Source organism: Streptomyces akebiae, from assembly GCF_019599145.1.
GTDB classification, from domain to species: domain Bacteria; phylum Actinomycetota; class Actinomycetes; order Streptomycetales; family Streptomycetaceae; genus Streptomyces; species Streptomyces akebiae.
The window spans coordinates 2,348,992-2,462,541 of record NZ_CP080647.1 but is presented as its reverse complement, the minus strand read 5'-3'; the positions used below and the strand labels follow the sequence as shown (position 1 = coordinate 2,462,541).

Genomic DNA, 113,550 nt, shown 5'->3' with positions numbered 1-113,550 from the left:
GCCGTGGGCGGCCCGCAGCAGGTTCGCCCACGTCTTGTTGTACTCGGCCTCGGTCTTGGAGGCGGTCATCTGGTCCAGCCAGCCCTGCTGCTCCGCCGTCGGCTGGTTCGGCAGCTCGACGCCCAGCTTCGCGGCGATGACCCGTGACCGCTTGTCGAGGTCGGTGTGGCCCACGATCAGGTGGTCGGCGGCCTCCCTGACGGACTGGCTGCCGCTGCGCTCCAGCGCCTGCTGCCCGGCGGGCAGCTCCCACAGGCCCGCCAGCCGCACCCGGATCAGCAGGTCACGGTCGGCGGGGGTGAGCGGCCCCCACTGCGTGGTCACCGTGTCACCGGTGAGCGCGGCCGCGGCTGTCGCGTTGCGGTTGGGGTACGAGTAGAAGATGGGGTAGGCGACCGCGGTGAGTGTGCCGGCGATCGCCAGGGCGACGAGCACAGAGCCCTTGGAGCGTCGCAAATGAGCCTCCCGGAGGAAACCAACTGATCGTTGGGGACTGAACTGTTGCTTGGGGCGCGGAGGGTGACCGCGGGGGTGCCGCTGTGACTGTCCGGTCCCGGGTCGCCGCCCGGGGGCGGGGCCGGGGCGGCGTCAGATCGTGCCGTTGGCGATCGCGTCGAAGTCGACCTGGTTGGTCTTCTCCAGCATCGTGATGTGGTCGAGCACGGTCTGGTTGGTGTCCGAGGCCAGCTGGCGCACCAGGGTGTTCTCGGTCTGGTTCCGGATCGCCCCGATGGCCGGGAAGATCTTGCCGTGCGCGGAGCGCAGCAGGTTGGCCCAGACCCGGTCGAACTGGTCGTCGGTCGCGTTGTCCATCTGCGCGAGGAAGCCCACCTGCTGCTCGTTCGGCACGTTCGGCAGCTCGACGCCCAGCTGCGAGGCGACGTTCCGCACCCGCTCGTCGAGGTCCTTGTGACCCACGATCAGGTGGTCCGCGGCCTCCTTCACCTCCGGGCTGCTCGACCGTGCCATCGCCTTCTCGGCGGCCGGCAGCTCCCACAGTCCCGCGAGGCGCACGCGGATGATGAGGTCCCGGTCGGCGGCCGTCAGCGGCCCCCACTGGGTGTTCACCGTGCTGGCGGCCATGTTGGCCTGTGCGGTGCCCGATCGGTCGGCGTAGGACCATACGGGAAACGCCAGCGCGCCGACGGTGACGACGAGAGCCAGGCTGGCGATGAGCGAGCCGTTGAGACGCCGCAAAGTGATCCTCCCGGGTGATGCCAACTGGTCGTTGGGGCAATTGCTTGGCCAGTACCGGGAAGTACGTGCGGTGCGGCGGAGTTGTTCAACGGGCTTTGAGCCGGCTGAGGACGGCCCGCTCAGGCGGACACGATTCACCGCGGCTCGGGCGGTGGGCCTTCACCGGGGCGGATTCCCCAGCGGAGCCCCCTCGTCGGCGCACCGGTCGCCGATGCGGTCGGTCAGGGCGCCGAACCTCTCGGCGTCCTGGTCCCCGGCGGCGGCGAACAGTCCCTGGAAGTCGGTGGCGAGGGAAGTGTCGCCGGCCAGCAGCGCGAGCCGCACCGCTTCGTGGAGCCGGGCGTTGGCATCGGCTGGGCCCAGGGAACCCATGGACCCGAGGAGACCGTCGAAGGCCCGGCAGGCGGCCGCCGAGGACGAGTCGGCGGGGCGGACGTCGGACGGCTGCCCGATGGGGCCGACGAGGAGCGCGAACCCCAGGACGAGGGACGCCGGGAGAGCGGCGACGCCGACCGCGAGCCACCGGTTCGGCCGTGCGCGGAGGGCGTGCCGCACGGGCGTTCCGGGCGCCACGGGCGGACGCTCGCCGCGCAGGCGTCCCACGGTGACGGGCACCGCCACGCCCACCAGCGCGCAGAGGAAACCTCCGGCCAGGATCCGCAGCAGTGTGTCGCGCACCAGAGGGAGCGGAAGGTCGAGCGAGCACGGACCCGGAACCAGGGCGAGGCCGTCGGCGCAGCCGGCCAGGACGACCCCGGCGAAGAACACCAGGGTCAGCAGACAACCGGTCAGAAAGGCGGTCAGCAGCGCGAGCGGTATCACGAGCCGGTCGTGGCGGTGCGAGCGGACCGTCACGGCGGCGGCGACTCCCTGGAACAGCATCGCGGCGGCGATCTGCCAGTAGGCGAACGCGAGGACGAATCCGTCCTGGCTGCGCACCGCCTGGCTCACCCCCTGCCGCAGCACCACCCGCTCCAGGATCTGCAACCAGGCGAAAACACCGGCAGTCCCGGCGCTCGTCGTCAGGACCTGCCCCACCCATGCGGTGTCGTACGGCGGCCGACGGTGCCACAGCGTGGCCAACGGGAACAGCCACAGGGCCACGAGGGCCACGACGAGCGGCGTCCACCGGGTGAACAACAGCGTCAACGGGTGTTCCACGAGGGCCCACAGCCAGAACGGGCCCACCGGTGCCGAGGCGCTCACCACGCCGTACAGATCCCGGGCCGAGTCGTGGACCGGCCCCAGCCCGTCGCCGGTGTCGTACAGCAGCATCCACCCGCTCAGGAGCACCGCGAACGGGAGCGCGGTGGCGCTCAGCCCGGCCTGCCACGCCTTTCCCGGCGGCTGCTCCCCGGTGGCGTGCCAGAGCGCCGCCGACCGGGCGATCCAGGCCGACAGCGCCACCATGAGCGAGCACAGGGCGAGGGACGACAGGAGTGCCGCCGGTCCCGGCGCGAGGGGGCGGCCCGTCAGGACGATGCCGTTCTGGGGGGCGAGCGGCCCGCCGACGACCAGACCGAGACCGAGGCCCAGCCCCGGCAGCAGAACCGCCCGGGTGCCACCGCCGAACAGGGCCGCGCGCCAGACCCCGAGGCCCATTACGGCGAGGGCGGCGGGTGCGCACAGCAGCACGGTCGTCCAGCGCGCGTCGAGGGCGTCGAGCCGGTTCACCACCAGCCACAGCAGAGTGAGCAGCCCGCTCGCGGCGACCGAGACGGCCAGCCCTGCGGCGAAGCACTCGGTGAAGCGGACACGGAACAGCTCCCGCGGCCGGACGATCTCGGCCGCCCGCGCGGCCGCGGACGGGTGCAGGGCCAGCGGCCCACGACGCCACCAGGGCACGGCCCGGCCGGACTCGGTGCCGACCACGTCCAGCAGGCCCGGTCCCGCGCCCCAGGAGGCCGCCCGCACGTCGGCGCCGTACTCGCGGATCCGCAGCACGGACACACAGGTGATCCAGACGAGGGCGACCAGGGCGAGAGACCGCCAGGTCACCGACAGGACCCCGGAGGCCGGCGTTCCGATCAGTGCGACGGCCAGTGGCAACAGTCCCGTGGGGACGAAGGCCAGGGCCAGGGCGATGGTGAGGTAGAAGACGTCGACGTCCTTGTTCCGCAGGTGCGCCAGTTCGTGCAGGACGACGGCACGGGCCCGCTCCGGCGCGAGGCCGAAGGCCCGGACTGTTCCCTGGGCCAGAGCCACCCGGTGACGGCCGCTTCGGCCGAAGGTGTACGCGTCCACCCTGCGGTCGGTCAGGCCGCTCACCAGGAACTCGGGGGGCCGTGACAGGCCCGCCTCCTGGGACAGCGAGTGCAGCCGTGCCAGCAGTGGGGCCTGGTCGGGGTCGTGCGGCGACAGCGGCTCCAACTGCCCGTACCGCGTCAGGAACGAGGGCAGGAGGAGATACACCGCCGTCGCCGTCACCACGAGCAGCAGGATCCCGCCGAGCACCCACCACGCCTTCCCCCGCTCGTACGGGGCGATGCAGGACAGGAAGCCCTGGGTGTAGGAGAGGGCGTCCGCCGTGGCGGGCCGGTCCGCCGGGGCCGACGCGCAGCGCTGGTAGAGGGCCACCGCCCGTCCACGGTCGGGTGAGAACGTGAAGTAGAGCAGGTTGTGGATGAAGGCCATCGTCCCCAGCAGCGCGGTGACGACGAGGGCGAAGCGGAACTTGGCGCCGCTGGGCAGCGCGAACGGGTCGGGAGGGGCGGGCCGGGTGGGCGGCGCAGGGGGCGTGGTCACGTCACCGGCGGACGCGGGCCGCGCCTGCGAGTGCGTCTGCCAGCAACCGGGCCTGGGAATCCCCGAGTTCGGCCCGCCGCAGGGTGCGGTAGGCCTCCTCGCGCAGCCACTCCACCTGGTCCGGCGTCAGTGCGCTGTCCGGGTCGGCGGCCTCGTTCTCGCCGTCCGACCGCCCGAACAGGCCGCGGAGCCACCGCCGAACGGCGGTGCCGCCGCCGTCGGCGAGGTTCGCGGCGAAGGCTCCGATGAACGAGGAGAGCGCGCCTTGCACCATCGCGAGGGCGAAGGGGGTCAGCATCACGACGACCTCGGCGCCGCCGGCCCCCATCAGGCTCTCCTTCGACCCGCCGCCGTCGCCGGCCGCCTCCTCCAGCGTCCTGGCAGGGTCCCGGAAATAGGCCCGGCTGTTCATTCCGAACAGGGCCATTTCCTCGGGCGCGACTTCGGAGACCACGATCCGGGTCACCTCGCGCACCACATCTTCATCCACGACGGATATCCGCGCATTCATGGCCGCCCCCTTTGTTCAGGAACATGGGCTAGTTGATCTGGCGTACGTAACTCACGCCGTCCAGCATGAGCATTTCGAATGAGTATCCGTATTCGTTGCCGATGTCGGACTGCTCGATGTACCAGCTGTCGTAGGTGATCGGTCCGCCGGGGACGTAGAGGGTCATGCTCGATTCCTCCACGACCGCCGGGCCCTCCAGGACCTGCTTGTTGTTGTAGAGCAGGCTCACGGTTCCGTCGCCGAAGAAGGTGATCCTGTCGAGCCGGGCGGAACCGTCACCGTCTCCGTCCCACGCGCCCACGAGTTCGTCGGGCACCTGTCCGGTGATGGCTTCTTCGGTTTCATCGCCAGGGGTGGGATCGACGGGGTCCTCGGTCTCGACGGGGTCCTCGGTTTCGACCGGGTCCTCGGTTTCGACGGGGTCCTCGGTTTCGACGGGGTCCTCGGTTTCGCTGATGGTCGGCCGCTGATCGTCGCTTCCGGATTCGCCTGATGCCCCGTCGTCACCGCAGCCGGTGAGGAATGCCACGAGCAGTGCCGCTATCACCGGCCCTCTAGCCCAGGAAATTCTGATGACGCCCCCCGATGGATCAGGCCCGACACGGGCGGATTGCTGGCATGCCGGTTTCTATTCCACGTGGGGCGGGCCGCACACCGTATCGACGCAAGTGATCGGAATTCTTCCGATCGCGAAGGGAAGGTGATCCGAAATTAATAAGATCATGGCGCGAATGGCTCAGGAGCGCAGCGCGGAGTGGTCCGCGACCACCGTGCAGGAGCCCGGGGCGACCTCCGTGAAGCCGGCGTCGCGTACGACGGGGAGGGCGGCGGTGGTGAGGGCGTGCCAGTGGGCGGGGGCGGCGGTGCGGACGGCGAGCGGGAAACCCGCGTCCCGCCAGGCGGTGCGGGCCGCGTCGTCCAGGTCCCACCAGGCGAGCTGGGCGCCGTGGCCGGCCTGGGCCATCGCCTTGCCCGCCGACATCTCGACCTCGGGGTTCAGCCACAGGACCGGGGCCGCGGGCTCCGGGTCGGCCGGTGGCTCCGGGTCGTCGAGGTCCGTGCCGGAGACCTGGAGGCGGGCCAGATCCTTGGGCCAGCCGTCGAGCGGGACCGGCGGGAAGACGCGCACCTCGGCCGACTTGCCCGCCACCGTGATCCCCGGCAGTGCCTCGGCGCGCCGCCACTCCGCGCCGCGCGCCCGCCGGACCACCTTCCGGATCCGGGCGTCCTGCCAGCTTCGCACCGCCTCGGCCCACTCCCCGTCGCCCAGCGACCGCGCGTCGCTCAGCATCACCAACACCGCCCGCGCCGCCGTCTCCAGCGCGTCCGTACGCGCCGGGGGCGAGGCCTTCTCGATGTGCGCGACCAGGGGCAGTACGAACTGCGGCGCCTCGTCGCGGGAGGTCCGCTCGTCCCGGAAGGGGCTGTCGTGGGTGGCATCGCTGGTGGTCACCCGCCCAGTCTGCCAGGCGGAAACACCGTTCCCGCGCCCCCTGCTCGCTCGCTTGTGCGAGGACTTGTACGAGGATGGGGGCATGGAACGTGAGTTACTGCTGAGGCTGGAGGGGGTCGGTCGACGGTACGGCCTCCGTGGCGACTGGGTGCTGCGTGGCGTCGACCTGGAGATCGGCACCGGCGCGCTGATCCGGGTGGTGGGCGCGAACGGCACCGGGAAGTCGACGCTGCTCCGCGTCCTCGCCGGGCTCGACGCGCCCACGGAAGGCCGGGTGACGGGACGCCCGCGGACGGCGTACGTCCCCGAGCGCTTCCCCGCCGCGCTGCCGTTCACCGCCGTCGAGTACCTCACCCACCTCGGCGCCGTGCACGGCCTGGACCGCCCGTCCGCCGCCCGCGCCGCCCACGCGTGGCTGGAGCGCTTCGGCGCCGCCGAGTACGCCCGTACGCCGATGGCGGAGCTCTCCAAGGGCAGCAGCCAGAAGGTCGCCGTGGCCCAGGCGCTGCTGGCCGAACCGGAGTTGCTCGTCCTGGACGAGGCGTGGACGGGCCTGGACTCCGACGCCCGCGAGGAGTTGGAGCGCGTGGTGGTCGAGCGGACCGACGCCGGTGCCGCGGCGGTCTTCGTCGACCATGACCCGCGTCGGCTCGCGGGGGCCCCGGACGCGACCTACGCGGTGGTCGACGGTGCGCTCGACCTCCGGTCGGGGGAGGGGGACACCTCGGCAGGAGCCGTCGTCGTGGTGGAGGGACAGGGGGCGCAGGGGGCGCAAGTGCCGCCTGATGTACGTGAGTTGACTTCTCGGGTCGGGGAATCAGGGGCGGGGAGCCACCTGTTCACGGTCCCGGCGGATCGGTCCGACGCGTTGCTCAAGGCGTTGCTGGGGGCGCGTCCGCCCTGGCACGTGGTGCGCGTGACCCCGGTGTCCGAACCCGCGGCCCAGGAAACACCGGAACCGGAACTGGAAGTGGAAAGCTCCTGATGACCGCCCTCCTCCGCTACCAGGCGGCCCTCCTCGTCCGCTCCCAGCGCTGGTTGCCGCCCGTCATCCTGTACGCGGCGTTCCTCGGCATCGGCGTGCAGAGCGGACAGCCGGTGCTCGACTCGCTCGGCTACACCGCCGCCGCGCTGCTGCCCGTGTCCGCGTGGCTGATGCGGATCTGCGTCACCAACGAGCCGCCCGCGGCCCGCAGTTGTACGGGGGCGGCGGCCGGGCCCGGCCGTGCGCACCTGGCCTGTGTCCTGGTCGCGTTCTCGGCGGCCGCGTTCCTCGGGACGGCGGCCACGGTCCTCGTCACGTTCATCAGCGCTCCCACGAGCACGGACCACCAGACGCGCGTCGAGGCACTCCCGGCGGGCGGCGCGGGCCTCCTGGCCGCGCTGGTCTGCGCACTCCTCGGCACGGCCGTCGGCGCGCTCACGAACTGGCCGCTGCTGCGTTCGCCGGGCCGGGCCGTCCCCGCGCTCCTGCTCGGTGCCCTGCTGGCGCTGGTGGTGGCCGGCTCCCCGGCCAGGGCGGCGGTCACGGCCCTGGTCGACGGCTCGCGGCACGCGACGATCCCGGTCCCCGTCCTGCCCCTGCTCGCCGCCGGGCTCCTCACGGCGGGCGCGACCGCCGTGGCCTGCGCCCTGACCAGGCGCCGCTCAGCCTGAACAGGCCGTCCGTTCCGCCTCCCGCCTCCCCCAATTCTCGACTTCGCCCGAACCGGGGGGACCCCCATCACACCGGGCACAGGGTGATCCCCTTGTGGGACTCCGGGTACTAGGCGGGCTGCCGGCACAGGACGCACTCGGCGGAGGGAGGGCCGTCGGTGGTCTCCGGCGCCAGGCCCGGAGCCGGAGCCGGAGCCGGATGTGGACGCGGTGTCGCGGTCGGCCCCCGCTGCCGCCGCCGCGGTAGTCGTCGTCGCTCATACATCCAGCGCAGAGCGGCCCCGCGCCGAGCTGCTCAGGGCGCCGCTACCGCCCTCGCCGCCGTCGTTCCGACCAGCTCCGACACCTTCACGAACCGGAAACCGCGCTCCCGGAGCGCCGGCACGATCTTCCGCACGGCCCGCTCCGTGACCGGCGCGGCACTCCGCGTACAGTGCATGACCACGACGGACCCCGGCCGCACCCCGTCCAGCACCTCCCGCACCACCTCGTCCGCGTCCGTCGCGAACGCGTCGCCGCTCGCCACGTCCCACTGCACCGCCGTCACCCCGGACGCGCTGAGCCTGCGCAGCGCGCGGCTGTCGTAGCAGCCGCCGGGGAACCGGAAGTACGGCATCGGATCCCGGACCCCGGCCGCACGGAACACCCGGTACGCCCGCTCCAGATCCGCCCGCATGCGCGCGGGCGCCATGGTCGGCAGGCCGTAGCAGTTCTCGGTGAAGGCGTGATGGCTGTACGAGTGGTTCGCGACCTCGAACAGCGGGTCCCGTCCGATGGAGCGCGCCTGGATCGGGTACTCCTCGACCCACCGCCCCGTCATGAACAGCGTGGCCGGAACCTTCAGCTGACGCAGCGCGGCGATCAGCTCCGGATTGTCGAACCGTTCGCCCGCGGCGGCCCGCTCGCCCTGGTCCGCGGTCATGTCCGCGTCGAAGGTGAGCGCGACGGTCTTGTCGGTGCGGCTGCGGAGACCGTGCTCGAACACCGGGGTCAGCCCTGCCGGGCCCGGCGCGAGCGTGGGCGGCCGGGACGCCGACGCCGCCGACGGGCTGGCGGTGGCGTTGACGATGCGCGTCGAGGCGTGCGGGGTGCCACAGGCGGCGAGGGCGGCACCGAGCGCACCGAGTGCGCAGAGCGCGGTGATGCTGCGTACGGGACTGATCACCGCACGAAAGTACGGCGATGGGGTCAGCGGACAGTCGGTTCAGCTGCCGAACGCCGGGGAGTCCGTCCCGAAGTCACCCGCCTGGGCGATAAAGGGGGCCCAGGCGGCGGGAGAGAGGGTCAGCGCGGGGCCGGTGGGGCGCTTGGAGTCCCGGACGCGGACGGCGGAGGGGAGGGGGGCGACTTCTACGCAGTCGTCGCCCTGGGCACTGCTGTAGCTGCTCCTGGTCCAGTGCGGTTCAGTGGTGTTCATAGCTCTCCTCGCATTCTCTGCAACAGGCCCACGGAGTCCTGCGGGGAGAGGGCCTGCGAACGCAGTCTGGCATAGCGCAGGGAGAGCTTGGCCACCTCCTTTCTGTCGGTGATCAGGCGCCCGCTCTCCTGACCCTCGCAGTACGCGAACCGCTGCGCATCAGGGGTTTCGAGGAGGCGGATGGGGCCGGCCAGACAGGCGTGGTGCTCTGTGCGCGCAGGCATGATCTGGATGGTGACGTTGCGCAATGTGCTTGCCGCCAGCAGGTGGTCGAGCAGTTCCACACAGACGGCCGTGCCGCCGAGTCGGCGCATGAGCACGGCCTCCTCGACGACGAAGTCGAACGTGGTCCTGGGCTCGTCGCGGAACAGTGTCTGCCGCTGCATGCGAACCTTGACGAGGGCCTCCAACTCGTCGTCGGGCAACGGCGGGACGTCCTCGTCGCACAAGGCCCGCACGTACGACTCCGGCTGCAACAAGCCCGGCACGAGGCGGCACTCGTACGTGCACAAACTCACCGCCTGCCGCTCCAACTGGGCCCACCGACGGAACCACGACGCCAGGCCAGGCTGCCGTGAGACGTGTTTGGCCGCCCTGCGCAGCGCGCCCGTGTCCCCCAGCACCCGGTCCGCCCGCTCCACGAACACCTCGTCCGCCATCCGCCTGCCCAGCTCGATGGAGGCGACCGTGTGCACGCTGAAGCTCACCAGTGGGGCGAACTGCTCCCGCGTGTAGCCGTGGTGCTCGCGCAGCGCCTGCACGAACGCCCCGAACGTCTTCAGACTGTCGGACGGGTCCGGCTCCCAGTCGACACCCATGCTCGGCCACCTCCAGATGAGTCGGATCTCCCCACGATCAACTCACCCAGCGTCACGAACGGTTACGCGTACTGTCCATCGAACACGCGCGTACGGCCCGGTGCCGTACATGCTCGCCACGCGCGTGACGGGGTGGCGGCACTCAAGAGACGCTCCGGAGGGGGTCGCGGCCGAGGTAACGCAGGAGGACCGCCACGTCGTCGTCGCCCTCGCCGGGGGACAGGGCGGCGGTGTACGCGCCGCGGGGGCGCAGCGGCTCGACGATCTCCCTGGCGACCTTGAGGAGGGGGCGGGCCAGTTCGGGCGTGAGCGGCGACGGCCGGCCCGTCGCCACGGCGATGTCCCAGGCGTGGACCGCCGCGTCCAGCCCGCACGCTGCCGAGCCGGACCACGGGGACAACTTGTGCGGCGGCGGCACGGGCACCTCGGCGGCGTCCCGGTCGACCCCCGCCCACGCCTTCGCCGCGCGTGCCAGGGCGTCCTCCAGGAACGCCGGCGGGTCCACCCCCTGCATGTCGCCCGATGGGGCGAACGGGTTGAAGCCGGGGCCGGGTTCGCCGGTCAGCGCGGCGGCGTAGCCGATCTGGTCGCCGACGGCGTGCTGGAATACCTGGGCGACGGTCCAGCGCGCGCAGGGCGTCGGCAGGTGCCAGCCGTCGGCGGGGACGGCGCGGACCGCCGTGCGCAGCGCTTCGTGGGAGGCGTCCAGGACGTCCCAACCGCTGGAGACCACGCCGTCGCTCATCGGAGAGCCCCCCTTCGTGGTGCCCGCACAGTGATGAAGGTGGTTGTTGTCATGCGTCCACTCTCGGCCCGTGGCGAGAGACCGGCCAGTGCTCTCCGCGACGGTAGGACAGCCAGTACCAGGCACGACGGCGGCCCGGCGGACACAATGGCCGAGTGGACGAGACCCTGGGCACGGCACTGCACCGCTGGCGCGACCGTCTTTCTCCCGCCGACGTCGGACTGACCTCACGGCCCGGACGACGTGCGGTGGGGCTGCGCCGCGAGGAACTGGCCGAACTCGCCGGTCTGTCCGTCGACTATGTGGTCCGCCTGGAACAGGGGCGCGCCAAGAGCCCTTCGGCACAGGTCGTCGCGAGCCTGGCCAGGGCACTGCAACTGCAGGCCATGGAACGCGATCACGCCTACCGGCTGGCCGGCCTCCTGCCGCCCCAGGAGGGGACGATCTCCACGCATGTTCCGGCCGGGGTCCAACGGATGCTGGCGCGCCTCGGGGAGTTCCCCGCGGGCGTGTTCAGCGCCGACTGGACCTTGCTGTCCTGGACCCCCGCATGGTCAGTCCTGATGGGCGACCCCAGCGCACGGACACACGACGAGCGCAACCTGGCACGGGCGGTCTTCGCCACAGGGCCCAGCCGGCTCGCGTCCTGGCCCGTGCTCCAGGACGACGACGCCCTGAAACCCGCCCTCGTCGCCGACCTGCGCACCGCTCTCATCGACTACCCCCGCGACCGCGGCCTTACCGACCTTGTGGAGGAACTGCGGGCCACCAGCGCGGAGTTCGCCCGCCTGTGGGACGAGGGCACGGTCGGCCCGCACGTCTCGGCCCGCAAGACCGTCGTCCACCCCCAGGTGGGCGAGGTGATCTGCGACTGCGACGTGCTCACCGTCCCGGGCTGCGACATCCGTCTCGTCGTCTACACGGTGGCCGCGGGTTCCACCGACGCGGAGAAACTGGAGTTCCTACGGGTCACCAACGGCGTCCGCGCCGACGGCCCCACGCCTCCGGGGCCCGGCCTGTTCTCCACGCCGTGACGGGCTGCCGGCCGGCCGGATCTCGTCCAGCGAGCAGCCCGCCGAAGGTGTCGTCAGCGACGCCACGGCCCCGTGACCGCGAAGGTCGTGCCCGGGGTGTAGCAGTTGACGTACATCGTGTCGCCGTCGGGGGAGAAGGTGACGCCCGCGAACTCGCCCCATTCCGGTTCCTCGGCGGTGCCGATGTTCTGGGCGTTGCGGGCCATGGCGTACACCTCGCCGCGGCGGGTGACGCCGTAGACGTGCTGGGCGCCGTTGCCGTCCTCGCAGACCATGAGGCCGCCGGAGGGGGCGAGGCAGATGTTGTCGGGGGATTCGCCGGGGAGTTGGAGGTCGGTGTCGGGGCCGAAGGCGATGACCAGGGTGAGGGTGCGGTGGTCGGGGTCGTAGCGCCAGATCTGGCCGTAGTGGTCGGCGGCCGAGCCCTCCGAGCTGCGGGCGAAGGAGGAGACGAAGTAGACGCAGCGGCCGCCCCAGTAGCAGCCTTCCAGTTTCTGCGCGTGGGTGATGCCCTGGGGGCCGAAGTCCTGGTGGCGGATGGGGGTCTGTGCTGCCAGGGGGTCGGGGACGTCGACCCATTCGATGCCCTCGAAGCAGGCGCCGGGCTCCTGGATGGGGGACAGGTCGGGTACGCCGGGGACGCGCATCGCCTGGAGGCGGCCGCCCGCGCGCAGTGAACCGAGGCCGCCCTTCGGCTTGTTGGGGAGGAAGCGGTAGAAGAGGCCGAAGGGCTGTTGGAAGGCGTCCTCCGTCTCGTAGACGACTCCCCGCTTCGGGTCCACCGCGATCGCCTCGTGCTGGAAGCGGCCCATCGCGGTGAGCGGTACGGCTCCCGAGCGCCGCGGGTCGGCCGCGTCGACCTCGAAGATGAAGCCGTGGTCCTTGGTGTAGCCGTTGGTGCCGGCCTTGTCCTCGTTCTCCTCGCAGGTCAGCCAGGTGCCCCAAGGGGTGGGCCCACCGGCGCAGTTGACCGCGGTGCCGGCGATGGCGACGCGTTCCGCGACGACCTTGCCCCGGGCGTCGAGCGTGAGGGACGTACAGCCGCCCTTGCCCATCGGGTCGTAGGTCAGGCCCTCGATGGTGGGGACCGGGATACGGCCGTTGTGGCGGTTCTCGTGGTTGCGGACGAGGTGCACACGGCCGTGTCTGCCGGGGAAGGCGGCCATGCCGTCGTGGTTGCTGGGGACCGGGCCCTCGCCCGAGCGGAGGGGGTCGCCCTCGCGGGAGAGGACCCGATAGCGGAAACCCTTCGGTAGATCGAGCAGGCCGTTCGGGTCGGGGATCAGGGGGCCGTAGCCGGAATGGCCGAGGGGGCTCTGCGCGGTGGCCGTGCCCACGAAGAGTTCGGAGAGGGCTCCGGTGAACGCGATACCTGCGATACCGGCGCCCGAGCGGGCGAGGGCCTGACGGCGGGTCACTGACACGGGGACAACCTTCCTGTTGGCGGACAGGATGTGACCCGCCTGTGTGTATCACGCGGTCAGCGCCGCGTGAACCACGCGCGTAGAGGTCGGACGAGGAGTCGTCGCCCGTGTCACTCGGTCGGAGGGGGTGGGAAGGGTGGGGCGGGAGGAGGCGAGGGGGGCTGCTGGGGGCGTGGGCGTGCGAGGTCAGGCGGGGGGCCCGGTGGGGGGCCCGCCTGGGATCGTTCCAGGAAGCGGAGGAGTTCCACCGGGAAGGGGAGGACGAGGGTGGAGTTCTTCTCGGCGGCCACCGCGACCACCGTCTGCAACAGGCGGAGTTGGAGGGCGGAGGGGGTGTCGGCCATCTCCTTCGCGGCCTCGGCGAGCTTCCTCGACGCCTGCAGCTCCGCGTCCGCGTTGATGATGCGGGCGCGGCGCTCGCGGTCGGCCTCGGCCTGGCGGGCCATGGAGCGCTTCATGGTGTCGGGGAGGGACACGTCCTTGATCTCGACCCGGTCGATGGTGACGCCCCACTCCACGGCGGGGCTGTCGATCATCAGCTCCAGGCCCTGGTTGAGCTTCTCGCGGTTGGAGAGGAGGTCGTCGAGATCGCTCTTGCCGATGATGGAGCGCAGGGAGGTCTGGGCCATCTGGGAGACGGCGAAGCGGTAGTCCTCGACCTGTACGACCGCGCTGGCCGCGTCGACGACCTTGAAGTAGACCACCGCGTCGACACGGACGGTGACGTTGTCGCGGGTGATGCCCTCCTGGGCCGGGACGGGCATCGTCACGATCTGCATGTTGACCTTGCGGATGTGGTCGATACCGGGGACGACCATGGTGAAGCCGGGTGTTCTGGGGGTGTCCAGCAGCCGGCCGAGGCGGAAGACCACGCCTCGTTCGTACTGCTTCACGACCCGGGCCGCGGCGGCGACGTAGACGACTGCGGCGGAGCCGATCGCCGCGGCGGTGATGACCAGCGTCTCGACCATGACGACCCCCTTGAGCCGTCCGCTTTCTGTGTGAATACCACGATATGCCGGAGGTGAGGGGTGGGGCGAGTGTCGGTTGCGGGGGTGGGGCGCTCGCCGGCGTTTGCAGGGTGCCGCCTGCGCCACGCTTGCAGGGTGTCGCCTGCGCCCACTGAAGCGAGCAAGAAGCCTGTGGTGCCCCGGTCTCCAAGCCGGGGCACCACAGGCCGTGGCTGGGTCAGGACGTGCCTGACGTCGCCTTCTCCGGCTCCGGGACCGTCATGCGTACCGGTTCCGTACCCGTCGTGCTGTGCCGGGCCGCCCAGTTCTCCAGGGCGGTGCGGCAGGCGTGGTCCAGGTGGTGGAGGCCGGTGAGGTGGAGTTCCACGGGGCGGTCCTGGGGGAGGGACTCCAGGTCGTCCAGGATCTTCGGCAGGCGCAGGAAGGTCGCGTTGCCGGAGAGGTAGGCCTGGACCGGCCCGGCGCCCTTGTCGATGACCTCCAGCTTGATGTGCGAGGCCTCCCAGGCGGTCTTGGCCACGGACAGGGCCAGACCGATCAGGACGCCCTCGAACATGTTGACCGCGACGATCGCCACGGCCGTGGCGACCAGGATCAGCGCCTCGCCCCGGTGGCTGCGCCACAGGGAGACGACCTCCCGGAAGGGGATCAGCTTCCAGCCCGCGTGGACGAGGATGCCGGCCAGGGCGGGGAGCGGAATCAGGGCGAGCGCACCCGGCAGCAGGGCCGCGAAGAGCAGCAGCCAGACGCCGTGCAGGACCCGGGAGGCCTTCGTCTTCGCGCCGGCCTGGAGGTTGGCGGAGCTACGAACGATCACCGCCGTCATCGGCAGCGCGCCCAGCAGCCCGCACACGGTGTTGCCGGCGCCCTGGGCCATCAGCTCCTTGTCGTACTCGGTGCGCGGACCGTCGTGCATCCGGTCCACGGCCGCCGCGCTGAACAGGCTCTCGGCGGAGGCGATGAGGGTGAAGGCGAGGATCGTGCCGAGCAGCGCCACGTCGGCGAGCTGGCCGAAGGCGTCCAGGCCGGGGGGCTGGATCACGTCCAGCAGGCCCTTCACCTCGACGTTCGCCACCGGGAGGCTGAAGGCCAGGGAGGCGCCGGTGGCCAGCAGGACCGCGGCGAGCGCGCCGGGAACCAGCTGGACCTTCTTCGGCAGGCGCTTCCACAGCACCATCACCGCGATGGTGCCCGCGCCGACCGCCAGCGAGGCGAGTGCGGTGGTGCTGCCGACGGCGTCGACGAAGGCGCCGGGCAGGCCCGCGATCTTGTCGATGCCCGAGGCGGGGGCCTTCAGACCGGCCGCCGCGTAGAGCTGGCCGGCGATGATCACCAGGCCGATGCCGGCGAGCATGCCCTCGACGACGGAGACGGATATGGCGCGGAACCAACGGCCCAGCTTCAGCGCGCCCATGGCGAGTTGGAGCAGACCGGCGGCGAGCACGATCACGCCGAGGGCGGGCAGCCCGAACTGGCGGACCGCCTCGAAGACCAGCACGGTCAGACCGGCCGCCGGGCCGGAGACCTGGAGGCTGCTGCCGGGCATCAGACCGGCGACGATACCGCCCACGATGCCGGTGACCAGGCCGAGTTCGGCCGGTACCCCCGAGGCGACGGCGACGCCGACGCACAGGGGGAGGGCGACCAGGAACACGACGAGCGAGGCGCCGAAGTCCTGTCGCAGATGGGGGAAGCGGGAGGGGGAGGACGGGGGCTGGGGAGAGGTCTTGGAGTTCATCTCGGACACCTGGCCGCCGGTCACAGGGTCTCGAACTTGTCGGTGTCCGCGCGGTGTTCGCGCACGGCACCCGTGTGGACCTCGTAGTACCAGCCGCGCAACCGCAGCCGTCCGTCCGCGAGGCGCTTCTCCACGCACGGGTAGGAGCGCAGGCGCAGCAGCTGGCTGAGGACGTGGTTCTGCACGCCGTCGGCGACCGTCGGGTCCTCGACCGCCCCTTGCGGGCGGGGGGTGGCGTTGGTCAGCCAGTCGCGGACGGCCGGTACGGCGTCCAGGTCGTCGCCGCGCACCAGGGCGCCCACGGCGCCGCAGTGCGAGTGTCCGCAGACCACGATGTCGGTGACGCCGAGGACCTCCACGGCGTACTCGATGGTGGCCGTCTCACCGGTGGGGCGGTCGGCGGCGTAGGGCGGGACGATGTTGCCCGCGGTGCGCAGTTCGAACAGCTCGCCGGGGCGGGCGCCCGTGATCAGGGCCGGGACGACCCGCGAGTCGGAGCAGGTGATGAACAGGACCTCGGGGGACTGGCCTTCGGCCAGCCTGGCGAACTCCTCAGGGCGCTGTCCGAACGTACGGGCGTTGTCGATGAGGGGCTGCATGATGTGGTGACTCCTCCTGGCGCGCCTCGTGGCGCGTCGGGCTTGCACGACAGAGTGGGGGGAACAGGCGCTCCGCGGCTCAGCAGCGGAAGACCTGGAGAACGGCCGGGGTGTGGGCCGTGAGAGGTCTCGACGCCCGGTGGTGCGGGGCCGAGGGCCGTTCGGGTGCGCTCGCGGCCGCCGGGTTCTCCCCCAGCGGCGGACGCGCGGGCGTCCCGGGAACGGTGTGGGTGGTGATGCGATGCCGGTCGCGTGTGCGGTGCGGACCGGTCGGGTCCTGTGAGGGTGCGCACATGCGGTGGGTGACCGCCGTGTCACGCAACGGCTTCGCGGTGAGGGTGTTTCCGGGCTCGGCTTTGGCCTTGACGTGACCAAGCGTGTGCGCGGCTGCGAAGGATGTCGTGGGAGTGAAGAACGCCAGGGTGAGCAGGACGGCGGCTAGGGCCGAAAAGACGGTCCGGGTCGTCGTACCTCGCAATATGAGCCTCCCCACTGGCAGTTCCGGGTGTCTCCCGCACGTCGACACTTGCTCGACTTGGTCAACCGATGGTCAACCACTGGTCAAGAAACACGTTAACCCTGCAAAGTTGTTTGCAGGGTTAACTTAACGTTGCGAGCTGAAGAGAGCCTGAAAAGCGAGGTCGAGTTGGCTGGAATCGGCCCTTGACCTGGGGGAGTTCTCCTGGGCGGCGCCACGCCCGGTGGCTGTGGGCTCAGTGCTCCACGAGTCGCTTGGCGTCGCGTGCGAGGGCGGTGAGGCGGGAGATGGCGCGGAAGTACTTCTTGCGGTAGCCGCCGTTCAGCATCTCCTCGCTGAACAGCCGGTCGAAGGGCAGCCCCGAGGCGAGCACGGGCACCTCGCGGTCGTACAGCCGGTCGGCGAGCACCACCAGCCGCAGCGCCGTGGACTGGTCCGGCACCGGCTCGACGCCCGTCAGACAGACCGCCTTGAGGCCGTCCGTCAGGGCGCCGTACCGGCTCGGGTGGACGCGCGCGAGGTGGGCCAGCAGATGCGGGAAGTCGTCGAGCGAGGCGCCCTCCGTGGCGTACGCCGCCTTGGTGACCTCCTCTTCGGAGTACGGCGCCGGAGCCTCGGGCAGACCGCGGTGGCGGTAGTCCTCGCCGTCGATCCGCAGGGCGCGGAAGTGGGCGGACAGGCCCTGGATCTCGCGCAGGAAGTCGGCCGCCGCGAACCGGCCCTCACCGAGCTTGCCCGGCAACGTGTTCGAGGTGGCGGCCAGTGCCACGCCCGCGTCGACCAGCTTGCCGAGCAGAGTCGACACCAAGACCGTGTCGCCCGGGTCGTCCAGCTCGAACTCGTCGATGCACAGCAGGCGGTGGCCGGAAAGGGTCTGGACCGTCTTCTGGAAACCGAGGGCGCCCACCAGGTTCGTCAGCTCCACGAAGGTGCCGAAGGCCTTGAGGGAGGGTTCGGCCGGGGTGGCGTGCCAGAGGGAGGCGAGGAGGTGCGTCTTGCCGACGCCGTACCCGCCGTCCAGGTAGACGCCGCGAGGGCCCGCCGGGACCTTGGGGGCCTTCGCCCGGCCGAAGCCGAGAAAGCCCCGCCGGCCGGCGCCGGTCGCGTGCGCGCCGCCGAGGCCCGCCGCGAAACCGCTCAGGACGCGGACGGCCTCGGTCTGGCTGGGCTGGTTCGGGTCCGGGATGTAGGTCTCGAAGCGCACCGAGTCGAAGCGGGGCGGCGGCACCATCTCGGCGACGAGCCGGTCCGCGGGGACATGGGGCTCGCGGGTGCACAGGGACGCGGGGGCCGCTTCGGGTATCGGACCGATTCCGGACACGGTGGCTGAGGACGACGACACGGTTACCGAGTCTAAGGGTCGTGCCACACTGCACGACATGCGACGCCTGTTCCCTGTGACCGAAGAGACAGCGGCCCGGACACCGGAAGCGACCGGTGGGGCGAGTGCGGCCGAGGTGTCGGCGGTGGGCGGGGGTGAGGGCCCGGCGGGGGCCCGGACACCGGGCGCGCGGGACGGCCGGTCCCCGGCGGCGGCCGGAAGGTCGGATCTCGTGGAGCGGGAGTGGAGTCTCGACGAACTGGCGGCGGCGTACGCGTACCCCGAGCCCGCGCCGGGCGGGCGGGAGCCGTGGCTGCGGGCCAACATGGTGTCCACCCTCGACGGCGCGGCCCAGCACGGTGGACGCTCACAGCCGATCTCCAGCGACGCAGACATGCGGATCTTCGGCACGCTGCGCGGGCTCGCGGACGTGGTGATCGTCGGCGCCGAGACGGTACGGCAGGAGGGGTACCGACCCGCACGTGCGCGTGAGGCGTTCGCGGAGGCGCGCCGGGCGGCCGGACAGACTCCCGCGCCGGCTGTCGCCGTGGTGAGCGCGAGTCTGGACCTCGACTTCTCGCTGCCGCTGTTCACCTCGCCGCTGACGCCCACGCTGCTGCTCACCGGGGCCGCCGCGGCCCCGGACCGGGTCGCCACCGCCGAGAAGGCGGGGGTCCGGGTGGTGGTCGCCGGGGACGGGATGGGCGTCGACCCCGCCCGCGCCGTACGGGCCCTCGCCGACCTGGGTCTCACCCGGCTGCTCACCGAGGGCGGCCCGCGCGTGTTGGGCCAGCTGATCGCCGCCGACGTCCTCGACGAACTCTGTCTGACCGTGTCGCCGATGCTCACGGCGGGGGACGCGCAGCGGATCGCCGGGGGACCCTCGGTGGCGGTGCCCAAGCGCTTCGCCCTGGCGTCGCTGCTGGAGGAGTCCGGGTTCCTGTTCGGTCGTTACCGTCGTACGTGAAAGCGGTCGGAATCTACAGTTCCGTTTAGCTTTCGCCGGGCACACTAGAACTCTGAGGAGTGAGGGCCCACGGGGCCCTCCGAGGAGAAGGGCGCCTGTGGTGTCGTTCACGAGCGTATTGATGATCGAGAAGGCTCTGACGTCCGCGGACGTCGAGTTCGTCACGACCCTGCACGGCGACGAGCGGGCCTCCTTCCACGTGCTGCTCCAGCCGCGCGGAAATCAGGCCGACCGGTTGCTGCGGGCCATCGACGACCTCGCCCTCGGGGAACTGGACGAGGCGGCGCGGGAGGGGGAGACGCCGGAGGGGGAGCAGGCGATGGACGCCGGGGAACGGGCTCTGGAGGTGTCCTTGCAGGCGTTGCGCGGGGCCGGGAGCACGGCCGAGGGGCGGCTCATCGAGGATCATCCCCTGGACGCGCTGAAGTCGATGGTGGAGGAGGTGGGGGCGGACGAGGTGCTGGTGCTGACCGATCCGCACTACGTGGAGGAGTTCTTCCACCGGGACTGGGCCTCCCGGGCCCGGCACAAGGTGGGGGTGCCGGTGTTGAAGCTGTTCTCGCACGCGCGGGTCTGAGAGCGACCTGGCGCCGTAGGGGTCCTGTGTCCTGTGGCCTGTCGGCCGCCGGTCCGTCGTGGCTTGTCGCGCGGTTCCCCGCGCTCCTGAGAGGCGGCTGCGCCGCCCTCCGGGCCACGGGCCCTGGCCCGTGGCCGTAGGCAATAGGGTGGGGGCGCGCCTGCTCGGGGCGTGGATCGTCTTCGTACCGTCGCTTGGAGAACACGCATGGCACCCGGACTGCCTACCGCCATGGAACGGCCGCACTTCATCGGGATCGGTGGGGCCGGGATGTCGGGGATCGCGAAGATCCTCGCGCAGCGGGGGGCCAAGGTCGCCGGTAGCGACGCCAAGGAGTCGGAGACGGCCGAGGCCCTGCGGGCGCTCGGGGCGACCGTGCACATCGGGCACGCCGCCGAGCACCTCGCGGACGACGCGACCGCCGTGGTCGTCTCGTCTGCCATCCGGGCCGACAACCCCGAGCTCGCCCGCGCCGCCGAACTCGGTATCCCCGTCGTCCACCGGTCGGACGCGCTCGCCCGGCTGATGGACGGGCTGCGGCCGATCGCGGTCGCCGGCACGCACGGCAAGACCACGACGACGTCCATGCTGGCGGTGTCGCTGGGCGAGCTGGGGCTGCGGCCGTCGTACGCCATCGGCGGGGATCTCGACGTACCCGGGTCGAACGCGGACCACGGCGACGGCGACGTCTTCGTCGCCGAGGCGGACGAGAGCGACCGCAGCTTCCACAAGTACGCGCCCGAGGTGGCGATCGTCCTCAACGTGGAACTGGACCACCACGCCAACTACGCGTCCATGGACGAGATCTACGAGTCCTTCGAGACGTTCGCGGGGAAGATCGTGCCCGGCGGCACGCTGGTGATCTCCGCCGACCACGAGGGCGCGCGTGAGCTGACCTCCCGGCTGTCCGGCGTGCGGACCGTGACGTACGGCGAGCGCGAGGACGCCGACGTACGCGTGCTGTCGGTCGTGGCCCAGGGGCTGAAGAGCGAGGTCACGGTTCTGCTGGACGGGCAGGAGATGACGTTCACCGTGTCCGTCCCCGGACGGCACTACGCGCACAACGCCGTCGCCGCGCTGGCGGCCGGTGTCGCGCTCGGCGTGCCGGCGGCGGAGCTGGCGCCGGCACTGGCGGCGTACACCGGGGTGAAGCGACGGCTGCAGCTCAAGGGCGAGGCCGCCGGGGTGCAGGTCATCGACTCCTACGCGCACCACCCGACCGAGATGACGGCCGACCTGGAGGCCATGCGGGCCGCCGCCGGGGACGCGCGGATCCTGGTGGTCTTCCAGCCGCACCTGTTCTCCCGCACCCAGGAGCTGGGCACCGAGATGGGGCAGTCCCTGGCCCTGGCGGACGCGTCGGTCGTCCTCGACATCTACCCGGCCCGCGAGGACCCGATCCCGGGGATCACCAGCGAGCTGATCATCGACGCGGCCCGGTCCGCGGGCGCGGACGTCACCGCCCTGCACGACAAGGCCGCGGTGCCCGCCGCGATCGCGGGAATGGCGAGGCCCGGCGATCTCGTTCTCACCATGGGCGCGGGTGACGTGACGGACCTGGGCCCGCAGATCCTGGACCGTCTTTCGAGCTGAGGGGCTGAGGCTCATGTCGTACGACGTCGAGAAGCCGGACGAGCAGTGGCGGGCGGAGCTGACACCGGCCGAGTACGCCGTACTGCGGCAGGCCGGCACGGAGCCCGCGTTCGTCGGCGAGTACACCGACACCAAGACCAAGGGTGTCTACTCCTGCCGCGCCTGCGGTGCCGAACTCTTCACCTCCGACACGAAGTTCGAGTCGCACTGCGGCTGGCCGTCCTTCTACGACCCGAAGGACAGTGACGCGGTGGAGCTGCTCGCCGACCGGTCGCACGGGATGGTACGCACGGAGGTGCGGTGCGCGCGGTGCGGCTCGCACCTCGGGCACGTCTTCGAGGGCGAGGGGTACGCCACCCCGACCGACCAGCGGTACTGCATCAACAGCATCTCGCTGACGCTGACCGCCGACGAGGGCTGATCGCCGACAAGGGCTGACCGCCGACATCGGCTGATCGCCGGCCGTCGACATCCCTTCACCTGTCGTCGCACATACGCCCGTTGTCGGGGTTGACTGCGTGACTACTGTGTGAAGGGTGTTGACGCGAGAGGTCTCTCGGACCGAGCCGGGGGGCCTGACGTGAACGGACTGGTCTACTTTCTGGCGGCCGCCGCCCTGTGGACCGGCTTCGCCGCCCAACTGCCCGGACTGTGGCGCGAGCGGCGTGATCCCCTGAAGCGTGCGCTCTGCGCCGTGATCTTCCTGGCAGGCTTCTGTTTCGCCCTCGGCGCCCCGCCCACCGTCGGCTTCGTCAACCGTGCCGTCGGCGTGCCCAACGCCGCCGCGTGCGTCACCTACGGTGCGGTGAACGCCTTCTCCGCCGCCTCGCTCGTGCTGATCGTCCACTGGCGCGGTGCCGACGACCCCGCCCGGCTGCGACGCGTCTCCCGCCGATGGCTGCTCGCGTACGCCGTGATCATCGCGGCGCAGACGGCGCTCTTCGCCGTCGGGGACGCGCCCGTCGAGCGCCTCACCGACTTCGACACCTACTACGCGGACACGCCGTTCATCCGCGAGATGATCGTCCTCTATCTGGTGGCCCACATGGCGGCCGCCCTCACCACCACGATCCTGTGCTGGCGCTGGACCCTGCAGATCAGCGGCTGGACACGGCGGGCACTGGCCGTGCTGGCCGTCGGGTGGCTGTGCACCAGCACGTACGGCGTCCTGAAGGTGGTGGCCGTCGCCGGCCGCTGGACCGGGCAGCACTGGGACCCGCTGAGCACCCGGCTGGCTCCGATGCTGGTCACCGTCGGCGCGGTCCTCACCTCGGCCGGCTATGTCCTGCCGCTGCTCGGGCCGCGCATCGACAGCCTGGTCGCCTTCCTGCGGCTCGGGCCGCTCTTCCGGCTCGTCGGCTCCCGGGGCGCCGGCCGCATCAGACGGAACGCGCTGCTGTCCTGGCGTTCCCTCGGCGACGTCGAGCTGCGGCTGACGCACCGGACGACAGCCATACGGGACGGACTGCGGGACGTGTCCGTCCACTTCGACGAGGCGGTCCGTGACCGTGCCTACCGGCAGGCCCTCTCGCTCGGCTCCAGTGCCGGCGAGGCCGAGGCCATCGGGGACGCGGCGATGGTGGCCGTCGCCGTGATGTCCGGCACGCGGGAGCCGGTCGGGGGGCCGCGTCAGGGGGTCCTGGACACTGCCGCCCTGGACAGTGCCGCCCTGGACGCCCTCGTGGGGCTCGGCGGTGGCTGTGCGGGGCCCGCGGCCGAGGGGCAGGGGCTGGACACCGGGCAGCCGTCGTTGATCCGGATGTCGCGGGCGGTGCGGGCGGGGGTCGTGGAGGGGGCGGTGCGCGCGGAGCGCGCGAAGAGCCGGTAGGTGTGGCGTTGCCCTCCGCGGGTCCGGTGGGGGCTTGTCGCGGCCACGCGGCGAGCCGCCTATCGATACAGCCCCGCCCCCTTAAGAGGCGGGGGTGTCGAGGCCGCTCAGGATGTTCCGTTCCTCCGGGGTGAGCGGGGGGCCCGACAGGGGCGGGAGGAACGGGCCCAGGGCCGTGGACAGGAGCAGGGCTGGGTGGAGCAGGTGGAGGGCGTCCGCCTGGAGGGTGGTCACCCCGCACATCGCGGCGGAGACACGGTACGAGCCCGTGGCCACGCGGGACATCCGGCCGGTGTAGGCGGACAGCAGACGGTCGGCGAGCGTGGGGGACTTGCCCCGCACCCCGGGGAACCACTGGTCCTGGCCGACCGACATGGTCCACGCCGCGTGCACCACCTTCGCCGCGGCCCGCTGCACCCGCCGGGCCAGACCGGGCGCGCCGATGCCGGCCCGGTCCAGCTCCCGGCTCAGCTCGCGCGCGCCCAGCGCGGCCACCGACATGCCCTGCCCGTAGACCGGGTTGTAGGTGGCGACGGCGTCCCCGAGCGCCACCAGCCCCTCGGGCCACCGCTCGGACGTCTCGAAGTAGCGGCGCTTGTTGCGCGTGCTGCGGCTGAGGGTCACCTCGGTCAGGGGTTCGGCGCCGGCGATCAGCCGACCCACGAGGGGGTGGCGCAGGCCGAGGGCGAAGGGGACGAAGTCCTCGGGCGAGCCGGTCGGTTCGCCGCCCCGGGTACCGGCGAGGCTGACCAGCCAGCGGTCGCCCTCGATCGGGAGGAGGAGCCCCGAACGGCCGGGCCGACCGCTCTTCGGGTCCGCCGTCACCTGCGCCGGAGGGAAGTTCTCCGCCCCGACGGGGGTGCGGTAGAGGCGGGTCGCGTAGACCAGCCCGGAGTCGACCACGTCCTTGCGGATGCCGGTGATGCCGAGGTCCGCGAGCCAGTGCTCGACGCGGGTGCCACGCCCGCTCGCGTCGACGACCAGGTCCGCGCGCAGACGCTCCTCGGCGGCCCCCGCGCTTGAGCCCGCGCCCCCCTCCGCGTCGGTGGTGAGCCGGACGCCGGTGACCCGCTCGGCGGTGCCGAGGAGGCCGGTGGCCGAGGCGCGGCGGATCCTGACGCGGGTGGTGCTCGCGAGGACGGAGTCCCGTACGGTCCGGTCGATCAGGTCGCGGCTGCCGATGAGCAGGGGGTAGGCGTCGTGATGGCGTGAGCGGCGGTACCAGCCCTGCGGGCCCAGGGTGACCAGGCCGGAGGTGAGGCCGCGTTCCCGGGCGCCCGCCGCCAGCAGGCGCCCCCGCACCTCGCCGCCCGGCACGAGTTCGTCGATGGCGTCGCGGCCGCTGGGCAGGAGGATGTGGGCGTGGCGGCCCTGCGGGAGCCCTCTGCGCGGTCGGGGTTCGTCCGGAAGGTCGTCACGTTCCAGCACGATCACCTCGTCGACGGACCGGGCCAGGGCCGCGGCGGCGAGCATGCCGGCCATACTCGCCCCGATGACGACCGCGGTACGCGGCATGGATCCCCCTTGCGTTCGCCTGCGTGCGCCTGTGCGCCTGTGCGCCTGTGCGCCTGTGATCGACGGAAGTCCTCACCGTACATTCAGCTGTCCGAGGGCACGGGAAGATCAGGACAACGGTGCTCTGTACAAGGGGAGTTGACGTGCGCGGTGGGAGGGACGGGCGGAGGGCCCGCCCGGTGTCCCTGGGCGGGCCCTCGTTCGTCTGCCGCTGGTCAGGTGGTGGCTCGTACCGCTTCCTGGATCACCGTCGCGACCTCCTTGGGGCGGGAGACCGCCACGGCGTGGGAGGCGCCCTCGACTTCGGTGACGGTGGCGCCGGCACGCTTGGCGCCGAAGCGCTGGACGTCGGGGTTGATGGCCTGGTCCGAGTCGGCGACGACCGCCCAGGAGGGCTTGGTCCGCCATGCGGCCGTGCGGGCCGTCTCCGTGAACACCGAGGCGGCGAGCGGACGTTGGGAGACGGCGAGGACCTCGGTGACCTCCGCCGGGACATCGGCGGCGAAGATGCCGGGGAAGGCCTCCGGCTTGATGGTGACCTCCACGGCGGGGTCCGCGCCCTCGACGGGGTACGTCCACTCGTCGAGGTTGGCGACCAGCGGGGACAGCGGGAAGCGGCCCTGCAACTCGCCCAGGCTCTCGTCCTGTTCGGGGACGTACGCGGCGACGTAGACCAGGCCGACGACGTTCTCGGCGGCGCCCGCCACGGTGATGATCGCGCCGCCGTAGGAGTGGCCGACGAGGACGACGGGGCCGTCGATCTGGGCCGCCGCCGACGCGACGTACGCGGCGTCGGAGGCGAGACCGCGCAGCGGGTTCGGCAGCGCGCGGACCGGGATGTCCTGGCCGCGCAGCTCCTCGACGACGCCGGCCCAGCTGGACGCGTCGGCGAAGGCTCCGTGCACGAGGAGGACGGTGGGGGTGGGGGACATGGTGGCGAGTTGCTCCGTTCTGTTCTGTGGCACCGTCGCACCGTGGGACGTGTGCCGGATGACCGCGGCTCTCTGCGGCTCTCGGCGGCCGGTGCGGCGGTCGCCGTGCGGTGTCAGTTGCCGTGCGGTGTCAGCTGCCGTGCAGGGTCGTGCGCAGGGTGGTCGTGGCCAGGGTGATCGCGGCCTCGGCGGCGTGGGTCTCGCGCAGGGCGTTCAGCATGACGAAGTCGTGGATGACGCCCTGGAAGCGCACGGCCGTCACCGCCACACCGGCCTCACGCAGCTTGTTCGCGTACGCCTCGCCCTCGTCGCGCAGGACGTCGGCCTCGCCGGTGATCACGAGGGCCGGGGGCAGGTCCCTGAGCTGGTCGACGTCGGCCCGCAGCGGGGACGCGGTGATCTGGGCGCGCTCGGCCTCGTCGGTCGTGTACTGGTCCCAGAACCACCGCATGCCGTCGCGGCGCAGGAAGTAGCCCGTGGCGAATTGGTGGTAGGAGCCGGTGTCGAAGCTCGCGTCCGTCACCGGGTAGAACAGCACCTGATGGACCAGCGGGACGTCACCGCGCTGCTTGGCCATCAGGGTCAGCGCGGCGGTCATGTTGCCGCCGACCGAGTCACCGGCGACCGCCAGCCGGGCCCCGTCCAGGTCCTTGGACGCGCCCTGCTCGACGACCCATTTCGCGACCGCGTAGTTCTGCTCGATGGCGACCGGGTAGCGGGCCTCGGGGGAGAGATCGTACTCGGGGAAGACCACGGCGGCCCGCGCGCCGACGGCCAGCTCGCGCACCAGCCGGTCATGGGTGTGCGCGTTGCCGAACACCCAGCCCGCGCCGTGGATGTAGAGGATCACGGGCAGGACGCCCTCGGCCCCGGCGGGCCGGACGATCCGCGCCCGGACACTGCCCGTCGGACCGCCGGAGACGGTGATCCACTCCTCGTCGATCTCCGGCTTCGCGATCTCGCCGGACTGCACCTCGTCGACCGCCTTACGGCCTTCCGCGGGCGGCAGTTCGAAGAGGAAGGGCGGGTTGGCGGTGGCTTCGGCGAAGGCGGCGGCCGCCGGTTCCAGGACCGGGCGGGTCGGCTCGGAGGTGTCGGACATGTGGTTCTCCCGATGGGTCGTGACGTCGTGCGGGCGGCGCCCGGTCCCATGTGCCGGGCGGGCGGCGTCCTGTTCGGTGGGCCGCGCGGGCGGCGCCACGGCCAGCACGCTAGGCCCGGAGCGGGCCGCCGCATTGCCCACCAGCGCACCGAAGTCGGTCCGGGAGCGCACGACATGGGGGACGTGTGTTCCCCGTGCGCTGTGAGGACGAACGCGGTGCGCGGCCGGACCAGAGGGGGACGTCCGGTCCGCCTAGCTTTCCGGCATCGCCGGCGATCCGTGTCGGCGGACGCCCCATCGGAAAGGCATGCCCGTGGTCAACATCGACATCGACGCCGTCACCGCCACTCCCGGCCCCGACCTGCTCACCCCCGACAACTGCGCGGTCCTGTTCGTGGACCACCAGCCGCAGATGTTCTTCGGCACCGGCAGCGGTGACCGCACCGCGATCATCAACGCGACCGTGGGGCTGGCCAAGGCCGCCAAGGTCTTCGACGTGCCGGTGGTCCTCAGCACGGTGGCCGCCGAGTCCTTCTCCGGCCCGCTCCTGCCGCAGCTCGCGGATGTCTTCCCCGAACGGAAGACCGTCGACCGTACGACGATGAACGCCTGGGAGGACGTCGCCTTCGTCGAGGCGGTGAAGGCGACCGGCCGCACGAAGCTCGTCATCGCCGGCCTGTGGACCGAGGTGTGCGTCGTCCTGCCCGCCCTGTCCGCACTCGCCCAGGGCTATGAGGTCTACGTCGTCACCGACGCGTCCGGCGGCGTCAGCCCGCAGGCCCACGAGCACGCCGTGCAGCGGATGATCCAGGCCGGCGCCGTACCGGTCACCTGGGTGCAGGTGCTCCTGGAGTTCCAGCGGGACTGGGCCCGCACGGAGACGTACGGACCCACCACCGAGGTGGTCAAGGAACACGGCGGCGCCTATGGCCTCGGGATCGTCTACGCCCAGGCTGTCATCGGCGAGCACGCGGCGGGCTGAGAGACCGTCGGTTCCGTCGGCGCGGGCGGGGCGGGCCTGGCCCCTCGCCCGCGAGGTCCTGTGCCGGCGGCCGGGGCTACCGGTGGTGAAGTGGTGTGCCCCGGCCGCCCGTCGGGCCCTGCCCCGCCGAGTCCCGCCACTCGCTCGGCGACATGCCGTACGCCGCCCGGAACACCCGGCTGAAGTGGGTCGCGCTGAGGAAGCCCCAGCGGCCGGCGACCGAGGCGATGGTCCGACGGTTGCGGACGCCGAGCACCAGGTCGCGCCGGCACTCCTCCAGCCGACGGCGCTGGACCCAGCGGCCCACGGACGTCCCCTCGTCCTGGAAGAGCCTGTGCAGATAGCGCACCGAGATGTGGTGGGCTCCCGCGATCACCTCGGGTGACAGGTCCGCGTCGGCCAGATGCTCGTCGATGTACCGCAGGACACGCGCCATCAGCGGCGAGCGGCCGACCGGTGAGTCCGTCGGGTCGGCGCCCGGCGTACCGGTCCGGGCCCGCCCCAGCTGCTCCGCGGCGAGCGTGGCCAACAGGTTCACGGCGTTCCGGGCGAGCATCTCGCCCACCGGGGGCTCCGCGGAGATCGCCGAGACCGCCGTGTCGGCCAGCTCGGACAGGAACGGCGACAGCAGGGTCCCCAGCCGGGAGGACCGGGCGACCGGGTTCGCGACGACCCGCCGTAGGTCGTCGCCGCCGTCCTCCAGCCCCAGTTCCTCGCGCGGGACCAGGAAGACCTTGAGACGGCAGTGCTCGGGGAAGTCCAGTAACGGCGGATGGTTCGCGTCGTAGAAACAGATGTCCCCCGGCTGGAGCGAGAGATCGGGGAGCCGCCCGGCGGACGGGGCGGGGGTCCCGCGCACCCCCACGAACAGATACGCGCCCCCGGCCCGTCCGGTCAGCCGGTAGGCCCCGGTGCCCGGCCGTCCCCCGCCGGGCAACTCAGCGGGGTTCCCGCCGAGGACGGCGATGCGGAGACCCGCCGGCGCGATGGTGCCGATGTCGGACCTGGTCATCTGTCTTTACCTCCAAGGCCGTTCGAGCACACCGTTCGAGCAGACCGTTCAAGCAGACCGTTCAAGCACTGCACCCGGAGCCTAGGAAGGGAGATGTGAAAAAAGAGTGACCGTGAAGTGACGGTGGTCGACGCGGGGCTAAGCGTCGGCCGTTCCCGGGTCGGGGTCGGCCAGGCGACGACGGGCGGTACGGCGGTCCTCGGGGGAGTCGTGCGTACCGGTCAACTCGGCGGCGAGGGCGCGCAGCAGCTCGTGCTGGACGTAGCGGCCGGGCGTGTGCTCCATGACGAGGTGCGCGTCGGCGAGGCCGTCGAGCACCTGCCGGGCGCGCCGGACGGGGAGTTGGGCAAGGGCCGCGGCCGTCTCGGCGTCCAGGTCGGGGCCGGGGTGCAGGGACAGCAGACGGAACAGCCGGGCGTGCTCCGGCGGAAGGCGGCGGTAGGAGCGGGTGAGGACGGCGCGGAGGTCGGGTGTGCCGCCGGGCGCGGCGAACGCGTCGAGCCCGCGGCGGGAGTGCCGCAGCTCGGCGGCGAGAGCGTCGAGGGCCGCGAGAGCCGCGAGGGGGCGGGAGGGGTGGTGGGCGGCACGGGCCGCGATGATCGCCAGAGCCAGGGGCAGCCGACCACACCGGCTGACGATCTCTTCGATGGGTTCGATCTGGTGGATGGGTTCGGTGGGTTCGGTGGGTCCGGTGGATTCGGTGGGTCCGTTGGGTCCGGTGGGTTCGACCCGCTTGAGCGGTTCGGGTGGCCCGGTCGGCGGGCCGGCGTGGGTGAGGTGGGCCGTCAGTGTGGTCCGGGCGTCCGCCGTAGACGGTAGGTCCAGGCGGAGGGGATGGGCGCCCGCCGCGACGAGGCCGGACAGGCCGTTGCGGCTGGTGACCAGGGTCAGCGAGCCGGGCGACGCGGGCAGCAGTGGACGTACCTGTTCGGTGTCGGCCGCGTCGTCCAGCACCAGCAGCAGTCGTCGGCCGACCAGCAGGCTCCGGTACAGCCCGGTGAGCGAGTCCGTGCCGCCCTGCAGACGCGCGGGCGGCACCCCGAGCGCGGTGAGGAGCGCGCGCAGTGCCGCGTCCGGCTCCAGGGGGGCCTCCACCGGGTCGAACCCCTTCAGCCCGACGTGGAGTTGGCCGTCGGGGAATCGCTCGGCGACCCCGTGCGCCCAGTGCACCGCCAGTGCCGTTTTGCCGATCCCGGGCATTCCGCTGATCAGCACGGTGGCCGGTGCCCCTCCGGAAGGGCCGACCGTGTCCGTGATCTCCGCCAGGCGACGGAGTTCACCTCCTCTGCCGACGAAGACGGGCACACAGGGGGGCAGTCGGGTGAGCGGGACGGCGGGGGGCGCGACCGCCGGTCCGGTTGCCGCGCCCGGGGGCTCCTCCGGCAGGTCGGCCGAACGGATGGGCAGGGAAACCGGCTGTGAGGTCGACCGCAGCGGAGTCCACTCCTGGCGGAGCACCCTGGTGTGGGCCGTGGTCAGGTCCGTCCCCGGTGTCACGCCCAACTCCGCGGCCAGCAGCCGTCGTACGCGCTCGTACGCGGCCAGCGCCTCCGCCTGGAGGCCGGTCGCGGCCAGGGCCATGACGAGGGCCGCGTGCAACGACTCGTCCAGGGGGTCGAGTTCGAGGGCCTGGCGCAGTCGGGGCAGCACCTGCTCGCTCCTCCCGCAGAGGAGCGCCGCGTCGGCGGCCATCCTGGTCGTACGGAGCAACTCGCGTTCCACTTCGCCGAACACGGCGTGCTCCCGGACGGCGGCGGGGATCCCTCTCGCCACCGGCCCCCGCCACTCGCCCAGCGCGTCGACGAAGCAGCGTGTCGCCGCCTCGGACCGCCCGGTGGCGGCGGCCCGCTTGCCCCGCTTGGTGAGCGCGCGGAAACGCAGCAGGTCGACCTCGTCCTCGTCGGCGTCCAGCAGGTACCCTCCGTCGCGGCGCGGCAGCCGCTGTCCGGGGGCCCGGGGCGGCAGCCCGGGTTCGAGCAGCCGCCGCAGCGAACCCGCGTACCGGCGCACCACGTTCATCGCGCTCGCCGGCGCCCGTTCCGGCCACAGCACGTCGACGACGTCACCCGACGGCACCACGCGGCCCGCCCGTACGACCAACAGCGCGAGCAGGGCCCGCTGTTGCGGGAAACCGAGGTCGAGATCCTCCCCGCCCCGACGCACCCGGAGCGGCCCCAGCACGTCGAAACTCAGCTCCTCCCCCCGCTGGACGGGGGGTCCGTGTCGAACGGCGTCGGTCACGCGTATCGCTCGCTCGCGGTGAGCAGGGCCCGGACCTGCTCGGCGTCCGGGTGGCCGAGGGTGATGAGGAGGGTGAGGGCCTGCTGCCGGACCTCGACGGCGCTGTCGTGGTCGCTCATCGCGGCATGCGTGTCGCCGATGTGGACGAGGGTGCAGGCCTCCAGGTAGGGAACGCCCAGCTCCCGATAGAGGGCGAGCGCGTTGCCGTAGCCGAGAAGGGCGTTCGGATGGCGCCCGAGGTGGTGGTGGGCGTACGCGATGGTGTGCCAGGTGGAGGCCTCGCCGTAACGGTCGCCGAACTCCTGGAGCAGGGCCAGGGCCTGCTGGCAGTGGCTCAGGGCCTCCTGGTACTCGCCGAGCAGCGCGTGGTACCAGCCGACGGAGTTGAGCACGCTGGCGTACGCGGCGCGGCGACCGCTGTCCCGGAAGAGTTCCATGGCCAGCCGGTTGTGGCGGAGGGCGCCGGGCAGGTCCCCCTCCTGGTCGTGGGTCCAGCCGAGGCTGCGATGGGTGTCGGCCCGCCCGACGGTGTCGCCCGACTCGGTGAAGAGCGACAGCGCGCGGTTCAGGCGGAGACGGGCCGACCCGTGCAGACCGAGCCGGCTCTCGGCCCGGGCCAGCGCCCGCAGGCCCCTGGCCTCCCACACGGGATCGGCCGTCCGGAGCGCCGCGTCGAGCGCGATCCGTTGGACGGTCGTCCAGTCGTGCCAGTGCCCTCGCCGGTCGAAGAACGGCTCCAGCGACCAGGCGAGCAGACAGGCCACCCGGTCGTGGCCGGACCGGGCCGCCGCCCCGACGACGGCGAGCAGCACCGGATACTCGGCGGTGAGCCAGGCCAGCGCCCGCGGGTGGTCGGCCGGCCGTTCGGCGAGGACGCCGGGCGGGAGCGGACCCGGCGGCACCGGGTCCGCGTGCGGGGCGAGGAGGGGCTCGGCGGCGTGCGCGGTGTGCAGGTAGTGCGCGAACAGCCGCTCGACGGCCGCGTCCCGCGCGCTCTCCGGGTGCTGTTCCTCCAGCAGTTCGGCCGCGTGGGCGCGCAGCAGGTCGTGCAGGGCGTACCGGCCGGGCGCGGGCTCGCCCACGAGGTGGACGTCGGACAGTTCGGCGAGGAGCGACCGTGCGCGGCGCGGGGACAGACGGGCGAGCGACGCCGTCGCCGCCACGGAGAAGTCCGGGCCGGGATGCAGCGCGAGCAGCGGGAAGAGGAGCGCCGCCTCGGCCGACACGGCCCCCAGTGACCAGGAGAACACCGCCCCGACGTTCGCGGCCGCGTCCGTCCGGCTGAACGCGTCCAGACTGCCGTGCGCCGCGCGCAGCTCCGCCGCGATCGCCGACAACGGGAAGTCCGGGTGCGTGGCTGCCCGCGCCGCGACACAGGCCAGCGCCAGCGGCAGGCCCCCGCACAGTGTCGCGATCTCCGCCACCGCCCGCGCCTCGCCCGCGAGCCGGCCGGCTCCCAGTCTGCGTTCGAGGAACGACCGTGCCTGCGCCGCGTCCAGCGGGCGCAACGCCAGCGTGTGCGCGCCGTGCGCGGAGACCAGGCCCGACAGTTGGTTGCGGCTCGTCACGATGGTCAGACAGCCGGGCGCCCCCGGCAGCAACGGCCGCACCTGCTCGGTGTCCCGCGCGTTGTCCAGCAGCACCAGGAACCGCCGTCCCGCCAACAGGCTGCGGTACAGCGCGGCCTGGGCGTCGACACCGTGGGGCACCCGTTCCGGCGGTACGCCCAGCGCATCGAGGAAGATTCGCACGGCTTCTCCCGCCTCCATCACCCCACCCGAGGGCGCGAACCCCCTGAGGTTGACGTACAGCTGCCCGTCCGGGAACCGGTGCGCGACCCGATGGGCCCAGTGCACGGCCAGCGTGGTCTTCCCGATGCCGGCCATCCCCCCGATGGCGCCGATCACGACGGTGCCGACGGGGTGCGCGGGGCCTCCATCGGTACCGCTGTGGCTGTCGTCGTCGGCACGGCTGTCGTCGCCGGTACCGCTGTGGCTGTCGTCGCCGGGGCCGCTGTCGTCGTGGCCGGTGAGGAGTGCCAAGACCTGGTCCAGCTCGGCGCGACGACCGGTGAACGTGGGCAGATCGTGAGGCAGTTGGGCGGGGACGGCGGTCGGTGCGGTCGGTGGGGTCGGGGGCTGGGGTGCGGCGGAGGCCGAGGTCGAGGACGGAGAGCCGGTGATGCCGTCGTCGGCCCCGGAAGCAGCGCCGCTCGGCGAACCGGCGCCATGCAGAACGGCGTTGCCCTGACCGCCCTGGTCCCGCACCTCCACGTCCGGCCCGGCGCCGCGCAGCACGGCGTGGTGGGCGTCGCGGAGTTCCGGTCCCGGATCGATGCCCAACTCGTCGGCGAGCCTCGCGCGGGCGGCTCGGTAGGTGTCCAGTGCCCGCGCCTCGTACCCGGTGGCGGCGAGAGTGCGAACGAGCCGGGCCAGCAGAGGTTCGTCCAGCGGTTCGTCGTGCGCGGCCTCCTGGAGCAGGGGGAGTACGGCGGCGGGGGTGCCGGCCCGGAGCGCCGCGTCGGCCGCTTCCCGTACGGCCGCCGTCCGTTCACGGTCGACGGCCGCGAACCCGGCGCGCTCCCGCACATCGGCGGGGAGCCCGGCCCCGGCCGGCCCCCGCCACAGTGCCAGGGCCTCGGTGAGAAGCTCCACGACCCGTGCCGTCGGCTCGTGCGTGTCACCGGCGATCCGACGGGCCTCGTCCCGCAGCCGACGGAACCGCAGCAGATCGAGGGAGTCGTCGTCGACCAGGAGCCGGTACCCGCCGGCGTCCCGTATCAGCCACCGTCCGGCGGCACGGTTGGGCAGGCCCGGCTCCAACAGCCGCCGCAGCGACCCCACATGACGTCGGACCACGTTCACCGCGCTGTCCGGCGGCCGCCCGCCCCACAGCACGTCGACGATCTCGCTCACCGTCACCGGCTGCCCCGCCCGCACCAGCAACAGCCCCAGCAGCGCCCTCTCCTGCGGACGCCCCGGCGCCGGTTCCACCCCCGCCCGCTCCACGCGGACCGACCCCAGAACCGCGAACCGCACCGGCTCCAGCGCCAACTGCCCCTCCTGATATCTCGTATCTCGTATCTTCCTCGCGCCCCCTGACCATACGTGAGGTCGCGAGTTACCCAGAGTTACGCGTGCGTCCTGGCCCCTGACGCGGCTATGGGCGGGACTGAGGGCAGGGCTGCGGGTGAGGTGGCGCGGGACGGCCCGGCACGGGCGCGTCGGACGAAGTGGGCCCCTCCCTCCCCTTGACGCCCGTGGAAAGCGCTTGCCACACTCGCGGCCCGCCATAGGAATCGCCTGTCGCCGCACCGCCGTACCGCCCGGTGCCGTACGCGGCCGCGCCACTCCAGGTCATCGGCCCGCCGAACTCCTCGACCGGGGACAACGCGGTCGAAATGCGTTCGACGAGGAGGGCGCGGTGGACGGTGGACACATGACAGGCGGGCCGAACCCCCCACAGGAGAAGCCGAAATGGGACGCAGAGCCGCAGCCCAGCGCACGAGCACAGTCGAGGACGGAGCCCTCACGCCGACCGCGACACCCACCACGCCCACCCCTCCCCCCACCTCCACCCCTCCCGCCACCTCCACCCCTTCCCCCACCTCTCCGACCCCCCGCCGCTCTCGAACCGGAACCCGCACCCGCACCCGCACCCGCACCCGCACCCGCGCCCTCGTCACCGCCGCCTGCGCCACCGCCCTGCTCACCGGCGCCGCCGCGTTGACCGCCCCCGCGAACCCGGCTCCGGAACTGGCCGCGGCACCGGTCGCCGCCGAGGCGCAGCTCGCGGCGTGCGGCGAGGGCTCGTACCAGGCGGAGGCCGTGCTCAGCGGCAGTACCTGGACCGCCCGGCGCGGCAGTACGGTCACGTACACCGGAACCGACATGCGCGCGGCGATGCAGGCCGCCGTCAACAGCCTCACCTCCGGGCGGACCTCGAAGGAACGCGTCGTCGTGCGCGGCTCCGGGTCCATCGCCGCGGGCTCCCGGGTCTCGCTGCCGAGCTACACCGTGCTCGACGTGTGCGGCACGATCAACGTCACCGGCACGGGCTCGGGCGACCAGGCGCCGGTCTACTCCCGGGGCACCCGTGACATCGAGGTCCAGCACCTCAACCTCACCGGCACCCCGCTGTACGGGATCTTCCTGCGCAACGTCCAGAACGTCGTCCTCGGCCAGCTCGACATGCGTCTCTCGCGCGGGCTCGGCGTCCGGATCGACAACCGGGGCGACACCAGCCAGTGGACGCGCAACGTCAGGATCGACAACGTGTACGTGTCCGGAGCGAGCAGTCACGCGGTCGAGACGTACGGTGTCGACGGGCTCACCGTGGGCACGGTGACCGCTCGCAACGTGGGCGAGTCCGGACTGCTCCTCAACCAGACGATCAACGCCACGGTCACCAAGGTCGACGCGGACGGCGCGGGCGCCGGCACCGGCTACGCGGCCTTCCGCATGGCCAACCGCAACGGCCGTGTGGGCAGCGCCTATCCGACCAACATCCGGGTCGGCGAGGTGATCGCGCGCGGCGGCGGACGCGGCGTCTTCTGTGTCTCCGAGAGCGGCGGCGCCGTCATCGACCGGATCAACCTCACCAACACCGGCAACAACGCGATCCTGATCGAGAACTGCCACAACGTGAATCTCGCCGCCCAGAGCGGCACGGTCTCCGGCGGTGGTGAGATCCGGCTCGCGGCACGGTCGGAGTTCGCCAACAACCGTGACATCACCGTCCAGAACCTGACGGTCACCAACTCGTCCATCAGGGAGAGCCCCTGCGGCGAGAACACCACCTTCCGCAACAACCGCCTGGTCAACAGCGCCCAGACCATCTGCTGACCGGTCCCACCGCAGGGCGCGCCCGGCACCCGCTCCCGGGCGCGCCCGTCCCGCCGTTCCACGCCGACCGCATCCCGAGGGAGGACACGACGGAGGACACAAAGGAGGACACGAGGGACGACGCGAGGGACGGCGCAAGCGATCAGGGCGCCGCCGCATAGCACCGGACGGCGACCTTCTGGTCCGGGCCCCACCGCTGCTCGACCGTGGCCAGCAAACGCCAGCCGAGCCGTTCGTACAGGGCCGCCGCCGCGGTGTCGGACGCCACCACGTCGAGTACCGGATGCAGTCCGCGCCGCCGCGCCTCGGAGACCGCCCGGGCCAGGAGCGTCGCCCCGAGCCCCAGGCCGCGGGCCGACGGGGCGACGAAGAGGCGGCTGACCACGGCGGTCTCGTCGACCCCCACCCCCGCCCGGGCGCTCCACAGTCCGGGCGCGGCGTCCGTCTCGTCGCTCCGGGACAGTCCGACGTGACCGGCGATCCGGCCGTCGTGTTCCACCACCCAGGCGGCGACGAGCGAGGGCGGCGACAGCCACTCGTCGGGCCGGTCGGGCCAGTTCACCGGATAGTCGTCGTGTTCGTGGACCGCCGCGAGCACGCGGACACAGTCCCCGAGGTCGCGACCGGTCCGAGGCCTGACACTCCGAGCGGTGTCCTCACCGGACGCGTTCTGACCGCATGCGTTCTCGCTCTTCACCGGAGTAGGGGAACACAAGGCCGAGACCGGCAACCACCCACTTTTCCGCCGGGCGGGGCGGAACGCGCGCGTCCCCATCGTCGCGCCGCCCGGCATCCCGGCGTTCCCGCCGTAGCACCCGACGCCGCTCGGTCACACAGGCCTGCGGGCAATCTTGACGCCGGTGATGTTACCGGTAACACTGCGGGTGGCCCAGTCCCGGAGAGGCGGAGTTCCGCGTGCCCGACACACCGACCGCGCAAGAGGTGAAGCACATCCGACCGGCCCCGGTGACCCGGGTGTTCAGCCCCGCCGCCGTGGTCGCGTCCTGCGTCGGCTTCGTCCTCATCGGCGCGCTCCAGGCGCTGTACGGGCCCGCCATCCCCGCCTTCCGCGAGGCCTACGACCTCTCGCCGTCGTCCGCCGGACTGGGGCTGAGCGCCCACTTCATCGGCGGTGTCGCCGGCGTGCTGCTCTTCGACCGGCTCTACGGGCGGATGGGCAACCGGCGGATCCTCGGCACCTCCTACCTGCTGATGGCCCTGGGCGCGGCGGGCTTCGCGCTCGCCCCGAACTGGCCCGCCGGACTGGCCGCCGCCCTGCTCGCCGGACTCGGGTTCGGCGGCATCGACTACGGCCTCAACCAGCTCTTCGCCGTCGGCTTCGGCCACCGCTCGACCGCCATGCTGAACATCCTCAACGCCCACTTCGGTATCGGCGCGATCCTCGGCCCCGCCCTGATCGCCGCCGTCGGCGCCGAGCACTACCCGGCGCTCTTCCTCGCCTTCGCCGCCGCCAACCTGCCCCTCCTCTTCTGCCTGCGGGGCGTACGCGACCAGGTGCCCCAGCCGACCACCGCAGCAACCGACGCATCCGCAGCAATCGACGCATCCGACGCGCGCGGCGCGACCGGCACGGCGGCGACCGGCACGGCGGCGGGCGGCTCGGCGCTCGGCCGCAGCCTGGGCTCGGTGCTCGCGGTGTTCGTCACCCTGTACGTGCTGCACGTCGGCATCGAGGCGGGCGTCGGAGGCTGGGAACCCACCCACCTGGAGACGGTCGGATACGGCGCCGGGGCCGCCGCGACCGCCACCTCCGTGTACTGGCTGATGATGACGGTCGGCCGTTTCCTGGTCGCCCCCATCGCCCTGCGCCACTCCGCGCAGACGATCATCACCGTCTCCTGCGCCGGCATGACCGTCTGCCTGCTGCTGGCCTCGGTGCCCTCCCTCGCCCCGTACGCCTACGCCGGCGTGGGCCTGTTCATCGCGCCGATCTTCCCCACCGGTCTGCCCTGGCTGAACGCGGCCGCACCCCGGGCCCGCCGGGCCGGAGCGCTCGTCATCGCCGCCTCCATGATCGGCGGCGTGGCGGCGGGCCCGGCGCTCGGCAAGGCCATCGAGTGGTCCGGCGTCCGCGCGGTCCCCCTGCTGCTCGGCGCGGTCGCTGCCGTGTGCCTGGTGGCGACCCTGTGGCTCATCCGGGCCACACGCTCCCCCTCCGGTTCTCCGTGAGCCGGCAGTACAGCCGCCCACCCCCACCGCCCGCCGACGGACCCCCGTCGCCGCCCGCCCCCACCGCCCGCCGACGGACCCCCGTCGCCGCCCACCCCCCGCACGTCCCAGCCGAAGGGAAACAGCCTTGCGCTCGCCCGCTCTGACCACGTCGTCCGACGGTTTCCTCCTGCACGGTGAACCGTTCCGGATCATCTCCGGCGCGATGCACTACTTCCGCATCCACCCCGACCTGTGGGCCGACCGACTGCGCAAGGCCCGGCTGATGGGCCTGAACACCGTGGAGACGTACGTCCCCTGGAACCTCCACCAGCCCGACCCCGACAGCGACCTGGTCCTCGACGGACTGCTGGACCTGCCCCGCTATCTGAGCCTCGCCCGCGCCGAGGGCCTGCACGTCCTGCTGCGCCCCGGCCCGTACATCTGCGCCGAATGGGACGGCGGCGGCCTGCCCTCCTGGCTCACCTCGGACCGCGACATCCGGCTGCGCTCCAGCGACCCCCGCTTCACCGCCGCCCTCGACCGCTACCTCGACATCCTGCTGCCCCCGCTGCTGCCGTACATGGCGGCCAACGACGGTCCCGTCATCGCCGTCCAGGTCGAGAACGAGTACGGGGCGTACGGCGACGACACCGCGTACCTCAAGCACGTGCACCAGGCGCTGCGGTCGCGTGGCGTCGAGGAACTGCTCTTCACCTGCGACCAGGCCGGCTCCGCCCACCACCTGGCCGCCGGCAGCCTGCCCGGCGTCCTGTCCACCGCCACCTTCGGCGGCAGGATCGAGGAATCGCTGAAGGCACTGCGGGCCCACATGCCCGAAGGGCCCCTGATGTGCTCGGAGTTCTGGATCGGCTGGTTCGACCACTGGGGCGAGGAGCACCACGTGCGGGACGCGGAGAGCGCCGCCGCCGACCTCGACAAGCTGCTGGCCGCCGGCGCCTCCGTCAACATCTACATGTTCCACGGCGGCACCAACTTCGGCTTCACCAACGGCGCCAACCACGACCAGTGCTACGCCCCGATCGTCACCTCCTACGACTACGACGCCGCCCTCACCGAGTCCGGCGACCCGGGCCCCAAGTACCACGCCTTCCGCGAGGTGATCGCCCGCCACGCCCCGGTCCCGGACGAGCCGGCCCCGGCCCCCGCGCCCAGACTCTCCGGCATCACCGTGGAGTTGGACCGCCGTGCTCCCCTGCTGCCGTACGCGACCGCCCTCGACACCTCCCTGGCGCGCAGCGAACACCCGCTCACCATGGAGGAGTTCGGCCAGCGCTCCGGCTACGCCCTCTACCGCACCACCCTCCCCGAGGCGGGCGACGGCCTGCTGCACTTCACCGGCGGCGTCGGCGACCGCGCCCAGATCTTCGTGGACGGCGCCCCCGTCGGCGTACTGGAACGCGAACGCCACGACGAGACGCTGCCGCTGCGCGTGCCGCGCCCCGGCGCCACACTCGACGTCCTGGTGGAGAACATGGGCGGCGTCAACTACGGCCCGCGCATCGGCGCGGCCAAGGGCCTCCTCGGCCCGGTCACCCTCAACGGCACCGCCCTGCTCGGCTGGGACACCCACCGCCTCCCGCTGGCCGACCTGTCCACGGTCCCCTTCGCCCCGGCCGAGGCAGCCCCGGTCACCGTCCCCGCCTTCCACCACGGCACCTTCGACGTCGACACCCCCGCCGACACCTTCCTGTCGCTGCCCGGCTGGACCAAGGGCCAGGCCTGGATCAACGGCTTCCACCTCGGCCGCTACTGGAACCGGGGCCCCCAGCGCACCCTGTACGTCCCCGGGCCCGTCCTGCGTGCCGGTGCCAACGACCTGGTCCTGCTGGAGCTCAACGCCACGACCAGCTCGCGCGCGCACTTCACGGACACGCCCGACCTGGGTCCGGTGAAGCCCTGATGACGCGGCCGCACCGCGTGCGCCTCCCGGGGCCCGGCGATCCTCCACGGCGAGGCCACCTGCCCTTCGCCGACGCGCCCGGCGTGTCCGACCCCATCGAGGTCGGCAGCCGGCTGCTCACGCGGGGCGGCCGCCCCTGGTTCCCCGTCTCCGGAGAGTTCCACTACTCCCGCTACCCGGCGGGGGAGTGGGAGGAGGAACTGCTGAAGATGAAGGCGGGCGGGGTGACGGTCGTCGCCGCGTACGTCATCTGGATCCACCACGAGGAGACCGAGGGCCGCGTCCGCTTCGACGGCGACCGCGACCTGCGCCGCTTCGCCGAACTCTGCGCCCGGCACGGACTGGACTTCGTCCCCCGCATCGGTCCCTGGGTGCACGCCGAGGTCCGGGGCGGAGGCCTGCCCGACTGGGTCCTGGCCCGCACGGACGCCCCGCGCACCGACGACCCCGCCTACCTCGCCCCCATACGCACCTGGTACGCGGCGATCGCCGAGCAGCTCCGGGGCCTGGGCCGGGCCGACGGCGGCCCGATCGTCGCGATCCAGATCGAGAACGAGCTGTACGACCAGCCGGACCATCTGCTCACCCTGAAGCGCATGGCCCAGGAGGCCGGCCTGTCGGCACCCCTGTGGACGTCGACGGCCTGGGGCGGGGTGCGGCTGCCGCCCGACGAACTCCTCCCCCTCTACGGCGGCTATCCCGAGGCCTTCTGGACCGAGGCGGACGGCGGCTGGCCCGACACCTGCCGCACGCACTACTTCTTCACCCACCAGCGCGACGACGAGGGCATCGGCGCGGACCTCCGTCCCACCACGGTGCGGGGCGGTGACCCGGAGGTGCTGTCGACGCGATTTCCCTGGGCCACCTGCGAGTTGGGCGGCGGCATGGCGGTGGCGTACCACCGCCGGCCGCGCGTCGAGGCCGCCGACGTCGGTGCCCTCGCCCTCACCAAGATCGGCTGCGGCTCGGTCTGGCAGGGCTACTACATGTTCCACGGCGGGACCAACCCGACGGGCGACCTCACCCCCCTCCAGGAATCGCACGCCACCGGCTACCCCAACGACCTCCCCCGCCTCACCTACGACTTCCAGGCCCCCCTCGGCGAGCACGGCCAGTACCGCCCCTCCTACGACGAACTCCGCCTGCAGCACCTGCTGTTGGCCGACTTCGGCGAACTGATCGCGCCGATGGACTCCGTCCTGCCCGAGCGGCGGCCGACGGGCCGGGACGACCGGGAGACCCTGCGCTGGGCGGTCCGCGCCGACGACCGCTCGGGGTTCCTCTTCGTCAACAACCACCAGCCGCACGAGCCGCTGCCGGACCGCCCCGACACGACGTTCGAGGTGGACTTCCCCGGGGACGGGCCGGTGCTGTCGCTGCCGAGCGCACCCGTCACGATTCCCCGAGGCGCCTATTTCTGCTGGCCGTTGCGGCTGGAGGTGGCAGGGCTGCGGCTCGACTGGGCCACCGCGCAACCCCTCTGCACGGTCGACGACGGCCGTGGCCGGACGATCCTGGTCCTGGCCGCGACCGACGGCATCGCCCCCGAACTCGCCCTGGACCTGCGCACCGTGACGACCGTCTCCGCGCCCTCGGACGCCGACGTCACGACCGCGGGTGAGCGCGCCCTGGTGACGGCGCTGTGCCCCGGCACGGACGCCCTGGTCGAGGTCGACACCACCGACGGCCGCCGGGTCGGCCTGCTGGTCCTGGACGCGGCGACGGCTCGTGGCGCCTACCGGGGGCCGGCCTGGGGGGCCGAGCGGTTGATCCTGTCGGCGGACGGCGGCGTGGTCTTCGACGCCCACGCGGACGAGGTACGGGTCCACAGCGCGGCCCGGGAACCGTCGTTCGCCGTCCTGCCCGCCCCGGAGCGGGCTCCGGTGGCCGCCGGGGCGATGGTGAAGGAGGCGGTGGACGGGGTGTTCGTCCGCTACACGCTGGTGGCGGGGGAGGACGGGCGGCGCGGATCCGGCGGGAGGGACGGAGCGCTTCCGGTCACCCTGGTCCGGCCTCCCGGCGAGGCACCTCCGGTCACGACGGGTGTGCTGGGCCGGGCGAGTGTGCCTGCCGAGGAGTACTTCGACACGGCGGCAGCCGAGTACACCGTCGCCCTGCCGGACGATCCACCGCCCGGCACCCTCCTTCGCCTCCACTGGACCGGTGACGTGGCGCGTGCCTACGTGGGGGACCGTCTCGTCGCCGACCAGTTCTTCTCGGATCGGGTCTGGGACATCGGTCTCGATCGGTTGCCGGCGGGGGTGCTGCGGCTGCGGGTGCTGCCCCTGGCGGCCGGGGCGCCGGTGTATGTGCCCGGTCGGGCGGGCGGTGCGCCGATTCCGGCGGAGGTTCTGCGGGCGGAGTGCACCACGGTCCGGACGTGGCCCCTCCGGCCGGGCTGACCCCACGCATTCCCGCGCCCCCGCCGCCCCTACCCGTCCCGTCCCGTCCCCAGGGGCTGCGCCCCTGTGACCCCCATGCGCGGGTTCGGTGGGGGCTGGTCGCGCAGTTCCCCGCGCCCCTGAAGGGCCTACGGCCCTTTCGGGCCGAAAAAGCAGGGGCGCAGCCCCGCTTTTTCAGGGGCGCGGGGAACTGCGCGAGAAGCCCCACCGGGCGGACGGCTGGGGGTCGAAGGGGCGCAGCCCCTGGGGACGGGACGGGTAGGGGCGGCGGGGGCGAAACCCTCGGACCTATCCTGTGGCCCCGGACAGACCACCCCACCCCACCCCACCCCACCCCACCTCACCCCACACCGCCCCCGTCGAAAAGGAAGCAGCCGCATGCCCCGAGGCACCACGGACGGCGGCGCGGCCGGCCACGACCCCGGCGAGACCGGCCGTACGCGCAGCCGGCGCAACTTCGCCGGCTCCCGCCCGGTGATGGACGACGTCGCCCGTCTCGCCGGTGTCTCCAAGCAGACCGTCTCCCGCGTCCTCAACAACCACCCGGCGGTCCGGGCGGAGACCCGTGAGGCCGTGCTGGAGGTCATGCGGACGCTCGGCTACCGTCCCAGCCGCAGCGCCCGCTCCCTGGCCAGCGGCCGCACCCGGATGCTCGGCGTGATCTCCTTCGACGCGGCCCGCTACGGTCCCGCCTCCACCCTGACCGCGATCAACACGGCCGCCCAGGCGGCGGGTTACCTCGTCAGCTCCATCGCACTCGACACGGCCGACCGGGAGACCGTCGTCCAGGCGGTGGACCGGCTGTCGGCCGAGGGCGCGGACGGGATCATCGCCATCGCCCCGCAGCGCCCCGTCGCCACCGCGCTCGCGCAGGCCCGCCCGGACACCCCGCTGGTGATGCTGGACAACGGCCTCGGCGACGGCACCCCCGTCGTCTCCTCGGACTTCACGGGGGGCGCCCGGCTGGCGACACGGCACTTGCTGGACCTCGGCCACCCCACCGTCTGGCACATCGCGGGCCCCACCGGCTGGACCTCCGCCGACCGACGTGCCGCGAGCTGGCGCGCGACTCTGCGGGACGCCGGCGCGCATGTCCACGAACCCCTGGCCGGGGACTGGAGCGCCGACTCCGGCTACGCGTTGGGCCGGCGGCTCGCGGCCCGCCCGGACGTCACCGCCGTGTTCGTCTCCAACGACCAGATGGCGCTCGGCCTGCTGCGCGCCCTGCACGAGGCGGGCCGCCGGGTGCCGGACGACGTGAGCGTGGTCGGCTACGACGACATCCCGGAGGCGGCGCATCTGCTGCCGCCGCTGACGACGATCCGTACGGACTTCCCCGAGATCGGCAGGCGGGCCCTGCGGCTGCTGCTGACGCAGTTGGACGATCCGGAGGACGCCGGTGAGGGGTTGGAGAGGGAGCCGGTCATCCCGGTCGAGCTGATCGTCCGCGACAGCACGGGGGCGGCGCGGTAGCCGCCGCGCGCTGTGGGGTGCGGTGACCGGGCGCCGGGCGCGTGCTGCGGACCCGTGGATCGCCGCGGGGGTGTTCCCCCCTCAAGGGGCGCGTCCTTCGGCCTGCCGTCGGCCGGAGGACGCGCCGCCCCGGCTCACGGCTTCCGGGCGATCGCCCCGTACATCGCGATGTCCTCGTCCCGGATGTTCTGCTCGCCCGTGCCGTCCGGGTGCCACTTGTGGACCTGGACGATGCCCGGCTCGACGAGTTCCAGACCCTCGAAGAACTCGTGGGCCTCGTCGATGGTGCGCAGCCGCATCGGCATGTCGCGGGCCGCGTACTCGCGGGCGACCCGGCCCACCTCCTCGGGGGCGAACTCGGCGGTGCCGATGGTCATCGCCAGATAGCTGCCCGAGGGGAGGGGTTCGAGGAGCCTGCGGACGATGCCGACCGCGTCGTCCTCGTCCAGCACGAAGTGGACGATCGCGATCACGGTGAGCGCGACCGGCTCGCTCAGGTCGAGGGTCTCCAGGAACTCGGGGGAGCCGAGGACGGTCTCCGGGTCCTGGAAGTCCGCCTCGATGTACGCGGTCCTGCCCTCGGGGGTGCTGGCCAGTAACCCCTGGGACAGGGTGAGGACGATCGGGTCGTTGTCCACGTAGACGACCCGGGACTCGGGGGCCACCGACTGGGCTATCTCGTGGAGGTTGGGGGAGGTGGGGATGCCGGTTCCGATGTCGAGGAACTGGCGCATGCCCGCCTTCTCGGCGAGCCAGCGCACCGCGCGGTTCATCCAGTCGCGGTTGGCGCGCATGTGGACCGGCAGGGCCGGCCACTCGTGCGCCATCGCGTCACCGGCCTCCTTGTCGGCCGGGTAGTAGTCCTTGCCGCCGAGGATGTAGTCGTAGATGCGCGCGGAGTGCGCGTGCTCGGTGTCGATCCGGTCGGCCGGCCATCCGTTGTCGGGCACGCCGTCCCTCCCATCAGTCGTTCTGTCCAGGTGCACGATCGGGCAGGTCCGGGGGTTCGGGCAAGTGCCAAAACCCCCGGATCCACAAACAGGTGGTGCGTCAACGGGGCGTCACAGCAAGCAGGTTGAGCGGGTCAGAGCAGAAAGTCGGCCTCGCCCGCTTTCACACCGGCCAGGAAGGTGGTCATCTCTCGGGGGGTGAAGACCAGCGCCGGGCCGTCCGGGTCGGTCGACTGGCGCACGGCGACCCGGCCGTCGGCGAGCTTCTTCACCTCGACGCAGGCGCCGCCCGCGTCGTCGCTCCACGGCCGGTGCCAGTCCTGGGCGCCGAGGTCGCGGGCGGGCATGCCGTTGCGGACGTCGTTGTGTACTCCGTGGGTGGTTGTCCGGGATATGCGGTGGTGCACGTCAGAGCTCCTTGCGTAGCGCGCCGAGGAGGGCCTCGGTCTTGCGGGCGGGCGCCGACTGGGCGCCCAGCCGGTCCAGGGCCTCGCGGTAGACGACGACGTCGTCCCCCTTGTCGAGATACACCGCGCCCACCAGACCGCTGAGGTAGACGATGTCCGGCAACTCGGGAGCCCTGAACCGGAAGAGGTGGAACGCACCGGCCCGCATCGCCGGATGCGGGCCGTTGAGGAACGGCATGAGCTGGACCGTGACATGCGGCAGCCGGTTCAGCTCGATCAGGTGGTCGATCTGGGCGCGCATCACGTCCGGTCCGCCGACCGGCCATCTGAGCACCGTCTCGTCCATCACCACCCACAGCCGCGGCGGTTGGGCGCGGGTGAGGAGTTCCTGGCGGCGCATCCGCAGCGCCACCCGCCGCTCGGTGTCCTCCGTCGCCGCGTGCGGGTTGCCGGCGCCGAGCAGGGCACGGGCGTACTCCTCGGTCTGGAGCAGGCCGTGCACGAACTGCGCCTCGTACGCGCGGATCTGGAGTGCCGCCTGTTCCAGGCTGAGATAGGCGGCGAACCAGTCGGGCAGGACGTCGCGGTAGGTGTGCCACCAACCGCGTTTGTTGGCCTCGCGGACCGACTTCAGGAAGGTCTCGATCTCCTGCTGGTCCCGTACGCCGTAGACCTGGAGGAGTTTCTCGACATCCGGCAGGCGCAACCGGGCGACCTTGGCTGCCTCCAGGCGGCGGATCGTGGAATGGCTGACACCGATCGCCTCGCCCGCCTGCTCGAACGTCAGCCCGGCGCGAGTGCGCAACTCCTCCAGCTGTCTGCCGAGGATCATGCGCAGTACGGAGGGGGCGCCGCCCCAGTCCGTTTCCGCGGTCACGCCCACCACCCCTCACGCCGAGCCACAGAGGTCATGTCGAACTGGATTACGAGTCCTGCGCGCTTTCGTTCAAGGAATGCGCGTTGTTGTGCGAGTCGCTTCGAGAGCGCAGTCTGACACGATCTTGGCTCGAACGGGGTCAGCATGCGACCCACAAATTGCAAATTTCAACTTGCTGGTTGCGAGGTGTTGTTCGCGGATGCCACAGTGGACGTACCGTCACGGCCTCGGTGAACGCTGGGGCCGCGCGGCCAGGTTGGGGGAGATGTGGCCGCAACTCAGCGCTTTTCGCAGCGAGTTGCCAGAGCTCGCGGCGAGCGGCGAGGCGGCCGTGGCACCGGCGGCACACCGGTGCGAAGGGCCGACGAAAGGCATACGGCGATGGCTCCGCCCACTCTCCCCCAGTCCCCGGACCGGTTAGCCCCGACCATGTACCCACCCCTTGGCGCAGAGGCGTACGAACCCCATAGAGCGGGAGTTTTCGGACTGCCCGCGGTGCCCGCCTCGGCGGGCGAGGCACGCAGAACCGTGCGTGAGCTGCTCGGCGAGTGGGAGGTGCGTCCGGAGACCCGTGAGGACGCGCTCCTCATCACGTCCGAGCTGGTCACCAACGCGTTGACACACACGGACAGTGAGTGGATCGTGTGCCGGCTGCACTTCACCGGCCGCCGTCTGCGGATCGAGGTGGAGGACCAGAACAGCGGTCACGCACAGCCTGCCCGGCGTCGTCCGGGCCCCGACGACCAGAATGGGCGTGGGCTCATGCTGGTCGGCATGCTCAGCAGCGACTGGGGGGTGCGCGACACCCCACAACGGTCCGGTCGTGTCGTCTGGGCAGAACTGCCGTCGGAGGGCCGGGAAACCGCCGAGCCCGCCCCTCCGACGGCTCCGCACGAGAGCGGAGGCTTTCCCTTGACCGACCCGTCCTGGACGTAGGCCCCGCGCGGGGAGTCGCGACACGCCGGCCGGCGGGCGCTGTGCCGTCCGGCGCAGTCGCGCCGTGCCGCCGGTCGGCTGCGGCCGGGGCGTGGCCGTCGCGCGGTTCTCCGCGGCCTTCGGGGTGCGGCCGCGCGCCGGACGTACGCTGCCTCCACAGTCAGCCCGGCGCTGTGGGGGCACCGTGCGCAGCGACTCCGAGATCGACGTCCTCGTGCTGGGCGCGGCGGGCGTCGACACCATCGTCCGCGTTCCCGAACTGCCGCTCCCGTGCGCCGACAGCCATCCGGTGCCGGCCATCGAGACCCGGGCAGGGGATCTGGTCCGCGCCCTCCACCGCGACCGGGGCATCCCGCTCACCGAGGCGCCCTGCCCGGCGGCACCCGCCGCGCGGTGCCCGGGGCCGCGAAACCGGCCGCTCCGGGAGGCCTCAGCCCGGACGGAGCCCCGCCGCCACCAGGCGGGCCTCCATCCTGCGGCGGGCCGCGCCGAGCACCGCGAGCAGGAGTTCCTTGCTGGAGTGGCGCTGCCGTACGTCGCACAGGAGGACCGGGACATCGGGCGACAGGTCGAGCGCCTGGCGGACCTGCTCGGTGTCGACCTCACGCTTCCCGTCGAAGCAGTTGACGCCGATCGCGAAGGGGATGTCGCGGGACTCGAAGAAGTCGACCGCGGGGAAGCAGGCGTCGAGCTTGCGGGTGTCGGCGAGGACCACGGCCCCGAGGGCACCGCTGCACAGGTCGTCCCACATGAACCAGAAGCGGTCCTGCCCCGGCGTGCCGAAGAGATACAGCACCAGCTCGGGGGAGAACGTGATCCGCCCGAAGTCCAGGGCGACGGTGGTGGAGACCTTCTTCTCGACGCCCCTCAGGTCGTCCACGCGTCTGCCGGCCGCGGTGATGTGCTCCTCGGTCGCCAGCGGCGTCACCTCGCTCACCGAGCCGACCATCGTGGTCTTGCCGACGCCGAAACCGCCCGCGATGAGGACCTTCAGGGCGGTGGGTACGACCGGCCCGGAGCTGACGGACACCATCCATCACCCTTTCGACGAGTTCCGGGCCCGGCCGCCGCCGCGCCTCACGCGTCCTGCACGTAACCGGACGGGGTCTCCGAACGGGGCGCCGCGCTCAGGTACTTGCCGACCTGTTTGACCAAGGTGCCCATCTCGAAGGCCATCATGCCGACGTCCACCTCCTCCGAGGCGATCGCGGCCAGCCGCGCGCCCCGCCCCGCGGCGGTGACGAACAGGAACGCCCGCTCCATCTGGATGACGGTCTGCTGGACCTCACCGCCCTGGAAGTGCCGGGCCACACCCCTGGCCAGGCTGTGCATGCCGGAGCCGACGGCCGACAGATGCTCCGCGTCGTCGAACCGGATGTCCTTCGACTTGCCGATGAGGAGGCCGTCCCCGGAGAGCACGATGGCGCAGTGGATCTCGGGTATGCGTTCCACGAGTCCGTCCAGCAGCCAGTCCAGTTGGGGACCGGGTCGTTCCTGCTCTGTCATGTCGTGCGTGTTCCTCACGGTCGGTCGGCGCCAGGGGCGGCGCCGGGTCGTCGGGGCGCCGGGGGCAGCGCCCGTCAGGCGGCCCCGGGACCTGGTCGGGGTGCCGGAGGGCCGTCGGTGCCAGGGGTGCCGTCGTCGTCGCCGTCGGGTTTGGCGAGCCTGGCCCGTGACGAGCCCTGCTGGATCGCCACCATGACGCGGGCCAGGGCGTCGGGGCGGAGCGTGTCGGCGGTGTCGTCGTCGGCCGCCGAGGGGGCGTCGGCCGTGTTCTCGCGAAGCCGTGGCGTGGACGGGGCGTTCCGGGCCCGCCGGGGCAGACCCTGGGGGAGGGGCGCGGCGCCGGCTCCGGTGCGGGGCGTGTCACCGCTCATCCGGGCCACCGGCTCGTACCGCCCGCGGTGCCGGTGAGGGTCCCGCCGCGCGACTCGGTTCGAGCGCGGGGGAGGGTGCCTGGCATCTGAATCCTCGTACGACAGTGAACATCCGACGGCGGTGGGGGTGCGCCCGCGAACCGCCCGGCATCCCCCGTGCCCGGCTTGACACACCGTCGGCGGAAGTCGGCGGGCGGACGGAACGGTATCAGGAGCCGAGCCCCGTCGTCAGCACCTGCCCGGCCGTGACCCGCTCTCGCCCCGAGCGCAACTCGGCACCGGACGGCAGTACTTGGCCCAGCGGCCGCGCGGGCGGGCGGTGCCGAGGCGGACCGACGGGAGCGGAAGGCTCCGGTGCCTCACAGAAAGCTGACTTGTCGACACAGCGGCCCCGCAGGATCGGCACTGTCCAGCCACATCCGACGTCGAGGGGTGTGGCTTGAAATCTACGGTGACCTGCTCAAACCCCCACACAGGGCGCCGCGGTTTGGTATTTGGCGGTGCACAGCGCGAAGGGAAGCCGTGGCGTTGGGCGTTCGGCTGGTGGCCAGGTCTGCCGCCGCCCGGTCCCGAGTCGGGACAGTCGTGCAAGTTCGACTCGGAAAGTATCAAAATATGGACATTGCCGGACTCTCATCTCACATTTTGGCCCATATTTCAACTGTCAATGTTTCGGCCAAACCCCCTAAACGATCTTGGCGTAAGAGGTTGATTTGTAGACCATGTTCCTCGTCGGTAAGACTCCCAACCGGAACCACGATCCGACGCACAGCCACCGCGTCTCCCCCGGGCGCGGGTAAACGCCTAGAAGGGCTTGGCGTGGAACACGTCTTCACAACCCAGGATCACGAAGATCTACGGCAGCGCGTACGCGAGTTCGCCGAGCGGGTGGTACGCCCCCTGATACCCGAGATGGAAGCCTCCCGTACCGCACTGGTGGGGCTCTCCCGTCTGATCGCCCAACAGGGCTGGATCGGCGCCACGATCGACCCCGTCCACGGCGGCATGGGCGCGGGCCACCTCGCCAAGACCATCATCATCGAGGAACTGTCGCGGGTGAGCGGCGCGATGGGAGCCATGGTCCAGGCCTCCCAGTTGGGCGTCGCCAAGATCATCCACTTCGGCGACGACAGCCAGAAGCGGTACTGGCTGCCGAAGATCGCCGCGGGAGAGGTGTTGCCCACCATCGCCGTCACCGAGCCGGGGTCGGGGGGCCATGTGGCCGGCATGGAGAGCAGCGCGGTACGGGACGGCGACGACTACGTCCTCAACGGCCGCAAGGTCTTCGTCGGCAACAGCCACGTGGGCGACGTGCACGGGGTCGTGGTCCGCACCGGGCCGGGCTCCAAGGGCATGACGGCCTTCCTCGTCGAGTCCGACCGGCCCGGCTTCTCCCTGGCGCCCCAGGTGCCCTCCATGGGCCTGCACGGGTTCAGCTTCGGGGAGCTCATCTTCGACAACTGCCGGGTGCCGGCCGCCAACCGGCTCGGCGAGGAGGGCGAGGGCCTGGCCGTCGCCTACTCCTCGTCGGTGCTCTACGGCCGCCTCAACCTGACAGCGGTGTCCCTGGGCATCCACCAGGCGGTGTTCGAGGAGACCGCCCGGTACTGCGGGGAGACCCAGCGTTACGGCAAGCCGCTCGGACACCTGCCCAACATCAAGATCGAGCTGGGACGGATGCTGCAGCGCCTCACCCTCGCCCGGCAGAGCGCCTATCTCGCCGCGCACCTGCTGGACAACGGACGCCCCTGCGACGTCGAGTTGATGTCCGCGAAGCTCTACAACGTCGAGGCGTCCATCGAGTCGGCCCAGGAGTCCGTCAAGATGCACGCCGCGTGCGGCCTGTTCACCGACCGCCCGGTGGAGCGCTATCTGCGCGACGCCTTCCATATCTACGCGCCCGCCGGCACCTCCGAGATCCAGGGCCTCAGGCTGGGCGAGTTCGCGCTCGGCGAGAACAAGGGCGAGTGGTCCGAGCGGCTCGCCGATCTGGTCCGTACGCCGCCGGTCGGGCAGCGGCAACCGGAGCCGGTCCCGGTGGGTGAACTGGTCTGAGCGGACCCGGCCGGAAACCCGGCGCACGGCGCACGGCGCCCCGCGAGGGCGCGGAGAACTGCCCGACCAGCCCCCACGGTCCCGCCGGCTCGTCACGGGCGTGGCCCGAGCCCCGGGGGACACAGAGAAACCGCGGACACGACGACGTGTCCGCGGCTTTCGTGTTCCGGGCGCCCGGCGGCCCAACTTCCCCTCGACCGTGCCGGACCGGCGGCGGCGCCCGGCCGGGACTCAGTGGCCGGTGGCGATGGCCTGGATCCGGTCGGACATCTCCTGGGCCATGTGCTTGATGATCTCCAGCCGCTGCCGTCCCCACGTACGGGAGTCGGTGTCGACGACGCAGATCGTGCCGAGGTTCATGCCTCCCAGCGCGTCGACCAGCGGCGCGCCCATGTAGGAGCGGATGCCGATCTCGTCGACGACCGGATTGCCCGCGAACCGCGGGTAGTCGCAGACGTCGTCGAGCACCAGTGCCGCCGTCCGCTTGACGGTGTGCGGGCAGAAGCCGTGGTCCAGGCGCATCTCCCGGCTCATCGAGGTCTCGGCGGCCTGCCCCTGCGCGATGTTCACGGGCCCGGCGTCCGGCGTGTAGAGCCCGGCGAAGAACTGACGCCTGTCGTCGACGAAGTTGACCATCGCGTACGGCGCGTCCAGCTCCAGGGCCAGCCGGCGCGCGAACGCGTCGAACTCGGCCCGGGGGGTGTCGGCGAGCCCCAACTGGGCGAGCCTCGCGGCACGCTGCGGCGCCCCCGGATCCTCGGGGGTGAGGAGCAGGCGGTCGAGCGGTGGCTCATAGGAGGAATAGGGGCTGTTCATCGGAACTCCGTTCGAGGTCGGCTGAGTTGAGTAGGAATCAACGGAGCGCGGGTGGCTGGTGCGACGCCACGCCGGGTGTCATGCCGAGCAGATGCTGCACGAGTTCGACGAGCACACCCGTACCGGAGCTGCAGTGCCGGGCGTCGCAGAACACGATCGGTGCGTTGGACTTGAGGCCGATGGCGTCACGGACCTCTTCGAGGGAGTACTGGTACGCGCCGTCGAACTCGTTCACGCCCACGACGAACGGGATGCCGCGCACCTCGAAGAAGTCCACCGCGGGGAAGCACGCGTCGAGCCGACGGGTGTCGGCGAGCACCACCGCGCCCAGCGCCCCGTCGGAGAGCTCGTCCCACATGAACCAGAACCGTTCCTGCCCGGGTGTGCCGAACAGGTACAGGACGTGGTCCGAACCGAGGGTGATCCGGCCGAAGTCGAGGGCCACCGTGGTGGTGGACTTCTCCTCGATCCCGGCGAGGCTGTCCGTGCCGGCGCTGGCCGTGGTGATGACCTCCTCCGTGCTCAGCGGCGCGATCTCGCTGACCGCCCCCACGAAGGTCGTCTTGCCCACCCCGAACCCGCCCGCCACGAGGATCTTCAGGGCGGTCGGGAAGGGGTCAGAGTCGTGCGCGTAGGCCATCAAGCACCGCCTCCAAAACTTCTCGGTTGGCGGCGGAGGCCGCCTCTACGGCACGGGGCGCCCGTGCGGTGAGCGCCTCGTGCTGCACCAGGTCGGACAACAGGACTTTGGTGACCGCGATCGGAAGGTTCATCCGCGCGGCCACCTCGACCACCGGCACCGGCCTGACGCACAGCCCGAGCACCATGTCGTGATCGGGGCCGAGATCTGCGAGCGGCCGGACACCGGTGGCCATCACCAGGGTGAGCAGGTCGAAGGATGTCGAGGGTCGAGTGCGCCCGTTGCTGACGGTGAAGGGCCGGACTAAGCGTCCGGCCTCCTCGTCCAGGAACAGCTCGTCCGTCATCGCGTCACATCCCCGCGCTGGACGGCGCGATGGTCGGGCGGCGGGCCGGCGTGGCGAGGAACGGCTGCACGGCCCGGATGAGCATGCCCATCTCGTAGCCGAGCGTCTCGGTGTGCGTGGACGCGTCCGCGGTGACCGCCAGCACGGCGCCGTGACCCGCCGAGGCCACGATGAGGATGCCGTTGTGCAGCTCGACGATGACCTGACGGACGGTGCCGCCGTTGCCCAGCACCCTGTCGTGACCGAAGGAACGGCCCAGGGAGTTGAGCCCGGAGGCTATCGCGGCCAGCCGGTCGGCGTCGTCGGTGCTCAGATCCACATGTGCCTTGCTCAAGCCGTCGGACGACAGCAACAGGACCTGCCGGGTACCGGGTACGGTCTTCTTGAGGTTGTCCAGCAGCCAGTCGATGTTCTGCCCGGTGGGGTGGCTATCGCTCACCATGGTGGGGTTCTTCTCCTTGCGGTTGGGGCGGGGCCCAGCGCGCGTCGTCGACGGGGATCGCGTCGGAGGTCGCGCCGGCGAGACCGAAGCCTCGATTGATACCGGCCAGGAGGCCGGGGCTGAAGTTCAGTTCCTGCTCGGTGGTGTCGGGACGCGGCGCCGGCCCCTGACGGAGCTCGGGCGCCAGATGCTCCATGGCACGCCGCTTGGGCAGGTTCGGCCTGCCGGACCCCTGCGGGCCGGGCGCCGGACGCTCGTACCCGGAGGGCCGGTACTCCGACCGTACGTCGGCGACGGGCCGCGCCCGCTCGTGCCGGGCGCCCGGCGGGGGCGGCGCCGGGGCTGCCGACCGCTGCGGCACGCCCGGCGGGGGACCGGCCTGAGAGGCGTGGTGCGGCGGGGGAGCCGCGTGCGCGTGGGACGGTCCGGCGGCCGGGGGAGCCGCGTGCTGCGGGGGCTGCCAGCCGGGCGGGGGCGTCTGCGCCGGCCGGGGGGCGGCGGGCTGCCGTGCCTGGACCGGGGCCTGGACGGGCGCCTGTCCCTCCTCGTCGCCCAGCAGGCCCTGCGGGAGGACGAGGATGGCCTGCACGCCGCCGTAGATGTTGCCCTGCAGCTGGACCGCGATGCCGTGCCGGCGGGCCAGCGAGGACACCACGAACAGACCGATCCGGCCGTCGGCGAGCAGCTTGGCGACGTCGATGCGGGCCGGGTCGGCGAGCAGCTTGTTGATCCGGTCCTGGTCCTCCTGGGGGATGCCCAGGCCGCGGTCCTCCACCTCGATGGCGATGCCGGCGGTCACCCGGCGGGAGCGCAGGAGGATCTGGGTGTCCGGGTGGGAGAACATCGTGGCGTTCTCGACCAACTCGGCCAGCAGGTGGATGACGTCGGCGACCGCGTGGCCGCGCAGCGTGCCCTCGATGGGCGGCACCAGTTTGACGCGGGAGTACTGCTCGACCTCGGCGATGGAGGACCGCAGCACCTCGGTCAGCGTCACCGGATTCGTCCACTGGCGGCGGGAGACCGCCCCGCCGAGCACCGCGAGGTTCTCGGCGTGCCGGCGTATTCGGGTGGCCAGGTGGTCGATGCCGAAGATGCGGCGGAGCAGGTCCGGGTCCTCGACCTGGTTCTCCAGATCGTCCAGTTCACGGATGGTGCGGTGGACGAGCGACTGGAGCCGACGGGCCAGGTTGACGAAGACCTCGACCTTGTCGCTGTTGTCGTCGGAGGCCGCCTGGAAGTAGCTCGCCGCCCAGACGAGCGCCTCGCGGGCCCGGTGCTGGGCCTCCGTGACGTCGTACTCCAGCTTCTGGAACGGGTCTTCGCCGCGCGAGGCCTGGTAGGTGAAGCCGCGCGAGAGCAGCTGTTCGCCGCGCTTGAGGCGGGTCAGGTCCTCGTCGAGCGCCCAGTTGCCGGTGGTGATGGCCCGGCGCAGCGACTCGGCGCGCTGCGCGTCGGACCTGGCCCGCTTCCTGGCCGACAGCACGGCTCCGGCCAGACAGCCGCAGCCCAGGACCGCACCGCCCGCCAGCACTCCCCAGGTGGCGGCGTCGGCCGTGCCCTCCTGGAGCCGCAGGACCGTGCCCGTGACGGCGGTGGATATTCCGGCCATGAACGCGGCCGGGAGAACGGCGAGCCGCGTCAGTCGGGGCTGTGCTGCGGAGGAGTTCGCGGAATCCGACACCCCGGGCTTTCCGTGCCGGTGACGGGACGGGGGAGTCGTCGTCTCCGGCCGACCGTGTTCCGGGGTCGTTGCGAAGGGTGGGGGTTCAGGCATCGGAGTCCTCTCGATCAGCCAGTACGCGACAGAGTAGCGAAGAACGTCAACTATCTGACCAGCGGTCCTAGACGCTCAGGGGAGGTCTGTCACCTGAGGTGCCGTCAGCGCGGCAAGGGCCCCTGACGCCTTTCTACCGTCTCCGCGCGAGGCGGCGCCGCAGCAGTTCTTCACACCTCGGCCACGGCGCCGCGCCGTCTGTGAAAGAGGGGCTGCCATGAGGGGGGTCACCTGCGGATTCGGCGGTTCCGGCTGTCGTTCCCGGCCGCGGGGAGCGCACGATTCACGCCATCGCGCGCCGTGTTGCCTCGTGTCAACGCCTCGCGCGGCGCACCGAGTCGGGTGCGAAAGGGGCGAGGTCGCACACGGTGGGCACGACGCACTCCAGGAACATTCACACCACGAGGGGTGGAAAGCGGCCAGGGTCGACCGCCGGTCATGCTTTGACTAAGCTTTAGACTTCAATGGAACGACGGGGAAGGCCGGTGTGAGAACCTACTCGGCGGCGGTCCTCTGTTGGGCCTCAGCCCATCCGAACTCCCTTGCTGTCATGTGAGTTGACTCAGCGTATACTCTGCCTCATCTCCCGGGGACTGACGCCGTAGCGTCGCCGGAAGGCCGTGCTCAGGGCACTCGCGGACGAGAAGCCGGCGGAGTAGGCGAGATCCGTGATCGTCAGATGCTCGCACTCCGCGCACAGTAAGCGGTCCCGGACCAGACGCAGCCGCTCCTCCCGGATCAGCTCGCGGGGCGTGGTGCCGGCCTTCTGCAGAGCCAGTTGGATCTGACGCAGCGACCAGCCGAGGGCGCGCGCCACCGCCGTACCCGTGAGGTTCGGATCGGCCGCGTGGTCGCGCACATAGCGGCGGACCATCGCCTCCACCTCGCCCAACTGTCCCGGGGCGTCGGGACGGTCGTCGCCGGCGGCCAGCATGCACACCAGCTCCACCACCCGGTCGGAGACGGCGTTGAACTCCGGGTCGGTGAGGTGCTCGCGCTCCTCGTGCAGCCCGGTCAGCATCGAGCCGACGATACGGCCGAGACCGGTCGCGAGGTTCAGCCCACTGGCCACCGGCGACCTGTTGTTGAGCCGGCCGTCCACCTCGCGGGCCGGGATGGTGAGGATGAACGCGTCGATGGCGTCGCTCTGCAGGCACTGGAACGGTGCGGCGAAAGTGACCAGCGCCGCCGTGCCCGGGGTCAGCCGGGCCTCCTCGCCGTCCTGCCGCAGCACGATCTCGCCGCTCATCGGCAGCAGCAGCCGGTAGTCCTCGTCCGGATCCTGGCGCACCTGGCGCATCGTGCGGGTGTACTCGATCTCGTCGGACCGGTACTTCACCAACTGGTACGTGTCGGTGCGCTGCCGGACGGTCGCACCGCGGAAGTTCTCCGACCGTGCGTATCTGAAGCCCATCCGGGACTGGTACGAGCCGATCTGCTCGGTCCAGAAGTCGGCGCGCTCACGCGGGGCCAGCTCCTCGGTGGTCAGCGCCTCGACGCTGTAACTTCCCGCGGGCAACGCTCTCCTCCCCTGTGTGCCGGGCCCCCGACGACGTCTTCGTTGTCTCTTACGGTCCTTCGAACGGAAATCTTCAACTTCTGCTTGATCAAAGATGGTTACCGTCCGGTCGAACTCGCAGGGCACCCTAGCGTGGCAAGCGGTTGCCGTGCCGCCCCGACCGATGGGCCGAATATGCCGGGCGAAACCTCGCCACCCGCATCACGCCCCTTGCGCCACGCGTGCGCCCTGTGACAACTTCCCTGCGCGTCACGGAAAGTACCCGCACGGTCGCGCCGCTAGCGTCGTGCGCTCCGTCAACTCCCGCCGGCGTCCCGGGAACCCCCGACGCCTGGGGACTTGAGGACGTTAGGACTCGTGCTTCATGACCGAACCGATATCGCAGGCGGTGACCTGGGCCCTCGCGGTGGCCCTGTTCGTCACCGCCGTACTCCTGCTGCGCCAGCACGGGATCACCAGGCGCCAGCGCGCGAGGAACGCGGTCCTGGCCGACGACGTGCGGGCCCGGGAGGAGGAGCTGCGCCATCTGGTCACGGTCCGCCTGCCGGCCCTCGCCGACCATCCCGGCCAGGCCGTCCCCGGCGTCGGACCGCTCGACGGCCGCCTCGCCGGTACGGAGTTCGGCAAGGGCCTCGACGAGGTGCTCGCCCGCTTCTCCGGCGCCGTCGAGCACGCGCAGCACCGCGCCGACCAGTCCGCCAAGGCCGCCCTCAAGGCGTCCATGCGCTCGATCCAGGCCCTCGCCAACGAGCAGCAGATGTCCATCTCCGAGATGCAGGAGCGGCACGACGACCCCGACGTGCTGCGCGACCTCCTCGAAGTCGACCACACCAACGCCCAGTTCGGCCGACGCGCCCAGGCCATCGCCGTACTCTGCGGCTCCTGGCCGGGCCGGCAGCGGGCCACCTCCCCGCTGGTCGAGGTCGTCCGGGGCGCCACCTCGCGCATCCGCGACTACCGGCGCGTCCGCGTCCACGGCCGGGTCGACCTCGCGGTGGAGAGCCGTGCCGTGGAACCGGTCGTCCTCGCGATCGCCGAGCTCCTCGACAACGCGGCCCGGCACTCCCAGCCCAACACCACCGTCGAGGTGAACGTCCAGAACGTGCACAACGGGGCGTGTGTGATCATCGACGACGCCGGCGTCGGCATGGACGCCCACGCCGTGCAGCGCGCCACCCGGCTGCTCACCGGGGACGACCAGGTGGACGTCACCCGACTCGACGACCCGCCCCAGTTCGGCTTCGCCGTCATCGGGATGCTCGCCCGCCGCTACGGATTCACCGTCTCCGTGGACACCCGCTCGCCGTACGGCGGTGTCCGCGCCGTCGCCTTCCTGCCCACCGCGCTGCTCACCCACCTGGAGCCCGCCGCCCCGGAGCCACCGATCGACCTGACGCCCGTGACCGGGACCGCCCCCGGTCCCCGCCCGGCCACCGGCGAGACCGCGCCCGCCGACACCACCGAGGGCGGACTGCCCAAGCGCCGCCGGCGCACCCCGAGGCGGACCGCCCCCGAACCGGAGCCCGCGGCACAGACCGAGGAGCCACCCGGCCGATCGCCCGAGGAGAACGCCCGTCTCATGGGCGCCTTCGCCCGAGGCACCCGATTCGGCCGGGCGGCGGGACGCATCCTCGACGAGGAGGAGTACGTGCCGGACCGCGACCGCGACCGCGCCTCCGCCGACGCCGACCCCGCGTCGCCCACCCCCCACGAGAACGAAGGGACCCCCCACGCATGATCGAGCCCACGAACAACGAGCTGGGCTGGATGCTCGACGACGTGCTGAAGGTCCCCGAGGCGCGGCACGCCATCCTGCTCTCCGCCGACGGCATGCTCCGCGCCCACTCCGCCGACATCGACCGCGACGACGCCGAGCGCCTCGCCGCCGGGCTCTCGGGACTGCAGTCCATCAGCCGCACCACCTCGGAGTTCTGCGGCCCCGCCGACCGCCCGTGGCGACAGACCCTGATCGAGTTCGGACACGGCTTCGTCTTCCTCGTCGCGGCCGGCGAGGGTGCCTACCTCGCGGTCTCCACCGGCGACGAGGTCGACATGGAGGCGGTGACGTACCGCATGCACAAACTCGTCGACCGGCTCGGCAAGGAGCTGACCAGTCCGGCACGACTGGACACGGGCAGCAGGGCATGACCCCCCGCCGGCCCCGGGGGCGACTGGTGCGGTCGTACGTCGTCACCGACGGCCGCGCCCACCCGACCCGCAACACCCTGGACCTGGTCACGCTGCTCGTCGCCGCGACCGATCTGCCGCTGACCGGCCTCAACCCGGAGAAGCGCCGGGTGATGGACCTGTGCCGGCCCGGCTCGCTCTCCCTGGCCGAGGTGGCGAGCCACCTGGAACTGCCGGTCAGCGTGACGAAGGTGCTGGTCGCCGACCTCATGGACAGCGGTCACATCGTCACCCGCGCACCGTCCCCCGCGATCGAGTGGACGCACGCGGGGGGACCCCCAGCGGCCGCCCGGCCGTCCGACGCAAGCATCCTCCAGGAGGTCCTCGATGGGCTCCGCGCCCGCCTCTGACGACGTCTATCTGCGGCCCACGGTGCGAACGGCCGCCAAGCTGCTCGTCGTCGGTCACTTCGCGGTCGGCAAGACCACGTTCGTCGGCACGCTCTCCGAGATCCGGCCGCTGCGCACCGAGGAGGTCATGACCGAGGCCGGCGCGCTCGTCGACGACCTCGCCGGCACCCGCGACAAGACCACCACCACGGTCGCCATGGACTTCGGCCGTCTCACCCTCGACGACTCCCTGGTGCTGTATCTGTTCGGCACCCCCGGTCAGCAGCGCTTCGCCAAGCTCTGGCAGGACATGACCCGCGGTGCCCTCGGCGCGCTGGTCCTCGCCGACACCCGCCGGCTGTCCCACTCCTTCGACGTGATGGGCGTCCTGGAGGAGCTGGGCCTGCCGTACGCCGTCGCCGTCAACGACTTCGACGGAGCCCCCGTGCACGGTCTGGAGGAGGTGCGCGAGGCCCTCGACCTGCTGGACGAGACCCCGCTGGTGCGCTGCGACGCCCGCGACCCGGACTCCTCCACCCGGGCGCTGATCGCCCTCGTCGAGTACCTCCTGAGCCGCACGACCGAAAGGGAGCCCGCGTGACCCCCGCATCGCCGTCCGGTCCGCCCCCGGGGTGCCCGGCCCACCGGCCCATGTACGGACCGGAGTTCGCCGCCGACCCGGCCGCGTTCTACCGGCGCGCCCGCACGACCGGGCCGACCACACCCGTCGAGCTGGCCCCCGGCGTACGGGCCACCCTCGTCACCTCCTACGACGCGGCCCTGCACGTCCTGCGCAGCACCGAGACCTTCTCCAAGGACCCGCGCCGCTGGAACGACCTCGCGGACGGCACCGTCCCCCCGGACAGCCCCGTCGTCCCGATGATGATGTACCGGCCCAACGCCCTGTTCTCCGACGGCGAGGAGCACCGGCGGCTGCGCGGCGCCATCACCGACAGTCTCGCCCGGGTCGAGCCCAACACCCTGCGCGGCTATGTCGAACGCAGCGCCGACACCCTGATCGACCGGTTCGCGCCCACGGGCAAGGCGGACCTCCTCGGCGAGTACGCCCAGGTGCTGCCCCTGCTCGTCTTCAACCACCTCTTCGGCTGCCCGGCCGAGCTGGGGCTGAAGCTGGTCGAGGGCATGTCCGGCATCTTCGACGGGGTGGACGCCGAGCGTGCCAACGAACTGCTCAGCACCACACTCCTCGAACTGGTCACGCTCAAGCGGAAGCAGCCCGGGCCGGACGTGACGTCGTGGCTCACCCTGCACCCGGCGGGGCTCACCGACGAGGAGATGATCCACACCCTCGTGGTCCTCATGGGCGCGGGCACCGAACCGCAGCAGAACCTCATCGCCAACGCACTGCGTTTGCTGCTCTCCGACGACCGCTTCGCCGGTGACCTGTCCGGCGGCAGCCTTCCCGTCGAGGACGCCCTCGACGAGGTGTTGTGGACCGATCCGCCGATGGCCAACTACGCCGTGCACTACCCGAAGCGGGACGTGGTGTACGAGGGCGCCCTGCTGAAGGCCGGCGATCCACTCGTCGTCTCGCTGGCCGCCGCCAACACCGACCCGGCCCTGACGAACGATCAGCGCACCGGCAACCGGGCCCACTTGGCGTGGAGCGCGGGCCCGCACAACTGCCCCGCGCAGAGCGAGGCCCGCCTGATCGCCTCGGTGGCGGTGGAGAAGCTCCTCGACCGGCTGCCCGACGTCGACCTCGCCGTACCCGTGGGGGCGTTGGAGTGGCGTCCGGGCCCCTTCCACCGGGCCCTCGCCGCGCTGCCGGTGACCTTCCCGCCGGCGGCCGTCGTAGGCGCGCGGGCCCAGACCCCCAGGCCCGCCGCGAGCCGCCGACAGGGGCCGTACGGTGCCGCCCCGGCTGCCCGGGAGCCCGATCCCACCCGCCCGAGGAACGGCTGGACCCGCCTGCTGTCCTGGTGGCGGGGCGAGTAGCCCGCGCCGTACCCGATGGGCGGTGGCGTGTCCGTCGGAGGGTATGAGCTGCTTGCCAAGGAGTGCGAACGAGGTCGAATTGGCTCGATCGTTTGATGGTCGACTTCCGGGCTTGCTTGCGGTGTCCTGGGCCGTTCGGGTCAGCGTGATCGTGCGATCTGGGACGCCGGGTGCGGCGTCAGCGTGCGGGGCCCTTGTTCCACCGGTGTGATGGCTCAGGGCCTCCCCGTCGCCTCTGGCCGTATCCATATGGCCGGGTCGCGCAGGGAACCGGCCTCCCGGGATCGGACCACGCGCAGGATGCGTGTCGCCGCCCCGGGGTCGAGTACGCCGGGGACCAGCTCGCCCGAGACCGTTCTGGGCGCGCGGCTGAACGGGCTCACTCCCGCTCAGTCCACAGGAACGGTGGCGCGCCCGTCGGGGGACAGGTCCCGCGCGGCGGTGGCGTGTGTCGGACTGGGTGGGGGTCGTCGCGTCGGTGCCGGGGCCGTCGGATGGTGTCGGTTCCGGCGGCCGGTGTGGGAAGTCTCGCCGGGCGCTGCTGATTCCTTCTGGTGGTGGTCGGGACCCGTCGGGTGGTGGGCGGGTGCGGACTCCGTCAGGCGCTGCGGGCCCCGCCGGACGGAGTCCGACCCCGTCAGGCGGTGCGGACCGGGAGGTGGCGGTGGCCGTTGGAGATGAAGGACTCCACGTGTCCCAACTGCTCGCCCGTGACTCCCAGTTCGAGCTTCGGGAAGCGGGCGAAGAGCGCCGGGAGCGCGATGCGGGCCTCCAGTCGGCCGAGCGGGGCGCCCAGGCAGTGGTGCACTCCGTGACCGAAGGCGAGGTGTTCCTTGTCGGCCCGGGTGACGTCGAAGACGTCGGCGTCCTTCCCGTGGCGTTCGGGGCTGCGCCCGGCGGCCGCGTAGGCGGCCAGGATCGGCTCGCCCCGCGCGATCACCACACCCTCCGGGCCGCCGAACTCCGCGAGGACGAGGTCCTCCACGGCGTAGCGCAACGGCAGGCTCGCCACCGGCGCCTGCACCCGCAGCGTCTCCTCGATCACGTCGTCCCAGGTCGCCCGGCCCTCCCGGACATGGGCGACCTGCTCGGGGTGGGTCAGCAGGGCGTGGACGGCCTGGTCGAGGAGGTTGACGGTGGTCTCGTGCCCGGCGCTGATCATCAGCACCAGCGTGTCGATCAGCTCCTGCTCGCTGAGCCGGGCGTCGTCCTCGTCGCGCGCGGCGATCAGCCCGGAGGTGAGGTCGTCATCGGGCGACTCCCGCTTGACGGCGACGAGTTCGGCCAGCACGGTCTGCAATCGCCCGAACGCGGCGGTCATCTCACCGGGGTCGGCGGACGTGTCGAAGATCCTGTCGACCAACTCCCGCAGTTCCAGGCCGCGTTCTTCGGGCAGCCCGAAGAGGTCGGTGATCACCTGGATCGGCAGCGGGTAGCAGAACTCCTCCCGGAGATCGACGCTCTCCCCGCGCCGGAAGCCCTCCTCGATCCGGTCCAGCAGACCCTTGGTGATCTCCTCGATACGCGGCTGGAGGGCGTTGGTGCGGCGCGCGGTGAACGCCTTGGCGACCAGGGTGCGCAGCCGCCTGTGGTCCCCGCCGTACGCGGTGAACATGTTCTGCACGGCGACCCAGGTGAACAGCGGCCACTCCGGGGTGATCTCACCGGCGGCGAACCTCGGCCAGTGCTGCCGCGCGTCCTTCGACACCCGGGGGTCGGTGAGGAGCCGCTTGAGCAGTTCGGGGCTGCTGACGGCCCAGGCCTCGACGGCCGGCGGCCCCGGCAGCACGACCCGGGTCGCCGGACCCGTCTCGCGGATACGGGCCGCCTCACCGTGGATGTCACGGCCGGTCGGGTCGATCACTAAGGGGCTCGGGTGGCCCATGGGTCCTCCTGGGTCGAAGACGGTCCGACAGCGCAACGTGCAAGTCCGGTCACGCTACGGCTCGGCGGCGTGGCCGGGCGAGATCGTGCGTCGCGCGCTGCGTACGACGGCAACTTCCCTGCGCGTACTCGCAAGTCGACCGCCGGGGCCGCTCCTAGGATCGGGCTCACCCCCCACGAAGAGCCGGTGAGTGCCATGACGGTCAGCAGGGCCCCGCGCTGGATGTGTTCCTACAGTCCCGAAGTACGCACCGTGCCCGCCGGGCGCTGGTGGAACGCCGTACGGGTGCCCGTGTCCCTCGGCGCCCTCGCCCTGGAGGCCCTCGGGGACGAGAGTGGCGCCGTCATCAAGGACGGCTACGGCGGCATCATGTACTGGCTCGTCCCTCCGGGCGACGCGTCCGCCTGGCGCCTGCCCGACGTCCAGGTCCTCGGCCGGGGCAGCCATGTGGCCGTCCCGCCCCTGCGCCGCACCGCGGGCCCCGGCCTCTACTGGCGCGTCCCGCTCACCCACGACACCTACTGGACGAACACGGACCGCCTGCGCACCGCCCTGACGGACGCGGCGGCAGCGGCCGCTCTGTGAACGCCGAACCCCGCGTCTCTCAGGGACGCGGGGAACTGCGCGGAGAACCACGAACGACCGGTACGCGCCGACCGACCAGGACCGTCCGGTACGCGCCGACCGACCACGACCGACCGGGACTCATCGAACGACGAGGATGACTACCCGAGTTCCGCGGCGTGCCTCTCCGACGGCTTCTCCGACGGCTTCTCGGACAGTTTCTCCGCCCGCTTCGCCGAACGCTTCTGACGAGGTTCCTGATCGGGCAGCCAGCCGAAGGCCAGCGTGCTGCCCACCGCCCCCATCAGCAGCCCCACGACGAAGCCGCCGATATTGGACGTGAGCCACGTGCCCAGGGAGAGCATGATCCCGAGGATGGAGTAGAACAGGCGCTGCGCCGGATTGAAGATGATCAGCAACCCGCACACGATCATCAGCGAGGGCAGGAGGTAGCCAGCCAGCCCCTGCATTCCGATCTTCAGGATGACCGGGAGCGGCGCCTTCATGGTCACGAGGATCTCGGCGCCGCCCAACGCCAGCAGCAGACCACCGGCGAACGGCCGGTGACCCCTCCATTCCCGGAAGCCGCCCACTAGTCGCAGCCCTCGCTCTCGAACCTCATGTGCAGGTCGGGGAGCTTGAAGACGGCCGCGGTGGCGGCGTAGTTGTGCTGGTACAGATCGGTGATGGTGACCGAGTCGGCCTGCTGGCCGTAGACGCCGGGCTGACCCTTCTGGTCCACCTTGTCGAACGTGCTGGAGTCGCGGCCGATCTCGATGTTGTTGAACGAGGCGTCGCCCGAGATGTCGTCGGAGTCGATCGCCAGGTTCTTCACGCTCACCGGCGTGCCCTTGTTGCCGGCGGTGAGGACCAGCTGGATGCCGCCGAGGTCGACGCTCTGGCAGAGGTTCGTCAGCTTGCCGTTCTTCACGACCGAGGTCACCACCAGCACCTGACCGCCGGTGTCACCCTCGTTCGGGCTGTTCTCGATCATGTGGTCCAGTGCGCCGAACTGGGCGAAGCCCTCACCGTCGAGCTTGTCGGCGGTGACCACGAACGGCATGCCGGAGATGGCGAACTGGACACCCAGAGCGCCCTGCGCGGTCAGGATCATCAGACCGGCGGCGACCGCCGTGGCCGGCACCGCCATCACCGCGGCGCGCTTCAGACGGACCCGCCCGCGTCTTCCGGACGCTTCGGGACCCTCGGGTCTTTCGTTGGTGGACGCCGTGGCGTCCGAGGACGAGGCCATGTGTGCTCCCTGGACTTCCAAGTCATTGCAGTTGGGGCAACGGCACGTTGTCCTGGCGCGGACAGCGGTTGCGGCGCACGCCTGAGAGCACCTCCCGAGGTGCAAGGGCTTACTTGCTACGCCGCAGTAGCCATTCCGGAAGTTACCGGTGGTTACATTCAAGGGTCAAGGTGCTTGTGGCAAAAGGATGTTGGTTGTGCTGTCCCTGTGAAAGCTGAACATCTCTCACCTTTGGTTTTGCCTCCGGAGGGCGTTGATTTCGGCCAACCCCGAGGTGGTCCGCTGTCATCAACTTCGTTGTGATGTATTGACGTTGACTCTTCATCAGGTCTACAACTCTCCCGGGTTTCCCCCACGGATCCGTGGCGCCGGATCCGACGCGCAGCGCCTGTCACCGTCCCGAACTCCCCGTCGCCGACGGGGTGTGGGTGATCACCTGAACACGCTGCGCGGCCCACGCGGCACCACCCCTCGCCGCGGTGCCGGGCACGGTCGCCTTCCCCTCCACCGGGCCGTGTTCCGGTCCCCGGCTGTCGCTGTCGATCCGTCACGTACGGAGAAGGCGTGCCACGGATCGACAGCGACCGTACGGCGCCCTGCGGCATCGCCGCGTTCCCCCACGCGAACGATGACCACTCGCGCGCACTCACCGCAGCCCACGCGCCGTCGAGGGCTGCTCACCCGCACCTTCCGAGGGCCTTGTCGGCCCTCACATCCCGAGAAGAGGCACCCCCATGCGTACGCGATCCCTCCTTGCCCTCGCCGCCGGCACCGCCGCCCTGATGGTGTCGGCCATCAGCCCCGCCTCCGCCGCCGACACCGTGCTCACCACCGGCGGTCCCGCCGGCGACGCGGTCGCGGTCGGCGACGTCCTCAGCGCCTCGCTGGCCTCCGGCACGGCCGCCACGTTCTACTCCAGCGCGACGGGCACGAGCGGCGTCTCCTGTGCCGCGTCGACCTTCACCGCCACGGTCACCGACAACCCGGCGGCGCCCGGCACCGCCACCGAGACCGTGGACGCGCACACCTTCGGCAGCTGCACCAGCAACGTCTTCGGTGTGACCGGCGTCAACAGCGTCACGGTCAACAACCTGCCCTACACCACCACCGTCACCTCGGACGGCGTCGTCACGGTCAGCCCGGCCGCGGGCTCGGTCCTGCAGACCACCGTCGTGCTGCGCACGCTGCTGGGCACCATCAACTGCGTCTACCAGGCGCCCAGCATCACCGGCACCTCCGACAACACCGACAACAGCATCAACTTCACCGCCCAGGCCTTCACCAAGACCTCCGGTTCCTCGCTCTGCTTCGCCAACGGCTACTTCACGGCGAAGTACGCGCCCGTCACGGACACCACCCAGGGCGGCACGACGGTCTTCACCAACTGACCGCGCAAGCAGGTCGGTCACCGGTCCGGCGGTCGGTGACCGGCCCGAGGCGCTGATCGGTCGCCCGACCAGTCGCCTCGATCGGCGGCCCGGTCGCTTGCCCGATCAGCCGTCGACGCGAGAGCGGCGCCCACGTCCGCGGAAGTGGAGGGCGGCGCCCACGGTGAGCACCAGGACCGTGGCGCCGCCCGCCACCAGCGGTACGGAGGTGCCGCTCTCGTCGCTCGTGGAGGCGACGGGGCTGCCGGGGTCGGCCGCCCGCGCGTCGCCCCCGGCGTCGCCGGGTTCGGCGGCCGGTGCCTCGGTGGACCGCGTCGGCGCCGCCGTGCCCGGCTCGGACCCCGCCTTCTCGTCGCCCGCCCTCTCGTCGCCCGGCTTCCCGGCGGTCGGATCCTCGGCCGCGGTCTCCTCGCTCCCGGCCGGCGCCCTCTCCGAACTCCCGCCGCCCGCACCGGAGTCGGCCTGCTTCGCCGCCGGGAACACCACGTCCGAGCACGAGTAGTAGGTGTCGACCGTGCTCGTGTTCTGCCAGATCGTGTAGAGCACATGGTGCCCGGCCCGATCGGCCGGCAGTTTCGCCGAGAACCGGTAAGAGCCGTCGCGCAGCGGCGGGTCGGTGACGGAGGCGAACGGCTTCTCGGGCAGATCGGACCACTTCAGCGGCTTCGTGGGGTCGTACCCCGGCTTCGTCAGGAACAACTTGAAGGTCCCGGTGTGCGGGATCGTCGACCGGTACGTCAGATCCAGCGTGGTACCGGGGGAGAGGCGGGTCGAGGGCCAGTCGGCGCGGGCCAGGTCGAGCCCCTTGTAGGCCGCGAGCCCTCCACTGCACAACCGCCCGTCGGGGACGACCTCCCGGTCCCGCCCGTTCACCCCGGCGATCCGCATGTTGTCCCACGCGGTGAAAGGCGCCCCGTTGGCGGCGACGGCCGCCTCGCACGCCGCCGAGGCCCGGCTGCCGCCCTCCGGCGAGCACGCCGAGACCCGGCTCACCGGGTCCGTCGGCGCACCGTGCGCCCAGGCCGGTCCGCCGGCACCCACCGTGAGAAGCAGAGGGGCCACCACGGTGGCCGCGGCGGTCGTGACGACGGCGCGGAGGCCGGTGCCACGACGGCCGCCGGCGCGGCAACCGGTCGTGTGACGCGCGGTCGCGCGGCGGGCGGACAAGCGGTACATCCGGTACGTCCGATCCATGGGGGTCGAGTGGGTGACGGTCCACGGTGTCGTACGGGACCCACGGGTGCCGCGTTCAACGGCCCACCCCCGTTCGACCGGTCGGATCCGGCCATGCGCAGTGCGGCGGGAGAGGTTCGGCAAACCCGGCGAAGCGGCACATCGGACCCCGACTGCCGGGCGTCATAGGGGAGTTCCCCGGGGGTCGAGGGTTTTCCCCGTATCCCCATGACCTGGGCCTTGCCTAGTGTCATCGCACAGCCGAACCACAGGTAACCCCTGGTGGGCGGCTCGCGCCTGGCCGGTCTTTGCGCCATCCCTTTCTGGACCCCCCGCCGCTTCGATGAAGAAGCGCTTCTCTGCCGCTCCTCCCCTGACATGAGCAGGCCACGAAAGGCGAAGCCCTTGCGTACTTCTCCCTCTCGCACCGCAGGACAGAAGCTCATATCCGTCGCCGCGGTCTCCGTCGTCCTGGTGGCCGGCATGACCTCCTCGGTCGCCGTCGCCCAGGCCCCGTCCGCGAAGGCCGACGCCGCCCCCGCCGTGGCCGGTGCCACCGAGGCCGCGCCCGGCACCGTCGCCGAGCGCCTCATCGTCGGCTACAAGTCCGGCGCCGCCGAGGCCACCTCGAACAAGGCCGCCGACGCAGACGCCGCGGCCAAGGGCAAGGAGGCCGGCGAGAGCCTCGACTTCCAGCGCCGGCTCGGCAGTGGCGCGGCCCTCGTCGACCTGGGCGAGGACCTCACCAAGACGGACGTCGCCGACGTCATCTCCGAGTACCGGGCGGACCCGCAGGTCGCCTATGTCGTCCCGGACCGCCTGAACAAGGCGATGGCCACCCCGAACGACACCGAGTACACCAAGCAGTGGGACCTCTACGAGTCCACCGCGGGCATGAACCTGCCGGCCGCCTGGGACAAGACCACCGGCACCGGGGTGACGGTCGCCGTCATCGACACCGGTTACGTCGCCCACTCGGACCTCGCCGCGAACATCGTCGGCGGCTACGACTTCATCGCCGACACCGCCGTCTCCAACGACGGCAACGGCCGTGACAGCAACCCGGCCGACCCGGGCGACTGGACCGCCACCAACGAGTGCGCCGCCGACTGGGCTGCCACCACCTCCTCCTGGCACGGCACGCACGTCGCGGGCACCATCGCCGCCGTCACCAACAACAGCAAGGGTGTCGCCGGTATCGCCTACGGCGCCAAGGTCTCCCCGGTCCGCGTGCTCGGCAAGTGCGGCGGCTACGACTCCGACATCATCGACGCCATCACCTGGGCGTCCGGCGGCAGCGTCTCCGGCGTGCCCGCCAACACCAACGTCGCCAAGGTCATCAACATGAGCCTCGGCGGGGGCGGCGCCTGCACCGCCGCGACCCAGAGCGCGATCAACGCCGCCGTCAACCGCGGTACCACGGTCGTCGTCGCGGCGGGCAACAGCAACGCCAACGCGGCCAACTACTCGCCGGCCAGCTGCAACAACGTGATCTCGGTGGCGGCCACCAACCGCGCCGGCTCCCGCTCGTACTACTCGAACTTCGGCTCGGTCGTCGACATCGCGGCCCCCGGCGGCGAGACCCGCACCACCGAGTCCGGCGGCATCCTGTCCACGCTGAACACCGGCACCGCCGGCCCGAGCAGCGAGACGTACGACTACTACCAGGGCACCAGCATGGCGGCCCCGCACATCGCGGGCCTCGCCGCACTGCTGAAGTCGGCGAGCTCCGCGCTGACCCCGGCCCAGATCGAGTCCGCGATCAAGACCAACTCGCGTGCTCTGCCCGGCACCTGCTCGGGCGGCTGCGGCGCGGGCCTGGCCGACGCGGCCAAGACGGTGCAGGCGGTGACCGGTGGCTCCGACGGGGGCTCCACGGGGGGCACCACCTTCACCAACACCACGGCCGTCTCCATCCCGGACAACGGCGCGGCGATCGAGTCCTCGATCTCCGTCACCGGCCGCACGGGCAACGCCCCCTCGGCCCTCCAGGTCGGCGTGGACATCACCCACACCTACCGCGGTGACCTGGTCCTGGACCTGGTGGCCCCCGACGGCTCGACCTACCGCCTGAAGGCCTCCAGCTCGGACTCCGCCGACAACCTGGTCACCACCTACTCGGTGAACGCCTCCAGCGAGGTCGCCAACGGCACCTGGAAGCTGCGTGTCCAGGACGTCGCCGCCGCGGACACCGGCCGGCTCAACAGCTGGAAGCTGACCTTCTAGTTCCGGGCCGCCAGGCCCGGGGCCCCGGCTGACCGGCCGGGCCGACTGACCGCCACCCCCCACTGCCGGCGGCCGACCGATGCGAGCGGGCATCGGTCGGCCGCCGGCGCATGCGCGCCGGGCGTTAGCGTGTGCGCATGGCTACAGAGAAGTTCGAGGGGACCGGGCCGGGCCGGGGCCGGCCCGGGGAAGCCCACGAGAACCCGGCCGGGGGACCCGGCGCGGGGGCGGCCGGTGCGTTCGGCGCGGCCCCGGTGGTGACGGCGTGCCCCCGCTGCGGCGCCACGGGCCCGGCAGTGCGCACGGTTCCCGAAGCCTGCGCCGCCCCCGACTCCCCGGCCTCCGGCCTCTCCGACCGGCTGGCGAAGGCACCGGGGACGCACACCCGGTTCGACAGTTTCGCGCACTTCCTGGAAGGCATGGTCCTGGCGGGTATCGGCGCCGGACTCGCCTACAGCGGCGTACAGGACGACAAACCCCCCTACACGATCGGCGGCGCCGTCCTCGCCGTGCTGCTCTTCGTCGGCACCCTCTGGGTGATCGGCGGCGAGTCCCGCGAACGCGCAGCCGTCGCGGCGGGCAGGCCCCGCGCCGAAGAGCTCTGGCAACCCGCCCACCACTGCGCGTCCTGCGACAGCGTCTTCTACCCCAGCGGCAGCCCGTGGCCGGGCCCGCTGACGACGGACCAGTTCAGGAAGTACGTCTGGACCGAGGCCGGTTTCGACAAGCAGATGGACGAGCGTCTGAGGACGGTGGAACTCCCGCCCCGGACCCCCGCCGACCCCACCGGTCAGCTCGGCCCCACCGCCCCCGGAGGGACCCCCGGTCATGCCTGACACCGCTCCCGTGATCGACTGCGCGGACCCGGCCTCCTTCCCGCACAGTGTCCTCGCCGAACGGCACCCCGCCCTCGTCCGCAAGGTCCAGGACGCCACGCCCTACGGACCCGAACAGCGCCGCGCCCTCGACGCGTTGCTGCACGAGACCCTCCACGGCACCGTCGAAGCACCGGCCGACGACGCCTGGTGGGACACCTGGAACGCCCGCCGCTACGCCGGCCGCTCCTGGTTCTCCCTCCCCTTCCTGGCCGCCGAGAGCTGCTTCTACCGTCAACTCCTGCGCGCCGTGGGCTACTTCGGCCCCGGCCCCTGGCAGGGAGTCGACCCGTTCCGCCCCTTCAAACTGGCCGAACTGGACACTCCCGAGGCCGCCGCCGAACTGGCCGCCCTCGGCCCCCTGTCGGAACAACCCCTGCCCGACCAGCTCAGCGCCCTCCTCCACGGCTCCCTCTGGGGCAACCGGGCGGACCTCGGTTTCCGTCTCCAGAGCACCGAGGGGACGGCGGTCGACTCCCCTCTGGTCGTGGACGACAGCGACGCACTGCTCCCGCTGCTGACGGGAACGGCACCCGACCCGCACGCGCGCGGCACCGGCCCCGCCGGCAGGACCCTCTGCCTGGTCGCCGACAACGCGGGCCGCGAACTGATCCCCGACCTCCTGCTCGTCGACCACCTCCTCACCCACGGCCACTTCGACCGCGCCCTGCTGCACCTGAAGCCGTACCCGTACTTCGTCTCGGACGCCACCACCGCCGACACCCTCGACGCGGTGCGCCACCTGGTCGCGGCGAAGACCGACGCGGGGCACCGCCTCCACAGCGCCCTCTCCGAAGGCCGCCTGACCCTCCGCGCCCACCCCTTCTCCTGCGCCCCGCTGCCCTACGCGGACATGCCCGCCGACCTGCGCGCGGACTTCGCCTCCGCCGACCTGACCCTGATGAAGGGCGACCTCAACTACCGCCGCCTGGTGGGCGACCGCCTCTGGCATCCGACCACCCCCTTCACCGAGGTCACTTCCTACTTCCCCGGCCCCGTGGCAGCCCTCCGCACCCTCAAGTCGGACGTCGTCACAGGCCTGACCCCCGAAACGGAGACCACCCTCACCACGACCGAGGGCCGGCGCTGGCGCACCAGCGGGACCAGGGCCGTGATCCAGCTCAGGACCTGACGGATGAGGTGGTCCGCCTTCTCACGGGACGCGGGGAACCGCTGCGACCAACCCCCACCGCGCCCCGCACATGGGCGTGAAACCAGCGAGGTTCACGCGATGGTGTGATCATGTGCCCCTGTCCGGATGCCCGCCCGAGGCCACGGGTAGGGCCCGGCCATGACGCAGCCGTTCGAACTCCCGCACTTCTACCTGCCGTATCCCGCGCGGCTGAACCCCCACCTCGAAGAGGCCCGCGCCCATTCCTCCGCGTGGGCCCGGGAGATGGGCATGCTGGAGGGCTCCGGCGTGTGGAACCAGGCGGACCTCGACGCGCACGACTACGGCCTGCTGTGCGCCTACACCCACCCCGACTGCGACGGTCCGGCGCTCTCGCTCATCACCGACTGGTACGTGTGGGTGTTCTTCTTCGACGATCACTTCCTGGAGTTCTACAAGCGGTCCCAGGACCGCCCCGGCGGCAAGGCACACCTCGACCGGCTCCCGCTCTTCATGCCCCTGGACCTCTCGACCCCCGTACCGGAGCCGCGGAACCCGGTGGAGGCGGGCCTCGCCGACCTCTGGGCGCGCACGGTGCCGTCGATGTCGATGGACTGGCGCCGTCGTTTCGCCGTGGCCACCGAGCACCTGCTGAACGAGTCGATGTGGGAGCTGTCCAACATTAACGAGGGCCGGATCGCCAACCCGGTCGAGTACATCGAGATGCGCCGCAAGGTCGGCGGCGCGCCCTGGTCGGCCGGTCTCGTCGAGTACGCGACCGCCGAAGTCCCGGCCGCCGTCGCGGGATCGAGACCGCTCCGGGTCCTGATGGAGACGTTCTCCGACGCCGTCCACCTGCGCAACGACCTGTTCTCGTACCAGCGGGAGGTCGAGGACGAGGGCGAGAACAGCAACGGCGTCCTCGTCCTGGAGACCTTCTTCGGCTGCGGCACCCAGCAGGCCGCCGAGACCGTCAACGACATCCTGACCTCCCGGCTCCACCAGTTCGAGAACACCGCGCTCACCGAAGTCCCCGGCCTGGCCCTGGAGAAGGGCCTCACCCCGGCCGAGGTCGCCGCCGTCGCGGCCTATACGAAAGGGCTCCAGGACTGGCAGTCCGGCGGCCACGAGTGGCACATGAGGTCCAGCCGCTACATGAACGAGGGCGCCACCTCCGCGCGCGGCCCGCTCGACCTCGGCGGCGCGGTCCTCTCCGGGCCCGCCCTGGTGGCCCGAGCCGGGTTCGGCACGTCCGCCGCCGACGTGGGTGCCCTCCTCGCGACCGCCGCGGCGGAACGGCTGCGCGCCCACACCCATGTGCCCTACCAGAAGGTCGGGCCCTCCCTGCTCCCGGACTTCCACATGCCGTTCGAGGTGGAGCTCTGCCCGCACCTGGACGGCGCCCGCCCCCGTCTCACCGCGTGGATGCACGAGATGGGCATGCTGAGCGAGGGCGTCTGGGACGAGGAGCGGCTCGCCGCCGCCGACCTGCCGCTCTGCTCGGCGGGCCTCGACCCGGACGCGACTGCCGAGCAACTCGACCTCAGCTCCGCCTGGCTGGCCTGGGGCACCTACGGCGACGACTACTACCCCCTCGTCTTCGGACACCGCCGCGATCTCGCCGCCGCACGCCTGACCACAGCCCGGCTCTCCGACTGCATGCCCGTCGACGGTGAGCAGGTCCCGGTCCCGGCCAACGCCATGGAACGGGGCCTGATCGACCTCTGGTCCCGCACGACGGCGGCGATGACCCCCGACGAGCGGCGCGGCCTGAAGGCGTCCGTCGACAAGATGACGGAGAGCTGGGTGTGGGAGGTGTTCAACCAGATCCAGAACCGGGTCCCCGACCCCGTCGACTACCTGGAGATGCGACGCGCCACCTTCGGCTCCGACCTCACCCTGAGCATGTGCCGGATGGGCCACGGCCCACAGATCCCGGACGCGGTCTACCGCAGCGGCCCCGTCCGCTCCCTGGAGAACGCGGCCATCGACTACGCGTGCCTCGTCAACGACGTCTTCTCCTACCAGAAGGAGATCGAGTACGAGGGCGAGGTCCACAACGCGATCCTCGTCGTGCAGCACTTCTTCGGCTGCGACTACCCGACCGCGCTCGGTGTGATCCATGACCTGATGACCCAGCGAATGCAGCAGTTCGAGCATGTCGTCGCCCATGAACTCCCGGTCGTCTACGACGACTTCGCGCTGTCGCGGGAGGCCCGCACCATCATGGACGGCTATGTGACCGACCTGCGGAACTGGCTGTCCGGCATCCTCAACTGGCACCGGCGCGTCGACCGGTACAAGCCCGAGTTCCTCGCCCGCCGGGCCCACGGCTTCGTCCCGGACCGGCCACCGGTGCTGTCCTTCACCCCGGTGCACGCCGGCTGAGCGGGAGACGGTCGGTTCACGCCGGCCGGCGTGCCGCCGCCCGGGTCGCGTGCTCGACCGCGGCCCGGGCGAACGCGCGCACGATCGGGTGCGGACGGCTGCCGTCACCGGCCAGCTCCGGCTGGAAGAGCGTCGCCAGGAAGAAGGGGTGGTCCGGGAGTTCGGCGATCCGGACGTGCCCGTCCTCGTCGTGCCCGGAGAACCGCAGACCGTGTGCGCGCAGGGTGTCGAGGTGACGGGTCGGACCGTACGCGCAGAAGTACCGCTCGACCGACCGTTCGGCGTTCATCACGGACTGCGCGAGCGAGCCGGGCTCGATGACGACCGTCCCCTCGTGCCCGACCAGGGAACACGCGAGCGGCTCGATCAGGAAGTCCTCGGCGTCCGGGTCGGTCTCGGCGTGCGCGACCCGGGTGAGCCCGCACCTGTGCCGGGCGTACTCCAGCAGCGCGTGCTGGAAGCCACCGCACGTGCCGAGGAACGGGACGCCCTCCTCCCGTGCGGTCCGGATGGCGGAGAGCACCCCGGCCTCACTGCGGTACGGGCTGCCGGGCACCACCCATACGGCGTCGAACCCCCGTACGGCCGCCGCGTCGGCCTCGGCGTCCTCGGAGGGGATCCAGTACGCGTCGAGGACCAGCCGGTCCTGTCCGGCGAGCGCGTCGAGGAGGAGCGGGATCCGGCTGTGCGAGACGACGTCGGGTGACCGGTCGCCGACGAGGGCCAGCCGGGCGGACCGGGCCGACAGGACGGACTGGGCCGACAGGATGGACTGGCCCGACCGGGCGTGCGAGGCGGACGGGACGGTACGGGAAGAGGCGGACTGCGCCGCGTCGTTCGTCATGCCCGTCATCCTGGGCGCGGCCCCCACTTCACGTCCAACGATGATTTCCGCATCCCCCATAAGCATCTCTGATGGACCGGTGGGCGATCCTGTCCGCCATGGATCCGCATCTGTTGCGCACGTACGTCACCGTGGCCCGGCTCGCCTCCTTCTCCGAGGCCGCGCGCGAGCTGGGCTACACCCAGTCCGCGGTGTCCCAGCACATCGCGTCGCTGGAGCAGGACCTCGGTGCCCCGCTGCTGACCCGGCGCCCCGTCCTGCCCACGGCGGCCGGCGAGCGGCTGCTCGAACACGCCGGCCCCCTGCTGCTGCGTCTGGAGGCCGCCCGCGCCGACGTCGTACGGATCGCGTCCGCGCCCGAGCACGGGCTGACGCTCGCGGTGACCCCGACGGCACTCGGCCCCCGTGTCGTCGCCGCGCTGCCCGCCGCCGGGGTGACCCTGCGGACCCTCGCCCGCGACGAGATTCCGGCGGCCGTCGCCACCGGCGCCGCCGACCTCGGTCTGGTCGACGGGCTCGCCGCCCCCAGCGACCCCCTCCGGCTCCCCGACGTGGCACCCCTGACCACCCGGGGCGTCGGCGAGGAACCCGTCTGCGTCCTGCTCCCCGCCGGTCACCCCTTCGCGCGGCGCCCCGGCCTCCGCCTCACCGACCTCGTCGACGCCCGCTGGCTCGACGCCCCCGGCGCCGGGCTCCCGCTGGACCGGCTCCGCACCGCGAGCGGTACCGGCGGTGTCCGCACCGCCCTCCGCTACGAGGGCACCGACCTGCGCACCCTCACCACCCTCGCCGCCGCCGGACACGGACTGACCGTCCTGCCGCGCGGCTTCGCCTCCGACGTCCCCGGCGCGGTCGCCGTCCCGCTCGTCGCGCCCCGTCTCGTGCACCGTACGGAGATCGTCCACGGCGGAACGCCCGGCGGGGCGGCGGCGGCACTGGTGCGGGAGCTGACCGACCCGCGGCCGCTGTGAACGCTCCATGTGACGGGGCGTCAGTCTCACTCGTTCGTGGCTCGTCGAGCCGTGGTGCCCCGGGTAGGTCTCCGGCCGGAGGTGGCGACACCATGGAACAGACCGCGTTGCGGCCCAAGCCCATGCCCGGCGGGGAGTCCGGCGGCGACCGTCCGTCGGGCACCGCCCGGCGCCCGCACGCCGCACCCCGACGCGCCCGGCAACGCCTGATCACCCTGCTGCTGACCCTGGTCACCTGCGCGGCCCTGGTCCTCTCGGGGGTCGGGCTGGGCACGATGGGCGCCACGGTGATCGGCATGAGCAGGCTCGCCGAGCTGCGGGACCGGGCGCCTGGTGCACCGGGCGCGCCGGGCGCTTCCGTCCGCCCGGACGCCGACGGCCGGGCGCGGGACGGCGTACCCAAGTCGGTGCAGGGTGAGGGGAGTTCGGTGCCGCCTGCCATCGGCGCGCCCACCCGCCCCACGCTCGGTGTCGAAGCCGTCGACGCTCCCGCAGGCGCACTGGGCGGCGGCGCCCTCGTCGTCGGTGTCCACGTCCCCGGCCCCGGCTACGCGGCGGGTCTGGTCCGTGGCGACACCGTCCTCGCCCTGGGCGGCACCCGGACCGGCTCGGCCGCCGACCTCGCGCGGGCCGTCGCCGCCGCGCGCTCCGGGGTGGCCCTGAAGCTCCTCGTGCGGCACGCGAACGGCACCCGGCGGCACCTGGTCGCCGTACCGGGCGTCGTGACCTGACGGGCTCGCGCCGCCCTCACCGCTCGTGCCGCCGTTCGGCGAACGTCTACACGGCCACTCTGAAGTGACTGGTCAGCCGCCCCTCGTCGTCCAGGACATGGAACGCGAGCCCGGGCGGTGCCTCCCGGTCCGCGACCGCGTCGCCCTCCCAGGGCAGCCGCAGCGTCCAGGTGACGCCGGGGCCGACGACCAGCGGACGCCCGGCGAAGGCGGTGGCGGCCGGTGTGTGGGCGTGGCCGGTGATGATCCCCGCGATCTCCGGCCGGCGCCCCAGCAGTCGGGCGAGCTTCGCGGGCTGGCCCAGCCGGTACCCGTCCGGCAGCCGGTGGTGGAGCGCCACCGGCGGGTGGTGGAAGGCGAGCAGGACGTGCCGGTCGCCGTCGAGTCCGTCCAGGGTCTCCTCGATCCAGGCGTACGTCTGCGCGTCGAGCTCGCCGTCGTCCTGGCCCGGGATGCTGGAGTCGCACATCAGCACGGCCGCGTCCGCGAAGACGTGCACGCCGTTGACCGGTCCGTCGGCGGGCGGTTCCCCGAGGAGCGCCTTGCGGTAGGGCGCCCGGCTGTCGTGGTTGCCCGGGCAGGTCAGCACCGGGAAGGGCGCCCCGCCCTCGCGCAGCCCCAGCAGACGGGCCGCCTCCTCGTACTCGGCCTCCGTGCCGTGGTCCGCGATGTCCCCGGTCACCAGCAGCGCGTCCACCGGTCCCGGCAGCCCCCACAGCAGATCCCGTACCCGCTCGGCCCGCCGGGTGGCCCGCTCGCTCCCGTCCAGATGCAGATCACTGATGTGCGCGAGTACGAGCATCGTCGTACGCCTCCCTCGGGGCGTTGCCTTAATGGAACGATCGAATACAAGCATTAGTTCTAATGGAGAAGCAACCTGCAAGCGTTAGTCGGGGTGGCCGGAGAGGGGTCGCGGACGGCGCGGACCGCGCGGACGGCACCGTGGAAACGCGCTGGCCGGACCCGCCGAGCCACGGGCACGATGGCGGGATGCTGAGCACCCTTCTCGCCTTCCTCGGCGCCTGCACCCTGATCGCCGCCTCGCCCGGCCCCAGCACGGTGCTGATCATCAGGGAGTCCCTGCGCAGCAGGCGTTCCGGCCTCCTGACCGTGCTCGGCAACGAGACCGGTGTCTTCGTCTGGGGCGTCGTCGCCGCGTTCGGCCTGACCGCGCTGCTGGCCGCCTCCGAGCTGGCGTACGACGTGATGCGGATCGTCGGCGCGATCGTCCTCGTCGTCTTCGGCGCGCAGACCCTGTGGCAGGCGCGCCGGACGAAGGGGCAGCCGGAGAACGTGGGGGAGGCGGCCGAGAAGAGCGGCTGGGCGTCGTATCGCGGCGGGCTGCTGCTCAACCTCGCCAACCCCAAGGCGGCGATCTTCGCGATGTCGTTCCTGCCGCAGTTCGTGCCCGAGGGCGCGCCCCATCTGCCCACCATGGTGGGGCTCGCCGCGCTGTGGGCGGTCCACGAGATCGGCTACTACGGCCTCTACGTCTGGTTCGTCGGCCGGATGAGGGCCGTGCTGTCGCGCGCGGGAGTGCGGCGGCGGCTGGAGCAGGTCTCCGGCGGCGTGCTGCTGCTCCTCGGCGCCCGTCTCGCGCTGGAGAGCTGACGCGCGGGCATGTACGACGGTTGACGCCACGCGCCAATCGGCTCGCGTGTACTGCGGCGGAGGGGCAGGATGCTGCCCGTAGCCCCAGGGAACTCCGAGCACGCGGAGGCATGGATGACCGGCACGCCCAGCGACGGCACCGCGACCGCCACGCCCGACGCCGGGCCCACGGCCCTCCCGCCCGATGCGCCGCCCGCCGCCTTCACCACCGACGACTACCGGGCCCGGATGCGGCGCGCGGCGCGGGCCGCGGCGGACTCCGGGCTCGACGGTCTGCTGGTCGCGCCCGGCCCCGACCTGGTGTGGCTGACGGGGCACCGGCCGCCCGAGACCGAGCGGCTGACGATGCTGGTGCTGCGCGAGGGCGAGGACCCGGTGCTGGTGGTGCCGACCCTGGAGGCCCCCGACGCCGCCGAGGCGCCCGGCGGACCCGCGCTGACGCTGCGCGACTGGACCGACGGGGAGGACCCCTACGCGGCGGCCGTCTCCGTCCTCGGCCCACGCGGCCGCTTCGGCGTCAGCGACAACACCTGGGCACTGCACCTGCTGGGACTGCGGCGTCGGCTGCCGGACACGACGTACGTCGCGCTCACCGAGGCGCTCCCCCTGCTCCGGGCCGTGAAGGACGCGGCCGAGCTGGCGCGGATGGCGGCGGCGGGCGCGGCGGCCGACCGGGCGTACGAGGAGATCCGCCAGGTGCCCTTCGCCGGGCGCCGCGAGACCGACGTCGCCGCCGATCTCGCCGATCTGCTGCGGCGGTTCGGGCACTCCCAGGTGGACTTCACCATCGTCGCCTCGGGACCGAACGGCGCCAACCCGCACCACGAGGCCGGCGACCGGGTCATCGGGCACGGCGACATGGTGGTCCTCGACTTCGGCGGGCTGAAGGACGGCTACGGCTCCGACACCTCCCGCACGGTCCACGTCGGCGAACCGGCCGCCGAGGAGCGCGAGGTGCACGACGTCGTGCGGGCCGCCCAGGAGGCGGGGTTCCGTGCCGTACGGCCCGGCGCGGCCTGCCAGGACGTCGACCGGGCCGCCCGCGCGGTCATCACCGAGGCCGGGTACGGCGACCGCTTCATCCACCGCACGGGGCACGGCATCGGCGTCACCACCCACGAACCGCCCTACATGATCGAGGGGGAGGAACGGCCCCTGGTGCCCGGCATGTGCTTCTCGGTCGAACCCGGCGTCTATCTGCCGGGCCGTTTCGGGGTCCGCATCGAGGACATCGTGACGGTCACGGAGGACGGCGGCCGACGCCTCAACAACACCCCGAGGGAGATGGCGATAGTCGACTGACCGGCCCGCTCTCTCCTGCTCTCCCACTCCCCAGATCTCCAGATCTCCCGACCCCGGACGACGGCGCGACCATGACCCAGGCACCGACACCCACCGCGGACAGTGTCCGCCGGCTGGTCCGTTCCCTGCTGAAGAACGGGGAGGACAAGCCCGGCGGCAAGGGCGGCGACGGCCCCGACGTGCGACCCGTCGCCGGGGACGACACGCACGGCACCTGGTGGGTCGGCACCCGCCATGTGCTGCGCCTCGCGACCGACCGGCACGGCGTCGGGCGGCAACGACGCGAACTGCGGCTGCGGGACCTGGTCCGCCCGCACATCGGCGTCGCCGTCCCGGTGAGCGTCGCGCACGGCGAGTGGTCCGGCGGGCTCACCTACACGCTCGACACACGGCTGCCCGGGGGCACGGCCGAGGAGCACGAGGTGTCCGCCGTGGGCGAGGCCGATCTGGCGGCGCTCCTCACGGGGCTGCGCGAGGTGCCGCTGCGACAGACCGAACAGCTCGGGGTGCCGCGGCTTGCTCCGCGAACGTTGGAGACGCTGCGCACGGCGGCGGCGCGTGCGGCGCGGAGTCTCGCGGAGGCCGACGAGTTCGACGCGGCGCGGCTCGGACAGCTGACGTCGGCGACGGCGGCGCAGCTGACGGCGCCGGCCGCCGTCCTGGTCCACCACGGGCTCACCGGCGACCACCTCGTCGTCAGCGCCGACGGCCGGGTCCGGGGGGTGCTCGGCTGGACCGACGCGGCCGTCGGCGATCCCGCCGAGGACATCGCCGGCCTCGCCGCGGCCGTCGGCTCACCGGCCGCCGTCCGCGCCGCGACCCTGGCCGGCTACGGCGCCCGCCCCTGTCTGCGCGGCCTCTGGCTGGCCCGCTGCGACACGGTCGTCCACCTCGCCGACGGTCTGCGGGGCCGGGCCACCACACCCCTGCCGGTCCTCCGCCACCGTCTGCGGCGCACCTGGGAGCCGATCCTGCTGGAGCGGGTGACGGATCTGCGGGGCGAGGACTGAGGACGGGCGCGGACTTGAACAGGGGCGCGGACCGGCCAGGGGCGCCCAAGGGCTCGGGGGTGCCCGTCCTACGGCCACCGCGGGCCGCGTGTGGCCGACCGCGCAGTTCCCCGCGCCCCTGTAGGGCCCGCGGCCCGGTTCACGCCATCGTCAGCACCACGCACGACTCCCCGCCCAGGGTCAGCACTCCGTCGGTCCCCGGCGCCTCCACGGGATCCCAGGCCGCGAGGACGCGTGCGTGGGGCACCCCGAGCGGGATCGTGGCCGTCTCCTTGCCCAGGTTCAGCGCCACGAGGACGTCGCCCCGGCGGAAGCCGAACCACCGGGTCTCCTCGTCGAAGGCGACCTTGACGTCGGAGAGATCGGGGTCGGAGAGGTCGGGCAGGGAGTGGCGCAGGGCGATGAGGGTGCGGTACCAGGACAGGACGCGGGCGTGGGGCTCGCGCGGGAGTTCGGACCAGTCGAGGCAGGAGCGGGCCCGGGTCGCGGGGTCCTGGGGGTCGGGGACGTCCTCCTCCGCCCAGCCGTGCTCCGCGAACTCCCGGCGCCGGCCCCGCCGTACGGCCTCCGCCAGCTCCGGATCGGTGTGGTCGGTGAAGAACTGCCAGGGCGTGGACGCGGCCCACTCCTCGCCCATGAAGAGCATCGGCGTGAAGGGGCCCGTGAGGACGAGCGCCGCCGCGCAGGCCAGCAGACCGGGGGAGAGGGTCGCCGCGAGCCGGTCGCCCTGGGCGCGGTTGCCGATCTGGTCGTGGGTCTGGGTGTAGCCCAGCAGCCGGTGCGCGGAGACGCTCGTACGGTCCAGGGGACGGCCGTGGCGGCGCTCGCGGAAGGACGAGTACGTGCCGTCGTGGAAGAAGCCGCCCGTCAGGGTCTTCGCCAGGCCCGCCGGACCGGCGTGCGCGAAGTCCTCGTAGTAGCCCTGGGACTCGCCGGTCAGCGTGGTGTGCAGGGCGTGGTGGAAGTCGTCGTTCCACTGGGCGTGCAGGCCCAGTCCGCCCTGCGCGCGGGGGGTGACGAGACGTGGGTCGTTGAGGTCCGACTCGGCGATCAGGAACAGCGGTCGGCGCACCTCCTCGGCGAGCGCGTCCACCGCCGTCGACAGCTCTTCCAGGAAGTGCAGGGCACGGGTGTCCTTCAGCGCGTGGACCGCGTCCAGCCGCAGGCCGTCCAGGCGGTAGTCGCGCAGCCAGGCGAGCGCGCTCTCCCGGAAGTACGCCCGCACCTCGTCCGAGCCGGGCGCGTCGAGATTGACCGCCGCGCCCCACGGCGTGTGGTGCCGCTCGGTGAAGTACGGCCCGAAGACGGGCAGGTAGTTGCCGGAGGGGCCCAGATGGTTGTGCACGACGTCGAGCACCACCCCGAGGCCCAGCGCGTGCGCCGCGTCCACGAACCGCTTCAGCGCCTCGGGCCCGCCGTACGGTTCGTGCACGGCCCAGAGCGAGACCCCCTCGTAACCCCAGCCGTGTGTCCCGGGGAAGGGGCACAGTGGCATCAACTCGACGTGGGTGACGCCCAGTTCGGCAAGGTGTCCGAGGCGTTCGGACGCGGCGTCCAGGGTGCCCTCGGGGGTGTACGTGCCGACGTGCAGCTCGTAGAGGACCGCGCCCGGCAGCCCGCGCCCGGACCACTCCGTACGCCAGGTGTACCGACCCTGGTCGACGACCGCGCTCAGCCCGTCGGGGCCGTCCGGCTGGCGGCGCGAGCGCGGGTCGGGGCGCACCGGGCCGTCGTCGACGGCGAATCCGTAGCGTGTGCCGTCCGCGGCCTCCGCCTCGGCCGTCCACCAGCCCGGCCGCTGCGGATCGCGCTCCATGGCGTGCGTGGCGCCCGCCCGGTGGAGGGTCAGACGGTCGGCCTGCGGTGCCCACACCTCGAACTGCACGGAACGGTTCTCCCTCGGCTGCCGGTCGTGTTCCTGGGTAGTCAGGGGGTTACTCGTCCATCGTGCTGCAAACGAGATCGACGCGCGCCACGATCGGCTCTTTTGCCGCGCGAGTCGTACCGTCCTCCCGCATGTCCGCAGATGGTCACCGTTCACGGGTTGTCTGGACACCTCCCGCCTCGCTGACCGACAATCACCAGCGTGACGTCGTCCTTCGAGTTCCACACGTACCCCGCGCGGCTGTCGGACGCGGAGCGCGACCGCGCGCTGAGGGTGCTCCGTGACGGCGTCGCGCTGGGCCGCCTGTCGCACGACACGTTCATCCGGCGGATGGAGCTGGCGCTCACCGCCCGCCGCTCCGACGAACTCGCCGCGCTCACCGCCGACCTGCCCGTCGAGAACCGCTGGTCCCGGCTGGTGCTCGGCACCGTGGGGCGGGTCTCCGGTTTCGGCGTGAAGCTGCGCCGGGCCTGGCAGGCCGAGCGGCTCCCCAAGCTCCAGCTGCCGCACCCGGCGAGCGGCCACGCCCTGCGCATAGGCCGCGATCCGGCGAGCGGGCTCCGGCTCAGCCACGAGACGGTCTCCCGGGTGCACGCCGAGCTGAGCCGACAGGGCGGTATGTGGATCCTGCGCGACCTCGGCTCCACCAACGGCACCACCGTCAACGGCCGTCGGGTGATCGGCGCGGCCGTCGTCCGGGACGGCGATCAGGTGAGTTTCGGCCGTATGGTCTTCCGCCTCTCCTCCGAATGACCTTGTGACCGACCCCACGGCAAAGCTCTGGCCTGGGATTTACGCAGCGAGTTTGTCAACTTTCCTTCCGTTCCAGGGTGTTGACGTATGTTCTCGGCCGTGACTGACTGTGCCTACACCATGCACACCAGGTGAACCGACGGCGCCACATTCGTGGAGGTGCGCCCTGCCGCCACTCCTCCGCTATCCGACCGTGGACGAGTTGTACGCCCGCGCCGCCGCACTCGTCGCCCGACATCCGCACCGCGCCCGACTGCGCCGCGTGGGCACCTCACGGGCGGGCACACCGATGTGGTTGCTCTCCGTCGGACGCGGCGGCCGCCACACCCTGATCGTCGCCGGCCCGCACGCCAACGAGCCCGTGGGCGGCGCCACCGTCCTCCGGCTCGCCGAACGGGCCCTGGCCGACCCCCGGTTGAGCGACGCCGCCGACACCACCTGGAACCTGCTGCTGAGCCTCGACCCCGACGGCTCCCGCCGCAACGAGGGCTGGCTGCGCGGCCCGTACACCCTCGGCCACCACTTCCGGCACTTCTTCCGCCCCGGCTTCCTGGAACAGCCCGAGTGGCTGCCCGACGGCGCGGCCGGCGCCGTGCTGCCGGAGACCCGCGCCCTGCTCGACCTCCAGGACGAACTGCGGCCCTTCTTCCAGTGCTCGCTGCACGGCGTCGACGTGGGCGGCGGCTTCGTCGAACTGACCCGGGACCTGCCGGGCCTCGCCGAGCGCGTCGCCCACGTCGCCGCCCGCCTCGGCATCCCGCGCGAGCTGAGGCCGTACGACACGCTGTACTGGCCCTGCCTCGGCCCCGCCGTCTACCGCATCCCGCCCCCGCGCCGGGGCGATCTGGCCGCCGCCATCACCGAGGCGGCCGTCGAGTCCACCTGGTTCCACCCGCACCGCCACGGCACGGTCACCGCCGTCGTCGAGGCGCCGATGTGGGGCGTGGCCGCCGTGGAGGACGCCTCCCCCGCGCCCGACGCCGACGCCGTACTGCGCACCGTCAGCCGTGGCCTGCGCCGTGACACCCGGTGCCTGGAGGACCTCCTCACCCGCGTCCGCCCCTTGGTGTGCGGCGCCCCGGACGCGGCCCGGTTCCTCGCCCCGGTCGACGACTACGTCCTCGTCGGACCGGGCCTCGCCGACTCCTGGGACCCCGACGTCCACGACGGCGCCGCCCGGCCGCTGCCCCCGCTCGACACCGCCAGGCTCACCACCCTCGCCATCTCCGGCCGCCGGGTCGCCCTGCGCACCGCCGGCCTGCTGCACCAGCTGGTGACCCGCGCCGGGCACGACCCGGTCGGCGCACTGCCCGCGCTGGACCGCCTGATCGACCAGTGGTGCGCCGACTACCGGGACGGCTACGGGGCCCGCTGGATCCCCGTCGCCCGCCAGGCGGAGTACCAGGCCCGCGTCGTCCTCGCCGCGTTCGAACTGGCGGCCGGGCGCCCGCACCTGCCGGGGCCCGCCCCGCAGCCGCCCTGCCCGGACACCCGTGCGGGCTCCCATTCGGGTGAGCAGGGATGGAGTTCCGAGCCCGCCGTGCCGATGCACCGGGAATGACGAACCCCACCCACGCGGTACGCGGCGGACTGCTCGCCGCCCTCGCCCTCCTCACCCTCGGCGCCTCGGCCCCCGACCGCGCGAGCGCCGTCCAGGGCGACTGGCTCTACGTCACCCTCACCCGGGGCGACGACCGCTCCTCCGACACCCGCGGCACCCTCCTTCTCTGCGACCCGCCCCAGGGCCACGGCCGAGCCGCCCAGGCCTGCGCGGAACTCCGCCGGACCGACGGCGACATCACCCGCATCCCCCACCGGAACTCCATCTGCACCGAGATCTACGCCCCCGTGCGGGCCACGGCGGAGGGCCAGTGGAGCGGCAGGCCGGTCACCTACGAGCAGACGTTCGCGAACCCGTGCGTGATGGAGGCCCGCACGGGAGCGGTGTTCGCCCTGCCGGACTGACGGCCACCGGATCTCTCAGGGGTGCGGGCAAGCGCGCGACCGGCCAGGGACGGCCCGCGGCTGTCCGTCGGCGCGACGAGGCGCAGCGGTGGGCGCGCTCAGGTCCCCGCCCCGCCCCGCGCACACGACGCGGCCGCCAGCACCGTACGAACCTGATGCTCCACCTGGTCGCCCACCGGCACCCACCGCGCACGGAACCGGTCGGAGAAGGACTCGCACCACTCGGCGACGAGGTCTTCCAGGAGGGGCGCCCCCGGGTCGTCGGTCTCCCTCAGCACCCGCAACAGCATCGCCGCCGCCCGCAGCGGAAGCCGCCGCCCGAAGGCGTCCACACTGCCCACGTACGCCGTCGACAGATCCGGCGGCGGCCCGTCCCTCCAGTCCCGGGCCAGCCCGGGCACCAGCGCCAGCGCCCACCGGGCGGCCCGCAGCAGCGGTCCCTCGGGGCCCGGCAGCCGGGGCAGCGCCTCGGCGAGGACCCCTTCCACCCGGCCCGCGTCCGTCAGGAGCCGCCGGGCCAGGTGCCGCAGCGCCGCCGCCGGGGCCGGGTGCGGGGCCGTGTCGTCCACCAGGTCGCTCGCCCACATCGGCACCTCGACGACCGCCGTCAGACCGCCGTACCGGTGGGCGTGGTACCAGGTGCTGTGCCGGGCGTCGTCCGGCATGCTCGGGTACGCCGCGAGGCCGCCGGGCCGCGGCATCACGAACACCCCGGGCCCGGAGACGGGCCAGCCCGCGGCGTCGGAGGCGCCTCTCTCCACCGGTATGCCCAACTCGGCCGCGGACTTGGCGAACGGCTCGGCGAGCCCCGGCACGTCCTTCGTCAACTGCACCCAGCTGCCGCCCAGATCGGTGCCGTGCAGGGTCACCTGGAGGTAGGGCCGCAGCTCGTCCAGCACCCCCATCAGGGCGTGCGTCTCGGGCGGCAGCCGGTCCGGCGGCAGCACGGACGGCGACCACTCCGGCTGCTCGGGCCCGGCCGGCCGGAAGAACCCGAGGTGGTAGTCGAGGAGCGTGCGCGGCAGGGCGGTGGTGTGCAGGCTCGCCCCGTCCGGGTCCGCGCAGAGCACGAAGTGCCAGGACACTCCGGACCGCAAGGCCCGTTCCCGCACCACCCGTTCGGCCAGGGCGAGCACTGTGGAACCGCCGGTCGGCTCATTGGCGTGGGCGCCCGCGACGACCAGGACGGCGTGTCTCGCGTGCCCCACGGACAGCAGCCGCAGCGGGCGGCCGGCACGCGAGCAGCCGATGCTCCGCAGTGCGCACAGCCCCGGCCGACGGGCCGCCAGTGTTCTCGCGGCCGACTCCAGTTCAGCGACCGTGGGATATCCGAGTTCCGACAGCAGACCCACCCCCGTCCCGTCCGCCTGGCATCAGAGTCCGCGCGCCCGGCCGGGCCGAGCGGGGGACGTACCCAGTGTCCTCGCGCGGAAGGGGCGGCTCCCAGGGGCGCCCAGTCGCATTCACCGTCATCCGGTACGGGAGCCGTCGCTCCCCGCCGCCCCCGTCGCGGGAGGCGCCGTCACCCGGCGCTGGTGTCGGTCACGCGCCGACCCGCTCCAGCAGCGCGACCGGCAGCGTCCCGAAGAGCTCCTCGACCCGCACCTCGCCCGTGAACTCCCGCTCTCCGCACAGCACTTCGGCCCACCGTCCCTCGGGCAGCGCCAGTCGGGTGTCACGCCAGCCTCCGGCCTGCGCCAGGCGCAGCGACAACCGGGTCACCACCGTGACCACCTCACCGGAGCGGGTGAAGGCCAGACAGTGTTCGGCGCCCTCCCCCCGCGCCGCCAGCGGCGCGTACGTCGCCGCGTCCCCGAAGACCGCCGGCCGTCGCCCGCGCAGCCGCAGCGCCGCCTCGGTGAGCCGGAACTTCTCCGACCCGTCCTCGTGCGGAGCGAAGGCCCGCCGGTTGTCCGGGTCCACCAGGGCCCGGTACTCGGCCTCCGTCCCCTGGTACACGTCCGGCACCCCCGGCATCGTCAGCTGCACCAGGGCGGCGCCGAGAGCGTTCGCCCGCACATGGGGCGCCAACTCCTCGCGCAGCGCGGCCACCCTGGCGTCCACGGCCGGCCCCCGTGCGACGAAGTCCGCCACCTCCTGCTCGTACGCCGGGTTCTGCTCGGTCCAGGAGGTGTGCAGCCCGGCCTCCCGCACATGCTTCAGCAGGGCCCCCCGAAGCCGTTCCCCGGCCGCCGGGCCGAGCCCGAACGCCGTCTGCCAGGCCGCCCACGCCAGCTGCGGATCCGGCACTCCCGCGCCGTCCCCCGTCACCTCCGCCAGCAGGTCGGCCCACCGCCCCGGGCACTGCGCGAGCACCGCGATCGCCGCCCGCACGTCCGCGCTGCGCTTGGTGTCATGGGTCGACAACACGGTCCCGGTGGCCGGCCAGTCGCGCTGCACCCGCGCGCAGTAGGCGTGGAAGTCCTCGGGCGACACGGCCGGGCTTCCCGGATCGCCGCCCACCTCGTTCGCCGACAGCAGCGGCACATAGCGGTAGAACGCCGTGTCCTCCACCGACTTCGCCCGCAGCGCCGACGAGGTCTGCGCGAACCGGGCCCGGAACTCCACATGGTCCGGCCCCTCACCCCGGCCCAGCACCAGATCCCGTACGGCGTCCACCGACCGGGCCTCCTCGGGCACCACGAACAGCGCGCGCGCCTCGGCCGCGGCCTCCTCGGTGACGACGAGGGAGGGGTCCTCTGAGGTGTACGGCCGGTACACCTCCATCCGCGCGAGCAGCTCGCACAGCGCGGTGCGCAGCGCCCACGGCGCCTGGTCGCGCAGCGCGAGCTCGTCGGAGCGCTCGCACAACCGGTGCGCCACCCGGGTGAGCCGTTCCACCTCCGCGACCAGCTCGTGCGTGAGTACCCGGTACGCGGCCCGTCGTACGGTCGCGTCCCACTCCCCGCCCCGGTCGGACTGCGCGTCCGTGAACTGCCGGTACCGGCCCAGCAGCTCACCGGCCCCCGCCGGATCGGTGAACAGCCCGTCGACGTGCCGCAGCGCGTCGTAGCCGGTGGTCCCCGCGACCGGCCACGCCCCGGGCAGCGTCTCCCCGTCGGCCAGGATCTTCTCGACGACGGTCCACCGCCCACCGGTCGCCTCGTGCAGCCGCCGCAGGTAGGCGTCGGGATCGGCGAGCCCGTCGGGGTGGTCGACCCGCAGCCCGTCGACGACACCCTCGTCCAGCAGCTGGAGGATCTTCGCATGGGTCGCGTCGAACACCTCCGGCTCCTCGACCCGCACCCCGATCAGCTCCGAGATGCTGAAGAACCGCCGGTAGTTCAACTCCGTACGGGCCAGCCGCCACCACGCCGGCCGGTACCACTGCGCGTCCAGCAGCTGTGGCAACGGCAGCTTCTCGGTGCCTTCCCGCAGGGGGAACACGTGGTCGTAGTACCGCAGCTCCCGCCCGTCCACCACGAACTGCTCGATCTCCGCGCCCAGCGGCCCGCCGAGCACCGGCAGCAGCACCCGGCCGCCCTGCGCCTCCCAGTCGATGTCGAACCACCGCGCGTACGCCGATTCCGGCCCCTCCCGCAGCACCTCCCACAGCGCCCGGTTGTGCCGGGGCGCCATGGCCATGTGGTTGGGGACGATGTCCAGGACGAGCCCGAGTCCATGGGCGCGCGCGGTCCGGGCCAGCTCCCGCAGCCCCTCCTCACCGCCGAGTTCGCCCCGCACCCGCCCGTGATCGACCACGTCGTACCCGTGCGTCGACCCCGGCACCGCCTCCAGAACGGGGGAGAGGTGCAGATGGGAGACGCCGAGCGAGGCGATGTACGGCACGGCCGCCGCGGCGGCGGAGAAGGGGAACCCGGGCTGAAGCTGAAGTCGGTAGGTGGCGGCAGGCACGACAGAGGTCATGCAGACCTACGTACCCACCACACGAGACTTGGAGCGCCCTGACACGCGAGGACGCGGGGTTTTTAGGGCGCGGGGAACTGCGCGACCAGCCACGAACCACCCGCACCCCACATCGGACCGTCACCCCTTACGGTGAATCCCGCACCCTACGCAGGCCTCCGGAACACCACCAGACTCCGGTCCACCAACCGCACCCGCTCCCCGGCCGCCACCTTCGGCCCGTCCACCGGAACCGCGTCCTCCCGCCCGGTGTCCACCACCATCTGCCACTGCGGCCCGTGGTTCACCGGTACCACGAAGTCCAGTTCCGCCGCCGACGCGTTGACCATCAACAGGAACGAGTCGTCGCTGATCCGCTCGCCGCGCGCACCCGGCTCGGAGATCGCGTTCCCGTTCAGGAAGACGCTGAGCGCACCCGCCTGTGACGAGTCCCAGTCCCGTTGCACCATCTCCCGCCCCTGCGGTGTGAACCACGCGATGTCCGACAGTTCGTCGTGCGTCCCCTCCACCGGCCGGCCGTGGAAGAACCGCCGCCGCCGGAAGACGGGATGGTCCTTGCGCAGCCACACCATCGCCCGCGTGAACTCCAGCAGATCCCCGTGGACCTCCGCGCCCTCTCCGTCCTCCGCGGCGGGCCAGGGAACCCAGGACACCTCGTTGTCCTGGCAGTAGGCGTTGTTGTTGCCGCCCTGGGTCCGCGCGAACTCGTCGCCGTGGCTGAGCATCGGCACGCCCTGCGACAGCATCAGCGTCGCGATGAGGTTCCGCATCTGCCGGACCCGCAGCGCGTTCACCGCGGGGTCGTCCGTCTCGCCCTCGGCACCGCAGTTCCAGGACCGGTTGTGGCTCTCCCCGTCCCGGTTGTCCTCGCCGTTGGCCGCGTTGCGCTTCTCGTTGTAGGAGACGAGGTCCCGCATGGTGAAGCCGTCGTGGCACGTCACGAAGTTGATGGAGGCGAGCGGGCGTCGTCCGTCGTCCTGGTAGAGGTCGGAGGAGCCGGTCAGCCGGGACGCGAACTCCGCGAGCGTCCGCGGCTCGCCCCGCCACAGGTCCCGCACGGTGTCCCGGTACATGCCGTTCCACTCGGTCCACAGCGGCGGGAAGTTCCCCACCTGGTAGCCGCCCTCGCCGACGTCCCAGGGCTCGGCGATCAGCTTCACCTGGGAGACCACCGGGTCCTGCTGGACGAGGTCGAAGAACGACGACAGCCGGTCCACCTCGTGGAACTGCCGGGCCAGGGTCGCGGCGAGGTCGAAGCGGAACCCGTCGACGTGCATCTCGGTGACCCAGTACCGCAACGAGTCCATGATCAGTTGCAGCACGTGCGGGGACCGCATGAGCAGGGAGTTGCCGGTGCCCGTCGTGTCCATGTAGTAGCGCGGGTCGTCCGTCAGCCGGTAGTACGACGGGTTGTCGAGGCCCTTGAAGGAGAGCGTGGGGCCCAGGTGGTTGCCCTCGGCGGTGTGGTTGTAGACCACGTCGAGGATGACCTCGATCCCGGCCTCGTGCAGTGCCCGGACCGCCGACTTGAACTCCAGCACCTGCTGACCCCGGTCGCCCCAAGAGGCGTACGCGTTGTGCGGGGCGAAGAAGCCGATGGTGTTGTAGCCCCAGTAGTTGCTGAGGCCCATGTCGGCCAGCCGGTGGTCGTTCACGAACTGGTGTACGGGCATCAGTTCCAGCGCCGTCACGCCCAGCTCGGTCAGATGTTCGATGATCGCCGGGTGGGCGAGCGCCGCGTAGGTGCCGCGCAGTTCCTCGGGCAGCCCCGGGTGCCGCATGGTGAGGCCCTTCACATGGGCCTCGTAGATCACCGTGTGGTGGTACTCGGTGCGGGGCCGCCGGTCGTCGCCCCAGTCGAAGTACGGGTTGACCACGACCGAGGTCATCATGTGCGGAGCCGAGTCGAGGTCGTTGCGCTCCTCGGGTGCGCCGAAGTGGTAGCCGTACACCTCCTCCCCCCACTTGACCGAGCCGCTGATGGCACGTGCGTACGGGTCGAGCAGCAGCTTCGCGGAGTTGCAGCGCAGCCCCCGCTCCGGCGCGTACGGGCCGTGCACGCGGAAGCCGTACCGTTGCCCCGGCATCACGCCGGGCAGGTACGCGTGCCGCACGAACGCGTCCGTCTCGCGCAGTTCCACCGCCGTCTCGGAGCCGTCGTCGTCCAGCAGACACAGCTCTACTCGGTGCGCGGCCTCCGAGAAGACCGCGAAGTTGGTACCGGCGCCGTCGTACGTGGCGCCGAGCGGATACGCCTGTCCAGGCCAGACCTGCATGGATACGACTCTTCCAGTTGTCGCGCGCCGCTGGGGCGACTCCGGGTGGAGTCTCCCCCAAACTGACGGAACCTCCTAGGACATACGTCCCTCCTGCCCAGCGGTGGCCACATCGTGACGCTCCGAGGGCCGCCGGCGTCGGCTCCCGGTGGCCCGGCCGCTATGAATCGCCTCACTCCTCGGGCGGTGGCTCCCCGGAACAGCCAAGTGACGTGCGGTAGTTGAGAAACGACCTGCCCATCCGGCTGTATCGTCACCCGCTACCGGAGTACCCTTCCTTGATCGTTGCGTAGGGGTGAGCTCGGGGGAGCGGAAGGCGGTGTGTGGGTGGGCTCGGGAGGGCTGGAGTTGCCTCCTGGTGACGCGGGCGACACGGGTCACGAGGGGGACCCCACGGATGTCCCACCCGGCGCGGTGTCCCTGGCGCGGCCGATGGAGCGGGGCTCCATCGGCCCGGAACTGGACTGGAACGCCGACGCCTGGCTCGAAGTGCGTACGCGCGCCCAGCGGGCCGGCCGCGCCTACATCTGGCTGAACCTCGTCGAACAGCGGTTGCGCGCCGTGGTGGCCGCCGTGCTGCGGCCCATCTACGAGCCCGTCCACCACGACGACTGGGTGGTCGCCGCCGCCGGCCCCGCCGGACAGGAGTGGGTGCAGCGTGCCGTCGCGGTCCGCGAGGTCAGCCGCCGCAAGGGCTATCTGCTCGACCCCGCCGACGACAACGTGCTGAGCTTCCTCACCCTCCCGCAGCTGCGCGAGCTGATGGTGCAGCACTGGCCCTGCTTCGAGCCGTACCTCGACGAGCGGCGCGACGTGGAACTGGCCATGGACGAGCTGGAGGTCACCCGCAACGTCGTCTCCCGCAACCGGGCCCTCTCCGAGGCGGTCCTCGCCCAGGCCGAGCGCGCCTCCGCCAAGCTGCTGGAGATCCTGGGAGCCGGCAGCGACGTGCCCTCCGCGCGCCGGCTGCCCGTCGACGCGGTCGAGGACCTCGTCGGCGACCGGTACGCGGACGTCGTCGGCGTCCATCCCGACCGGGTGCGGCTGCTGCGGCAGTTCCCCGCCGAGGACCTGTTCGGCGGTGCCCGCCGCCTCGACGCCATCGGCATAGGCCTGAACCTCCTCGTGCAGAACTTCTCCGGGCGGCGGCTGGTACGGCTCGCCGAGGCCGGCTGCCGGGTGCGGCTGCTCTTCCTCAACCCGGCTTCCAGCGCGGTGAAGCGACGCGAGCGCGAACTGGGGATAAAGCGCGGTGAGTTGAGCCGGGCCGTGGAGATGAACATCCTCCATATGCGCCGGGTCCGCTCCCGGCTGCGCGACCCCGACGCCTTCGAGATCCAGGTCTACGACGAGACGCCGCGCTTCACCGCCTACCTCGTCGACGGCGACGGCACGGACGGTGTCGCGGTCGTCCAGACCTATCTGCGGCGCACCCGGGGCATGGAGGCGCCCGTCCTCGTCCTGCGCGGAGGCAACCGGGTCCTCAAGGCGAACGAGAACGGCGAAGTCGGCCTTTTCGACACATACCGCGAGGAGTTCGAAGTGGCGTGGGCGGACTCCCGACCGGTGTCGTGAAGCGCGCCCCGACGCCGTGCCGGCGGGCCCGGAGCGCGGGGAAGCGGAATGCGGTCCTCGGATTGTCAGTGGCCCATGCGATGGTGGTCGTCACTGGGGGAAAGCACCACCAAGAAGGGGGGCCAGCATGGGTTGGCACCGGCAGCTGCTGATCGGCTTCGACCTGGAGACCACCGGGACGGACCCGCGCGAGGCGCGTATCGTCACGGGCGCGGTGATCGAGGTCAAGGACGGGGAGCCGGTCGGACACCGGGAATGGCTCGCCGACCCCGGCATGGAGATCCCGGCGGATGCGGTGGCCGTGCACGGCATCACCAACGCCCGTGCGACGGCCGAGGGCAGACCCGCCGACCAGGTCGCCGACGCCATCGCCGACGTCCTCGTCTCCTACTGGAAGACGGGCGTCCCGGTCGTGGCGTACAACGCGGCCTTCGATCTGACCCTGCTCTCCGCCGAGCTGCGCCGGCACGCCCTGCCGTCCCTGCGCGACCGGCTCGGCGGCCTCGACCCGGCGCCCGTCATCGACCCGTACACGATCGACCGCTCCGTGGACCGTTATCGCCGCGGCAAACGCAACCTCGAAGCGGTCTGCGGGGAGTACGGCGTGCCGCTGGACGCCGCGCACGACGCCTCGGCCGACGCCCTGGCCGCCGCCCGGCTCGCCCGCGCGATAGCCGGGCGTCACCCGAAGGTCGCCGCCCTCGGCCCGGCCGAGCTGCACCGCCGCCAGATCGAGTGGTACGCGGAGTGGGCCGCCGACTTCCAGGCATTCCTGCGCCGCAAGGGCAACCCCGAGGCGGCCGTGGACGCGACCTGGCCCCTGCGCGAACTGGAGGACGAAACGGTATGACCGACACGGAGATCTCCCTGCGCGAAGTACGCGACGGCGACCTGCCGTTCTTCTGGAGGCACTGGTCCGATCCCGAGGCACAGCGGGTGGCCGCCTTCACCGGGGCGTACCAGTACGACAGGGCGCTCTTCGACGGCCACTGGGCGAAGCTCCGCGCCGACCCCGGGGTGCTGAACCGCACGGTGGTCGCCGACGGTGAGGTCGTCGGCTCGATCGCGGTCTTCGGCCCACCGGACGAACGCGAGGTCACCTACTGGATCGACCGCGCCCACTGGGGCCGGAACATCGCCACGGCCGCCCTCACCGCCCTGATCGACCTCGTGCCCACCCGTCCCCTGCACGCCTACGCGGCCGCCGACAACAGCGGCTCGATCCGTGTCCTGCAGAAGTGCGGCTTCGTCATCACCGGCCAGGACCGGGGCTTCGCCCGCGCCCGCGACGCCGAGATCGACGAAGTGGTGCTCATACTCCCGGCCGCCTGAGCCGGCCCCGCCCGGATCAGAACGGATACCAGCGGACCGTCTCGTCCCCGTCGCGCAGCGAGGCGACCCGGCGTTCGAACTCGGCCACCGCCGCCGGGTTGCTCGGCGCGTGCTGCGCCACCCAGGCGCAACTCGCCGTCTCACGGGCGCCCCGCAGCACCGAGCAGCCCTCCCACTCCCGCACGTCCCAGCCGTACGTGGCGGTGAAGGTGTCGTAGTCCCGCGTCGGCAGGCCGTAGCGGTCGTGGGAGAGGGCCATGACGACGAGGTCGTGTTCGCGGAGGTCGCCGGAGAAGGTCTCCAGGTCGACGAGGACCGGGCCGTCCGGGCCGATGTGGACGTTGCGGGGGAGCGCGTCGCCATGGATCGGCCCTCGCGGCAGGTGCGGGGTGAGTGCGGCCGCGGCCGCCGCGAACCCGTCCCGTCGCTCACGGAGATACGCCGCGTCCGCCGGGTCGATCGCGTCACCGGCGAGGCGCAGCCAGCGCTCCACGCCGCCGAGGAGCTCACGGCGGGGCAGGTCGAAGGGCGGCGTGGGCAGCGCGTGGACCAGCCGAAGGAGTTCGGCCACATCGCGCGGTCCGGCGGGGCGTACGGGATCGGGCAGGCGGTGCCACACCGTCACCGGATGTCCCTCGACGAGCAGTGCCTTCGCCTCGGCGGCCCGCACCGCCGGGACGCCCGCCTCGGCGAGCCAGGCGGCGACGTCCAGCTCGCGGCGGGCCCGGTCGAGGAGTTCGGCGTCGCGGCCCACCTTGACCACCAGGTCACCGGCGGCGAACACGGCGTTCTCGCCCAGTGCGAGCAGCCGTGCCGTGCCGGCCGCGCCGGGCAGCACCTCGGCCGCGAGCAGTACCTCCCTGGCCCGTGCCTCGTCCATCCGCCGCCTCCCTGTCCGTACCGCCGACGCCGCGCTCGTAGCAACGGGTTCACGCCATTCAGGGGCCAGTCTCGCATTCGCACAGGTCGGACCCGGTGCGCGGTGCCTTGACGCCCTGTCATGCCCTCAGCACCATGACGGACATGACCTTGGCGACCGCGAAGCCGCAACGCCCGCGACCGGCCAAACGGCGCACCCCGGCGGACGGCCCGGACCGGCGCCTGATCGACCACGGCGCCTGGTTCCTGGTGCTGCCCGCGCTCATTCCCATCCTGGTGCTCAGCGTCGGACCGCTGCTGTACGGGATCGCGCTGGCGTTCACCGACGCGCAGTCCGGCCGGACCGAGCCCACCCGGTGACATCCTCCCCCTCTTCAAGAGAGGGGGATTCCAACCCATTGGGGTTGAGGTTCACGGACGCTCGACCGCTTGGTGGGCGGTGTCGTCCCTCCGGCACAGGCTGAACGCCTGGGGCGGGGGATCCCGCCCTGTCCTGCCGCGACGTTGATACTCGCATTGGTGTCCGCGTTACAGGTGAAGCCGCAGGAGGAGCAGGCGAACTCGGCTTGGCTCTTGCGCGAGTTCTCGTCGATCCATCCGCAGGCGCTGCATCGCAGGCTGGTGTAGGGGGCGGGTACGTCCTCGACCCGGCCGGGGGCCTTGTGCTCGGTGCGCTGCCGCAGCAGGCCCCAGCCCTGGGCGAGGATCGACCGGTTCAGGCCGGACTTCTGCGGCACGTTCTTGCCGGGCTGCTCCACGGTTCCCTTCGCGGAGCGGGTCATGTTCCTGATGTTCAGCTTCTCGAACCGGATAAGGTCGTAACTGCGGGCGAGCATGGTGCTGGTCTTCTCGCACCAGTCCTTGCGCCGGTTCGCCTCCCGCGCCTTGAGCCTGGCCACCATCGAATGCTCGGCCGCCTTGGCGGCGCTGCCCTTCGGGGCTCGCGCCGCCCGCCGCTGATGTTTTCGGATCTGGGCGCGTTCCTTGACGGTGAGCTGGGGGCAGTTCAGCTTCCGGCCGTCCGACAGTGCGGCGGTGATCGTGACACCCCGGTCGATGCCGATCACCTCACCCGTCCCGGGCGCCGGGGCCGGTACGGGGATGACTGCGAACGCGATGTGCCATTGCCCGTTGCGGAAGGTGACCCGGACCGTCTTCGCCTCGGGCAGCCGCGCACCTTTACCTCTGGCACTGAGACGGAAGCGGACCCAGCCGCAGCCGGGCACCCTGACCTGAGCCCATCGCCGGCTGAGTTTCTGCACTACGACCGAGCGGCCCATGACCTGCCTGCCGGTCTTCGTGTTCAGCTTCGGTGATCCGTCCGCGTGGTATTCCGGTACGCGGTCGGTGCCGATGACCCGGAAGCCCTCGTGAACGTGTTTCCTGCGCCAGGTTGGCTCTCCGAACCCTGACGTGAAGCGGGCGTTCTTGGCCCGGGCGAAGTCCTTGAGGGCCTGCTGCTGCACGTCCGCGTTCCCCGAGCCCAGCCATGCGTTGTCGCGCCTCGCCTCGGTGAGCTGACGGCACTGCTCCGCGAAACCGGGCGGGCTCCTGCGCCAACGGCGCCAGTGCGAGTGCTGCTCGACGGCGAGGTTCCAGACGTATCGGGCGTGCGAGCAGTGTGTGAGCATCTGCTCGGCCTGCGAGGGCGACGGATACATCCGGAAACGTGACATGCCGCGAACCTAGCCACCGCGTTCCTCTGCCGCGCACGTCTTCGATCAACGTCACTCGTGAGAGTGGCCCGAAGCGTCTTCGTCTACCTGGGCAACCCTGACCACAGGGTCCCAACCCGCCGACACCACAAACGCTTTGAGGCCGACCCCTACCCATCGTCCTTTCCGAGACGCCGAGTCGCCCTGGTGACGATTCGGCTTCCTCTGCCCAGTTACGCGGGAGCGGGCATTCACTCCGGTCCTGAAGGGCCCGGGCACCTGTCCGACAAGCAAAGCGGGAGGACAAGGTCGCCACCCCCTGGTACCAGGACTACTACACCGGGTCGATCGGCATCGGTGAGCTGCGGGAGCGGTTGCAGGACGACGGGAACCGCGTGCCGGCGCGTTGTCAGAGGTGAGGGGATGGGCGATTGAGTGCGTTGGACGGGTGCGGGCACGGGTGGGGCGCGGGGAACTGCGCGAGCAACCCCCACCCGACCCGCACCCGACAACGCACCCCACGACCACCGCCAAAGAAGTTGCACGAGACGTATCGTCTCGCATATCGTCGGCGCATGACCTCCCACATCGCCATGTTCTCCATCGCCGCCCACGGTCACGTGAACCCGAGTCTCGAAGTGATCCGCGAGCTGGTGGCCCGCGGTCACCGGGTCACGTACGCGATCCCGCCGGCCTTCGCGGAGAAGGTGGCCGAGACCGGTGCCGAGCCGAAGATCTGGCACTCGACCCTGCCCGGCCCCGACGCCGACCCCGAGGCGTGGGGGAGCACGCTCCTCGACAACGTCGAGCCCTTCCTGGAGGACGCGATCCAGGCCCTGCCGCAGCTCGTCGAGGCCTACGAGGGCGACGAGCCCGACCTCGTGCTGCACGACATCACCTCGTACCCGGCGGCCGTCCTCGCCCACCGCTGGGGCGTCAAGGCGATCTCCCTCTCCCCGAACCTGGTCGCCTGGACCGGCTACGAGGAAGAGGTCGCCGAGCCCATGTGGGCCGAACCGAAGAGGACGGAACGCGGCAAGGCGTACTACGCCCGCTTCCAGGCCTGGCTGCAGGAGAACGGGATCACCGAGCACCCCGACCCGTTCGTCGGCAGGCCCGCCCGCTCCCTCGTCCTCATCCCCAAGGCGCTCCAGCCGAACGCCGACCGGGTCGACGAGAGCCGCTACACCTTCGTCGGCGCCTGCCAGGGCGACCGTGCGGCGCAGGGCGACTGGCAGCGGCCGGCCGACGCGGAGAAGGTGCTCCTCGTCTCACTCGGGTCGGCCTTCACCAAGCAGCCGGACTTCTACCGCGCGTGCGTGCGGGCCTTCGGCGAGCTGCCCGGCTGGCATCTGGTGCTCCAGGTCGGCCGGCACGTCGACCCGGCGGAGCTGGGGGAGATCCCGGCCCGGGTGGAGGTCCGGGACTGGGTGCCGCAGCTGGCCGTCCTCCGGCAGGCCGACGCGTTCATCACCCACGCGGGCGCCGGCGGCAGCCAGGAAGGGCTCGCCACCGCCACCCCGATGGTCGCCGTACCGCAGGCCGTCGACCAGTTCGGCAACGCCGAGATGCTCCAGTCGCTCGGTGTCGCCCGCCATCTGCCCATGGAGGAGGCGACCGCCGAGACCCTGCGCGAGGCGGTCCTCACCCTCGTCGACGACCCGGAAGTGGCGCGACGCCTCAAGGAGATCCAGCGGCAGATGGCGGGCGAGGGCGGCACCCGGCGGGCCGCCGACCTCATCGAGGCGGAACTCGGAACACCCTGATAGCCGGGCAAGCCGGTTGGTTCCACGCTTACCGTGAAATCACGGCACTTTTTAGGTTACGTTCAGGTAACGCCGGGTCCGCACGGAACGCGCACTGACTCTGTTACCGGGTTCGACCGTTACCCCCTCCGAAAGGTTGTGTCCGGCGGTTCTTGTGCCTCGGGTGAACGACTTCCAAGCTGAGGATGAATTCATTTCGAACGCCAGGAAGTTGACCCATGCGCCGAGACATACCCGACCTCGCGGAAGTGCGCCGCCTCACGCAGAAGAAGCGGGACGCCTGGTGGACCGTGCTGCTCGTCGACCCGGTCGCCACACCCCTGGTGCGGCTGACCGCGAAGTACACGAGGATCACGCCCAACCAGCTGACCTGGGGCGCCTTCCTGCTGGGTCTGGTCTCGGCCGCCTTCTTCGCGCTGGGCGACTGGCGCTGGCTGATCGCCGGCGCCGTCGTCTACCACCTGAGCTTCATCCTCGACTGCATGGACGGCAAGGTCGCCCGCCTCACCGGCCAGGGGTCCGTGTTCGGGGCCTGGCTCGACTTCGTCTTCGACCGGGTCCGGGTCGCGGCGTGCTCGGTGGCCCTGATGGCCGGGCAGTACCAGCGCACGGGAGAGACCTTCTACATCTGGCTCGCCGCCGCCGTCATCGGCTGCGACGCGCTGCGCTACATCAACTCCCTGGAGACCTTCAAGGTCCGCCACACCATGCGCAAGCAGATCAAGGCCCGGCTCCGTGAGGCCCGCCGCGCCGAGAACGAGCGTGAACTGGCCTTCATGGAGGACCTGCTGCGCGAGAACCCCGAGGCCGACATCGAACAGGACCTGCGTACGGCCGCCGCCGAGGTCACCCAGGCCGCGCCGCAGACCCAGGTCGTCGACCTGCACCAGGAGTTCCGCCGCCGCTTCCCCCTCTATCTGCGCATCCGGTCCTTCCTGCTGCGCCACCGGGTCCGCCCCCACCTGATCAGCGGCATCGAGTTCCAGATGGGCGTCTTCATGATCGGCCCGATCGTCGACTCGGTGATGACGACGACCATCGTCTCCGGTGTCCTGCTGCTCGTCTTCGAACTGGCCATCGTCTACAAGCTGTTGCTCTCCACCCGTGACTTCACCCGTACCCTCGACTCCTTCGACCGGGGGGACGTCGCCAAGGCGGCCTGAACCGACGGGCACGGACACGGGTGTGGGCCGGGGCGGTGACGCCGCCCCGGCCCACACCCGCGCTCGGGACCCGATCAGACCCGTACCCGCTCGTCCCGCGCGTCCCGGTCGGCCGGCGGAACCGGCTCCGGCTCCGGGGACTCGTCGTGGGTGAGGTCCGGCAGCCGGTTCAGCCACTTCGGCAGGTACCAGTTGCGCTCGCCGAGCAGCGCCATCACCGCCGGGAGGAGCACGCCCCGGATGATCGTCGCGTCGATGAGGACGGCCGCCGCGAGGCCCACACCCATCTGCTTCATCGACTGCATGGACAGCGTCCCGAAGATCGCGAAGACGGCGACCATGATGACGGCGGCGCTGGTCACGACCCCGGCCGTGGTGACCACACCGTGCCGGATCGCCTCCGTCGTCGTACGCCCCCGCAGCCGCGCCTCACGGATGCGCGAGACCACGAACACGTGGTAGTCCATCGACAGTCCGAACAGGATCACGAACAGGAACAGCGGCAGCCAGGTGATGATGGCGCCCACGCCCTCCGCGCCCACCAGCGAGGCACCCCAGCCGTGCTGGAAGACCGCGACGAGGATGCCGTACGCGGCGCCCACCGACAGCAGGTTCAGCACGATCGAGGTCGCCGCGATCGTCAGCGAGCGGAACGACAGCAGCATCAGCAGGAAGGCGAAGACCACCACGAAGGCGAAGACCGGGACCACGGAGCCGACCAGCTGGTCGTTGAAGTCCTGGTTGCCCGCGACCTGCCCGGTGACCGGCGCCTCGACTCCCTCGACCTTGCCGAGCGTGGCGGGCCGCACCTCGTCGCGCAGCTTGTCCAGGCTCGTGCCCGCCTCGTCCTGGTCGGAGCCGCCGACCAACGGCACGTACACGAACGCCACGTTCCGCGCGTCGTGCACCTTGATCTCCACCGGGCCGCGCGAGGCGCCCGAGGCGACGGCCTCCTCCTTGAAGTCGGCCAGCGCCGCCCGCACCTCCGGGGCGTTGATGTCCTTCGCCTTCACGACCACCTCGGCCGGCTCGGAACCTCCGGGGAAGGCCTCGTTGACCCGGTTGTAGGTCTGCACGATCGGCAGCGAGTCGCCGAACTCCTGGTCCAGTGTCAGGTTCTGCGTCTTCATCCCGATCGCGGGCGCCGCCACGGCGAGCAGCGCGCCGCTCGCCACGACCAGCGACAGCGCCGGCCTGGCCAGCACGACCCGCAGGACGGCGTTCCAGAAGCGACTCTCCGAACCGCCCCCGGAGCGGCCGTTCCCGCGCCGCTTGTCCGGGTGCAGGAACGGGATGCGCCCCTTCTCGACCCGCTCGCCCAGCAGCGACAGCAGCGCGGGCAGCACCGTGACCGAACCGACCATCGCGACGGCGACGACCATCAGGGACGCCAGGCCCATCGCCTCGAACTCGGCGAGTCCGGTGAACAGCATGCCCGCCATCGCCACGCACACCGTGACACCGGAGACGACGATGGCGCGGCCACTGGTCGCGGCGGCCACCCGCAGCGCGGCCTGCGCGTCGCGGCCCGCCGCCCGCTCCTCGCGTTCACGGCGCAGATAGAACAGGCAGTAGTCGACGCCGACGGCCAGACCCACCAGCAGCATCACGGAGCTGGCGGTGTCGCTCATCGGGATCACATGGCTGACGATGGCCATCAGACCCATCGTCGCGATGATCGCGGTGATCGCCAGCGCCACCGGCAGGAGCGCCGCGACGACCGCGCCGAACGCGATCAGCAGGATGCCGAGCGCCACCGGCACGGCCGAGTACTCGGCCTTGCGGAAGTCGTCCCCGAAGGCGTCGTCGAACGTCTTCATCATGGAGGCGCCGCCGATCTCCTCGATCCGCAGCGTCCCGTGCTCCCGCTGGACGTCCGCGACGGCCTTCAGCACCGGCTCGATCCGCTCGCCGGCGGTGTCCGACGCGCCCCGCACGTCGAACTGCACCAGAGCGCTGCGGCCGTCCTTCGAGATCGTCCGCGTGTCGTACGGCGAGGTCACGTCCGTGACCTCGCCGGTCTTCTCGACGGCCTTCATCACGTCGTCGACGGCGGCCCGGAACGCGGAGTCCGTGGCCCGGGTGCGGTCGTCCTTCGCCTGGATCAGGACGGTCTCCCCGGCGGGCTCCTCGATCCCGGCCTCCTCGATGATGTGGGCCGCCGTGCTGGTCTCCCCCTTGAGCTGATCGCTGTCCTTGACCTCGACCGAGCCCACGGCCGAGCCGATCCCCATCGCCAGTACGACGAACAGCATCCAGACCCCGACGGCCGCCCAGCGGTGCCGGGCGCTCCAGCCGCCCGCCCGGGCGGCGATCCCCCGCACCCGTACCTCTCCGTTCCCCATGTCGGGCCAGCCCCCTCGCATGCGATGGCGACCCCCTGCCGCCACCTTTCGTCTCGAAGGTATGAGCCGGATAAGGGCAACTCGTCGTGCTGTCCGGTGAACCCCACGGCCTACGGGTCCTCCCCTCGGACCCCGCTCCCTCCGCACCAGGGAGGACAGTGGCCCCTTACACCCATCCCGGGTTCTCGGGGCCGCCCCTCAGGGTGGTCCCGGCCCCGCGGTGCTTATCGTGAGCCCATGACGACGTACGCGGCGCTCTTGCGCGGGATCAATGTGGGCGGCAGCAAGAAGGTCCCGATGGCCGACCTCCGCACCCTCCTGACCGGCCTCGGCCACGGCGGTGTGGCCACCTATCTCCAGAGCGGCAACGCGGTCTTCACCAGCGACCACGGCGACGAGGACTCCCTCGCCGCCGAGCTCACGGCGGCCATCGCGAAGCAGTTCGGCTTCACGGTGGACGTCCTGGTGCGCGACCACGGGTATCTGGAAGGCGTCCGGGAGGCGTGCCCGTTCCCGGCGGCGGAGCTGGAGGGCAAGCAGCTGCACGTGACGTACCTGTCGGAGACCGTGGACGCGGCCCGCTTCGAGGGGATCGACCAACCGGCCTTCCTGCCGGAGGAGTTCAGGATCGGGGACCGGGCGTTGTACCTCTACGCCCCCGACGGCCTGGGCCGCTCCAAGCTCGCGGAGACCCTGTCGAAGCCCCGCCTCCTGAAGGGCCTGACCGCCACGACCCGCAACTGGAACACGGTGGTGAAGCTGGCGGAACTGACGCGGGCCGGCTGACCGGATCGGCGCCGACACCCGCGCCGGCCGTACCCCGCCAGACGACTGGTCGATCCAGGTCGTCCAGGCCGGGTAGTGCGACGACGGACCCACGCTTCTTCTTGGCCGCCTGCGCCTGCGCCTGCGCCTGCGCCTGCGCCTGAACGGGACCGCCGCCGACGGCGGTTCAGGCCGCGGTGAGCTGCCCCTGCCGGAGCGCGCCGGCGTACCGGCGCAGCAGCAGCGCGGCCACTTCGGGGGCGGGGCCGAGCACCTCGGCCAGGACGTCCGCGCCCGCCGCGTCCGCGCCGGCGACGATCCGGTCCGGCAGGCGGCCGGGCGCGATGACGTACGGCGCCACGGCCACCCGGGCGCAGCCGAGGGCCCGCAGCTCCCGTACGGCGTCCTCCGTGCGGGGGAGGGACGCGGAGGCGAACGCGGGTCGCACGGCGCACCAACCGGTGTGCCGCCACTCCCGCGCGATTTCTGCGATCACCGCGATCGCCTCCGGGTCGGTGGACCCCGCCGAGGCCAGCACGACCCCGGTCGAGGACTTGTCGGCGGGGCTCAGCCCCGCCTCGTACAGCCGGCGTTCGAGGGCCGACAGCAGCAGGGGGGACGGGCCGAGCACCTCCGCCTGGCGGATGCGCAGACCCGGTGGTGCCTCGCGCAGGACCGCCGGGATGTCGGCCTTGGCGTGGAAGGCGCGGGTCAGGAGCAGCGGCAGGGCCACCACGTCCCGTACGCCCTCTGCCGCCAGCGACTCCAGCACCCCCTGGACCGAGGGGAGGTTGAAGTCCAGGAAGCCGGTCTCCACACGCAGCCCGGGGCGCATCGCCCGTACCCGCCCCACCAGGGCGTGCACGGTCGCGGCGTGCCGCGGGTCGCGGCTGCCGTGGGCGACGACGAGGAGGACCGGCTTCCTGACCATGCGGATCAGCTCTTCACCAGCAGGCCGCGGCCGCGCAGGACCCGCCGCTCCAGCGGGCTGAAGATCAGCAGGTCGATGGCGATACCGACCAGCAGGATCAGGAAGATGGCGAGGAACACCGTGGCCATGTCGATGTTGGTGCGGCCGTTCTCCAGCAACTGGCCGAGACCGACACCGAGATCGGGGTGGTTGGCGATGATCTCCGCCGCCATCAGCGAGCGCCACGAGAACGCCCAGCCCTGCTTCAGACCGGCCAGATAACCGGGCAGCGCGGCCGGCATCACGATGTGCCAGGCGCCCTGGAGTCCGGTGGCGCCCAGGGTGCGGCCCGCCCGCAGATACAGCGGGGGCACCTGGTCGATGCCGGAGACCAGACCGTTGGCGATCGAGGGGACCGCGCCGAGCAGGATCACCGCGTACATCATCTGGTCGCTCAGGCTCAGCCAGACCACGGCCGGCGGCACCCACGCCACCGACGGCAGCGACTGCAGACCGGAGAGGATCGGACCGATCGCCGCCCGCACGAACCGCACCCGGGCGACCAGGATGCCGAGCGGTGTGCCGATCGCCAGCGCGATCAGGAAGCCGAACAGGCCACGCGAGACACTCGTCCAGATGTAGCCGAGCAGCTTGCCTTCCAGCCAGGCCTGCTCCGCCGCGTCCCACACGGCGGACGGCGGGGGCAGCTTGCCCGGGTCGGTGACGACGCCGAACGACACCAGCCCCTGCCACACCGCGAGCACCAGCAGGACCGCGGTGATCGGCGGCACGATCTTCTGCCGGAACGTCTGGCTGAAGGGAGGCCGGCCGGTGCCGGGGGTCTCCAGGGCGTCGAGGCCCGCCTCCACCGCCCCGAGCCGGTCCTTGTCGGCGGCCGGGGCGTCGATCCTGTCCGTCGCCCTCGTCTCACTGCTGGCCATGACGGCGGATCTCCTCACGAAGGACATCGGTGATCTCCAGGGACAGCTCCGCCACCGGAGCGTCCTCGATACGGCGGGGCTGTGGGATGTCGACCCGCCACTCCCGGGCGATCCGCCCCGGACGCGAGGACAGCAGCACCACGCGCTGCGCGAGGCGCACCGCCTCGCGCACGTTGTGCGTGACGAACAGGACGGAGAGCTGGGTCTCCTCCCAGATCCGGGTCAGCTCGTCGTGCAGCACGTCCCGGGTGATCGCGTCGAGCGCCGCGAACGGCTCGTCCATCAGCAGGAGCTTGCTCTCCTGGCCGAGGGCCCGCGCCAGCGCCACCCGCTGACGCATACCGCCGGACAACTCGTGCACCCGCTTGCCGTACGCGCCCTTCAGCCGGACCAGCGAGAGCAGGTCCTCGGCGCGCTCGCGCCGCTCGTTCTTCGGGACCCCCCTGAGTTTCAGGGCGAGTTCGATGTTCTTGCCCGCGGTCAGCCACGGGAACAGGGCGTGCTCCTGGAACATCAGCGCGGGGCGCCCGTCGGTCGTGATGCTGCCCTGGGACGGGGCGTCGAGCCCCGCCACCAGGTTCAGCAGGGTGGACTTGCCACAGCCCGAGGCCCCCAGAAGGGTGACGAACTCGCCCGGAGCGACATCGAGGGTGATGTCGTCGAGCACCAGCTGCTGCCCGGTCGGCCCGGCGAAGGACTTCGATACGTGCTCGATACGGGCGGCGTGCTCGACGGCCTCGGTGCCGTCGGCGGCCTTGGCGAGTGCGGTGGCCATGGTCGTCACCTCCTGGGAACGTGGCGGACTGCGGGGTTACTTGACGCCGAGACCGGCGTCGTCGACCTCGGACTCGCCCTCGGACTTCAGGACCTTGTTGAGGATCGACAGGTCGTAGATGCCGTCGAGCAGCGGGTTCTCCAGCAGACCGGCCTTGACGGCGTGCTCCGCCTCGGTGTTGAGGGTGGCGGCCAGCGGGTCGTTGGTGAACTGGATCGACTTCCACGCCGGGTCGAGGACCTTGGCGTCCAGCGCCTTGCCGGAGTCCTCCTTCAGCCGGGCGTTGGCCGCCTCCTTCGCCTTCTCCGGATCGGAGTCGATGAAGGCGTTGGTCCTGACCGCGCCCCGCAGCACGGCCTCGACGACCTTGGGGTGCTCCTTGAGGAAGTCCTGCCGCACGATGATGTTCGTGATCACGAACTTCTTGTCCGGCCACAGGTCGGCCTCGTCCAGCAGCACCTTGGCGCCCTCGGCGACCAGCTTGGACGCGGTCGGCTCCGGCACCCAGGCACCGTCGATCGAGCCCGACTTGTAGGCGTCCGGGACGATCTTGTTGTCCGTACGGACCACGGAGACGTCGCCCTTGCCGCTCTCGGCGTCGACCTTCCAGCCCTGCTCGGCGATCCAGTTGAGGAACGCCACGTCCTGCGTGTTCCCGAGCTGCGGCGTCGCGATGTTCTTGCCCTTGACGTCCTTCAGGGACTTGATCTTGTCCGGGTTGACGACGAGCTTCACGCCACCGGAGGCCGAACCGCCGATGATGCGCAGACCCTTGCCGGCGGACTTGGTGTAGCCGTTGATCGCCGGGGAGGGGCCGATCCAGCCGATGTCGATCGACTTCGAGTTGAGCGCCTCGATCTCGGAGGGCCCGGCGTTGAAGACCGCGTACTCGGCCTTCGTGGCGCCGAGCTCCTTCTGGAAGATGCCCTCCTGCCGCCCGACCAGGGCGGTGGCGTGGGTCAGGTTGCCGAAGTAGCCGATCTTGACGGTGTCGAGACCCTCGATCTTCTTGGCCCCGGCGGCGACCTCGACGGTGTCGTCGTCCTTGGCCTGGGAGCCGTAACCGCAGGCGGCGAGAGTGAGCAGAGGAAGAGCGGTGAGGGCCGCGAACGTGCGCCGGAAGGCGGCGGAGCGGCGAAGTGCAGGCACGGGAGGTGTTCCTCTCGGAGGCCCGGCGGTCACGGTCTCTCAGGTCGTGGCCGGGAGGTCGGGTTTTCGTCTACGGCGGTGGGGGGTGAGGGCGCGCATGCGGTGCGCGTACGTCATCGCACACATCGCGCCACTCCGCCCTGCCCGCTTCCGAGGGCGCCGCTGCCCACACGGCCGCCCTCCTTCGCGAACGTCGCGTAGTAGTCCTGAGGGTTCATGTCAGAAGTCCCACCCGTCGTCCTCGGCCTCGTCCTTGACGGGCTCCGGGGAGGCGAACGACTCGCCGACCATGCCGGCCGTCAGCGTGGTGCCGTCGGACGGGTCGATCAGGATGAAGGAACCGGTGCGGCGGGAGTCGGCGTAGGAGTCGACCGGCAGCGCCTCCGCCGTACGGACCTTCACCCGTCCGATGTCGTTGGCGACGAGCTGTCCCGGGTGCGGGTGCAGGGACAGGTCGTCGAGCGTCAGCCGGGAGGGGATGTCCTTGACGATCGCCTTGACCGTGCGGGTGCCGTGCTTGAGCAGCACCCGGTGGCCCACCGTGAGCGGCAGGTCGGCCACATGGCAGACGGTCGCCTCGATGTCCTGCGTGGTCGCGGGCGCGTCCTTGCTGGGCACGATGAGGTCGCCGCGCGAGATGTCGATGTCGTCCTCCAGCAGGACGGTCACCGACTGGGTGGTCCAGGCGACGTCGACCGGCTCGCCCAGCAGGTCGATGCCGGAGATCTTCGACGTCCGGCCCGACGGCAGCACGGTCACCGACTCGCCGACGCGGAACGAACCGGCGGCGATCTGGCCCGCGTAACCACGGTAGTCGGGGTGCTCGGCGGTCTGTGGCCGGATCACGTACTGCACGGGCAGACGGGCGTGGCAGTGACTCAGGTCGTGCGCGACCGGGACCGTCTCCAGGTGCTCCAGGACGGTCGGACCGCCGTACCAGTCCATGTTCGCGGACGGCTCCACCACGTTGTCACCGGCCAGCGCCGAGATCGGGATGGCGGTGATCTCCGGGACGCCCAGCTCGGACGCGTACGCCGTGAACTCCTCGGCGATCCCCGCGAAGACCTGCTCCTCGTACGCGACGAGGTCCATCTTGTTGACGGCCAGCACGACGTGCGGGACCCGCAGGAGCGCGGCGATCGCGGCGTGCCGCCGGGTCTGCTCGACGACGCCGTTGCGCGCGTCGACCAGGATCACCGTCAGTTCGGCGGTGGAGGCGCCGGTGACCATGTTGCGGGTGTACTGCACGTGGCCGGGGGTGTCGGCGAGGATGAAGCGGCGGCGGGTGGTGGCGAAGTAGCGGTAGGCCACGTCGATGGTGATGCCCTGTTCGCGTTCGGCCCGCAGGCCGTCGGTGAGCAGCGCGAGGTCGGGGCCTTCCTGGCCGCGGTCGGCCGATACCCGTTCCACGGCCTCCAGTTGATCGGTGAGGATCGACTTGGAGTCGTGCAGCAGCCGGCCCACCAGGGTGGACTTGCCGTCGTCGACGGAACCCGCGGTCGCGAACCGCAGCAGCGTGGTGGCCGAGAGCTCCTCGGCGGTGATGGTGCTCATGCCTAGAAGTACCCCTCGCGCTTACGGTCTTCCATCGCGGCCTCGGACATCTTGTCGTCGGCACGGGTCGCACCCCGCTCGGTGAGCCGGGAGGCGGCGATCTCGGTGATCACGGCGTCCAGCGTGGTCGCGTCGGAGTCGACGGCACCCGTGCAGGACATGTCACCCACGGTCCGGTAGCGGACGAGACGCTTCTCGACGGTCTCGCCGTCCTTGGGGCCGCCCCACTCGCCGGCGGTCAGCCACATCCCGGCCCGCCGGAACACCTCGCGCTCGTGGGCGAAGTAGATCTCCGGCAGTTCGATGCCCTCGCGGGCGATGTACTGCCAGACGTCCAGCTCGGTCCAGTTGGAGAGCGGGAAGACGCGGACGTGCTCGCCGGGCGCGTGGCGGCCGTTGTAGAGGTTCCACAGCTCGGGGCGCTGACGGCGCGGGTCCCACTGGGAGAACTCGTCCCGCAGCGAGAACACCCGCTCCTTGGCGCGCGCCTTCTCCTCGTCCCGGCGGCCACCGCCGAAGACGGCGTCGAACTTCTCCGCCTGGATCTTCTCGGTCAGCGGCACGGTCTGCAGGGGGTTGCGGGTGCCGTCGGGGCGCTCGCGCAGGACCCCGCGGTCGATGTAGTCCTGGACGGAGGCCACGTGCAGCCGCAGCCCGTGGCGGGCCACGGTGCGGTCGCGGTAGTCGAGGACCTCGGGGAAGTTGTGTCCGGTGTCCACGTGCAGCAGCGAGAAGGGGACCGCCGCGGGCGCGAAGGCCTTCAGCGCCAGGTGCAGCATGACGATGGAGTCCTTGCCGCCGGAGAAGAGGACCACCGGCCGTTCGAACTCGCCCGCCACCTCGCGGAAGATGTGCACCGCCTCGGACTCCAGCGCGTCCAGGTGCGACAGGGTGTACGGGGTGCCGGTCTCCCCGGAGACGGCGGCGACGGTCGTCGTCATGCCAGACCCCTCTCGGTGAGCAGCTTGTGGACCAGCGCCGCGGACTCCTGGACCGTCTGGTCCTGCGACTCGATGCGCAGATCCGGGGTCTCGGGAGCCTCGTAGGGGTCGTCCACGCCGGTCAGCCCGGAGATCTCACCGGCCGCCTGCTTGGCGTACAGCCCCTTCACATCGCGTACGGAGCACACCTCGACCGGCGTCGCCACATGCACCTCGACATACGCGGCACCGCTCGCCGCGTGGCGCTTGCGGACCGCCTCGCGGCTGTCGGCGTACGGCGCGATGACCGGTACGAGCGCCTTGACGCCGTTGCGGGCGAGCAGATCGGCGAGGAAGCCGATGCGCTGCACGTTGGTGTGCCGGTCGGCGCGGCTGAAGCCGAGGTCCGCGGTGAGGAACTCACGGATCTCGTCGCCGTCGAGGACCTCCACGAGGTGGCCGTCCTCGCGCAGGCGGGCCGCGAGCTCGTAGGCGATGGTGGTCTTGCCGGCGCTCGGCAGACCCGTGAGCCAGACGGTGGCTCCGGTGGCTCCGGTCGTCACTGGGTTCTCCTGGTTCGTCACAGGAACGGGGGCCGTCACGGGGACGGTGTTCTCGGTGGTGTCAGTGGTCTCGGCACGCGCTGCGGCGGTCACAGGTGCAGCCCGCACTCGGTCTTGGCGTTGCCCGCCCAGCGGCCCGCCCGCGCGTCCTCGCCGGGGGCCACCCGCCGGGTGCAGGGGGCGCAGCCCACGGAGGTGTAGCCGTCCATGAGCAGGGGGTTGGTGAGCACGCCGTGTTCGGCCACGTACGCGTCCACGTCGTCCTGTGTCCAGCGGGCGATCGGGGAGATCTTGACCTTGCCGCGCTTGTCGTCCCAGCCGACGACCGGGGTGTTGGCCCGGCTCTCGGACTCGTCGCGGCGCAGTCCGGTCGCCCAGGCGTCGAAGCGGGTCAGGCCCTCTTCGAGCGGCTTGACCTTCCGCAGGAAGCAGCAGAGGTCGGGGTCGCGGTCGTGCAGCTTGGGGCCGTACTCGGCGTCCTGCTCGGCGACCGTCTGCCGCGGGGTGATCGTGATGACGTTGACGTCCATCACGGCCTCGACGGCGTCCCGGGTGCCGATGGTCTCCGGGAAGTGGTAGCCGGTGTCCAGGAACACGACGTCGACGCCGGGCCTGGCCCGGGAGGCGAGGTGCGCGACGACCGCGTCCTCCATGGAGGAGGTCACGCAGAAGCGCTTGCCGAAGGTGTCCACGGCCCATTGGAGGATCTCCAGGGCCGAGGCGTCCTCCAGGTCACGGCCGGCCTGCTCGGCGAGCGCCTTGAGCTCGGCGCGCTCGGCCGCGTCCGGGTCGGCCGCGTCCGCCTGGGACGCGGATGTATCGGAATCCGCCTGAACGGCAGTCATATCTGATCCCCTCCGCTGTCGGCTCGTTGCAGCCCCCGGGACAACAGCCCCAGGAACTTCAACTGGAAGGCTCGATTGCACGCCCCGCATTCCCACGCCCCGTGACCTTCTTCGTTCGGGCGCAGGTCCTCGTCACCGCAGTAGGGGCAGTAGAAGGGCGCGGCTCGCTCGCTCACGACAGCGCCTCCTCGGAAGCGCGCGTGACCCATGCGGCGAACCGCTCGCCGTCCTCGCGCTCCTCCTGGAAGCGCTTGAGCACGCGCTCCACGTAGTCGGGCAGGTCGTCGGCGGTGACCTTCAGGCCGCGCACCTTGCGGCCGAAACCGGCCTCCAGGCCGAGCGCGCCGCCCAGGTGCACCTGGTAGCCCTCGACCTGCTCGCCCTCGTCGTTCAGGACGAGCTGTCCCTTGAGACCGATGTCCGCCACCTGGATACGCGCACAGGCGTTCGGGCAGCCGTTGATGTTGATGGTGATCGGCTCGTCGAACTCCGGGATCCGGCGCTCGAGTTCGTCGATCAGCAGGGAGCCGCGCGCCTTCGTCTCGACGATGGCGAGCTTGCAGTACTCGATGCCGGTGCAGGCCATCGTGCCGCGCCGGAACGGCGACGGGTGCACGGTGAGGTCCAGGGCCTCCAGGCCGGCGACGAGCGAGTCGACCTGCTCCTCGGTGACGTCGAGCACGATCATCTTCTGCTCGACGGTGGTCCGGACCCGTCCGGAACCGTGCGCCTCGGCGAGGTCGGCGATCTTCGTCAGCGTGGTGCCGTCCACCCGGCCCACGCGCGGGGCGAACCCCACGTAGTAGCGGCCGTCGTTCTGCTGGTGGACACCCACGTGGTCGCGCCAGCGGGCCACCGGCTGGTCGGGCGCGGGACCGTCGACGAGCTTGCGCTTGAGGTACTCGTCCTCCAGGACCTGACGGAACTTCTCCGTGCCCCAGTCGGCGAGCAGGAACTTCAGCCGGGCGCGGGTGCGCAGTCGCCGGTAGCCGTAGTCACGGAAGATCGAGATGACGCCCTCGTACACGTCCGCGACCTCGTCCAGCGGCACCCAGGCGCCGAGCCGCTGCCCGATCTTGGGGTTGGTGGACAGACCGCCGCCGACCCAGAGGTCGAAGCCGGGGCCGTGCTCGGGGTGGCGGACACCGACGAAGGCGATGTCGTTGATCTCGTGCGCCACGTCGAGCAGCGGCGAGCCGGAGATCGCGGACTTGAACTTGCGGGGCAGGTTCGAGAAGTCCGGGTTGCCGATGATCCGCCGGCTGATCTCCTCCATCGCGGGCGTGCCGTCGATGATCTCGTCGGCGGCGATCCCGGCAACGGGTGAGCCGATGATCACACGAGGAGTGTCGCCGCAGGCCTCGGTGGTGGACAGGCCGACGGCCTCCAGCCGCTCCCAGATCTCGGGGACGTCCTCGACCCGGATCCAGTGGTACTGGACGTTCTGCCGGTCGGTGATGTCGGCCGTGCCCCGCGCGAACTCCTGCGAGATCTCGCCGATCACCCGCAGCTGCTGGGTGGTGAGCCGACCGCCGTCGATCCGCACCCGCAGCATGAAGTACTTGTCGTCCAGCTCCTCCGGCTCCAGGATCGCGGTCTTGCCGCCGTCGATCCCGGGCTTGCGCTGGGTGTAGAGGCCCCACCAGCGCATGCGGCCGCGCAGGTCGTTGGGGTCGATGGAGTCGAAGCCGCGCTTCGAGTAGATCGTCTCAATGCGTGTCCGCACATTGAGACCGTCGTCGTCCTTCTTGAACTGCTCGTTGCCGTTCAGCGGGGTGAAGTGCCCCGCGGCCCACTGGCCCTCACCACGGTGACGGCTCACCTTGCGGCGGGGCGTGGCGGGGTTCTGCGGGGTGGCGGCCATGGTGTGTATGTCCTTCGGGAAAGGCGTGGGAATCGGCTCTGACCCGCGCTTGCGCGCGCATGCGGGCACACGCGGGCAGCGTGTGCGGCGCCTGCGCGTCCTTGCGCGGGCTGAAACAGAGGAGGGTACGGCGCTGTCGCCCGGGGTCGTCCAACCCCTCGCGGGTCGGGCTCAGCTCACCGGACAGATGGCGCTGGACATGCGGCCGAGGTCGACGTGCCGCCGACTCACCAAGGCAATTCCAGTTCCAGACATGACGGAAGCGTGGCACGCCTCTTTAGACCGAGTCCACCGTCATCCACATTCCGGACAAGGTTGTCTCGCATCGCGAGACAGTGTGATGTGAGTCATGGTGTGGACGGGATTGCGCCGGGCCAAGGCCCGGGAGCCGTTGCGTCGGCCTCCTCCGTCACCTTCGTGTCGAACAGGGTGAAACCCCGCCGAAGGTAGTTCCCCATGGCGTGCTCCCCGTCCCGGGAGCAGGTGTGCAGCCAGACGCGCTTGGTCGGCGGCAGCCCCGGCCACCGTTCGGCGAGGTCCCAGGCGCGGGCGGTGCCGTACGACAGCAGATGCCCGCCGATGCGGCGCCCCCGGAACCCCGGGATCAGCCCGAAGTAGACGATCTCCACGACCCCGCCGTCCTGCGGCTCCATCTCCACATAACCGGCGGGCGTGCCCCGGTCGTAGGCGACCCAGGTCTCCACACCGGGCCGCTCCAGATGCTCCCGCCACCGCTCGTACGACCACGACAGCCGGTCGATCCAGAGGACGTCCCCGCCGACCGAGGCGTACAGGAAGCGGCTGAACTCGGGGGAGGGGACCTCGGCGCGCACGATGCGGACGCCGTCGCCCTCGGGCGCCGCCGCGGGAAGCAGATCGCTCGGCGAGTTCTGCTCCAGGGACCAGGTGGTGACGGGACTGCTGCTCATGGGCCCAGGGAATCACGCGACCCGACCCGCCTCCAAGGTCGGGCCGGGTCCCCGGTCCTAGTCGAGCGTGCCGTCGACGTCCGACAGTCTCACCGCGTACAGGACCCGCTCGGGGATGGGGTCGGTGAGCGTCCAGACCTCGTCGGTCTCCGGTGAGTAGGAGAGAGAGGCGGTGTGCCGTCCCCAGCAGCCGTACGAGCGGACGCCCGGCTTCTCGTCGGCCTCGTCCGCGCACTTGGCGGCCTCGGCGCCGTCCTCGTCCTGCCGCCAGAGCGTGCCGCGGTTCTCGCGCTCCTCGGCGGCCTGGTCGACATACCAGTTCCCCTGGTGGGAGAGGACACCCCCGACACCGGAGGCCTCCGTCTCGTACGCCTCGGTGGCGACGACGTCGCTCCGGCGGCCCGTGGTGGTGAGCAGTCCGGTGCGGTCGGCGGTGAAGTCGAGGGCGTAGCGCCAGACGCGGGCGGGCCGCTCGCCGCCCGGCCGGGACCGCTCGCTCGCGACGACGCTCGGCGGGGTCGACGTCCGGTCGAGGGAGAGAGAGCCCAGGCAGGGCACCCCGTCGTCGTCCCGCGGATCACAGCCGCCGCCCGTCGGCGGGGTGTAGGAGGCGACCGCCGGCAGCGCGTACCGGTAGTGGTGGGCCGACCAGCCGTCGCCGGACCTGCCGATCGCCTCGCTGTCGGTCACGTCGGCGCGCAGGAAACGGGCCAGGTCGAACACGTACAGGGAGTCGTCCTGCCCGCCCCGGCTCCGCGGTC

General features: G+C 71.8%; 102 protein-coding genes and 1 pseudogene (2 of these 103 cut by a window edge). 42 read left to right on the top strand and 61 right to left on the bottom strand.

From position 1 onward, the window contains the following. The 6 genes from K1J60_RS10720 to K1J60_RS10695 form a co-directional block, all read right to left on the bottom strand. On the bottom strand, positions 1-456 hold the 5' portion of the coding sequence (locus tag K1J60_RS10720) for a DUF4142 domain-containing protein (RefSeq protein WP_220646012.1). Its footprint begins 351 nt before the window's first position; 456 of the gene's 807 nt are visible here — the first part of the coding sequence; it begins with the start codon at positions 454-456; its stop codon lies beyond the left edge, outside the window. 132 nt (positions 457-588) lie between these two features. Beyond that, the gene (locus tag K1J60_RS10715) at positions 589-1,197 is read right to left on the bottom strand and encodes a DUF4142 domain-containing protein (RefSeq protein WP_220646011.1); all 609 of its coding nucleotides are present in this window, start codon (positions 1,195-1,197) and stop codon (positions 589-591) included. A 159-nt stretch (positions 1,198-1,356) separates the two neighbouring features. Beyond that, positions 1,357-3,942 (bottom strand): M48 family metalloprotease, encoded by a 2,586-nt coding sequence (locus tag K1J60_RS10710; RefSeq protein WP_220646010.1) that lies wholly within the window; start codon positions 3,940-3,942, stop codon positions 1,357-1,359. Position 3,943: 1 nt separating this feature from the next. Beyond that, positions 3,944-4,453, bottom strand: coding sequence for a hypothetical protein (locus tag K1J60_RS10705; RefSeq protein ID WP_220646009.1), 510 nt, complete (start codon positions 4,451-4,453; stop codon positions 3,944-3,946). A 28-nt stretch (positions 4,454-4,481) separates the two neighbouring features. Further along, positions 4,482-4,982, bottom strand: a complete 501-nt coding sequence (locus tag K1J60_RS10700) for a hypothetical protein (RefSeq protein WP_220646008.1) — start codon at positions 4,980-4,982, stop codon at positions 4,482-4,484. 207 nt (positions 4,983-5,189) lie between these two features. Beyond that, on the bottom strand, positions 5,190-5,906 hold the full coding sequence (locus K1J60_RS10695; protein ID WP_259407666.1) for a peptidyl-tRNA hydrolase: 717 nt from the start codon (positions 5,904-5,906) through the stop codon (positions 5,190-5,192). 82 nt (positions 5,907-5,988) lie between these two features. Between K1J60_RS10695 and K1J60_RS10690 the strand changes: the two genes are divergently transcribed. Further along, on the top strand, positions 5,989-6,891 hold the full coding sequence (locus K1J60_RS10690; RefSeq protein WP_220646006.1) for an ABC transporter ATP-binding protein: 903 nt from the start codon (positions 5,989-5,991) through the stop codon (positions 6,889-6,891). Then, entirely contained in the window at positions 6,891-7,562 is a 672-nt protein-coding gene (locus K1J60_RS10685; RefSeq protein ID WP_220646005.1) for an ABC transporter, read from the top strand. Before K1J60_RS10690 ends, K1J60_RS10685 begins: the two co-directional genes overlap by 1 nt. 295 nt (positions 7,563-7,857) lie before the next feature. On the opposite strand, the gene K1J60_RS10680 is transcribed toward K1J60_RS10685, so the two are convergent. The 4 genes from K1J60_RS10680 to K1J60_RS10665 form a co-directional block, all read right to left on the bottom strand. Beyond that, positions 7,858-8,727 carry a polysaccharide deacetylase family protein gene (locus K1J60_RS10680; protein ID WP_220646004.1) on the bottom strand — a complete coding sequence of 290 codons (870 nt, stop codon included), beginning with the start codon at positions 8,725-8,727 and terminating at the stop codon, positions 7,858-7,860. A gap of 39 nt (positions 8,728-8,766) precedes the next feature. After that, complete coding sequence (locus K1J60_RS10675) at positions 8,767-8,979, bottom strand: DUF397 domain-containing protein (RefSeq protein WP_220646003.1); 213 nt, start codon at positions 8,977-8,979, stop codon at positions 8,767-8,769. Continuing rightward, a complete protein-coding gene (locus K1J60_RS10670; protein ID WP_220646002.1) occupies positions 8,976-9,797 on the bottom strand; it encodes a helix-turn-helix domain-containing protein in 822 nt (273 codons plus the stop codon). Before K1J60_RS10670 ends, K1J60_RS10675 begins: the two co-directional genes overlap by 4 nt. A gap of 142 nt (positions 9,798-9,939) precedes the next feature. Beyond that, positions 9,940-10,542 (bottom strand): TIGR03086 family metal-binding protein, encoded by a 603-nt coding sequence (locus tag K1J60_RS10665; protein ID WP_220646001.1) that lies wholly within the window; start codon positions 10,540-10,542, stop codon positions 9,940-9,942. Between the two features lie 155 nt (positions 10,543-10,697). Here K1J60_RS10665 and K1J60_RS10660 point away from each other — a divergent pair, with 155 nt between their 5' ends. Then, a complete protein-coding gene (locus tag K1J60_RS10660) occupies positions 10,698-11,576 on the top strand; it encodes a helix-turn-helix transcriptional regulator (RefSeq protein ID WP_220646000.1) in 879 nt (292 codons plus the stop codon). A gap of 53 nt (positions 11,577-11,629) precedes the next feature. Here the strand turns inward: K1J60_RS10660 and K1J60_RS10655 are convergent, their stop codons facing one another. The 6 genes from K1J60_RS10655 to zapE form a co-directional block, all read right to left on the bottom strand. Continuing rightward, positions 11,630-12,994 carry a PhoX family protein gene (locus K1J60_RS10655; RefSeq protein ID WP_220651408.1) on the bottom strand — a complete coding sequence of 455 codons (1,365 nt, stop codon included), beginning with the start codon at positions 12,992-12,994 and terminating at the stop codon, positions 11,630-11,632. A gap of 116 nt (positions 12,995-13,110) precedes the next feature. Beyond that, on the bottom strand, positions 13,111-13,971 hold the full coding sequence (locus K1J60_RS10650; RefSeq protein WP_220645999.1) for a slipin family protein: 861 nt from the start codon (positions 13,969-13,971) through the stop codon (positions 13,111-13,113). 217 nt (positions 13,972-14,188) lie between these two features. Further along, positions 14,189-15,709 carry a SulP family inorganic anion transporter gene (locus K1J60_RS10645; protein ID WP_220645998.1) on the bottom strand — a complete coding sequence of 507 codons (1,521 nt, stop codon included), beginning with the start codon at positions 15,707-15,709 and terminating at the stop codon, positions 14,189-14,191. 20 nt (positions 15,710-15,729) lie between these two features. Then, positions 15,730-16,308, bottom strand: coding sequence for a carbonic anhydrase (locus K1J60_RS10640; RefSeq protein ID WP_220645997.1), 579 nt, complete (start codon positions 16,306-16,308; stop codon positions 15,730-15,732). 79 nt (positions 16,309-16,387) lie between these two features. Then, entirely contained in the window at positions 16,388-16,786 is a 399-nt protein-coding gene (locus K1J60_RS10635) for a hypothetical protein (protein ID WP_220645996.1), read from the bottom strand. Positions 16,787-17,021: 235 nt separating this feature from the next. Then, a complete protein-coding gene (gene zapE, locus K1J60_RS10630) occupies positions 17,022-18,167 on the bottom strand; it encodes a cell division protein ZapE (protein WP_259407665.1) in 1,146 nt (381 codons plus the stop codon). Here zapE and K1J60_RS10625 point away from each other — a divergent pair. From K1J60_RS10625 to K1J60_RS10605, 5 genes are all read left to right on the top strand, one after another. Next, entirely contained in the window at positions 18,166-19,074 is a 909-nt protein-coding gene (locus K1J60_RS10625; protein WP_259407664.1) for a pyrimidine reductase family protein, read from the top strand. The two genes, zapE and K1J60_RS10625, sit on opposite strands and share 2 nt — an antisense overlap. A gap of 121 nt (positions 19,075-19,195) precedes the next feature. Continuing rightward, on the top strand, positions 19,196-19,651 hold the full coding sequence (locus K1J60_RS10620; RefSeq protein ID WP_220645994.1) for an indole-3-glycerol phosphate synthase: 456 nt from the start codon (positions 19,196-19,198) through the stop codon (positions 19,649-19,651). Between the two features lie 207 nt (positions 19,652-19,858). After that, positions 19,859-21,244 (top strand): UDP-N-acetylmuramate--L-alanine ligase, encoded by a 1,386-nt coding sequence (murC, locus tag K1J60_RS10615; RefSeq protein WP_220645993.1) that lies wholly within the window; start codon positions 19,859-19,861, stop codon positions 21,242-21,244. Positions 21,245-21,257: 13 nt separating this feature from the next. Continuing rightward, positions 21,258-21,665 (top strand): peptide-methionine (R)-S-oxide reductase MsrB, encoded by a 408-nt coding sequence (msrB, locus tag K1J60_RS10610; RefSeq protein WP_220645992.1) that lies wholly within the window; start codon positions 21,258-21,260, stop codon positions 21,663-21,665. Between the two features lie 159 nt (positions 21,666-21,824). Continuing rightward, positions 21,825-23,072 carry an MAB_1171c family putative transporter gene (locus tag K1J60_RS10605; protein WP_259407663.1) on the top strand — a complete coding sequence of 416 codons (1,248 nt, stop codon included), beginning with the start codon at positions 21,825-21,827 and terminating at the stop codon, positions 23,070-23,072. 81 nt (positions 23,073-23,153) lie between these two features. Here K1J60_RS10605 and K1J60_RS10600 read toward each other — a convergent pair whose 3' ends face one another. The 3 genes from K1J60_RS10600 to K1J60_RS10590 all read right to left on the bottom strand — a co-directional run bounded on the left by K1J60_RS10600 (position 23,154) and on the right by K1J60_RS10590 (position 26,621). Further along, positions 23,154-24,587, bottom strand: coding sequence for an FAD-dependent oxidoreductase (locus K1J60_RS10600; protein WP_220645991.1), 1,434 nt, complete (start codon positions 24,585-24,587; stop codon positions 23,154-23,156). Between the two features lie 215 nt (positions 24,588-24,802). Next, complete coding sequence (locus K1J60_RS10595; RefSeq protein ID WP_220651405.1) at positions 24,803-25,519, bottom strand: alpha/beta hydrolase; 717 nt, start codon at positions 25,517-25,519, stop codon at positions 24,803-24,805. Positions 25,520-25,649: 130 nt separating this feature from the next. After that, positions 25,650-26,621, bottom strand: coding sequence for an alpha/beta hydrolase (locus K1J60_RS10590; RefSeq protein WP_220645990.1), 972 nt, complete (start codon positions 26,619-26,621; stop codon positions 25,650-25,652). 307 nt (positions 26,622-26,928) lie between these two features. On the opposite strand from K1J60_RS10590, the gene K1J60_RS10585 reads away from it, so the two are divergent. After that, positions 26,929-27,603 carry a hydrolase gene (locus K1J60_RS10585; protein ID WP_220645989.1) on the top strand — a complete coding sequence of 225 codons (675 nt, stop codon included), beginning with the start codon at positions 26,929-26,931 and terminating at the stop codon, positions 27,601-27,603. Positions 27,604-27,679: 76 nt separating this feature from the next. Here the strand turns inward: K1J60_RS10585 and K1J60_RS10580 are convergent, their stop codons facing one another. The 3 genes from K1J60_RS10580 to K1J60_RS10570 all read right to left on the bottom strand — a co-directional run bounded on the left by K1J60_RS10580 (position 27,680) and on the right by K1J60_RS10570 (position 33,909). After that, entirely contained in the window at positions 27,680-28,615 is a 936-nt protein-coding gene (locus K1J60_RS10580) for a helix-turn-helix domain-containing protein (RefSeq protein ID WP_220645988.1), read from the bottom strand. Between the two features lie 138 nt (positions 28,616-28,753). Further along, positions 28,754-30,796: an AfsR/SARP family transcriptional regulator gene (locus K1J60_RS10575; RefSeq protein WP_259407662.1), complete on the bottom strand. Its 2,043-nt coding sequence runs from the start codon at positions 30,794-30,796 to the stop codon at positions 28,754-28,756. 56 nt (positions 30,797-30,852) lie between these two features. Beyond that, a complete protein-coding gene (locus K1J60_RS10570) occupies positions 30,853-33,909 on the bottom strand; it encodes an AfsR/SARP family transcriptional regulator (RefSeq protein WP_220645987.1) in 3,057 nt (1,018 codons plus the stop codon). 423 nt (positions 33,910-34,332) lie between these two features. On the opposite strand from K1J60_RS10570, the gene K1J60_RS10565 reads away from it, so the two are divergent. Next, positions 34,333-35,700 carry a hypothetical protein gene (locus tag K1J60_RS10565; RefSeq protein ID WP_259407661.1) on the top strand — a complete coding sequence of 456 codons (1,368 nt, stop codon included), beginning with the start codon at positions 34,333-34,335 and terminating at the stop codon, positions 35,698-35,700. A 142-nt stretch (positions 35,701-35,842) separates the two neighbouring features. Here K1J60_RS10565 and K1J60_RS10560 read toward each other — a convergent pair whose 3' ends face one another. Further along, a complete protein-coding gene (locus tag K1J60_RS10560) occupies positions 35,843-36,298 on the bottom strand; it encodes a GNAT family N-acetyltransferase (protein ID WP_259407660.1) in 456 nt (151 codons plus the stop codon). A 317-nt stretch (positions 36,299-36,615) separates the two neighbouring features. On the opposite strand from K1J60_RS10560, the gene K1J60_RS10555 reads away from it, so the two are divergent. From K1J60_RS10555 to K1J60_RS10540, 4 genes are all read left to right on the top strand, one after another. Then, positions 36,616-37,890 carry an MFS transporter gene (locus K1J60_RS10555; RefSeq protein ID WP_220645986.1) on the top strand — a complete coding sequence of 425 codons (1,275 nt, stop codon included), beginning with the start codon at positions 36,616-36,618 and terminating at the stop codon, positions 37,888-37,890. Positions 37,891-38,017: 127 nt separating this feature from the next. Then, positions 38,018-39,793: a glycoside hydrolase family 35 protein gene (locus K1J60_RS10550; protein WP_220645985.1), complete on the top strand. Its 1,776-nt coding sequence runs from the start codon at positions 38,018-38,020 to the stop codon at positions 39,791-39,793. Beyond that, positions 39,793-42,195, top strand: coding sequence for a beta-galactosidase (locus tag K1J60_RS10545; protein ID WP_220645984.1), 2,403 nt, complete (start codon positions 39,793-39,795; stop codon positions 42,193-42,195). Before K1J60_RS10550 ends, K1J60_RS10545 begins: the two co-directional genes overlap by 1 nt. A 378-nt stretch (positions 42,196-42,573) precedes the next feature. Beyond that, positions 42,574-43,668 carry a LacI family DNA-binding transcriptional regulator gene (locus K1J60_RS10540; RefSeq protein ID WP_220645983.1) on the top strand — a complete coding sequence of 365 codons (1,095 nt, stop codon included), beginning with the start codon at positions 42,574-42,576 and terminating at the stop codon, positions 43,666-43,668. 134 nt (positions 43,669-43,802) lie between these two features. Here K1J60_RS10540 and K1J60_RS10535 read toward each other — a convergent pair whose 3' ends face one another. The 3 genes from K1J60_RS10535 to K1J60_RS10525 all read right to left on the bottom strand — a co-directional run bounded on the left by K1J60_RS10535 (position 43,803) and on the right by K1J60_RS10525 (position 45,902). Continuing rightward, positions 43,803-44,618 carry an SAM-dependent methyltransferase gene (locus K1J60_RS10535; RefSeq protein WP_220645982.1) on the bottom strand — a complete coding sequence of 272 codons (816 nt, stop codon included), beginning with the start codon at positions 44,616-44,618 and terminating at the stop codon, positions 43,803-43,805. A 134-nt stretch (positions 44,619-44,752) separates the two neighbouring features. Next, complete coding sequence (locus tag K1J60_RS10530; protein WP_052146231.1) at positions 44,753-44,965, bottom strand: DUF397 domain-containing protein; 213 nt, start codon at positions 44,963-44,965, stop codon at positions 44,753-44,755. Between the two features lie 61 nt (positions 44,966-45,026). Further along, positions 45,027-45,902 carry a helix-turn-helix domain-containing protein gene (locus tag K1J60_RS10525; protein ID WP_220645981.1) on the bottom strand — a complete coding sequence of 292 codons (876 nt, stop codon included), beginning with the start codon at positions 45,900-45,902 and terminating at the stop codon, positions 45,027-45,029. A gap of 429 nt (positions 45,903-46,331) precedes the next feature. On the opposite strand from K1J60_RS10525, the gene K1J60_RS10520 reads away from it, so the two are divergent. After that, complete coding sequence (locus K1J60_RS10520) at positions 46,332-46,838, top strand: ATP-binding protein (protein ID WP_259407659.1); 507 nt, start codon at positions 46,332-46,334, stop codon at positions 46,836-46,838. 430 nt (positions 46,839-47,268) lie between these two features. Here the strand turns inward: K1J60_RS10520 and K1J60_RS10515 are convergent, their stop codons facing one another. The 3 genes from K1J60_RS10515 to K1J60_RS10505 form a co-directional block, all read right to left on the bottom strand. Then, positions 47,269-47,871 carry a GTP-binding protein gene (locus tag K1J60_RS10515; RefSeq protein WP_033529373.1) on the bottom strand — a complete coding sequence of 201 codons (603 nt, stop codon included), beginning with the start codon at positions 47,869-47,871 and terminating at the stop codon, positions 47,269-47,271. A gap of 44 nt (positions 47,872-47,915) precedes the next feature. Next, the gene (locus K1J60_RS10510; RefSeq protein ID WP_033529372.1) at positions 47,916-48,344 is read right to left on the bottom strand and encodes a roadblock/LC7 domain-containing protein; all 429 of its coding nucleotides are present in this window, start codon (positions 48,342-48,344) and stop codon (positions 47,916-47,918) included. A 74-nt stretch (positions 48,345-48,418) separates the two neighbouring features. Then, positions 48,419-48,715 carry a hypothetical protein gene (locus K1J60_RS10505; protein WP_220645979.1) on the bottom strand — a complete coding sequence of 99 codons (297 nt, stop codon included), beginning with the start codon at positions 48,713-48,715 and terminating at the stop codon, positions 48,419-48,421. A gap of 819 nt (positions 48,716-49,534) precedes the next feature. Here K1J60_RS10505 and K1J60_RS10500 point away from each other — a divergent pair. Beyond that, complete coding sequence (locus tag K1J60_RS10500) at positions 49,535-50,770, top strand: acyl-CoA dehydrogenase family protein (RefSeq protein WP_220645978.1); 1,236 nt, start codon at positions 49,535-49,537, stop codon at positions 50,768-50,770. A 231-nt stretch (positions 50,771-51,001) separates the two neighbouring features. Here the strand turns inward: K1J60_RS10500 and K1J60_RS10495 are convergent, their stop codons facing one another. From K1J60_RS10495 to K1J60_RS10470, 6 genes are all read right to left on the bottom strand, one after another. After that, positions 51,002-51,586, bottom strand: coding sequence for a GAF domain-containing protein (locus K1J60_RS10495; protein ID WP_045559824.1), 585 nt, complete (start codon positions 51,584-51,586; stop codon positions 51,002-51,004). A 37-nt stretch (positions 51,587-51,623) separates the two neighbouring features. Then, complete coding sequence (locus K1J60_RS10490) at positions 51,624-52,226, bottom strand: GTP-binding protein (protein ID WP_045559823.1); 603 nt, start codon at positions 52,224-52,226, stop codon at positions 51,624-51,626. After that, the gene (locus K1J60_RS10485) at positions 52,204-52,572 is read right to left on the bottom strand and encodes a DUF742 domain-containing protein (protein ID WP_033529367.1); all 369 of its coding nucleotides are present in this window, start codon (positions 52,570-52,572) and stop codon (positions 52,204-52,206) included. The genes K1J60_RS10490 and K1J60_RS10485 overlap by 23 nt, the downstream gene beginning before the upstream one ends. Positions 52,573-52,576: 4 nt before the next feature. Continuing rightward, positions 52,577-53,014: a roadblock/LC7 domain-containing protein gene (locus tag K1J60_RS10480; protein ID WP_033529461.1), complete on the bottom strand. Its 438-nt coding sequence runs from the start codon at positions 53,012-53,014 to the stop codon at positions 52,577-52,579. Continuing rightward, entirely contained in the window at positions 53,001-54,788 is a 1,788-nt protein-coding gene (locus K1J60_RS10475; protein WP_220645977.1) for a sensor histidine kinase, read from the bottom strand. The genes K1J60_RS10480 and K1J60_RS10475 overlap by 14 nt, the downstream gene beginning before the upstream one ends. 562 nt (positions 54,789-55,350) lie before the next feature. Further along, on the bottom strand, positions 55,351-56,307 hold the full coding sequence (locus tag K1J60_RS10470) for a helix-turn-helix domain-containing protein (protein WP_220645976.1): 957 nt from the start codon (positions 56,305-56,307) through the stop codon (positions 55,351-55,353). Positions 56,308-56,671: 364 nt separating this feature from the next. On the opposite strand from K1J60_RS10470, the gene K1J60_RS10465 reads away from it, so the two are divergent. From K1J60_RS10465 to K1J60_RS10445, 5 genes are read left to right on the top strand one after another with little or no spacing between them, the layout of a single operon-like run. Further along, on the top strand, positions 56,672-58,045 hold the full coding sequence (locus K1J60_RS10465) for an ATP-binding protein (protein WP_220645975.1): 1,374 nt from the start codon (positions 56,672-56,674) through the stop codon (positions 58,043-58,045). After that, positions 58,042-58,455 carry a roadblock/LC7 domain-containing protein gene (locus K1J60_RS10460; protein WP_220645974.1) on the top strand — a complete coding sequence of 138 codons (414 nt, stop codon included), beginning with the start codon at positions 58,042-58,044 and terminating at the stop codon, positions 58,453-58,455. The genes K1J60_RS10465 and K1J60_RS10460 overlap by 4 nt, the downstream gene beginning before the upstream one ends. Continuing rightward, positions 58,452-58,844 (top strand): DUF742 domain-containing protein, encoded by a 393-nt coding sequence (locus K1J60_RS10455; protein ID WP_220645973.1) that lies wholly within the window; start codon positions 58,452-58,454, stop codon positions 58,842-58,844. Before K1J60_RS10460 ends, K1J60_RS10455 begins: the two co-directional genes overlap by 4 nt. After that, positions 58,822-59,424, top strand: coding sequence for a GTP-binding protein (locus K1J60_RS10450; RefSeq protein WP_220645972.1), 603 nt, complete (start codon positions 58,822-58,824; stop codon positions 59,422-59,424). Before K1J60_RS10455 ends, K1J60_RS10450 begins: the two co-directional genes overlap by 23 nt. A gap of 50 nt (positions 59,425-59,474) precedes the next feature. Beyond that, positions 59,475-60,782 (top strand): cytochrome P450, encoded by a 1,308-nt coding sequence (locus K1J60_RS10445; protein ID WP_220651401.1) that lies wholly within the window; start codon positions 59,475-59,477, stop codon positions 60,780-60,782. Between the two features lie 637 nt (positions 60,783-61,419). On the opposite strand, the gene K1J60_RS10440 is transcribed toward K1J60_RS10445, so the two are convergent. Next, positions 61,420-62,667: a cytochrome P450 family protein gene (locus K1J60_RS10440; RefSeq protein ID WP_220645971.1), complete on the bottom strand. Its 1,248-nt coding sequence runs from the start codon at positions 62,665-62,667 to the stop codon at positions 61,420-61,422. 195 nt (positions 62,668-62,862) lie between these two features. Here K1J60_RS10440 and K1J60_RS10435 point away from each other — a divergent pair, with 195 nt between their 5' ends. After that, positions 62,863-63,252 carry a hypothetical protein gene (locus tag K1J60_RS10435; protein ID WP_220645970.1) on the top strand — a complete coding sequence of 130 codons (390 nt, stop codon included), beginning with the start codon at positions 62,863-62,865 and terminating at the stop codon, positions 63,250-63,252. A 140-nt stretch (positions 63,253-63,392) separates the two neighbouring features. Here K1J60_RS10435 and K1J60_RS10430 read toward each other — a convergent pair whose 3' ends face one another. Together K1J60_RS10430 and K1J60_RS10425 are read right to left on the bottom strand one after the other, a co-directional pair. Continuing rightward, complete coding sequence (locus tag K1J60_RS10430) at positions 63,393-63,824, bottom strand: DUF6114 domain-containing protein (RefSeq protein ID WP_220645969.1); 432 nt, start codon at positions 63,822-63,824, stop codon at positions 63,393-63,395. Beyond that, positions 63,824-64,483, bottom strand: coding sequence for a DUF6230 family protein (locus K1J60_RS10425; protein WP_220645968.1), 660 nt, complete (start codon positions 64,481-64,483; stop codon positions 63,824-63,826). Before K1J60_RS10425 ends, K1J60_RS10430 begins: the two co-directional genes overlap by 1 nt. Positions 64,484-65,217: 734 nt before the next feature. Here K1J60_RS10425 and K1J60_RS10420 point away from each other — a divergent pair. Further along, positions 65,218-65,871 (top strand): Tat pathway signal sequence domain protein, encoded by a 654-nt coding sequence (locus tag K1J60_RS10420; protein ID WP_220645967.1) that lies wholly within the window; start codon positions 65,218-65,220, stop codon positions 65,869-65,871. 105 nt (positions 65,872-65,976) lie between these two features. Here the strand turns inward: K1J60_RS10420 and K1J60_RS10415 are convergent, their stop codons facing one another. Beyond that, the gene (locus tag K1J60_RS10415) at positions 65,977-67,065 is read right to left on the bottom strand and encodes a lytic polysaccharide monooxygenase auxiliary activity family 9 protein (protein ID WP_259407657.1); all 1,089 of its coding nucleotides are present in this window, start codon (positions 67,063-67,065) and stop codon (positions 65,977-65,979) included. Between the two features lie 384 nt (positions 67,066-67,449). On the opposite strand from K1J60_RS10415, the gene K1J60_RS10410 reads away from it, so the two are divergent. From K1J60_RS10410 to cyc2, 4 genes are all read left to right on the top strand, one after another. Continuing rightward, a complete protein-coding gene (locus K1J60_RS10410; protein ID WP_220645966.1) occupies positions 67,450-69,270 on the top strand; it encodes a S8 family peptidase in 1,821 nt (606 codons plus the stop codon). A 137-nt stretch (positions 69,271-69,407) separates the two neighbouring features. Then, positions 69,408-70,106 carry a hypothetical protein gene (locus K1J60_RS10405; protein WP_259407656.1) on the top strand — a complete coding sequence of 233 codons (699 nt, stop codon included), beginning with the start codon at positions 69,408-69,410 and terminating at the stop codon, positions 70,104-70,106. After that, entirely contained in the window at positions 70,099-71,277 is a 1,179-nt protein-coding gene (locus K1J60_RS10400) for a damage-control phosphatase ARMT1 family protein (RefSeq protein ID WP_220645965.1), read from the top strand. The genes K1J60_RS10405 and K1J60_RS10400 overlap by 8 nt, the downstream gene beginning before the upstream one ends. A gap of 159 nt (positions 71,278-71,436) precedes the next feature. Then, the gene (gene cyc2 / locus K1J60_RS10395; RefSeq protein WP_220645964.1) at positions 71,437-73,644 is read left to right on the top strand and encodes a germacradienol/geosmin synthase Cyc2; all 2,208 of its coding nucleotides are present in this window, start codon (positions 71,437-71,439) and stop codon (positions 73,642-73,644) included. A gap of 16 nt (positions 73,645-73,660) precedes the next feature. Here the strand turns inward: cyc2 and K1J60_RS10390 are convergent, their stop codons facing one another. Further along, complete coding sequence (locus tag K1J60_RS10390; RefSeq protein ID WP_220645963.1) at positions 73,661-74,488, bottom strand: CTP synthase C-terminal region-related (seleno)protein; 828 nt, start codon at positions 74,486-74,488, stop codon at positions 73,661-73,663. Positions 74,489-74,586: 98 nt separating this feature from the next. On the opposite strand from K1J60_RS10390, the gene K1J60_RS10385 reads away from it, so the two are divergent. Continuing rightward, complete coding sequence (locus K1J60_RS10385) at positions 74,587-75,459, top strand: LysR family transcriptional regulator (protein WP_033529495.1); 873 nt, start codon at positions 74,587-74,589, stop codon at positions 75,457-75,459. Between the two features lie 92 nt (positions 75,460-75,551). Further along, a complete protein-coding gene (locus K1J60_RS10380) occupies positions 75,552-76,190 on the top strand; it encodes a hypothetical protein (protein ID WP_220645962.1) in 639 nt (212 codons plus the stop codon). Between the two features lie 46 nt (positions 76,191-76,236). On the opposite strand, the gene K1J60_RS10375 is transcribed toward K1J60_RS10380, so the two are convergent. Further along, complete coding sequence (locus K1J60_RS10375) at positions 76,237-76,992, bottom strand: phosphodiesterase (protein ID WP_220645961.1); 756 nt, start codon at positions 76,990-76,992, stop codon at positions 76,237-76,239. 188 nt (positions 76,993-77,180) lie between these two features. On the opposite strand from K1J60_RS10375, the gene K1J60_RS10370 reads away from it, so the two are divergent. From K1J60_RS10370 to K1J60_RS10360, 3 genes are all read left to right on the top strand, one after another. Continuing rightward, positions 77,181-77,801 (top strand): LysE family translocator, encoded by a 621-nt coding sequence (locus K1J60_RS10370; protein ID WP_220645960.1) that lies wholly within the window; start codon positions 77,181-77,183, stop codon positions 77,799-77,801. A 228-nt stretch (positions 77,802-78,029) separates the two neighbouring features. Then, positions 78,030-79,103 (top strand): aminopeptidase P family protein, encoded by a 1,074-nt coding sequence (locus tag K1J60_RS10365; RefSeq protein ID WP_220651398.1) that lies wholly within the window; start codon positions 78,030-78,032, stop codon positions 79,101-79,103. 71 nt (positions 79,104-79,174) lie between these two features. After that, positions 79,175-80,113 carry an aminoglycoside phosphotransferase family protein gene (locus K1J60_RS10360; RefSeq protein WP_220645959.1) on the top strand — a complete coding sequence of 313 codons (939 nt, stop codon included), beginning with the start codon at positions 79,175-79,177 and terminating at the stop codon, positions 80,111-80,113. 139 nt (positions 80,114-80,252) lie between these two features. On the opposite strand, the gene treZ is transcribed toward K1J60_RS10360, so the two are convergent. Beyond that, positions 80,253-81,998, bottom strand: a complete 1,746-nt coding sequence (gene treZ, locus K1J60_RS10355; RefSeq protein WP_220645958.1) for a malto-oligosyltrehalose trehalohydrolase — start codon at positions 81,996-81,998, stop codon at positions 80,253-80,255. A gap of 201 nt (positions 81,999-82,199) precedes the next feature. On the opposite strand from treZ, the gene K1J60_RS10350 reads away from it, so the two are divergent. The 3 genes from K1J60_RS10350 to K1J60_RS10340 all read left to right on the top strand — a co-directional run bounded on the left by K1J60_RS10350 (position 82,200) and on the right by K1J60_RS10340 (position 84,716). Further along, positions 82,200-82,751 (top strand): DUF1707 and FHA domain-containing protein, encoded by a 552-nt coding sequence (locus tag K1J60_RS10350; RefSeq protein WP_033529479.1) that lies wholly within the window; start codon positions 82,200-82,202, stop codon positions 82,749-82,751. Between the two features lie 193 nt (positions 82,752-82,944). Further along, positions 82,945-84,312 carry a M14 family zinc carboxypeptidase gene (locus K1J60_RS10345; RefSeq protein WP_259407655.1) on the top strand — a complete coding sequence of 456 codons (1,368 nt, stop codon included), beginning with the start codon at positions 82,945-82,947 and terminating at the stop codon, positions 84,310-84,312. Then, a complete protein-coding gene (locus K1J60_RS10340; RefSeq protein WP_220645956.1) occupies positions 84,309-84,716 on the top strand; it encodes an SSI family serine proteinase inhibitor in 408 nt (135 codons plus the stop codon). Before K1J60_RS10345 ends, K1J60_RS10340 begins: the two co-directional genes overlap by 4 nt. A 98-nt stretch (positions 84,717-84,814) precedes the next feature. Here K1J60_RS10340 and K1J60_RS10335 read toward each other — a convergent pair whose 3' ends face one another. The 3 genes from K1J60_RS10335 to glgX all read right to left on the bottom strand — a co-directional run bounded on the left by K1J60_RS10335 (position 84,815) and on the right by glgX (position 90,859). Continuing rightward, entirely contained in the window at positions 84,815-86,068 is a 1,254-nt protein-coding gene (locus K1J60_RS10335; RefSeq protein ID WP_220645955.1) for a M14 family zinc carboxypeptidase, read from the bottom strand. A 190-nt stretch (positions 86,069-86,258) separates the two neighbouring features. Beyond that, positions 86,259-88,583, bottom strand: a complete 2,325-nt coding sequence (treY, locus tag K1J60_RS10330; RefSeq protein WP_220645954.1) for a malto-oligosyltrehalose synthase — start codon at positions 88,581-88,583, stop codon at positions 86,259-86,261. 146 nt (positions 88,584-88,729) lie between these two features. Next, a complete protein-coding gene (glgX, locus tag K1J60_RS10325; protein WP_220645953.1) occupies positions 88,730-90,859 on the bottom strand; it encodes a glycogen debranching protein GlgX in 2,130 nt (709 codons plus the stop codon). A 327-nt stretch (positions 90,860-91,186) separates the two neighbouring features. Here glgX and K1J60_RS10320 point away from each other — a divergent pair, with 327 nt between their 5' ends. From K1J60_RS10320 to K1J60_RS10310, 3 genes are all read left to right on the top strand, one after another. After that, a complete protein-coding gene (locus tag K1J60_RS10320) occupies positions 91,187-92,434 on the top strand; it encodes an SAV2148 family HEPN domain-containing protein (protein WP_220651397.1) in 1,248 nt (415 codons plus the stop codon). 127 nt (positions 92,435-92,561) lie between these two features. Continuing rightward, on the top strand, positions 92,562-93,284 hold the full coding sequence (locus K1J60_RS10315; protein WP_220645952.1) for a 3'-5' exonuclease: 723 nt from the start codon (positions 92,562-92,564) through the stop codon (positions 93,282-93,284). Then, a complete protein-coding gene (locus K1J60_RS10310; protein ID WP_220645951.1) occupies positions 93,281-93,766 on the top strand; it encodes a GNAT family N-acetyltransferase in 486 nt (161 codons plus the stop codon). The genes K1J60_RS10315 and K1J60_RS10310 overlap by 4 nt, the downstream gene beginning before the upstream one ends. A 16-nt stretch (positions 93,767-93,782) precedes the next feature. On the opposite strand, the gene K1J60_RS10305 is transcribed toward K1J60_RS10310, so the two are convergent. Beyond that, positions 93,783-94,646: a phosphotransferase enzyme family protein gene (locus K1J60_RS10305; RefSeq protein WP_220645950.1), complete on the bottom strand. Its 864-nt coding sequence runs from the start codon at positions 94,644-94,646 to the stop codon at positions 93,783-93,785. A 134-nt stretch (positions 94,647-94,780) separates the two neighbouring features. Between K1J60_RS10305 and K1J60_RS10300 the strand changes: the two are divergent. Continuing rightward, positions 94,781-95,002, top strand: a pseudogene (locus K1J60_RS10300) (sugar ABC transporter permease); the annotation flags it as partial. A gap of 17 nt (positions 95,003-95,019) precedes the next feature. On the opposite strand, the gene K1J60_RS10295 reads toward K1J60_RS10300, so the two are convergent. After that, on the bottom strand, positions 95,020-96,321 hold the full coding sequence (locus tag K1J60_RS10295) for an RNA-guided endonuclease InsQ/TnpB family protein (RefSeq protein ID WP_220645949.1): 1,302 nt from the start codon (positions 96,319-96,321) through the stop codon (positions 95,020-95,022). Positions 96,322-96,875: 554 nt separating this feature from the next. Between K1J60_RS10295 and mgt the strand changes: the two genes are divergently transcribed. Together mgt and K1J60_RS10285 are read left to right on the top strand one after the other, a co-directional pair. Further along, positions 96,876-98,066 (top strand): macrolide-inactivating glycosyltransferase, encoded by a 1,191-nt coding sequence (mgt, locus tag K1J60_RS10290; protein ID WP_220645948.1) that lies wholly within the window; start codon positions 96,876-96,878, stop codon positions 98,064-98,066. A 218-nt stretch (positions 98,067-98,284) separates the two neighbouring features. Continuing rightward, complete coding sequence (locus K1J60_RS10285) at positions 98,285-99,229, top strand: CDP-alcohol phosphatidyltransferase family protein (RefSeq protein WP_220645947.1); 945 nt, start codon at positions 98,285-98,287, stop codon at positions 99,227-99,229. Between the two features lie 74 nt (positions 99,230-99,303). Here the strand turns inward: K1J60_RS10285 and K1J60_RS10280 are convergent, their stop codons facing one another. Continuing rightward, positions 99,304-101,574, bottom strand: a complete 2,271-nt coding sequence (locus K1J60_RS10280) for an MMPL family transporter (RefSeq protein WP_220645946.1) — start codon at positions 101,572-101,574, stop codon at positions 99,304-99,306. Between the two features lie 237 nt (positions 101,575-101,811). Between K1J60_RS10280 and K1J60_RS10275 the strand changes: the two genes are divergently transcribed. After that, complete coding sequence (locus tag K1J60_RS10275) at positions 101,812-102,360, top strand: DUF1697 domain-containing protein (RefSeq protein WP_220645945.1); 549 nt, start codon at positions 101,812-101,814, stop codon at positions 102,358-102,360. A gap of 166 nt (positions 102,361-102,526) precedes the next feature. Here the strand turns inward: K1J60_RS10275 and K1J60_RS10270 are convergent, their stop codons facing one another. The 13 genes from K1J60_RS10270 to K1J60_RS10215 all read right to left on the bottom strand — a co-directional run. Further along, the gene (locus K1J60_RS10270) at positions 102,527-103,270 is read right to left on the bottom strand and encodes a sirohydrochlorin chelatase (RefSeq protein WP_220645944.1); all 744 of its coding nucleotides are present in this window, start codon (positions 103,268-103,270) and stop codon (positions 102,527-102,529) included. A 5-nt stretch (positions 103,271-103,275) separates the two neighbouring features. Further along, positions 103,276-104,190: an ABC transporter permease gene (locus K1J60_RS10265; RefSeq protein WP_033527578.1), complete on the bottom strand. Its 915-nt coding sequence runs from the start codon at positions 104,188-104,190 to the stop codon at positions 103,276-103,278. After that, a complete protein-coding gene (locus K1J60_RS10260) occupies positions 104,177-104,965 on the bottom strand; it encodes an ABC transporter ATP-binding protein (protein ID WP_033527577.1) in 789 nt (262 codons plus the stop codon). The genes K1J60_RS10265 and K1J60_RS10260 overlap by 14 nt, the downstream gene beginning before the upstream one ends. Before the next feature lie 36 nt (positions 104,966-105,001). Further along, positions 105,002-106,114, bottom strand: a complete 1,113-nt coding sequence (locus K1J60_RS10255; RefSeq protein WP_220645943.1) for an aliphatic sulfonate ABC transporter substrate-binding protein — start codon at positions 106,112-106,114, stop codon at positions 105,002-105,004. A 219-nt stretch (positions 106,115-106,333) separates the two neighbouring features. Further along, positions 106,334-107,668 carry a sulfate adenylyltransferase subunit 1 gene (locus K1J60_RS10250; RefSeq protein ID WP_220645942.1) on the bottom strand — a complete coding sequence of 445 codons (1,335 nt, stop codon included), beginning with the start codon at positions 107,666-107,668 and terminating at the stop codon, positions 106,334-106,336. 2 nt (positions 107,669-107,670) lie between these two features. Next, the gene (gene cysD / locus K1J60_RS10245; RefSeq protein ID WP_220645941.1) at positions 107,671-108,609 is read right to left on the bottom strand and encodes a sulfate adenylyltransferase subunit CysD; all 939 of its coding nucleotides are present in this window, start codon (positions 108,607-108,609) and stop codon (positions 107,671-107,673) included. After that, the gene (gene cysC / locus K1J60_RS10240) at positions 108,606-109,190 is read right to left on the bottom strand and encodes an adenylyl-sulfate kinase (protein ID WP_220651396.1); all 585 of its coding nucleotides are present in this window, start codon (positions 109,188-109,190) and stop codon (positions 108,606-108,608) included. Before cysC ends, cysD begins: the two co-directional genes overlap by 4 nt. Before the next feature lie 50 nt (positions 109,191-109,240). Continuing rightward, complete coding sequence (locus K1J60_RS10235) at positions 109,241-109,996, bottom strand: phosphoadenylyl-sulfate reductase (protein ID WP_220645940.1); 756 nt, start codon at positions 109,994-109,996, stop codon at positions 109,241-109,243. Further along, entirely contained in the window at positions 109,993-110,172 is a 180-nt protein-coding gene (locus K1J60_RS10230) for a hypothetical protein (protein ID WP_220645939.1), read from the bottom strand. The genes K1J60_RS10235 and K1J60_RS10230 overlap by 4 nt, the downstream gene beginning before the upstream one ends. Continuing rightward, positions 110,169-111,860, bottom strand: a complete 1,692-nt coding sequence (locus K1J60_RS10225; protein ID WP_033527571.1) for a nitrite/sulfite reductase — start codon at positions 111,858-111,860, stop codon at positions 110,169-110,171. The genes K1J60_RS10230 and K1J60_RS10225 overlap by 4 nt, the downstream gene beginning before the upstream one ends. Positions 111,861-112,031: 171 nt before the next feature. Next, a complete protein-coding gene (locus tag K1J60_RS46870; RefSeq protein ID WP_309474722.1) occupies positions 112,032-112,115 on the bottom strand; it encodes a putative leader peptide in 84 nt (27 codons plus the stop codon). A gap of 92 nt (positions 112,116-112,207) precedes the next feature. Next, a complete protein-coding gene (locus K1J60_RS10220) occupies positions 112,208-112,789 on the bottom strand; it encodes a GNAT family N-acetyltransferase (RefSeq protein ID WP_220645938.1) in 582 nt (193 codons plus the stop codon). A gap of 57 nt (positions 112,790-112,846) precedes the next feature. Beyond that, positions 112,847-113,550 carry the 3' portion of a hypothetical protein gene (locus K1J60_RS10215; RefSeq protein ID WP_220645937.1) on the bottom strand. It continues 679 nt past the right edge of the window, so 704 of the gene's 1,383 nt are visible here — the last part of the coding sequence; its start codon lies off the right edge, out of view — the gene reads right to left on this strand; the stop codon is at positions 112,847-112,849.

Excerpts from the sequence above, each read along its gene's own strand:
- K1J60_RS10285 (WP_220645947.1), top strand. The coding sequence starts at position 98,285 with ATGCGCCGAGACATACCCGACCTCGCGGAAGTGCGCCGCCTCACGCAG.
- K1J60_RS10510 (WP_033529372.1), bottom strand. The coding sequence starts at position 48,344 with ATGACAGAGCAGGAACGACCCGGTCCCCAACTGGACTGGCTGCTGGAC.
- K1J60_RS10415 (WP_259407657.1), bottom strand. The coding sequence starts at position 67,065 with ATGGATCGGACGTACCGGATGTACCGCTTGTCCGCCCGCCGCGCGACC.
- K1J60_RS10585 (WP_220645989.1), top strand. The coding sequence starts at position 26,929 with ATGCCCGTGGTCAACATCGACATCGACGCCGTCACCGCCACTCCCGGC.
- K1J60_RS10340 (WP_220645956.1), top strand. The coding sequence starts at position 84,309 with ATGACGAACCCCACCCACGCGGTACGCGGCGGACTGCTCGCCGCCCTC.
- K1J60_RS10545 (WP_220645984.1), top strand. The coding sequence starts at position 39,793 with ATGACGCGGCCGCACCGCGTGCGCCTCCCGGGGCCCGGCGATCCTCCA.
- K1J60_RS10640 (WP_220645997.1), bottom strand. The coding sequence starts at position 16,308 with ATGCAGCCCCTCATCGACAACGCCCGTACGTTCGGACAGCGCCCTGAG.
- K1J60_RS10540 (WP_220645983.1), top strand. The coding sequence starts at position 42,574 with ATGCCCCGAGGCACCACGGACGGCGGCGCGGCCGGCCACGACCCCGGC.
- K1J60_RS10220 (WP_220645938.1), bottom strand. The coding sequence starts at position 112,789 with ATGAGCAGCAGTCCCGTCACCACCTGGTCCCTGGAGCAGAACTCGCCG.
- K1J60_RS10485 (WP_033529367.1), bottom strand. The coding sequence starts at position 52,572 with ATGACGGACGAGCTGTTCCTGGACGAGGAGGCCGGACGCTTAGTCCGG.
- K1J60_RS10625 (WP_259407664.1), top strand. The coding sequence starts at position 18,166 with ATGCGACGCCTGTTCCCTGTGACCGAAGAGACAGCGGCCCGGACACCG.
- K1J60_RS10440 (WP_220645971.1), bottom strand. The coding sequence starts at position 62,667 with ATGGGCCACCCGAGCCCCTTAGTGATCGACCCGACCGGCCGTGACATC.
- K1J60_RS10685 (WP_220646005.1), top strand. The coding sequence starts at position 6,891 with ATGACCGCCCTCCTCCGCTACCAGGCGGCCCTCCTCGTCCGCTCCCAG.
- K1J60_RS10405 (WP_259407656.1), top strand. The coding sequence starts at position 69,408 with ATGGCTACAGAGAAGTTCGAGGGGACCGGGCCGGGCCGGGGCCGGCCC.
- K1J60_RS10235 (WP_220645940.1), bottom strand. The coding sequence starts at position 109,996 with ATGACTGCCGTTCAGGCGGATTCCGATACATCCGCGTCCCAGGCGGAC.
- K1J60_RS10565 (WP_259407661.1), top strand. The coding sequence starts at position 34,333 with ATGGGACGCAGAGCCGCAGCCCAGCGCACGAGCACAGTCGAGGACGGA.
- K1J60_RS10435 (WP_220645970.1), top strand. The coding sequence starts at position 62,863 with ATGACGGTCAGCAGGGCCCCGCGCTGGATGTGTTCCTACAGTCCCGAA.
- K1J60_RS10275 (WP_220645945.1), top strand. The coding sequence starts at position 101,812 with ATGACGACGTACGCGGCGCTCTTGCGCGGGATCAATGTGGGCGGCAGC.
- zapE (WP_259407665.1), bottom strand. The coding sequence starts at position 18,167 with ATGTCGTGCAGTGTGGCACGACCCTTAGACTCGGTAACCGTGTCGTCG.
- K1J60_RS10460 (WP_220645974.1), top strand. The coding sequence starts at position 58,042 with ATGATCGAGCCCACGAACAACGAGCTGGGCTGGATGCTCGACGACGTG.
- K1J60_RS10495 (WP_045559824.1), bottom strand. The coding sequence starts at position 51,586 with ATGAACAGCCCCTATTCCTCCTATGAGCCACCGCTCGACCGCCTGCTC.
- glgX (WP_220645953.1), bottom strand. The coding sequence starts at position 90,859 with ATGCAGGTCTGGCCTGGACAGGCGTATCCGCTCGGCGCCACGTACGAC.
- K1J60_RS10490 (WP_045559823.1), bottom strand. The coding sequence starts at position 52,226 with ATGGCCTACGCGCACGACTCTGACCCCTTCCCGACCGCCCTGAAGATC.
- K1J60_RS10450 (WP_220645972.1), top strand. The coding sequence starts at position 58,822 with ATGGGCTCCGCGCCCGCCTCTGACGACGTCTATCTGCGGCCCACGGTG.
- treY (WP_220645954.1), bottom strand. The coding sequence starts at position 88,583 with ATGACCTCTGTCGTGCCTGCCGCCACCTACCGACTTCAGCTTCAGCCC.
- K1J60_RS10365 (WP_220651398.1), top strand. The coding sequence starts at position 78,030 with ATGCGGCGCGCGGCGCGGGCCGCGGCGGACTCCGGGCTCGACGGTCTG.
- mgt (WP_220645948.1), top strand. The coding sequence starts at position 96,876 with ATGACCTCCCACATCGCCATGTTCTCCATCGCCGCCCACGGTCACGTG.
- K1J60_RS10250 (WP_220645942.1), bottom strand. The coding sequence starts at position 107,668 with ATGAGCACCATCACCGCCGAGGAGCTCTCGGCCACCACGCTGCTGCGG.
- K1J60_RS10590 (WP_220645990.1), bottom strand. The coding sequence starts at position 26,621 with ATGTCCGACACCTCCGAGCCGACCCGCCCGGTCCTGGAACCGGCGGCC.
- K1J60_RS10260 (WP_033527577.1), bottom strand. The coding sequence starts at position 104,965 with ATGGCCACCGCACTCGCCAAGGCCGCCGACGGCACCGAGGCCGTCGAG.
- K1J60_RS10530 (WP_052146231.1), bottom strand. The coding sequence starts at position 44,965 with ATGCCCGCCCGCGACCTCGGCGCCCAGGACTGGCACCGGCCGTGGAGC.
- K1J60_RS10480 (WP_033529461.1), bottom strand. The coding sequence starts at position 53,014 with ATGGTGAGCGATAGCCACCCCACCGGGCAGAACATCGACTGGCTGCTG.
- K1J60_RS10310 (WP_220645951.1), top strand. The coding sequence starts at position 93,281 with ATGACCGACACGGAGATCTCCCTGCGCGAAGTACGCGACGGCGACCTG.
- K1J60_RS10580 (WP_220645988.1), bottom strand. The coding sequence starts at position 28,615 with ATGACCAGGTCCGACATCGGCACCATCGCGCCGGCGGGTCTCCGCATC.
- K1J60_RS10385 (WP_033529495.1), top strand. The coding sequence starts at position 74,587 with ATGGATCCGCATCTGTTGCGCACGTACGTCACCGTGGCCCGGCTCGCC.
- msrB (WP_220645992.1), top strand. The coding sequence starts at position 21,258 with ATGTCGTACGACGTCGAGAAGCCGGACGAGCAGTGGCGGGCGGAGCTG.
- K1J60_RS10425 (WP_220645968.1), bottom strand. The coding sequence starts at position 64,483 with ATGGCCTCGTCCTCGGACGCCACGGCGTCCACCAACGAAAGACCCGAG.
- K1J60_RS10265 (WP_033527578.1), bottom strand. The coding sequence starts at position 104,190 with ATGGCCAGCAGTGAGACGAGGGCGACGGACAGGATCGACGCCCCGGCC.
- K1J60_RS10650 (WP_220645999.1), bottom strand. The coding sequence starts at position 13,971 with ATGGTCGAGACGCTGGTCATCACCGCCGCGGCGATCGGCTCCGCCGCA.
- K1J60_RS10360 (WP_220645959.1), top strand. The coding sequence starts at position 79,175 with ATGACCCAGGCACCGACACCCACCGCGGACAGTGTCCGCCGGCTGGTC.
- cyc2 (WP_220645964.1), top strand. The coding sequence starts at position 71,437 with ATGACGCAGCCGTTCGAACTCCCGCACTTCTACCTGCCGTATCCCGCG.
- K1J60_RS10670 (WP_220646002.1), bottom strand. The coding sequence starts at position 9,797 with ATGGGTGTCGACTGGGAGCCGGACCCGTCCGACAGTCTGAAGACGTTC.
- K1J60_RS10420 (WP_220645967.1), top strand. The coding sequence starts at position 65,218 with ATGCGTACGCGATCCCTCCTTGCCCTCGCCGCCGGCACCGCCGCCCTG.
- K1J60_RS10620 (WP_220645994.1), top strand. The coding sequence starts at position 19,196 with ATGATCGAGAAGGCTCTGACGTCCGCGGACGTCGAGTTCGTCACGACC.
- K1J60_RS10705 (WP_220646009.1), bottom strand. The coding sequence starts at position 4,453 with ATGAATGCGCGGATATCCGTCGTGGATGAAGATGTGGTGCGCGAGGTG.
- K1J60_RS10690 (WP_220646006.1), top strand. The coding sequence starts at position 5,989 with ATGGAACGTGAGTTACTGCTGAGGCTGGAGGGGGTCGGTCGACGGTAC.
- K1J60_RS10515 (WP_033529373.1), bottom strand. The coding sequence starts at position 47,871 with ATGGTGTCCGTCAGCTCCGGGCCGGTCGTACCCACCGCCCTGAAGGTC.
- K1J60_RS10295 (WP_220645949.1), bottom strand. The coding sequence starts at position 96,321 with ATGTCACGTTTCCGGATGTATCCGTCGCCCTCGCAGGCCGAGCAGATG.
- K1J60_RS10600 (WP_220645991.1), bottom strand. The coding sequence starts at position 24,587 with ATGCCGCGTACCGCGGTCGTCATCGGGGCGAGTATGGCCGGCATGCTC.
- K1J60_RS10375 (WP_220645961.1), bottom strand. The coding sequence starts at position 76,992 with ATGCTCGTACTCGCGCACATCAGTGATCTGCATCTGGACGGGAGCGAG.
- K1J60_RS10520 (WP_259407659.1), top strand. The coding sequence starts at position 46,332 with ATGTACCCACCCCTTGGCGCAGAGGCGTACGAACCCCATAGAGCGGGA.
- K1J60_RS10445 (WP_220651401.1), top strand. The coding sequence starts at position 59,475 with ATGTACGGACCGGAGTTCGCCGCCGACCCGGCCGCGTTCTACCGGCGC.
- K1J60_RS10225 (WP_033527571.1), bottom strand. The coding sequence starts at position 111,860 with ATGGCCGCCACCCCGCAGAACCCCGCCACGCCCCGCCGCAAGGTGAGC.
- K1J60_RS10400 (WP_220645965.1), top strand. The coding sequence starts at position 70,099 with ATGCCTGACACCGCTCCCGTGATCGACTGCGCGGACCCGGCCTCCTTC.
- K1J60_RS10305 (WP_220645950.1), bottom strand. The coding sequence starts at position 94,646 with ATGGACGAGGCACGGGCCAGGGAGGTACTGCTCGCGGCCGAGGTGCTG.
- K1J60_RS10595 (WP_220651405.1), bottom strand. The coding sequence starts at position 25,519 with ATGTCCCCCACCCCCACCGTCCTCCTCGTGCACGGAGCCTTCGCCGAC.
- K1J60_RS46870 (WP_309474722.1), bottom strand. The coding sequence starts at position 112,115 with ATGTCTGGAACTGGAATTGCCTTGGTGAGTCGGCGGCACGTCGACCTC.
- K1J60_RS10315 (WP_220645952.1), top strand. The coding sequence starts at position 92,562 with ATGGGTTGGCACCGGCAGCTGCTGATCGGCTTCGACCTGGAGACCACC.
- K1J60_RS10505 (WP_220645979.1), bottom strand. The coding sequence starts at position 48,715 with ATGAGCGGTGACACGCCCCGCACCGGAGCCGGCGCCGCGCCCCTCCCC.
- K1J60_RS10645 (WP_220645998.1), bottom strand. The coding sequence starts at position 15,709 with ATGAACTCCAAGACCTCTCCCCAGCCCCCGTCCTCCCCCTCCCGCTTC.
- K1J60_RS10675 (WP_220646003.1), bottom strand. The coding sequence starts at position 8,979 with ATGAACACCACTGAACCGCACTGGACCAGGAGCAGCTACAGCAGTGCC.
- K1J60_RS10380 (WP_220645962.1), top strand. The coding sequence starts at position 75,552 with ATGGAACAGACCGCGTTGCGGCCCAAGCCCATGCCCGGCGGGGAGTCC.
- K1J60_RS10455 (WP_220645973.1), top strand. The coding sequence starts at position 58,452 with ATGACCCCCCGCCGGCCCCGGGGGCGACTGGTGCGGTCGTACGTCGTC.
- K1J60_RS10475 (WP_220645977.1), bottom strand. The coding sequence starts at position 54,788 with ATGCCTGAACCCCCACCCTTCGCAACGACCCCGGAACACGGTCGGCCG.
- K1J60_RS10270 (WP_220645944.1), bottom strand. The coding sequence starts at position 103,270 with ATGGTCAGGAAGCCGGTCCTCCTCGTCGTCGCCCACGGCAGCCGCGAC.
- K1J60_RS10390 (WP_220645963.1), bottom strand. The coding sequence starts at position 74,488 with ATGACGAACGACGCGGCGCAGTCCGCCTCTTCCCGTACCGTCCCGTCC.
- cysD (WP_220645941.1), bottom strand. The coding sequence starts at position 108,609 with ATGACGACGACCGTCGCCGCCGTCTCCGGGGAGACCGGCACCCCGTAC.
- K1J60_RS10280 (WP_220645946.1), bottom strand. The coding sequence starts at position 101,574 with ATGGGGAACGGAGAGGTACGGGTGCGGGGGATCGCCGCCCGGGCGGGC.
- K1J60_RS10370 (WP_220645960.1), top strand. The coding sequence starts at position 77,181 with ATGCTGAGCACCCTTCTCGCCTTCCTCGGCGCCTGCACCCTGATCGCC.
- K1J60_RS10465 (WP_220645975.1), top strand. The coding sequence starts at position 56,672 with ATGACCGAACCGATATCGCAGGCGGTGACCTGGGCCCTCGCGGTGGCC.
- murC (WP_220645993.1), top strand. The coding sequence starts at position 19,859 with ATGGCACCCGGACTGCCTACCGCCATGGAACGGCCGCACTTCATCGGG.
- K1J60_RS10665 (WP_220646001.1), bottom strand. The coding sequence starts at position 10,542 with ATGAGCGACGGCGTGGTCTCCAGCGGTTGGGACGTCCTGGACGCCTCC.